This is a genomic window from Candidatus Pantoea multigeneris (genome assembly GCF_011752615.1).
Classification (GTDB): domain Bacteria; phylum Pseudomonadota; class Gammaproteobacteria; order Enterobacterales; family Enterobacteriaceae; genus Pantoea; species Pantoea multigeneris.
In genome coordinates, this window is record NZ_VWXF01000014.1 from 1 (window position 1) to 115,343 (window position 115,343).

The following is a 115,343-nucleotide window of genomic DNA, read 5'->3' on the forward strand; positions in this document are numbered from 1 at the left end:
CGAAACACCCAAGTTCAGAACGATTTTCTGATTTTGGTACAGTATCGGTGGAGCGGTAGTTCAGTTGGTTAGAATACCTGCCTGTCACGCAGGGGGTCGCGGGTTCGAGCCCCGTCCGTTCCGCCACCCTATTTAGGGGCGTAGTTCAATTGGTAGAGCACCGGTCTCCAAAACCGGGTGTTGGGGGTTCGAGTCCCTCCGCCCCTGCCAGAAAACAATCCTTTGCTTCGGCAAAGGATTTTTTTTGCCTAAAATTCACTGAAATTCCCCTCTTTTTTCCCCATAACACCGTAAAATTATTCCTGCATTCCTGCATTCCTGCATTCCTGCATTCCTGCATTCCTGCATTCCTGCATTCCTGCATTCCTGCATTCCTGCATTCCTGCATTCCTGCATTCCTGCATTCCTGCATTCCTGCATTCCTGCATCAAGGCTATTTTTTATACGTAATGCCGCCTAAAACGACAAAAAACTGCGTCATACCAAAAGAACGGCACATGAATAATAAACCGGAGGTAAAACGACTTCCGGTTTATATGTATGAAGAGGGGGCGTTGGTCGAGCTGAGGTTAATTGGTACGCGGTAAAATAGGGTATTTGAGTAGCTGACGAATATGCGCCTGCTGATCGCTATTCTGTAGCCATACTGCATACAGCGGGCGAACAGCGACAGGGGTATCCGGGATCACCAGTAAATCATCGTATAATCCATCCCAGAAATCAGGCAGGAAGGCACAGGCTCCGGTCGTAAGCAGCATATCGCGGGTTAAAAAAGCCGAAGTCGTTGCTAATACGGGAACATCTTCACTGGCCAGATAGCTTGCATGTTGATGGAAATCCGCCCCCCATTCCAGCTTGATATAATCATATTTTTCTTTTTTCTCTGTCTTACGCGCACGGAATAAAGCCAGTGAAATATGGCCAATCTGCTGACTGGTAAGTTCGTCCATCTTGGGCGCTTCTGTTGTGATCAGCAGGTCAAGTTGCCGTTCATGTAGCTGTTTTACCAGCAAATGTCGTTGGGCTATACGTGCTTCAAGATGCAAACTTTCGCGATTTTCATACAGTGATTGTAGCCAGGGTGTGAGATAAACCTCCCACAATGAGGCACTGGCTCCGATCGATAATTCATGATGCTGCTGAGTATGTGAAACCTCTTTTTTGGCCATCAGCCAGGTGCTCATCAAGCTTTCAGCATAGGGCAATAATCGCTCACCGGCGGATGTCAGGCGAATATTATTACGATGTCGAGTGAAGAGATTTACACCCAGTTGGTTTTCTAACTGACGAATGCGAAAACTAACGGCAGACTGCGTGAGATACAGAGCCTCAGCGGCACGCCCGAAATGACGAGTTCGGCTCACCTCAAGAAAAGTTTTCAGTAATTCCGTATCCACAGCATTCTCCCAAAAATGTTTGTCGTAAAGATTTAAATCTTTTGTTTTACACTCTGTCAAGCCTATCTAATACTCCGCGCCATAAATAGCGCGGCCATATCAGAATCAGGAGCGTGTCGAATGGCGGATAGCTTCGCAACAACAAGTCGTTTCTTTGATAACAAACATTACCCGCGTGGGTTTTCTCGTCATGGTGATTTCACCATTAAAGAAGCCCAGCTTCTGGAGCGTCACGGGTTTGCATTTAATGAGCTGGATCTGGCAAAGCGTGAGCCAGTAACGGATGAAGAGCGTCAGTTCCTTGATGTCTGCCGTGGCGTTCGTGAGCCACAGACGGAAGCTGAACGTGTCTGGAGTAAGTATACTGCTCGGGTTAAACGCCCTAAGCGTTTCCACACGCTGTCTGGTGGTAAGCCACAGGCAGATTCAGTGGAAGACTATACCGACAGTGATGATTAATGGAAAAAGGGCCTAAGGCCCTTTTTTTATGTCAGATTTTTATGCAGCCATGCCATGAGTCGGTCAATGGATCGATAGCTAACGGCTTCCTGTAAATGATGACGTCCAATCGATGATTCCTGCTCCAGATCTGCAATCGTTCTTGCAACGCGAATAATACGCTGCCATGCGCGTACTGAAAGCCCTAAGGCCGTTAGCACTTCCTCCAGCCATATGGCGTCTGCACTGCTAATTTCACAGCTCTTTTTCATCTCTCCTGGTGTGAGATGCGCATTCACCTTTCCTGCTCGTGCCAACTGACATGCTCTTGCCTGCATGACACGCTGTGCAACCTGGGCTGAGCTTTCACTGCTCTGCTGATTTTTACTCAACATACCCGCAGGCAGCAGGGGGATCTCCAGAGAGATATCGAAGCGATCGAGGAAGGGGCCGGAAAGCCGACTGAGATAGCGAAGAACTTGCTGTGGCGAACAGCGGTTATGTGTCCCCTGGTAGTGGCCCGTTGGGCTAGGGTTCATGGCTGCAACCAGTTGAAAGCGAGCAGGAAAGCTCACTTTGGCTCTGGCACGGGAAATGGCTATCTCACCCGACTCCAGCGGCTCACGCAGTGCATCCAGTACCCGACGTTGAAATTCCGGGAGTTCATCAAGAAACAATACCCCATTGTGGGCCAGTGAAATCTCACCAGGCTGAGGCATCGAACCACCCCCGGCCAGCGCAGGTAATGAAGCACTGTGATGAGGCGCGCGGAAAGGCCGCTGTCGCCATTGCTGATGAGATTGCCCGCTATGCACCAGGCTATTGATTGCAGCGCACTCCAGCGCTTCCTGGTCGGTCAATGGGGGCATTAATCCAGGTAACCGGCTAGCGAGCATGGTTTTACCGGTGCCCGGTGGGCCGATGAGTAGCAAATTGTGTCCGCCAGCGGCGGTGATCTCCAGTGCGCGTTTTCCCTGCTCCTGGCCGATAACATCGCTCAGGTCTGGTGGCGCACCCGTCAAATCCGCAGTGGTTGCTTGTGCCCGAGGAAGTGAGGATTGATTACGTAAAAAATTGCACACTTCAAGCAGATGACCGGCAACCAAACTTTCACTGTCCTGAATCAAACCAACATCTTGTTGATTATGATGGGACAAAATCAACTGTCTGCCTGCCGATGAGGCAGCCATCGCGGCGGGAATAGCGCCCTGTACGCCACAGAGTGCGCCGTTCAGTGCCAGTTCACCCAGGAATTCATATTGTGCGAGTTTCGTCTCAGGAAGCTGCTCAGAGGCTGCCAGCAGTGCGATCGCAATAGGCAGGTCGTAGCGTCCCCCCTCTTTGGGGAGATCGGCAGGAGCAAGATTGATGGTGATACGCTTGGCCGGGAAGTTGAATCCACTGTTGATGATCGCGCTGCGTACTCGCTCACGCGCCTCTTTTACCGTTGTTTCGGGCAGACCCACCAGCGTGAGTGCAGGGAGGCCGTTACTGATATGAACTTCAATCGTGACCAGTGGAGCTTCAATACCGAGCACAGCACGGGTTAAAACACATGAGAGTGACATAAAGTCTCCTTATGCCCCTATCGTCGTCGGTCAACATCGCTGAAACCAGTGGTTTTCGTCGATATTGCGCGCTGCTTTCTGATAAATAGTCGCCTGTTGCTGAATTTTCAACGATTTTTAGTGCGCGATCGTAATATTGTTACCTGGCGTGCGTAATGAATATTTATCAAGTTAAAATTTATCCTTCACTTACAACGCGATAAATCACAAATGCCGCATCTGCCATAAAAAAACCGTATGGAAATTATTGTCAAGATGCCCTCGTCTGTGATAACTCTGTAGGTATTACTTCGAATCAACGAAAAAACGAATCGAACATGAAAGCCCTTCTACAAGTGATTAGCCTAGTCGTGATTAGCGTGGTGGTGATTATTATCCCATCGTGCGGGGCATCGCTTGGAGAAAGAAAGGCTTAAAAATCAAGCCTCAAACTCAAGAAACCCCCGCACCGAAAGGTCCGGGGGTTTTTTTTCGACCAGGCGAAAAAACAGTTAATCATCGTGGAGCAAACAATGAACAGTAGCATAAAATTCTGTTGTTCCCGTCAGGATAAAGGAGAATAACCATGACAGGTGCACAGTGGGTAGTTCAGGCAATACGCGCGCAGGGGGTTGATACCGTATTTGGTTACCCAGGAGGCGCGATAATGCCAGTGTACGATGCGCTGTATGACGGCGGCGTCGAACACCTACTGTGTCGGCATGAGCAAGGTGCTGTCATGGCGGCAATCGGTTATGCGCGTTCAACGGGCAAAACCGGGGTTTGTATTGCCACTTCTGGTCCTGGTGCCACCAACCTGATCACGGGTTTGGCGGACGCGATGATGGATTCTGTTCCGGTGGTTGCGATTACCGGCCAGGTCGCCTCACATTTCATAGGTACCGACGCCTTCCAGGAAATCGACGTACTCGGTTTGTCACTGGCGTGTACCAAACACAGCTTCCTGGTGGAATCACTGGAGGAGCTGCCAGCAGTGTTAGCGGAGGCTTTTGCCATCGCACGCTCTGGTCGCCCTGGCCCAGTTCTGGTTGATATCCCGAAAGACATTCAGGTTGCTAAAGGCGAACCAGCACCACACCTTCTGCCGGTTGAAGAGGTGGTCAGCCATTCTGAACAGCATATCGCTGAGGCCCGCGCCATGATGGCTAAAGCGAAGAAGCCGATGCTGTATGTCGGGGGTGGTGTCGGAATCGCCCAGGCCGTTCCCGCGCTGCGTGCACTGGCAGCAGAAACAGGCATGCCTTGCGTGGCAACCCTCAAAGCGTTAGGGGCAGCGGATCCAGAAAGCCCGGTTTACCTGGGAATGTTGGGGATGCATGGCACCAAAGCTGCCAACCTTGCGGTACACCAGTGTGATCTGTTGATCGCGGTTGGCGCACGTTTCGATGACCGCGTTACTGGCAAACTTGATACCTTCGCTCCAGATGCCAGCGTCATTCATATCGATATCGACCCGGCTGAGCTGCATAAACTGCGCCGTGCAAATGTCGCTTTGCAGGGCGATCTCAATGAGATCCTGCCTGCGTTGAGCCAGCCGTTGCAGATTGACGCATGGCGTACTGAAGTGCAGGCGCTGAAAGCGGAATACAGCTGGCGTTACGATCACCCAGGCGAAGCAATTTATGCGCCGCTGTTGCTGAAGCAACTCTCTGATCGCAAGCCTGACAGTGCCGTTGTGACAACGGATGTCGGCCAGCATCAGATGTGGGCAGCGCAGCACCTCTCCTTCACCGCGCCGGAGAATTTTATTACTTCAAGCGGCCTTGGCACGATGGGCTTTGGTTTACCTGCTGCGGTAGGTGCCCAGGTTGCACGCCCTAATGACACCGTGATTTGTGTCTCTGGGGATGGCTCAATCATGATGAATATCCAGGAGCTGGGTACGATTAAACGTAAGCAGCTTCCGGTAAAAATTCTGCTGTTGGATAACCAGCGCCTTGGCATGGTTCGTCAGTGGCAGGAACTGTTTTTTGATGGGCGTTACAGCGAAACCACTTTGACTGATAACCCCGATTTTCTGACGCTGGCCAGCGCTTTTGATATCCCTGGCCAACGCATCACTCGTAAAGATCAGGTCGACGCCGCAATTGATGCTCTGCTGAACAGTGAAGGTCCGTACTTCCTCCATGTTGCGATTGATGAGCATGAAAACGTCTGGCCACTGGTACCGCCGGGTGCCAGCAATGCAAATATGATGGAGAAAACAGCATGATCCAGCATCAATTGTCTATCGAAGCACGTTTCCGCCCAGAGATCCTGGAGCGCATCCTGCGTGTGGTTCGTCACCGTGGTTTTCAGGTCTGCACCATGAATATGGCATCTGCTGCTAACGCGGAGAATATTAATATCGAAATGACCGTTGCTAGCCAGCGTTCAGTCGATTTACTGTCTTCACAGTTAAGCAAATTAATGGATGTTGCCTGCGTCCAGATCCAGCAACAGACAACACAACAAATCCGCGCTTAGTCGCATAAGGAAAGAGACAATGAGCACCAAGAAAGCTGAGTTTATTTGGTTCAACGGGGAGATGGTTAAGTGGGAAGAAGCCAAGGTTAGCGTCATGTCACATGCGCTGCACTACGGTACTTCTGTGTTCGAAGGCGTACGTTGCTACGATTCACACAAAGGCCCTGTTGTCTTCCGCCACCGCGAGCACATGCAGCGCCTGCATGACTCAGCCAAAATCTATCGCTTCCCACTGTCCTACAGCGTAGATGAGCTGATGGAAGCGACCCGCAAAGTGCTGCGTGATAACAATCTGAAAAGCGCTTACATCCGCCCACTGGCGTTTGTTGGCGACGTAGGTCTGGGTGTTAACCCACCAGACGGCTACACCACCGACGTGATCATCGCTGCTTTCCCATGGGGTGCTTACCTGGGTGCTGAAGCACTGGAAAATGGTATCGATGCGATGGTTTCTTCATGGAACCGTGTTGCACCAAACACCCTGCCAACCGCGGCAAAAGCGGGTGGTAACTACCTTTCTTCACTGTTAGTGGGTAGCGAAGCGCGTCGTGCGGGCTATCAGGAAGGTATTGCTCTGGATACCAGCGGCTATATCTCTGAAGGTGCGGGCGAAAACCTGTTTGAAGTGAAAGATGGCATCCTGTTTACCCCGCCATTCACCTCTTCAGCACTGCCGGGCATCACCCGTGACGCCATCATCAAGCTGGCAAAAGATCTGGGTATTGAAGTTCGCGAGCAGACGCTGTCACGCGAATCTCTCTACCTGGCTGACGAAGTGTTCATGTCAGGTACTGCGGCAGAAATCACCCCAGTGCGTAGCGTTGATGGTATTCAGGTCGGTGCAGGTAAACGTGGTCCAGTAACCACTAAAATTCAGAGCGCATTCTTCGGCCTGTTCACAGGTGAAACTGAAGACAAGTATGGCTGGTTGGATCAGGTTAATCCATAACAAGACAGTAACGCGGGTGCCCATGTACCCGCGTCATTTTTCAGACTGGAGTAAATAGAGCATGCCTAAGTACCGTTCCGCCACCACCACCCATGGCCGTAATATGGCGGGTGCCCGCGCCTTGTGGCGCGCCACAGGGATGACAGACGCCGATTTCGGTAAGCCGATTATCGCCGTAGTTAACTCATTCACCCAGTTCGTGCCGGGCCACGTGCACCTGCGCGACATGGGCAAGCTGGTGGCTGAGCAAATCGAAGCTGCCGGTGGAGTTGCTAAAGAGTTCAACACCATCGCCGTGGATGACGGTATCGCCATGGGTCATGGCGGCATGCTGTATTCACTGCCTTCGCGCGAGCTGATCGCCGATTCCGTGGAGTACATGGTGAACGCGCACTGCGCCGATGCCATGGTGTGTATCTCCAACTGCGACAAAATCACCCCAGGCATGCTGATGGCGTCACTGCGCCTCAATATCCCGGTGATCTTTGTGTCCGGCGGCCCAATGGAAGCCGGTAAAACCAAGCTGTCCGATAAAATCATCAAGCTGGATCTGGTTGATGCCATGATTCAGGGCGCTAACCCGAACGTCAGCGATGAAGACAGCGATAAAATTGAACGTTCAGCGTGTCCAACCTGTGGTTCTTGCTCAGGGATGTTCACCGCGAACTCCATGAACTGTCTGGCCGAAGCGCTGGGTCTGGCACAGCCGGGCAACGGTTCACTGTTGGCGACTCACGCCGACCGTAAAGAGCTGTTCCTCAACGCCGGTAAGCGCATTGTTAGCCTGACCAAAAAGTATTACGAGCAGGATGATGAGCGTGTATTGCCACGCAACATCGCTACCAAAGCCGCGTTTGAGAACGCCATGACGCTGGATATCGCCATGGGTGGTTCCACCAACACCGTTCTGCACCTGCTGGCAGCGGCGCAGGAAGGCGAAATCGAATTCAACATGTCGGATATCGATCGCCTGTCACGTAAAGTGCCTCACCTGTGCAAAGTGGCACCAAGTACGCCGAAATATCACATGGAAGATGTGCACCGTGCCGGTGGCGTTGTCGCTATTCTGGGCGAGCTGGATCGTGCCGGGCTGATCGACACCACTGCGCGCAACGTGTTGCAGCAGAGCATGCGTGAAACTCTGGATCAGTACGACATCATGCTGACCGAAGACGAAGCGGTGAAGAAAATGTTCCGCGCGGGCCCAGCCGGTATCCGTACCACGCAGGCCTTCTCACAGGATTGTCGTTGGGACACGCTGGATGATGACCGTGAAAATGGCTGTATCCGTACCCGCGAACACGCCTTCTCACAGGATGGTGGTTTAGCCGTTCTTTACGGCAACATCTCTGAAGATGGTTGTATCGTTAAGACCGCCAGCGTTGATGCTGAGTTGCTGACCTTCAAAGGCCCGGCAAAAGTCTACGAAAGCCAGGATGATGCGGTAGAAGCGATCCTCGGTGGAAAAGTGGTGGCTGGCGATTGCGTTGTCATCCGTTACGAAGGGCCAAAAGGCGGTCCGGGCATGCAGGAAATGCTCTATCCGACCACCTATCTGAAATCCATGGGTCTGGGCAAAGCCTGTGCGCTGATCACCGATGGCCGTTTCTCTGGTGGTTCTTCGGGTCTTTCAGTGGGTCACATCTCTCCAGAAGCGGCGAGCGGTGGCACCATCGCGCTGATTCAGGATGGCGATATGATCGAGCTGGATATCCCGAACCGTCGTATTCACCTGGATCTGCCAGACAACGAAATCCATGCCCGTCGTGAAAAAGAGCTGGCGCGCGGAGATGCAGCGTACACGCCACATAACCGTGAACGTGCTGTCTCATTCGCTCTGCGTGCTTATGCATCACTCGCGACCAGTGCCGATAAAGGCGCGGTGCGCGATAAGTCTAAGCTGGGAGGCTAACAACTGATGGCTGAGTCTCAACCGCTTTCTGCGTCGCCTAACGGCGCGGAGTATTTGCGCGCGGTGCTGCGTGCGCCTGTGTACGAAATTGCGCAGGTCACGCCGCTGCAAAAAATGGAAAAAATTTCATCGCGTCTTGGCAACACCATTCTGGTGAAGCGTGAAGATCGTCAGCCGGTGCACAGCTTCAAGCTGCGTGGCGCATACGCGATGATTGCCGGGCTGACCGAAGAGCAAAAAGCGCGCGGCGTGATTACGGCTTCGGCCGGTAACCACGCGCAGGGCGTGGCGCTCTCGGCCAGCACGCTTGGCATCAAGTCACTGATTGTGATGCCGGTGTCCACGGCAGACATCAAGGTTGATGCAGTGCGCGCATTTGGCGGTGAGGCTTATCTGTTCGGTGCCAACTTCGATGAAGCGAAAGCCAAAGCGATTGAACTGGCTGAGCAACAGGGTTACACCTTTGTCCACCCGTTCGACCATCCGGCGGTGATCGCCGGTCAGGGCACGTTAGCGATGGAGCTGCTGCAACAAGATGCGCATCTCGATCGTGTCTTCGTGCCGGTTGGCGGTGGCGGCCTGGCGGCCGGTGTGGCGGTGCTGATCAAGCAACTGATGCCGCAAATCAAAGTGATTGCCGTTGAGTCAGAAGATTCAGCCTGCCTGAAAGCGGCGCTGGATGCGGGTGAGCCGGTGGATCTGGCGCGTGTCGGTCTGTTTGCTGAAGGTGTTGCGGTGAAGCGCATCGGTAGCGAAACGTTCCGCCTGTGCAAAGAGTATCTCGACGACATCATCACCGTAGACAGCGATGCGATTTGCGCAGCGATGAAGGATCTGTTTGAAGATGTGCGTGCAGTAGCGGAACCTTCGGGCGCGCTGGCGCTGGCAGGCATGAAGAAATACATTCAGCAGCACGACATCAAAGGCGAGCGACTGGCGCATGTGCTGTCGGGCGCGAACGTTAACTTCCATGGCTTACGCTATGTCTCAGAGCGTTGTGAGCTGGGCGAGCAGCGTGAAGCGCTGCTGGCGGTGACCATTCCTGAGCAGCAGGGGAGTTTCCTCAAGTTCTGCCAGACGCTGGGTGGCCGTTCCATTACCGAGTTTAACTACCGCTATGCGGATGCCGATGATGCCTGCATCTTTGTCGGCGTGCGTTTAACTCGCGGCGTGGAAGAGCGCAGTGAGATCATCAGCCAGCTCAATGAGAATGGTTACAAGGTGGTGGATCTGTCGGATGACGAGATGGCGAAGCTGCACGTGCGCTACATGGTGGGCGGACGTCCGTCAAAACCCCTGCGCGAACGTCTGTTTAGCTTCGAGTTCCCGGAAGCGCCGGGTGCGTTACTGAAGTTCTTGCAGACGCTGGGCGCGCACTGGAATATCTCGTTATTCCACTATCGCAGCCACGGCACGGATTTTGGTCGCGTATTGGCGGCTTTTGAAGCCAACGACAAAGAGCCAAACTTCGAAACGCATCTCACGGCATTGGGCTACGAATGGCACGATGAAGCGAGCAACCCGGCGTTTCGCTTCTTCCTCGCCGGGCAGTAATTACAGCAGGTTCCAGAACGCATGAATCAGCGGCTCTCCGAGCCGCTTTTTTTGTACGCAAACGCCCAGTTCAAACGGTGCCAGCGTCTCCACATCCTCCAGAATTAGCACGCGATTGCGCACCGGTTCCGGGCTGTTTTCCAGCACCACTTCCGGCATCAATGCGACACCACAGCCCAGCGCTACCATCGAAACCATCGCTTCATGGCCGGAAACGGTCGCGTAAATTTGCGGATTAGCAATGCGCTGACGGCGGAACCAGATATCGGCACGACGGCGCACCGGCCCCTGATCCGGCAGGATAAACGGGATCTGTCCCCAGTCGGGTTGATCGTCCGTGGCGAGCGCACGCACCGGGCATGGCAAGGCTGGCGCAATCATGATCAGCGGGATCAACCCCAGCGGGGTAAAGTCGATACTGGCGGGCAGTGTTTCGGGCCGTCCGGCAATGGATAAATCAGCCTCGCCCGACTGCACTTTCTCTACCGCATCGGCGGCGTCACCGGTTGTCAGCTTAATTTCCACCTGCGGATGCTCCGCGCGGAAGCGGTCCAGAATCGGGGGAAGATGGCTATAGGCTGCGGTAACCGAACAGAAAATACGTAACTCACCGCTGAGCGAAGGCCCGTTAAGGTCCATCACATGGCGCAGCTGTTGGTACTGTAGCAACGTATGTTGAGCAAACTGGCGCAGCCGTTCGCCTGCTTCGGTCAGGGTTACGGTGCGGTTATCACGCAGGAACAGCGCATGACCCACATCTTCTTCCAGCCGCTGAATCTGGCGCGAGAGGGTCGAAGGGCTGACATGCATAGCACGCGCGGTACGGCCAAAGTGGCAGCTTTCCGCCAGATGAAGAAACAGCTTCAGATCCCGTAAATCCATGTATTACCAGCCTCAAAATGGTGTTGCAAAACCTGCAACGTGACGTTGTTAATATATCAATTTAAGCAACGGATTTCCTGTCATATGATAAGGTCATTACGTTACGGCATAAGCAGTAGCGAAACCGAACCACAGCGAACCGGAGTTCTCATGGCTAACTATTTCAACACTCTGAATCTGCGCAACCAGTTAGCGCAGTTGGGTAAATGTCGTTTCATGTCTCGCGATGAGTTCGCAGACGGCGCAAGCTTCCTGAAAGGCAAAAAAGTCGTTATCGTTGGCTGTGGCGCTCAGGGTCTGAACCAGGGCCTGAACATGCGTGACTCCGGTCTGGACATCGCTTATGCACTGCGTGCTGAAGCGATCGCTGAAAAGCGTGCTTCTTACCGCAAAGCGACCGATAACGGCTTCAAAGTAGGTACCTACGAAGAGCTGATCCCACAGGCGGATCTGGTCGTTAACCTGACTCCAGACAAACAGCACTCAGCGGTGGTTCAGGCGGTTCAGCCTCTGATGAAAGATGGCGCAGCGCTGGGCTACTCACACGGTTTCAACATCGTTGAGTCTGGTGAAACCATCCGTAAAGACATCACTGTTGTGATGGTAGCACCGAAGTGCCCAGGTACCGAAGTGCGTGAAGAGTACAAGCGTGGTTTCGGTGTTCCAACCCTGATCGCGGTTCACCCAGAAAACGATCCAAAAGGCGAAGGCCTGTCGATTGCTAAAGCCTGGGCTGCTGCAACCGGCGGCGACCGTGCTGGCGTACTGGAATCTTCCTTCGTTGCAGAAGTGAAATCTGACCTGATGGGCGAGCAGACTATCCTGTGCGGTATGCTGCAGGCCGGTTCTCTGCTGTGCTTCGACAAGCTGGTAGCCGAAGGCCACGACGCGGCTTACACCGAAAAACTGATTCAGTTCGGCTGGGAAACCATCACCGAATCACTGAAATTCGGTGGTATCACCCTGATGATGGATCGCCTGTCTAACCCGGCAAAAATCCGTGCTTACGCACTGTCTGAGCAGCTGAAAACCATCATGGCTCCGCTGTTCCAGAAGCACATGGATGACATCATCTCTGGTGAATTCTCTTCCGGTATGATGGCTGACTGGGCGAACGACGACAAAAACCTGCTGACCTGGCGTGAAGAGACCGGTGCAACTGCATTCGAGAACGCACCACAGTTCGAAGGTAAAATCGACGAGCAAGAGTACTACGACAAAGGCGTTGTGATGGTTGCCATGGTGAAAGCGGGCGTTGAGCTGGCCTTCGAAACCATGATCGATGCAGGCATCATTGAAGAGTCTGCTTACTACGAATCACTGCACGAGCTGCCGCTGATCGCGAACACCATCGCACGTAAGCGTCTGTATGAAATGAACGTGGTTATCTCTGATACCGCAGAATACGGTAACTACCTGTTCTCCTTCGCGGCAGTTCCACTGCTGAAAGAGTTCATGACCACTCTGCAGCCGGGCGATTTGGGCAAAGCGATTGAAGGCACTCAGGTTGATAACGCGCAGCTGCGTGATGTTAACGAAGCCGTTCGTCAGCACCCAATCGAAGCGGTTGGCCGTAAGCTGCGTGGCTACATGACCGACATGAAACGTATCGCAGTTGCTGGCTAAGCCACACGCGACACAGTTTTCAGCACAAGAAGAACCCCGGCTTGCCGGGGTTTTTTTATGCCTGATAGCAGAATGCTTCCCTCAGGGCGCAAATCGCACCCATCCCACCAATAAAAAACCCGGCCTAAGCCGGGTTTCATCACATCAAACAGCAACGATTATACCGCTTCATACAACGTCTGATGGCGTGTCTCTTTACAGGCAATCAGCGCTATCAGCGTGAGTACCGCCATCGACGCCAGATAATAACCCACCGCCTGCAAGCCATAATTCGCCGTTAACCAACTGGCGATATATGGCGCAACAGAAGCACCCAGAATAGACGACAGATTGTAGGAGAATGATGCGCCGGTATAACGCACTTCGGTCGGGAACAGCTCTGGCAGCAGGGCACCCATCGGACCGAAGGTCAGGCCCATTACGCTCAGACCCAGCAGCAGGAAGATCATCACCAGTGGCTGTGAGCCTGAACCCAACATGCTTGGGAACAGGAATGAGAACAGGATCATCAGCAGCGTAATGATAATCATGGTTTTGCGGCGACCAAAGCGGTCAGCCAGCAGGCCCGCAATCGGCACCATCACACCAAAGCCAATCACCGCCACCATCAGCATCCACAGGAAGCTATTACGTGAGAAGCCGAGACCATGAGGGACTGGCGCGGTGCCATAACTCATGGAATATACGGTCATAATGTAGAACAGGGTATAGGTTGCGAGCATGATAAAGGTGCCGAGAATCGTCGCGGTCAAATGCTTGCTCAGTAGCGTGCCAATCGGCATTTTTACCTGCTTGTTCTCTTTCTGCACTTTGGCAAATACCGGGCTTTCATGCAGCGAAACGCGAACATACAGGCCAATGATCACCAGCACGGCGGAGAGCACGAACGGCACGCGCCAGCCCCATTGCATAAACTGGGTGTCTGTCAGCAGCCACGAGAGCAGCAAAAACGTGCCGTTGGCAAAGAAGAAGCCAATCGGTGCGCCTAGCTGTGGGAAGGAGCCATACAGCGCACGTTTCTTCGCGGGGGCATTTTCGGTCGCCAGCAAAGCTGCGCCACCCCATTCGCCGCCCAGGCCTAAGCCCTGACCAAAGCGAGCCAGCGCCAGCAGCAGCGGAGCGGCAACACCGATTGAGTCATAACTCGGTAGCAGGCCAATCACGACGGTAGAAATACCCATCGTTAGCAGCGAGGCGACCAGTGTGGCTTTACGCCCGACGCGGTCCCCAAAGTGACCAAACAGCGCGGAACCAATCGGACGGGCTACAAAGGCGATCGCAAAGGTTGCCAGTGACTGTAGCGTAGCGACCGTTGCATCTCCCTGTGGGAAGAAAATATGCGGGAAGACGATGACCGCCGCAGTGGCGTAAATATAGAAATCAAAAAATTCGATGGCGGTGCCAATTAGAGAAGCCACGACCACTTTTCCGCGCGAATTGACCGGCGTTTCGTCGTGTTTTCTCTCGGGTGACTCTGTGATGGAAGCTTGCATAATTGTTTCTTATTTATAAATAGAGAAACAGAATACTACGCAGCTCAATAGCACCATTCAATGGCGGAAAACCATGCTAAATCGGGCTTTTTCGCCGAAAAAGACGATCATGTTTGCTAATGAATGAATCCCGGCGGATGACCGGGATTCACCTGGGATTTATAGCGAATTACTCTGGTATTTGGCGAAATAAAAGTTAGCCATTAGATTTATATTCTGCCTGATGGGGCTGCGGTAGTTCTGGATCGTCTTTATACTTTGCCGTGGCTATCCATGCGGCGCAGAACAACGTCAGACGGGCGAAGAAGTAGAAAAAGGCCATCAAACCCAATACGGAGCCAAAAGCGGCACCTGAGGGCGACGAAGCCAGTTTCGGCAGCGTCAGCGTCATGATGAATTTAATCACTTCAAAACCGATAGCCGCCAGCAGCGTACCGCGAAACAGCGCTTTTTTGCGCGGTTTATGGCGCGGTAAAATCCAGAAAATCCACAAAAACAGCAGATAGTTAGCGAGGATGGAGATGGTCAGCGCAATGGTGGTGAGCGCCGGACGCAGCCAGTCAATTCCATCCAGCCCTAATGCAGAAACAATCGCTGCCTGCGCCGCACCCGCCACCGAAGTCAGCGTTAGCGTGATCACCAAGGCCAGCATCAGCCCCAGCAGAGAGAGCAGGTCACGCGCATATTTCTTCCAGATTTTCTCCTGATCGTCGGGTTTACGCTCCCACACATCGCGCGACTGCGCTCTCACCGCTTCACGCAGATTGCCCATCCAGTTGATACCGGAATAGAGCGCCAGCAATAAACCGGTTAATCCCACGGTAGCGCGCTGTTGAATGGCCGTATTCACCGTATTCTTGAGGGTGTTTGCCAGCGTAGGATCGCTGATGCTACTGACGATCTTATTGATCAGATTAGTTAAAAGATCCTGGTTCGAGGCCAGTACAAATCCCACGGCGGCAAAAGACACCATCAAAATCGGGATCAGCGAAAGAAAGGAGAAGTAGGTGATGGCCGCACCAAACTGGCTGCCAAGGCGATCGTTAAAACGATCGATGGCACGCAGGAAATGGGCCACCGCCGGAATCGCCCTGAACCAACTGGCAAAGCGTGATACGCGCCGGATTGAACGATCTACCGAGGCGTGGCCGGTTTTAATATCAATCAGCGGTTTTTCTTCGGTTTTCTCTTTATCCGTCATTACAACTTATCTTCCTGTTAATTGTTCACACTTCAGTATAGTCACTCAGGTCACATACTCTTGCAGCACTTGTCCCAGCCACTCCATAAACACGCGGACGCGGCGTGCCACATTGCGGCGATGGGGATACAGCAGCGAGACCTGCATCGGTTTGGCCGGGAAATGGTGCAGGACTTCCACCAGTTGGCCAGACTCCAGCAGCGGCTGAATACCCACCGCAGGGACCTGAATAATGCCCAGCCCGGCAATGCAGGCCGCACGGTAGGTTTCGGTGCTGTTTACCGTCAGCACGCCGCCAGTATGAATGTAATGACACTGCTTACCGTCAAAATATTCAAATCCGGCATTGGGCTGCCCCAACTGTTGAGCGTAATGCACCATCGCGTGCTGCGACAAATCCTCTAACCGGGTGGGCATCCCGAAGCGAGAAAGATAGCCAGGGCTGGCGCAGTTGATCAGGGTGTGGGTGCCAATTTTTCGCGCAATCAGGCCGGAATCTTTCAGCTCACCCACACGGATGACACAGTCAAACCCTTCGCGCACCACATCCACTTGTCGATCACTGCAACTCAGTTCCAGCTCAATGCCGGGATACTGCTGCAAAAACTCAGGTAGGCGCGGCAAAATGGTGGTGGTCGCCATGGCGACAGACATATCGACCCGCAGCTTGCCACTGAGTGTCGCCGGATCGTGCTGGAACAGGCTGTCTACGTCATCCAGCATCGCCAGCAAGTCGAGGCAGCGATCATAGTAGACCAGGCCATCTTGTGTCAGTTGTACCCGGCGAGTGGTGCGATGCAATAGGCGGGTGCCCATCTGATTTTCCAGAGCCTGAAGCTGGCGCGATACGCTGCCTTTAGGTAATCCCAGACTTTCCGCAGCGCGGGTAAAGCTGCCCATTTCAGCTACTCTTACAAACACCTGCATTGCGTGAATTTTATCCATCTCTGATCTCGATTGTTGTTATCAGTGAAACAGTGCGGCGCATCTACCTGTGTTTATAGATCAATTCGCATTGAATATCCTTATCGGGTGTTCAATTTTCCAACTGAGGCGAATCATGAGTCATAAAATTGCGTTAATTACCGGCGGAAACCGTGGTTTAGGCAAGAATGGGGCGCTAAAACTGGCCGCCAAGGGCGTAGATATTCTGTTTACCTACCGCAGTCATGCTGAAGAAGCCCAGGCGGTGGTGAAAGAGATTGAAGCGCTGGGAGCCCGGGCAGTGGCGCTACAGCTGGATGTGGGCGACATTCGCCAGTTTGCGGAGTTTGGCCAGCAGGTCAAAACGACGCTGCAAAATCACTGGCAGCGTGACAGCTTTGATTATTTAGTGAACAACGCCGGTCACGGTCACTATAAATTGCTGGCAGAGACCACGGAAGAGGAGTTTGATGCGCTGGTTAACGTCCATTTCAAGGGGCCATACTTCCTGACGCAGACGCTGCTCCCGCTGATTATCGAGGGTGGCCGTATCCTTAATATCTCCAGCGGATTAACCCGCATGACGCTGCCAGGTTCCGGGACTTATGCATCAATCAAAGGTGCGATGGAAGTCCTGACGCGCTATCAGGCAAAAGAGCTGGGTGAACGCGGTATTCGCGTCAACATTTTGGCTCCCGGCGCGATTGAAACGGATTTCGGTGGTGGACGCGTGCGTGATACTAAAGCGCTGAACGAGCAGATTGCCTCGCTGACGGCACTGGGCCGCGTGGGATTACCGGATGATATCGGTGATGCCATCAGCGCCATCCTCAGTGATGAAACCAGCTGGATCACCGCACAACGCATTGAAGCTTCTGGCGGCCAGTCACTGTAATGCGATAAACCGGCATCAGGTGTGCCCTGATGCCGGTCCTGTTTATAGCTCGATAGCCCCGTTGATCACCGTCACCGTCTGCCCACCAATCCAGATAGCTTCAGGCGTGAAGTTCACCTGAATGCGTCCTTCGCGCTGGATAACGCTGCCCTGGCGAGCGAAGTAATCTTGCGTCTGGCCCAGTGCGGCGAAGTAGCGTGCCAGACAGGCATTGGCGCTGCCCGTTACCGGATCTTCGCACAGGCTGCCGTTCTCAATCAGCAGAGCGCGTACTTCAAACTGCTCTGCCTCACCGGCTGGCAGTGGGCCAAACGGCATGACGCCGTTCACCCCGGCGTGTTTCATCAGGCGAGCCAGATCGCTGGCATCAGCGCGCACTGCACGCACGGCTTCAGCGCTCTCCAGCGGGACGACTAACCAGCGAATGCCCATATCCGCCACCATGACCGGGCGGGAGGTGTCAAACGCATCGCTGTTGAGGGCATTGCTGAGTAACGCATCGTCAAACGGGGTTAATACGGCCTGTGGCGCGGCAAAGGCGAGGGCACCACTCTCCGCGATGGCAATATCCACCAGACCAACCCCGCACTGTTGCACTAACTTACCCGGCGTTTTCGGCGTGATACCGGCTTCGAGCAGGGCATGTGCGGTGCCAAGCGTGGGATGCCCGGCGAAGGGCAATTCACCATCGGGTGTGAAAATACGCACAAAATAGTCTGCCGCCGGGTCGCTGGCGGGCAGTACAAAGGTCGTTTCCGACAAATTGGTCCAGCGGGCAATGGCCGCCAGTTGGCTATCATCCAGACTTTGTGCATCCAAAATCACGGCCAGCGGGTTACCTTTGAACGGCGTGCTGCTGAAGACATCCACTTGTTTAAACGCGACTTGCATTGTTACTCCTTTAAAGCGGTTTATTGGACAACAACCATTGCATCTGGGGTTTAACGCGGCTAAGAATGAAGCAAGGAAACGGCAACAGGAGCTTGCTATCAATGCTAAAAATTCTCGGACGCGCCTCCTCAATTAACGTGCGTAAAGTGCTCTGGCTCTGTGACGAACTGGAGCTGGATTTTGAACGCGAAGACTGGGGAGAAGGTTTTGCTTCGACCCATTCACCTGCTTTTCTTGCTCTGAACCCCAACGCCATGATCCCCGTGATTGAAGACGACGGCTTTGTGCTGTGGGAATCGAATACCATTTTGCGCTACCTCTGTAATCGCTATTACGGTAGTTGGCTCTATCCGTTGGCACCGCAGGAGCGGGCAGTGGTCGATCAGTGGATCGACTGGCAAGCCACCGAGCTCAATACCTCATGGCGCTATGCGTTTATGTCTCTGGTGCGTAACTCACCGGCACATCAGGACCCGCGTTTGCTGGCGGCAGCCTGCAAGGGCTGGTCGCACACCATGGGTATTCTTAACCAGCAGCTGACCAAATCCGGGCGCTACATTACCGGCCAGGAGTTCACGCTGGCGGATATCCCCATTGGTCTGGCGGTGAACCGCTGGTTTGAAACGCCGCTCGACCATCCTGATTATCCGGCGGTGCGTCGCTACTACGAGCTGCTCACGCATCGCGCGGGTTACACGCGCTGGGGCCGTAACGGTACGCCTTAATCCTGGCCGGGTGGCAAACCACTCATTTCACAGGCCAGTGCGCCAGTGCGTTTAATTGCCCAGACATAGCGCTCATTAAAGGGATAGCAGCAAGAGAGCCTTAATGCATGATCAAAGCGATGGCTCAGCGAATAGAGCGCACCGGGCGTCAGGCAAATTTGCTCTTGTAGCAGCCGCTGAAAGAGCGCCACCGTATCGACATCACCCGGTAGCTCAACCCAAAACACAAAGCCACCGCGCGGCAGGGTAGCGCGGGTGCCTTGTGGAAAGTGACGCGCAATCAGCCCGCGCGCTTCATCCAGATTCGCTGCATAGCGGCGGCGCAGCTTACGTAGGTGGTGATCGTAGCCGCCACTGGCAAGGAACTGTGCCAGCGTCTCTGACAGCAGCATGGACTCTGCCATGGAAGAGACTGCCTTTAGCCGGGCAATCTCCTGATGAAAACGTCCTGCTGCGGTCCAGCCGATACGAAAATCGGGGGCGACGGTTTTGGTAAAGCTGGTGCAGTAAATGACCCAACCCTCACGATCAAACGCTTTGACCGCCGGAGAGAGCGGCCAGTCAAACTGCAACTCGTCATACAATCCGTCTTCGATTAAAGGAACTTTGTAAGTGCTTACCAACTTAGCGAGACGACGCTTATTCTCCAGCGGCATGCAGCAACCCAGCGGGTTCTGCGCGCTTGGCATCGCAATCAGTGCCTGAATACGATTCTCACGTAGCAGCAGTTCCAGTGCATCCAGCGCCAGCCCGTCTTGCGGATCGGTAGGGATTTCCAACGCTTTCAGCCCCAGCGAGGCCAGCAAGGGGAACAAGAAGAAGTAGGTGGGGGATTCCAGCCCAATACAGTCTCCGGGCTTCGCGACCGCCCGCAGCGCCAGTTGTAAAGCCTCCATACAGCCGTGGGTGAGGGTGATCTCATCGGTATTGAGCCGCATTCCGGCATGTAGAGCCCGGCGTGCAATCTCCTCCCGTAAGTGCTCACTACCTGGCGGAAGCGCGTAGCGCCCGATGATGCCAGGATTACGCCGCAGCAGAGCAGCAGAAATACGCCCCAGTTTTGCCGCCGGATAGAGATCGGCATCCTGTGGGCAAGCAAGGGAGATATTGGTGTAGTCGGGATGGTTTTGTGCGGCAAAGACCTGCTCAATCAGATCCAGTTTCTCGCTGGCCGGTGCCTTGATTTTCGTTTTGTGTTTACTGTTGCGCGTGACTTCAGGCAGAACGCCACGGACGTAGTAGCCCGACTGAGGGCGTGACTCAATCAGCCCACGATCTTCCAGCATCTGCCAGGCGCTGATCACGGTATTCACACTCACCTGGTGAGATTGCGCGACGCGCCGAATAGCCGGCAGGCGTTTACCGGGTTTAAGCGTGCCCTGGTGGATGGCGGTAGCAAAATGCTCGGCCAACTGTTGGTATAGTGGGTCACTGCTGAGGGCAACGGACACAATAGCCTCCGACTTGAATGGGTACAATTTAAAATTAGAGAAACTGTAACCATTACAATAGGATAATTGTGTCTCTGTTACCATTGTCTTTTGCGCTTTAGCATGGCCTGAGTTGCTAAACAGGAGCCAGACCATGCTTGATCCCTCATTTTTCAGTTACGTCACCGTCATGTCGATCACCCCAGGGCCAAACAATTTGCTGCTGGCGACCTCCGGCGTGAACTTTGGTCTGCGTCGTACGCTACCCATGGTGTTTGGCATTTTGCTGGGCTGCGCGGTACAGACGGTGTTGGCCGGTGTGGCGCTGGAGGTATTACTGCACTGGATGTCCTCTATTCGCCTCCCCCTGACGCTGGCGGGATGTAGCTATCTCCTGTGGTTATCGTGGAAGTTATGGCGTGCGGGTGCGCCACAGGAAAATGCTGAAGCCCGTCCGATGACGTTGCTCGGTAGCGCTTGTTTTCAGGCCATCAACCCGAAAGCCTGGCTAATGGCGAGCAATGTCGCGCTGTTGTACAGCGCCAGCAGTGGGCTGTTCACGGTGATGATCGGGTTTATGTTGCTGAACCTGCCCTGCATCCTGGTATGGGCAGTGATGGGCGACCGCCTGCGAGTCCATCTGCAAAGTGCCGCAAAACGGCGGCTGTTTAATGGCGTAATGGCGTTGTCATTGGTGGCGACCACCGGTTGGATGCTGAGTGATGCGCTTGCCCTGCTCTGACGGACATAAAAAAGCCCGGCACAGGCCGGGCTGATTACGTGCCGTCAGGGTTTTACTTTCCCACAACGTGCGCCGTTTCGCGTGCTTCATCGTTAGCGGCAGTTGGCGTGACCGGAGCATAGGTCAACTGCAATACGCGACTGGTATCCGCCAGCACTTTCTCCGTCAGCGCGACATCACCATTCAGCTTACGACCCCATGAAGGGATCACCGCACGAATACGAGTCTGCCACTCGGGTGACTTCATCTGCTCAGGGCACATCTTCTGCAGCAGTTCTAACATAATTGGCGCGGCGGTTGAGGCACCCGGCGAAGCGCCCAGCAGTGCGGAAATTGAACCATCATTCGAGGTCACAACTTCGGTTCCGAGGCGCAATACGCCACCCTGTTTGCCATCTTTCTTGATGATCTGCACACGCTGGCCTGCCGTCACCAGACGCCAGTCCTCTGCTTTCGCTTGTGGGACATACGCGCGCAGGGCTTCCAGGCGGTCGTTATCGTTTTGCAGTACCTGTTCAACCAGATATTTCACCAAATCGAAATTCTTCAGACCGACCTGCACCATTGGGAACAGGTTGCCGCCGTTCAGCGAGCTGAACATATCCAGCAGTGAGCCTTGTTTCAGGAATTTGGTTGAGAAGGTCGCAAACGGGCCAAACAGCAGCACTTGCTTGCCATCCAGCACGCGCGTATCGACGTGTGGGACTGACATCGGCGGCGCGCCCACGCTGGCTTTGCCGTAGACCTTCGCCATATGTTGCTGCACCACTTCCGGGTTTTCCGTTACCAGGAATGAGCCACCCACTGGGAAACCCGCGTAACCCTGCACTTCAGGAATGCCTGATTTCTGCAGCAGAGGCAGCGCGGCACCGCCAGCACCGATAAACAGTTTATGGGCAATCAGTGTGCGTGAGCTGTTGGTGGTCAGATTGTGCAGCTTCACCTGCCAGCGGCCATCGTTCAGGCGTGTAATATCACGCACTTCCTGACGGAGTTGCAGGCGGAAATTCTCTTTTTTCTCTAATGAAGCGATCAGCTGGCGCGTCACTTCACCAAAGTTCACATCGGTGCCCATCTCGGTCCAGGTGGCAGCCACTTTCTGGCCAGGCTCACGGCCATTCATCACCAGCGGGATCCAGTCACGGATTTTGTCCGCATCATCCGAGAAGTGCATTCCACGGAACAGGGTACTTTTTTGCAGCGCATCAAAACGTTTGCGTAGGAACGAAACGTTATCATCACCCCAGACGAAGCTCATATGCGGCGTACTGTTGATAAAGCTGCGCGGTGTATGCAAATTGCCTTTCTGAACATGGTAAGCCCAGAACTGGCGTGAGATCTGGAAAGACTCGTTGATCGCAACGGCTTTGCTGATATCAATCGTGCCATCCGCATTCTGCGGCGTATAGTTCAGCTCAGCCAGTGCGGCGTGACCGGTCCCGGCATTATTCCAGCCGTTAGAGGACTCTTCAGCAATGATGTCCAACCGCTCGACCATTTCAATGGTCCAGTCGGGTTCCAGGTCCTGTAACCAGGTCCCCAGGGTGGCACTCATTACGCCTGCGCCGATCAACAACACATCGACTTCTTTTCTTTCCTGAACGCGGCCCGCAGCCACACTCATTGCCAGCGGCAGATTTACAGCAGTATTGCTCATGAGGCGAGATCTCCTCTCCTGTTGACCTGATACTCAACAGAATCGCAGGCGAAATAGTCACGCTTCTGCAGGGCGTGTGAAGCTATTTCTCAAAGGTTAAGACTCAGGTTCTGTTAAGGGGTGATAACGTAACTGCACGTTATGCTATAGCTGTCGAATATAACATTCTCGCATTGGATTTAAACGTTTGTTTATTTTTTAAAGGCGGAAATGATTCAGCATAAGAATTAATCATCCCGCCCGCGCTGTCATAAGGGAATTTTTAGCGCTAACTCAGGAGGTTATGACGTAAAAATGTTGCATAAATGCGTCATAACAGAGAGAAGAGGCGGACAACAGAAAAAATCTCAGTCTGTTTAACTGGCTGAAAATGTTAACTATTTGTTGCGTGGTGAAATCGTGCGCTTTCACAGAAACGGGGCTTTTTTGGGCGTCGTGTAAAAATAATGTTACATTTTTGCGGCAAAAATCTTCGCCTCATGCAGCGCCGGGCCATAAGTGCTGGCTTATGGCATCGGCTGCCGATCATTCAACGCGCAGAGCTTCGCCGCCACAGGAAGCGAATGACGAAAAACTCCACCGTGCCCATCAAGAGAAACCACACGCAATAGATAATGGTGTAGAGCTGGTTGAGATCCTGGAGGTGCAAAGTCGATTGGATCTGCTTTGCCATCTGCAGACCAAACGACGGCGCAGGCAAAAGCAGCGCGGAGAGAAAGCCCAGTAGCAGAATACCACCAGGAATAATGAGGGTTTCTAACGGATTTTTCATACTTATCTTCCCAAATCACCAGGCGGGTATTGTCCGGTAATCCTCCGATTGCTTCAATCCCGCGTTTAACCTGGCCTGAAAAATGCTTATACAGCACTAACTTAGCCACTAAATTTAGCCATGCGTAAAAGTTATAGCCTTTGCTATATTTAAACCCCTGATTTTGCTGTCTTTTTTTATGCGGTTTCACATGGTAGACTGCGCGCACTTTTTGTTAATCATAAAAATATGCGAATCACGCAGGCTGTGACGCGTGTGAACGCTATTGGATGCATATGACTTTTATCGCCACCCTGATTCTGGCCTTCGGCATGTCGATGGATGCTTTTGCTGCAGCACTGGGCAAAGGTGCCGCCTTACATCGCCCGGGTCTGAAAGAAGCCTTCCGTACCGGATTGATCTTCGGTGTGATTGAAATGCTCACGCCATTAATTGGCTGGGGTATTGGCCTGATGGCGAGTCGCTACATCATGGCCTGGGATCACTGGGTGGCTTTTGTTCTGCTGACGGTGCTGGGCGGCAGAATGATCATGGAAGGTATGCGCCAAACGGCAGGAGAGCCTTGTGAAGCGCCGCAGAGCCACGGCTTCATGGTGCTGGCACTGACAGCCGTAGCGACCAGCCTTGATGCACTGGCGGTCGGCGTGGGCCTGGCGTTCCTGCAGGTGAATATTGTCACTACTGCTTTGATGATTGGCATGGCGACCACCGTCATGGCGACCACCGGCGTGCTGGTTGGACGCTTCATCGGCCCGGTGCTGGGTAAGTGGGCTGAAGTGCTGGGCGGTGTGGTATTGATCGCGATTGGTTTTACTATCCTGTCTGAACATCTCGGCATCTTCGCCTGATTCCCCCCTTTATCGCGTTCCCACAAAGGGGGCGCGATAATCTGCTGTATATCCCGCCGACAGCTGCCTCCACTGGTGGCTTAACAACAAAAAGTGCTTTGAAACGAAAAAAAATGCTTAGATGCCGATTTTTTGCGCCAGTTTTGTTACCCTGCGCGCGATTTTCGAAATCCATAATGAGGCAGTAATGCAGCTTTGCAGTTTTTATCATTTAGACCAGGCAACGAAGAGTTTTGGTATCGTAGTAGAAGAGGGGATTGTGGACCTTGGCGCGCGCTTCGGTAGCGACTGTCCAGACCTGAAAACCCTGCTTGCACGTAATGGCTTAGGCGACCTCGCCGGGTTGGCAAAACAACCCGCTGATTACCCCCTTTCTGCAGTGCGTCTCCTGCCGGTGATTGAAAACCCAGGTAAGGTGTTCTGTGTCGGCATGAACTACGCCGATAAGCGCAAAGAGTTTGCAGAAACCCAGGATGCACCCACGCTGTTCATCCGCTTTGCCGATTCTCTGGCAGGCCACGAAGCTAAGTTGTTAAAACCGGAAGTCACGCAAGAGTTCGATTTTGAAGGCGAGTTAGCCGTCATCATCGGTAAACCCGCACACGCAGTGAAAGCCGAAGATGCGCTGGACGTGGTTGCCGGTTACAGCTGCTTTATGGATGCCACCGTACGTGACATGCAGTTCACCTGGTTTACCGCCGGGAAAAACTGGCCGCAAACCGGTGGTTTCGGTCCCTGGATGACCACGGCGGATGCGATTGGCGATCCGCAGCAGTTAGCAATTAAAACCTTCCTGAACGGTCGCGAAGTGCAGAACGACACCACCGGCAGTATGGTGCACAAAGTTGCCAGTATCATTGAGTATATCTCAGCGTTCAGCCCTCTCTCACCGGGCGACGTGATCATCACCGGTTCACCGGGTGGCGTAGGTAAAAAACGTACCCCACCACTGTTTATGTTCTCGGGTGATGTGATCGAAGTTGAGATTGAAAAAATCGGGCGTTTGCGTAATACCATTGCCTGAAATCAACCCTGTAATTCGCGATGAATTACAGGGTTTTTTATATAATTAGCTTTTCTATTTACTTAAACACGTTAATTTAATTAGTTGGATCATCGTCAGGTTTTTATTTATTTAACGTTGTTTGTTTATTGCTTTTTTTGTGATCTGCGATAACTTAAAGAGATATTTTTGTCGACATAAATCCCGTGCTGTTTATTATTTTTAGCTGTTGTTTTTTAGCACACTAAGGGATTTCATGAGCAAAGTTGATAATAAAATAATCCATGAGCTTATTACACTGGTAGGCGGGAAAGAGAACGTAGCTTCACTCTCTCACTGCATTACGCGGCTGCGATTCGTGTTGCACCGGCCAGAACAAGCCAATCCAGAGGCTATCCGCCAGTTAGCAGGCATCAAAGGCTGTTTTGCTAACGCTGGACAGTTCCAGGTGATCATCGGGGTTGATGTCGATAATTACTATCATGCGTTAATTAAACAGCTAAATATATCCCATCAAGAATCCGGAGATATTAAATCAGCAGCGAGAAGTAACATGAAGCCACATGAGGCTTTGTTGTCGCACTTCGCTGAGATATTTTTCCCACTGTTACCGGCATTAATAAGTGGCGGCCTGATTCTTGGCATTCGTAATGTATTGGGGGATGTGGTCTTTAGTGACGGAAAGACCCTGGTACAATCCTGGCCCGGTATTCAAGGGTTGTATGATTTCTTGTGGCTAGTCGGCGAAGCCATCTTCTTCTATTTACCCGTCGGTATTTGCTGGTCTGTCGCGCGCAAAATGGGGACTTCGCCCATTCTGGGTATCGTGCTGGGTATCACGCTGGTTTCACCTCAACTCATGAATGCTTATCTGCTAGGCAGTGAAGCACCTGCCGTATGGGATTTCGGGTTGTTCCAGATTGAACGGGTAGGCTACCAGGCGCAGGTGATTCCGGCACTGTTTGCTGGGCTGGCGCTGGCCTTCATCGAACGCAGGCTCAGGCAGTGGGTGCCAGCCTCATTGACGTTGGTGGTGGTGCCTGTCACGTCACTCTTGATCGCGGTGTTTTTAGCCCACAGCCTGATTGGCCCCGCCGGACGCGCGGTGGGTGAAGGTCTGGCGTTTGTTATCCGCCAGACGATGACCGGCAGTTTTGCTCCGGTGGGAACGGCGCTGTTTGGTTTCTTTTATGCGCCAATGGTGATTACCGGCGTTCATCAGACCACGCTGGCGATTGATATGCAGATGATTCAGTCCATCGGAGGCACACCCGTGTGGCCTGTCATTGCACTCTCCAATATCGCTCAGGGCGCTGCTGTGGTGGGTATCATCATCGCCAACCCCGATCGCCGTGAACGTGAACTCACGGTGCCAGCAGCCATCTCCGCGTGGCTGGGTGTGACGGAACCGGCCATGTACGGCGTGAACCTGAAATATCGCTATCCGATGCTGTGTGCGATGATCGGTGCTGCCCTGGCCGGTTTCATCTGTGGCCTGAATCAGGTCTTAGCGAACGGGATCGGCGTTGGCGGTATTCCAGGTATTCTCTCAATCCAGCCCGCTTTCTGGTCAGTGTTTGCTGTTGCCATGCTGGTGGCGATTCTGGTGCCGATGTTGCTGACCATCATTCTGTTCCGCCGCAATCTTAAATCAGCCGCAGTACAAGCCCAGCAGGAGCCAGCATAATGCAGGAAAGTCATGCTCTCGCAGCATTGCCCTGGTGGCGTACGGCCACCGTTTATCAAATCTATCCCAGGAGTTTTCAGGACAGTACCGGCAGTGGCATTGGCGATCTCGCAGGGATTACGCAACGGCTGGATTACCTCAGCGCGCTGGGCGTGGACGCACTGTGGATCACTCCCTTTTTTACCTCGCCGCAGGTCGATAATGGTTATGACGTGGCGGACTATTACGCGATAGATCCGATGTTTGGCACGCTCGAAGCGTTTGAACAACTGGTCACTCAGGCCCATCAACGTGGCTTGCGCATTATTCTCGATATGGTGTTTAACCACACCTCCACCCAGCACGAGTGGTTCCAGCGTGCCGAGAATGGCGAGTTTCCGTGGGTTGATTTTTATATCTGGCGTAAAGGCTCACCCGATGCGCCACCCAATAACTGGCAGTCCAAGTTTGGTGGGAGTGCCTGGGCGTGGAGCGAGAAGCGTCAGAGTTACTATCTTCACCTGTTCGCGCCGGAGCAGGCCGATCTCAACTGGGAAAATCCGCTGGTGCGTGCGGCACTGAAATCGGTATGCCACTACTGGGCCGATAAAGGGGTCGATGGCTTGCGGCTGGATGTGATTAACCTGGTGTCGAAGCAGCAAGATTTTCACGATGACATTGAGGGCGGTGATGGGCGCAGTTTTTACACTGACGGGCCACGTATCCATGAGTTTTTGCAGGAGTTTAACCGTGAGGTGTTTGCGCCACGAGGCTTGATGACGGTAGGAGAGATGTCCTCAACTTCGCTAGCGCGCTGCCAGCGCTATGCTGCACATACCGCACAAGAGCTGTCGATGGCGTTTAACTTCCATCATCTCAAGGTGGACTATCCGGCGGGCAATAAATGGGCGCTGGCTGCACCCGATTATATTGCCCTCAAACAACTGTTTGCCCAGTGGCAGCAGGGCATGTGCGGCATCGCCTGGAGCGCGCTGTTCTGGTGTAACCACGATCAGCCACGCATCGTGTCACGCTTTGGGGATGATGGCGAACACCGCAGTACGGCAGCAAAATGTTGGGCAATGTTACTGCATGGTATGCAGGGAACGCCGTTTATCTATCAGGGTGAAGAGATTGGGATGACCAATCCGCACTACAGCCGGATTGATCAGTACCAGGATGTGGAGAGCCGCAACATCCATGCTGCATGGCTGGCCGCCGGGCAGGCGGAGAGTGAGATTCTGGCGATACTGGCCAGTAAATCGCGTGATAACAGCCGCACACCGATGCAGTGGGAAAGCAGTGAGCAAGCTGGATTCACCACAGGCATTCCCTGGCTACCGCTGGCGGATAACGTACAGCAGGTCAATGTGCAGGCGGCGCTGGCGGATGATGAGTCGGTGTATTACACCTATCAGCGGCTGATTGCGCTGCGTAAGCGTTACGCCATTCTGACGCTGGGAAACTATCAGGATCTCCAGCCGCAACATGCTGCGGTCTGGTGTTACCAGCGCCGCTGGCAGGGGCAAACGCTGTTAGTGGTCGGCAATATGACGGCAGAAACCCAGCGTTTTCAGGTTCATGTCGAAGCAGCCGAGTGGCAGGTGTTGCTCAGCAATTATCCGGTGCCACCTAAGCCTGAGGCTATCCGCCGACTACGGCCTTTTGAAACCAGCTATTACTATTTGCCTGTTAAACCGTAATTAATCCTGATCGCCGAACAGGTGATGCTCGCCATTTTGTCGGCTAACCTGTTCTTTTTTAAAAAAGCCAAAACAACGAAGGCGTGTATTAATACCTTTTCTGTATCACAAAACTGGAAATTCAGAAACCGTCATAGGGGTGGAACAATAGTCTTTCTGAAAACAGGAGAAACTATGCGTACCCGAAACTTATCCCAAAATCTTAGTGTGAGTGCCATCGGCTATGGCGCCATGGGCTTGAGCGAGTTTTATGGCGACACAGATGACGCGGCATCCTTGCAGCTCTTACATAAGCTGGTGGATTTAGATATTAATTTCATTGATACCGCCGACCAGTATGGCCGGGGCCACAATGAGCGTCTTATTGGTCACTTTCTTGCACGCCTTGATAAGGCAACGCGAGAGCAGTTTAAAATTGCGACCAAGTGTGGAGTATTCCGTTCACCTGATGACGCTTACGCGCGAACCATCATTAATCAACCCGATTATATTACCCGCTGCTGTAATGAATCACTTAAACGCCTTGGCGTAGAATGCATTGACCTGTTCTACCTTCACCGGATTAACCATGAGACACCGATTGAAGAGAGCATGGCGTGTCTGAAGCAACTGGTCCAGCAGGGTAAAATTAAACATATTGGTCTGTGTGAAGTCTCGGCCGCAACACTTCGTCGAGCGTATGCGGTGCATCCCGTCACTGCGCTACAAACAGAGTATTCACTCTGGACGCGTGACATTGAAGACGACATTCTGCCCACGGTAAAAGAACTGGATATTGGGCTGGTGCCTTACTCGCCATTAGGCCGGGGCTTTTTAACCGGCAAGTACCTAAAAAACAGTGATTTTGCCGATGGGGATTTCCGCAAACACAACGACCGCTTCGTACAGTCCAACCTCGATCATAACGCTCAGCTGCTGGAGGCTATTCGCCCTCTGACGGAGAAATATCACTGCACCCCAGGCCAGATAGCCATCGCCTGGCTGCTGGCTCAGTATGAGAAATTAGTGCCAATTCCCGGCACCAAACATACAGATTATCTGGTAGAAAATGCACAAGCGGCAGAGATTACCCTCGAAGATAAAGATATTGCGTTGCTGAATGGCATTCATCATCGCGTTGAAATTAAAGGTGGGCGCTACTCTGCGGAAGGAATGAAAGGCGTTAATGCCTGACGGATAAGCCAGACAGGTAAAAAAGAAGCCAGAGTGCAAAAATCCGTAATCTCTTAAGGATTACGGATTTTTTTATCCATTGATCAGTGTCTTGGTGCGAGCACCGTGTTTTCCACGCGCTTAACTTTGGCAGGAATGACAGCGACCAGCAGCACAGAAAGCGCAATCGCCGTACCCGCAACGCGATACAGCATCGGAAGAGAATAGGCGGAAACTATCCATGCGCCCACTGATGCTCCAACGCCAATTGCCGTATTGAAAAATGAAACGTAAACCGCTGAAGCTGGGAAAACTTTATCCTCCGCCATACGTAGTACCCAGGTCTGGAAACCTACAAAGATTCCTGAAATTGCCACACCCCAGATGATGATTGAGGCAAAGACTGCGGTACCTGAGAGGGTAGAACCCGATAATCCAAGAAACAGCAGCACTGCACCAATCAGCAAGACTGAAATGGAGACGGTGGGTTTGAGATATTTGTCGATCACCAGACCGGTGAGGAAGTTGCCAACCAGTCCGGCAATACCGTAAAAAAACAGCACCATCGGGATGATTGATTTCCCCAAGGCCGCTTGTGTATTCAACCACGGCTCAATGTAGGTGAAGGCGGCAAAGTGCGCAGTTACGGCCAACAGCGTGGCAGAGTAAATTTTCCACAATGTAGAGGATTTAAATACGCTTTTCAGTGCAGCAAATCCAATCGAACTTTTGCTGTTAATTTGCGGAATCAGTATCGTGATACCTATAAAAGCGATGACGCTGAGTACTGCCATCAACCAGAATGCTTGTCTCCAGCCAAAGTGAATGCCAATAAAGTTTGAAACGGGGACACCGAATACGCTGGCAGCGGAAACACCACCAAACACAATAGAGGTTGCAGCACCCACATATTTAGCCGGTACCATAGCAACCGCAGCCGCACCAATCATCGCCCAGAATGCGCCATGTGCTAACGCACCAATAATTCGCGCTGCAAGTAGCATTGAGTAAGTATTCACCGTGGCGGCGAAGACGTTAGAGAGAAATAGCACGATGGTTAACGTTAGCAAAAGGCGTTTTTTAGCGACATTGCCCAGAAATACCGAGGCAAAAAGTGCGCTTAACGCACCAACCCAGGCGTAAAGTGAAACGGTCATGCCTACTGCTGATTCGGACGCGTTCAAACCCTCAGCGATCGGTGTTAATAAACCAACGGGCGCGAGTTCAGTCGTCACTATAGTAAAGGTGGAAAGTGCCAGGATAAACAGAGCAAGCCACGATCGTAATGTCATCGTTTGTGGAGTATTTTCAATAGTCATATTTTACCTCGAAGTTATTTTAACGACGGTGATGGTTTTTAATATTTATGCAGTGATGAATGCGCTGTTTTTAAATAAAAACAGGGGGTGTTGGCGACGAGGTAAATTTATCAATTGACGAAATCGATGGAATTGTTAAATCTGTAATACAATTTAGGTATTGCCGCGACAGGATGGAATCTATGAGTACTGCAGTGCACCTTATCAGCAACAACCTGCCGAGTGTGAAGCAGCTACAGTGTTTTCTCGCAGTGGCCCATGAACTGAATTTTCGCCGGGCGGCTGAACGCCTGCGTATGACACAGCCCCCGCTGACCCGGCAGATTAAATGCCTTGAAGCCACCCTCGGCAAGCAGCTCTTCAGCCGAACGACACATGATGTCAGCCTGACCGAGGCTGGGCGGGCGTTGGTCGTGAAAGCGGAAAGCATTCTTTATGAACTCAATGCATTAAAATCAGGAACCCTGTTGAATGAAGGGAGCCTGCGAATTGGTCTTACCCGCACGCTTAATTTTGAGTTGATATCACCAATTAGCGATAAGCTGATCGAACTTGATGCCGTCAATGACATTGAGACGCCGAATCTGACTTCGGCTCAGCTACTACAGTGCTTATCTAAAAATACCCTTGATCTGGTGCTTACCGGCGAAAAGAGCCTCGGCCATGAAGACACCGTGCGGTATCGCTGGGTGTGCCGTGAACCGCTGTTAGTTGCGATGCCCTCTGCCCATCCTGCCAGCCTGAAAGAAAAAGTAGCGCTGGAAGATGTCGCTGATTTACCGCTGTTCTGGTTTTCGCGCAGTACGAATCCGCTGTTTTACGATAAGTGTGAAAATTACTTTTCCCGGCTGCGCTTTTCACTGAAAAGAGTGAAAGAGCCTGATGACTCGCTGGTCATGCTGAGCCACATCGCCAGGGGAAAAGGATTCGCACTGATGCCGCAGTCAAAATGTACGTTTAATCAGGAAGGGCTGTGTTACCGCGCATTAACCGATGGCGAAGCGAATACCTTGAATATCGATATCTACGCCGCTACGCGCATTGATGAACAGCGTCAGCTTATTCTGGAGGCTCAGGAACGGCTATGCAGCGGTGAACGGGACTGAACCCGCCAGAGCAATAGCTGCGCTACTCAAAGATAAATGCCGCCGTTGTTTTACCGCCTGGCCAGCGTTATGCTGTGGCACAGGGTGATGGCGTTCCACCTTTCCCAACCGCCTGCTGATTCAGCGGCTGATGACGCCTGACATAATCCATAAACCTCACGTTGAGGCGGTGGAGTGTCAGGCACGTCCCGCCTCACGCCACCGCATACGTGTCTTACTTCGGAACTCACTCATGTTGAAGTCTTTACTGGCCGTAATGATTGGCGGCACCGCAGGCTGTACGCTGCGCTGGCTGCTGGCGATGCGTTTTAATGCTCTGTTCCCCAATTTGCCGCCTGGCACGCTGATCGTTAACCTGGTTGGCGGGTTTATCATTGGCGGTGCGCTGGCGTGGTTTCTGCGCAACCCGCAGCTCGATCCCGCGTGGAAGCTGTTAATTACTACCGGCTTCTGCGGTGGGCTGACCACGTTTTCGACTTTCTCGGCCGAAATTATGGTGCTGTTGCAGGGTGGGAAATATCTGTGGGCGATGGCCAGTGTGATGACGCACGTGATCGGTTCGCTGCTGATGACGTTTGCCGGTTTTGCCTTGGTGAATTTACTGGGATAGGCGCAAGGGTGCGTGAGTAGCGCACCCTTTCATGGACTTAATCGCGCAGACACTGGGCGATAAATGTCGCCGCCCGCAGAGCGCCTTCCGGGGAAATGGTGTGTTCGGTCGAGCGTTCATAGGCCAGTTCAACCGGTAGATCGGCTGCCCGCAAACGCTGACAGGCGCTTTCACTCTCTTGCCACGGAATCACGCCATCGGCCTGGCCATGAATCAATAAAGCCGGGGTGTGTTGCCGTGGGGTAAGGGCATCGTCGCACGCCAGACGCCCGGAAAACGCGACCACGCCCGCCAGTGGATAACGCCCGGTTGCCAGTGCATCCAACGCCATAATCGAGCCTTGCGAAAAGCCCACCAGAATCACCTTATCCCATGCTTCTGCCATGCCGTGCTGCGCCATAATCTGCGTCAGCGTGGCATCGAACGCCTCACGTGCTGCCTGCACACGCTGTGGCCGGTTGTCACTGGTGACGCCCGCCAGGCTAAACCACTGATAGCCGCCAAAGCCGCCTTCAAACTCAAAGGGGGCATTGGGTGCGGCAAACTTCACATCCGGCAGTAGGGTAGCCCAGTGCTGACCGAGCGGGGCGAGATCGGCCCCATTGCTGCCAACGCCGTGCAGAAAAATCACTAATGCTTTAGGCATGTCTGGTGTCCTGTAGTCCATATTCACTCATGTCCGGCCCGACAGGCACGATACCGTTCGGGTTGAGCGCTTTAATCGAGTAGTAGCCCTGCTTGATATGGTCGATATTGACCGTTTCACGCACGCCAGAAACCGCCAGCATACTCTTCAGATAGCGGCTCAGTCGCGGATAGTCGTGCAGGCGGCGCAAATTACACTTAAACAGGCCGTGATAGGCCACGTCAAAACGTACCAGCGTGACAAACAGACGGATATCCGTTTCGGTCAGGTGTTCGCCGAACAGGAAGGTACGGCCATCACTCAACCTTGCTTCCAGATCATCCAGCTCGCTAAACACCTCGGTAAATGCCTGCTGATAACTTTGCTGCGTGGTGGCGAACCCGGTGCGGTAAACGCCATTATTCAGGCGCGGATAGATCCGATCATTGAGTGCATCGATCTCCTGCTGCAAAGCGGCGGGATACAGATCATAGCGATCGTCCGCCAGCGTGCCAAAGCCGCTGTTCAGCATACGCAGGATATCCGCTGACTCATTGTTCACGATGGTATTCAGCTTTTTATCCCACAGCACCGGCACCGTGGCGCGTCCGGTAAAATCTGCGGCGGCGCGGGTATACAGCTCATGGAGATAGCGTGCGCCGTTCAGCGTATCGCGGTTCGCACCAGGATAATCACCAAAACCCCAGCCTTGCTCACCCAACTGGGGTTCCACGACGGAAACGCTGATGACCGACTGCAACCCTTTCAGGCTACGGGCGATCAGCGTGCGCGAGGCCCACGGGCAGATTAACGCTACATACAGATGGTAGCGATCGGGCTCTGCGGCAAATTCAGTGCTGCCGTCGTGGCTTATCCAGTGACGAAAACTGGAGGTCTGGCGGACGAAGCCACCCTGTTTATCTGTTGCCTGTACCGGGTGCCACTCTGCACTCCACTGACCGTTTACCAACATCGCTTTAGCTCCTGTATCTTTACTGCACACAGCTTAGCCTGCTGCCATAGCGGTGATAATCCGGGCAAAAAGGGAATAATTCCTTCCATAATGGAAGGAATGGCGTTAGTGAGCCGTGCTGGCAAAGTGGTGGGCGAGGAAATCAATCAGCAGGCGGGTTTTGTGTGCCAGATGACGTGCCGAAGGGTAGAGGGCGAACAGGCCAAGCGGCGGTTCAGCCCAGGATTCCAGTATCAGCGTGATGTCGCCACGATGCAGGGCACTGGCGGCGATAAAGTCAGGCAACCGCGCGATGCCGAGGCCTGCAACAGCCGCCTGTAAACAGGCTTCGGTATTGGAGAAGCGCAGTCGGCCTCGCACTGGCACATTGACCACTTCACCGCTACAGGAGACAAACGGCCAGTGCCACGGATCACGAAAATTGGTATCCGTAATGCACTGATGATGCTCAAGCTGGTTCCAGTGCTGCGGCGTGCCAAACTGTTGCAGATAGTGGGGGGCGGCAGCCACACAGATGTGGATGTCGCTGAGCCGTCGTGCCACCAGGCTGCTGTCGCTCAGATTGCCAATGCGAATCGCCAGATCAAAGCCCTCATCCACTACATTCGCGGGGCGATCGGAAAAGCTGACATCCAGCTCTATACGCGGATAGCGCCGGGCAAACTCCACCAGCACCGGGGAGAGCACCACGCTGCCAAAGGTGCCCGGCACGCTGATTTTCAGGCGTCCTACCGGGGATTGCGCGGTATCTCGCACTGAAGCATCCAGTGCGTCGAAGGCCTCCAGCAAGGTTTTCACCCGCTCATAGTAGGCCAGGCCCACTTCTGTGGGAGAAAGGGCGCGCGTGCTGCGTTTGAACAGTTGCACACCGAGCTGCTGCTCAAGGCGGGAAACCAGTTTTGACGCCTGGCCGCTGCTGGTGCCCAGGCGTGTGGCGGCGGCGGCGAAACTGCCGAGTTCCAGCACCGCAACAAACATGCGATCGCAGTCGAGCCGATCCATCTATCCACCCCTCAGGCTAAAAAAACCGAGTATACGGTCAGGTTGCATTCAGTGCCACCGGGCTTCCCCCGCACCGCAAAACCTGTTTGACTGACAACCTGCCCAGATTGAAGGAACCCCTGATGCCACTTCGCGCCTTGCACACTCTGACCGATATTGCGCCGGAAAACTGGGATCGGCTGCTGCCAGACGACCAGCCGTTTCTGCGCCATGCTTTTTTACTGTCGCTGGAAGAGAGCCACAGCGTGCGCCCGGAAGCGGGCTGGCGCAGTGAACATCTGGTGTGGCAAGAGGCAGGGAAAATTACCGCCGCCATTCCCGGTTACCGTAAACACAACTCATCGGGCGAGTACGTCTTTGACCACGGCTGGGCAGATGCCTGCCAGCGCTCGGGCATTCGCTATTATCCCAAATGGCTCGGGGCGATCCCGTTCAGTCCAGTAGGTGGCGCACGACTGCTGGGAGATGCGATGGCTGCGCGGCAACTGCTTGTCGACCTGCCCGATTATCTGGCACAGCAGGGCTTGAGCGGCGCACATATCAATTTCACCGATGCCCCGGCAGACGCACTATTAAGAGAGCAGCCACAGTGGCTGGAACGGCTCGGCTGTCAATATCACTGGCTTAATCACGGCTACGGGGATTTTCAGGATTTCCTCGCCACGCTGATGTCACGCAAGCGCAAGCAGATGCGTAAAGAGCGTGAGCAGGTGGCAGAGAGTGGTTTCACCTTTCGCTGGTATCAGGGCGATGAGCTAACGGAAACGCAGTGGGATTTTATCTACACCTGTTATGCCAACACCTACGCGGTGCGCGGCCAGCGCCCCTATCTGACCCGGCATTTCTTTAGCCTGCTGGCGGCCAGAATGCCGGAGCAAATTCGGGTGGTGATCGCCTCACTGGGCGAACAGCCAGTGGCCATGGCCTTCTACCTGATCGACAGCCACACCTTATATGGCCGTTATTGGGGGTGCCTGGCGGAGTTTAACCACCTGCATTTTGAAACCTGTTTCTACCAGGGCATGGAGTATGCGATTGCGCATGGTCTGCAACGTTTTGATGCCGGCGCGCAGGGCGAGCATAAGCTGGTGCGGGGCTTTGAGCCGCAACTGACCCGTTCCTGGCATCAGTTGCAGCATCCTGGCTTGCGTGAAGCGGTGGGGCAGTTTCTCAACGAAGAACGGGCAGGGGTGCGGGCCTGGGCCGTTGAGGCACGCGAGTCCCTGCCATTTCGGCGCGGCGATTAATCAACGCCGACAAAACCGCCGGTCTGATGTTGCCACAGGCGGGCATACAGGCCGTTTTTCGCCAGCAGTTCGTGGTGGCTGCCAATTTCGACAATCTGGCCCTTCTCTAACACAATCAGGCGATCCATTTTGGCGATGGTTGACAGGCGGTGAGCGATGGCAATCACCGTTTTGCCCTCCATCAACCCTTCCAGGCTCTCCTGAATCGCGGCTTCCACTTCAGAATCCAGCGCTGACGTGGCTTCATCCATAATCAGGATCGGAGCATCTTTCAGCAGCACTCGTGCAATGGCAATACGCTGGCGCTGCCCACCCGAGAGTTTTACGCCACGTTCGCCAACGTGCGCATCCAGCCCGGTTCGGCCCTGTGGGTCGGACAGCAGAGGAATAAACTCATCGGCGCGCGCGCGGTGAATCGCCTGTGCCAGCTCTTGTTCGGTCGCATCGGGGCGGCCATACAGCAGGTTATCGCGGATTGAACGGTGCAGCAGCGAGGTATCCTGAGTAATCATGCCAATCTGCCCGCGCAGGCTCTGCTGGCTGACTTGCGCAATATCCTGATCGTCGATCAAAATCTGGCCGCCGTTCAGGTCATACAGGCGCAGCAGGAGATTCACCAGCGTGGATTTACCCGCGCCAGAAGGACCAATCAGGCCAATTTTCTCCCCTGGCTGAATCTGCAAATTGAGGTGATTAATCACCTGACGGCTACCGTTGTAGTCGAAATGGACATCGGCAAAGCGGATCTCACCGCGCGTAACCCGCAGCGTTTTGGCCTGCGGTACATCCTGTACGCTCAGCGGCTGCGCAATGGTGGTCAGGCCATCCTGCACGGTACCGATATTTTCGAAAATACCGTTCACCACCCACATCACCCAACCCGACATATTGACCAGGCGAATCGCCAGACCGGTGGCCAGCGCAATCGCACCTACGCTTATCAGCGACTGGCTCCACAGCCACAGCGCCAGGCCAGAGGTTGCCACCACCAGAATGCCGTTGAGGGTCGAGAGGGTGACATCCATGCGGGTTACCATACGGCCCGCCTGCTGTGTGGTGTCCGTTTGCTCCTGAATCGCCGCTCTGGCGTGCTGTTTTTCCAGATCGTTATGGGCAAACAGTTTCAGCGTGGTGATATTGGTGTAGCCATCGACGATGGTGCCCATCAGTTTCGAACGTGCTTCGGAAGAGATCACCGAACGCGCTTTGACGCGCGGCACAAAGTAGCGCAGAGCAGCAATGTAAGTGAAGATCCATAGCAGCAGCGGGATCATCAGCCGCCAGTCGGCTTCGGCGAACAGAAACAGCGCCGTCAGGGCATAAATCAACACATGCCAGATGGCATCCACCAGCTGTACGGCGGAATCACGCAGGGAGTTACCGGTCTGCATAATGCGCTGGGCGATGCGCCCGGCGAAGTCATTCTGGAAAAAGTTAAGGCTCTGACGCAGCACGTAGTTGTGGTTCTGCCAGCGGATCATACTGGTCATGCCGGGGTTAATGGTCTGATGCACCAGCACATCGTGCAGCGCGATAAAAATGGGCCGCAGGATCATGGCGACAAACCCCATCCACAGCAGGACCGGCCAGTTATCGCGGAACAGCGTGGCAGGGGTAGAGTGGTTAACCAGGTCGATAATCCGGCTCAGGTAGCTAAACAGCGCGACCTCAATCAGCGCACCCACCAGCCCCACCACCAGTAAGATAGCGAAGCTTGGCCACACCTGGCGCAGGTAGTAGAGATAAAATGCGCCGACTTTGGTCGGCGGCGCATCGGTGGGTGCATCCTGGAAGATATTGATAAAACGTTCAAAACGGCGATACAACATAGTCACTTTTTCTCCGTCCGGTTAAGAGAACAGCTTAGCAAAGAACCGGCGGGTTTCTGACGTAACCTTGTGTCGATGCGTGTGATCGGCGCGCTTGAACGTAGATTTCCTACTTCGCTCGTTCTACATAGCTTTGCATATTTTCTTTGGTCACCAGCTCAAACGGGATCCAGCGGTGAGTATCGCGTTTTTCGCCTTTCACCAGCAGTCGCGCCTCTTCGACCGCTGCTTTACCCTGTCCGACCGCATCCTGGAAGACGGTGACGGCAATAGCACCGTTTGCCAGCGCTTTCAGGCCATCGGGTGTGGCATCAATGCCGCCGACCAGAATCGGATCTTTGACTTTGCTCTGGCGAATAGCCATGGCGGCACCGATCGCCATTTCGTCATTGTTTGCCGCAACGATATTGATGCTTTCGCCGTTGGTCAGCCATTTCAGCATCAGGTTCATCCCTTCGTCACGGGCATAGTTAGCGGTCTCTTTCAGGACCACTTTCATGTTCGGGTACTTTTTCACCACGTCTTCAACGTCTTTGGTGCGCTGTTTCGCACCGGAATCTGACAGGTTACCAATCATGATCGCGACATTGCCTTTGTAGCCCGCCATTTTTGCCAGTGCTTCCATCTGCAACGTGCCGGATTCGCGCTCGTCAGACCCGACAAACACCACGCCCGCAGGCAAGGTTTTATCGCCTGGTGCACGGTTCACATACACCAGCGGAATTTTGGCCTGCTGCGCCATCTTAGTCAGCACTGGGGTGCTGGCGGAGTCGACCGGGTCGACAATAATCGCGTCGACGCCGTTATTGATAAAATTTTGCACCTGATCGGTCTGTTTACCGGAATCGCCGTTGGCATCTTCGAACTGTGCCTCAACGCCCTGTGCTTTAGCCTCTTTCTCCATCGATTGACGGATGATGGTCAAAAAGTTCTGGTTGAAGTAGGCCATCGATACGCCAATTTTCTCTGCCAGCGCCGGAGCAGACATTCCCAGCAGGCACAGCAATACTAATGCAGATCTCTTCATCGCAAGCTCCCCGGTACTGATGTTTGGAATTTAATTTCCATTTTGATTTTAAATGGATCATTGAAACCATTTAGAGCCTACGGGGCAGCTAAAAATTGCACAACGGCGAGATAATGGCTTTGCTAACAAGCTCACAACCTGATTGCTTATCTACATGAAATCGCTTTGCTTATCTGCGCTGGCGCACAGTTTTCTCCCGGCCAAGACTTTTCTTGCTACTGAAATAAATTCACACAACATCCGGTATACTGCGGAAAATGTCTGATGAGGTGTGGGAAGTTATGGAACGTTTTACCGAAAACCTGATGTATGCATCACGCTGGCTGCTGGCCCCGGTCTATCTTGGCCTCTCTTTGGGCCTGCTGGCGCTGACCATCAAGTTTTTCCAGGAGTTGTATCATCTGCTGCCGGAGATTTTCAGCGTCAGCGAAAATGACCTGATCCTGCTGCTGCTGTCGCTGGTCGATATGACGCTGGTAGGCGGACTGTTGGTGATGGTGATGCTCTCAGGCTACGAGAACTTTGTTTCGAAGCTGGATATCGATGAACACAAAGAGAAGCTCAGCTGGCTGGGCAAAATGGACTCCGGCTCACTGAAAAATAAAGTGGCGGCTTCCATCGTGGCAATCTCTTCTATTCATCTGCTGCGGGTGTTTATGGAAGCGCGCAGCGTCGAGAACGACAAACTGATGTGGTATGTGATTATCCACCTGACGTTTGTCCTGTCGGCGTTTGTCATGGGCTACCTTGACCGCATGTCACGCTACGATAAAAGCCACTGATTAGCGCTGGCTGGCTGGACGCGCACCAGCTAACTGCGGCATCTCTTCACGCACCATCGCGAAGAAGTGCCGCAGCCGCGCCGGATAGTAACTGGCCCAGGGATAGGTCAGCCACACGGGCAGTGGGGGAGCCTGCCATTCGGGCACCAGCTGCACCAGAGCACCCTGCGCAATATCTTCCTGCACCACCCAGGCGGACATCACCGCCGCGCCCATTCCCGCCAGTGCTGCCCGACGCACGGCATACAGGCTATCGCTGCTGAGACGTGGAGCGATGGCGATATTCAGCGTTTCCCCGTCAGTTTGCCGCTGTAAGGCAATCTCTTTGGTGTAAAAACTGGTCAGTGCCAGCCACGGCAGGTCGGAGATGTGCTGGATGCTATTCATGGATGGATGACGCGCCAGTAAAGCGGGTGCGGCGACCACAATGCGCGGGACTTCGGCCAGCAAAATGGTCACCAGCGAAGTATCTGTTGGCGTACCGACCTGAATCGCACAGTCGATATTTTCTGCGATAAAATCCGGGGTGCGATCGTTCAGCATCCACTCCACGTTCAGGCGTGGATAGCGCTCCATCCATGACAGCAGCGGCGCAATCATCTGGTCCTGACCAAAAGCATGCGGTGCCCTCACGCGCAGTGTGCCAATCGGGTCGTCACTGGCACCGGTCAGTTCATCTTCCAGCGCGTGCCAGGTGGCTAGCAGCTGTCGGGCCTGCGCATAGCAACGCTCGCCATCATCGGTCAGCTTTAACGCGTGGGTGGTACGCAGGATGAGCTTCAGGCCAAGGCGCTGTTCCAGCGTCTGCAGGCGGCGGCTAATGGTCGGCTGCGTGGTTTCCAACTGCGCCGCAGCCGCAGACAGGCTGCCGCTCTCCACGATGCGGATAAAGGTCTGCATCAGTTCGATGCGATCAGAGGTGGCTGTGGTTTTGCTCATACGTTTCGCGTATATCCGTTTTGCTTTTTATCACTCTACCATGTATAGCTCGAACAGGGTTTAATAGCCGCATTGACCCCCTGGAGATAACAACCATGTCCGCGATTAACAGCATATCTGCTGCATCGACAGAAAAATTACCTGGCCCGCTGGTGTTCACCCTGGCCGCTGGCGCGGGTGTCTCCGTCGCCTCTATTTATTACAGCCAGCCGATGCTGGATATTATCAGCAAGCAGTTCCACGCCAGCATTGGTGGCGTCGGTATGATACCGATGCTGACCCAGGCAGGTTATGCACTGGGGATTCTGTTGCTCGCCCCGCTGGGCGATCGCCACGATCGCCGTCAGATCATCCTGATCAAAGGCTTGCTGCTGGTTGCCGCACTGCTGCTGTGTGGTTTCTCTGGCGGTCTGAATGCGATGTTAATTGCCAGCTTTGTTACCGGGCTGACCGCCACGGTAGCACAGGATATTGTGCCCGCTTCTGCTGCCCTCGCACCGGAGCGTAGCCGGGGCAAAACGGTAGGGACCGTCATGACCGGGCTGCTGGTGGGTATCTTGCTTTCCCGCGTAGTCAGCGGTTTTATGGCCGAATATTTTGGCTGGCGCAGCATGTACTACCTTGCCGCGGCGATGGTGCTGATGATCAGTGTTGCCCTGTGGCGTGCGCTGCCACGCTTCCAGCCGGGCACCAATGTCAGCTATCCGCGCTTGCTGCTCTCTCTGGCTCACCTGTGGCAGCACCACCAGACGCTGCGCCGTGCGGCACTGGCGCAAGGCTTGCTCTCCGTAGCGTTCAGCGCCTTCTGGTCAACGCTGGCGCTGATGCTAAGCGAACGTTTCCATCTTGATAGCGCCGTGGCAGGGGCATTTGGTCTGGCAGGTGCAGCGGGTGCACTGGCTGCACCGCTGGCAGGCAGCTTTGCTGACCGTATTGGCCCAGCGCGAGTGACGCAGGTTGGCGCGGGCCTGGTGACGGTGTCGTTTGGACTGATGTTCCTGCTGCCGCTGTTGCCACTGCCAGCGCAACTGGGGCTGATTATCCTCAGCACCATCGGTTTTGACCTCGGCGTACAGACCTCGCTGGTTGCTCACCAGAGCCTGGTGTACAGCCTTGCACCGGAAGCACGTAGTCGCCTGAATGCGCTGCTGTTCACGGTGGTCTTTATTGGTATGGCGGCAGGTGCGGCGCTGGGCAGCGCAGCGTTGGCCCACTTCGGCTGGACTGGCGTGGTGACGCTGGCCACGGCAGCGGGTGCGGCAAGTCTGGTTGTCCGCCTGTGCAGCAGCCATCTGAAAAACTGATCGCCGATAGAAACGCAATCCTGTGCCAGGCTTAAACATCATCTTCAGTGATTGTGGGAATATGATGGACTTTCTGGCCTGGACTGCAGCAACGGGCGCTTTACTGCTCTTAATGTCACTGGCTTCAGGGTGGATTCACCGTGGGCCAGTGACGTCATTTGGACTCTATCTGCTGGCCGGTATCCTCTGTGGCCCGTGGATGCTTGACCTGCTGCACCTCGATATTATCTCCCATGCCTCTCTGGCACTGCACATCACCGAAATCACGATGGCGGCCTCATTGTTTATCACGGGCCTTAAGCTACGCCTGCCGCTGCGCGCGCACAGTTGGCGCATCGGGCTGAGGTTAGCCTTCCCAGCGATGCTGCTGACGGTAGCCGGGATGGCGCTGTTAATGCATTGGCTAACCGGATTCTCCTGGCCGTTGTGTCTGGCGTTTGGCGCGATTGTCGCCCCGACCGATCCGGTGTTAGCCAGCCTGATTTCCGTGAATGATGCTCGTGATGACGATGCGCTGCGCGTTGCCCTCTCCAGCGAAGCAGGCATGAACGACGGCTCTGCGCTACCGCTGCTCATGCTGGCAGTGTTGCTGCTCAATCATGACAATACCGACCTGACTGCGGTGGGCAGTTGGTTTGGCGTCGATGTCCTTTGGGCGATTGGCGGTGGCCTCCTCCTGGGCTATGCGTTAGGCCGGCTGATTGGCCTGCTAGCCACGCATCTGCGTAGCGCGCATGAGGATACTGCGCCGAATGATTTTCTCGCCCTGGCGCTGATCGCCCTAAGCTATGCGATTGCTCAGTCGCTGGATGCTTCCGGTTTCCTCGCCACTTTCGCCGCTGGCGTCGGGTTACGACGGGCTGAGTTGCAGGTGGTGCGGCGCTATCCGCCGCAAGATCTGCCAGAAGATCAACGAGTGATGCCTGCGGAAACGTTGGTGAATCCCAATCAGCGTTTAGAACACGGCGGCAGCGGCATGGTGAAATCCGTGGGTTTGGTGGTCGGCGATGCTCTGTCGTTTGGTGACACCATTGAACGCCTGCTGGCTGCCGCGATGATGGTAGTGCTTGGCGTGACGCTGGCGCAGCACTGGAACGTCACCGGTATTGTGTTGGGTCTGTTGTTATTTGCCATCGTACGCCCGCTGGCGGTGTGGCTAACCACCCTGGGTTGCGGTATTCCTCTGGACCAACGGCTGTTGATTGGGTGGTTGGGGATTCGCGGCATTGGCAGTATCAACTATATTGCCTGGGCGTCGGTGCACGGCATGGTGGGAAACCAGGCGCAGGTGGTGATCGATATGGCCCTGACATTAGTGGTTTGCAGCATTGTGGTGCATGGTGTGACGGTTACGCCACTCCTTAACTGGCGTGCTGCACGCCAACGCAATCAGGCTTAAAATAGGTTCCGTACATTTCTGCACAACAGGAGAACAAAATGAAATTTAGCGTAGTGATCGTGTCGGGTATGCTGCTTTCAGCAGGGGCTTGGGCAGCTGACGACGGCGAAGAGAGCGTATACGCCAGCCAACTGTGTCACATTGTGCACAGTGAAAAAACCACGCAAACCGCAGAGAACTATGTGGCGAAAATCAAAAGTGGAATTGCTGGCAGTCAGTCATCTTCAGCACTGCAACAACCTGTTTTTGATGAAGAAAAAGCCAGTGAAGTTGCGGCTGCATGGTTACAGCTGGATGACGCAGAGCGCAGTAAGCTGCGCGCCAACGAACAGCAATGTACCCAGTCGGTCATGACACAGTTTCAGCAGGAAGATTAACGCCACGCAGGCTGAGTAAAATTTCTGCAAACTGTCACATAAATACGCTGGATTTCGCCTAACAATTGCGCACATAATCTGCGCCGTCTGGCACAGGACCTGCATGACAACAAGACCCGGCCATTGAAAGCTGGCATGACCTTTTGATTGATAAATGCAGGTTCTATGATTACGCGTCGTCACTTTTTACTCGGCTCTGGAGTCGTACTGTTTTCGATGACAGCGGGCAAGCTGTTTGCCCGGGATGACATTATTCCCCTCTGGCCAGATGATCCGCCCGGAGGGGGAGGCCCGTCTGGTCCGATCAAAATCAGCCGCAACGGCTCGTGGACCAATATCGTTAGCCCCGCAATTCAACGTTTCCGCCCGGAGCACCCGAATGGCGAAGCCGTATTGATCGCCGCAGGCGGTGGCTACCGGCAGATTGGCATGGGGCGTGAAGCCTGGCCGGTAGCAAGCTGGCTCAATGCCAATGGCTATACCGCCTATGTGCTGAGCTACCGTTTACCTCATGAGCAGTGGCAAGCGGGGCACCTCGCTCCGCTCCAGGATGCCCAACGCGCGATTCGGCTGGTACGCTCTTTTGAGCGAAAAGTCCATGTGCTGGGGTTTTCTGCCGGTGGGCATTTGCTGGGAATGGCCGCTGGTCGCCCGGACTTTGCCTCTTATCCACGCCAGGACGCACTCGATGATGTTACGCCGACGGTGGACAGCGCCGGTTTAATTTACCCGGTGATTACCCTCGAAGCGCCGTATCAGCACACTTCAACCCACCTGATCATGGTGGGTAAAGACGCTACGGCCAGTGATGAAGCCCGTTGGTCAGTGCAAAATTACGTCACCGGCCACTATCCGCCGACCTTTCTCGCACAGGCAGAAGATGACCATACCTCTAACCCTTATAACACTGAGCTAATGCGTGATGTTTGTCGGCGCAATCACGTGCCGGTCGAGCTGATTCAAATTAGCCAGGGTGGACATGGGTTTGGGCTGGGTAAAGCGGGGACGCCAGCGGCACTGTGGGATCAGGCTTATGTGCGCTGGCTGGATAATCTGGGTTAGCTCACTTAATTCAGCACGAAGTTGCTGTCGGGCAGAGCGGGGGCGGGCAGCGGCAGATCGTCATTCATATCCCGCAAGTTGCGTTCAATGGTGACACACATCGCGTTGAGCGGCAGGTGGTTAGGTTCTTCACCAAATGGCTCTTCCAGCTCAGCCGCCAGTGACTCCAGCGACAGAAACGTATAAGAAATAAATACCGAGACCAGCGGCGTCATAAAGTGCAGGTCGGCGGCCAGCGCAAACGGTAGCAGGCTACAGAACAGGTAAACGGTGCGATGCAAAATCAGCGTATAGGCAAACGGAATCGGTGTGCCAGCAATACGCTCACAGCCGGTCATGATCGCAGAAAGCTGATTCAGGTTGGCGTCCACGCTTTGCCATAAAATATCGCTGATTGCGCCTTTGCTGCGCTGTTCGCCCAGCCAGGTCCCCATACACAGCAGCAGCCGGTTGGTGGGCAGCGGGCTGTTCATCACCTCATTGCGCCAGCGTTCTGGTACTAATCTCAGCAGGTCTTCCCGGCCGTTGGTCTCCCGTAACTGATGTTTCAGACTCCAGCTAAAGGCCATTTGCAGCGCCGCGAACTCACGCGCAGCCTGCTCCTGTTGCGGCAGAATGCTCTTGATCTGGCGTAACAGCGAACGGTGGGTGATCACCATCGACCCCCATAGCACGCGGGCTTCAATAAAACGCGCATAGCTGGCGTTATTGCGAAAGCCAAGAAAGATAGCAATAGAAACACCAAGCAGGCTAAAAGGTGCAATGGTCAGACGGAAACCAAAACCCTGATACCACTGGTAGGTCAGAATCGCGATCACCGACATCGCCAGATTGAGCCCAAGGCGAAACATAATGTGCGGCAGTACCGAACCATGCCAGCCAAGCAGCCGACGGAACCAGTGCTGTTGCGGACGGATAATCATAAGTTGAGAGAGCGTGTAAGCAATTGATAACCACTAGCCTACGCGCAACATCACAGAAAATCGACCTGAAACGTGTTAAAGCAAGGAGGGTAGCCGCAGCTACCCTGGAAGGTTAAAAACGGAACGGACTGAAGCTCATCAGGTTTTTAAACATCGACATCATGCTATCCATCATTGAGCTCATCATCTTGCCCATCTGGGAGAACAGGCCTGACGAATTATTGCCGCCAAAGCCACTATCGCTACCAAAACCATTACCGTTACCGCCGCTGAAGCCATTACCGATGCCCCAGCCAGGCATAGCTGCCATCTCATAACCTGGCTTGGTTTGGCTAAAATCCAGCGCGCCTACGCCTGAGGGCGTCTGTTTAGCCACTTCGTACAGGCTCTGTTGAGTGACCTGGCCATCGCGGCTTTGCCACCAGTGGGTTTTATCCGCTTTCGCAAAATATTCGGGATTATTGAGTAGCGTTTGTGCCGCCTCGCGATCTTTCCGTTGGCTATAAGTGCCGCCGGTGCCATTGGCAATATTGCTGAGCTCTTTCATATCGAGCCAGCCGCTTTTGTCCTGGTCGAAGGTCTTGAAGTTGTTGTGTATGTGATACAGGGCGCTTTGTACGTCCATCTGAAACTCCTTAGGAAAAGGGAAGCCGCCTGGAAGTCAGGCAATGAGATGGGTGTACTGAAAACAGAAAAAGTTCATTGAAACCGGCCACTTAGCGGTGGCCGGTAAAGAGGAATGATTAACGGGTTGGATGGTTCACTTCAACCGGACGCAGGTCAAACAGCAAGACTTCGGCCTGTTCGCCTTCGCTAAAGGTCAGGCTGCTCTCGTTACGAACACGTGCGCCATCACCGGCTTTAAATTCAATACCGTTCACTTTGATGCTGCCACGTGCCACATGAATGTAGGCATAGCGGTCAGCATCCAGCGCGAAAGTCTGCTGCTCATCACCATCGAACAGGCCGCTGTAGATGCGGATGTCCTGACGTACGCTCAGCGATCCTTCTTGCGCTTCCGGCGAGATAATCAGGCGCAGATGGCCCTGTTTTTCTGCCGCAGGCACGGAGATTTGCTGGTAGCGCGGTGGCGTATTGTTCTCTTCCGGCACAATCCAGATCTGCAGGAAGTGCACCCCATCCTGTTTGGAGTGGTTAAATTCGCTGTGTGTGACGCCAGAACCTGCGCTCATGAGCTGAACATCGCCAGGGACGATGACCGAACCGGTGCCCATTGAGTCTTTATGCTCTAACGCACCTTCCAGCACATAGGAGATGATCTCCATGTTGCGGTGCGGGTGAGCACCAAAACCACGTGAAGGCGCGACACGGTCGTCGTTAATCACCAACAGGTCAGAGAAGCCAACCTGCTCTGGGTCCCAGTAGCTGGCGAAAGAGAAGGTATGGCGTGAATTCAGCCAGCCGTGATCACCAACACCGCGTTGTTCTGACAATCTTTGCTCAATCATGATGTGCTCCTGGGTTAGTAGGGGGGAAGGCGTTTGCGCTTCCGATGTGATGAATTATACGTAAACGAATTTGTTCAACAATCGGCTGCTATGGCAATCACTGTCACGTTTTAGTTGACTGTCTGGCTGGCGGAATTGGGAAGGGTAACACCACCCAACGGAGTGGTGTTAAGGGCAGGTTTAAGGCTTCCAGCCTAAGCCAGGTGCAATGCGGGTAATAAAATCAGTGAGGATCTGGCGATACTCACTGACGGTAAATTCATAAGGCAGTTCCAGCCGAAGCTCATCAACCTGGCGCAGAACGGGATCTTGCAGCAGGCGCGCCAGTATCTCTTCACTACTGCCGACAATATCGCGCGAGAACAGGGTGCGCCTTGGCCCTTGTGGCGTCAGCGTGCGTTCATAACGGCTGGCGGCAAAATCCCGGTAGCGCTGGCGAGTGGTCGCAGAGGCGCTGTCGGTCGGGATAATCACGCGGCCTGCTGCAATGCGCGGCTTACGCGTCGCTCCCGCAGGCAGATGCGCCTGAAAACGCGCTAGCTGCGTCAGTTGAGCCTGATAATAGTCATCGGTATCTTCCCCGGAGGTCAGGTTGCCAATCAGCAGGTTAAACTGGTTTTCCGCCGCCCATTGCACCGAGCGTAACGAGCCGCCGCCGTACCACAGGCGGTTAGTCAGGTCCGGTGAAGGCGGCTGTACACGCGGGCGCTGGCGATTGCCGGGAGAGACAATATAGGTCTCCTCATCCCCGAAGTAGCGACCGCTGAGGTTTTCACGCAGTTCCAGCACGCGATCGTAAGAGAAATCCTGCTGTTCCCACTCACCGTGAAAGACGGAATGGCCCACCAGCTCCACATGATTGGGTTTCCCGGCGCTCAGGCCTACGTTGAGTCGGCCGGACGAGAGCACATCCACCGTCAGCAAATCCTCTGCCAGCCGGAAGGGACTCTCCAGACCCATCTGGATCACGGCGGTGCCCAGCTCAATTTTGCGGGTGCGCTGGGTGGCCGCCGCAAGAAAAGTGCTGGCAGAAGAGACGCCATGTTCAAGATGGCGCTGGCGCACCCATGCTCCGTTGTAGCCTAGCTCTTCACCATAGGTAAAAAGCTGTAACGTCTCTTCGAGGCCGCTCAGTGGGTGGTGATCGGGGTAGTTGCCAGGGGTAAGAAAGGCGATATGGGAGATCGCCACAGGGGATTGCGCACTGCCAGACATAGTTCATTCTCCGGGTAGGAACCGTGGTTGAATGAATTATGTCGTGGCAGCGCGATCGCATTAAATGCCGATTACAGCACTGATTATGCGCGGCTCAGATTAGCTTTTTTTCCGCGCCGCAACGGCCTGTAAAATGCGCGGTTGCAGCAAGCGGGCGACAGCAGCAAACACCGGAACCACCACCGAATTACCAAACTGGCGATAGGCCTGCGTATCCGATACCGGAATGCGGAACTGTTTCTGGCCGGGTTGTTCAAAGCCCATCAGTCGTGCACATTCGCGCGGCGTCAGGCGGCGCGGACGGTTCAGCTGATTGGCTGCATCCTGGAAGTTCTCTTCCCCTACAGCGCGATCCCAGCCGCGATCCACCAGAATTTCCGAACCATCTTTGTGGTAACGCGCCGACAGGGTGCGTGTCACCGTGTTGGCATCCTGCGGGTTCACCAGACCGAAACCGAAGCCATTGCCGCGCGCCGCATGTTTTTTTGCATAACGGTAGAGATAGTCCCACAGCTTTTCGCTCAGGATATAGCGGGGATCGACTTCTGCATCCAGCAGGTCGCCAAAAGCGGGGCGCTGCGCAGGATAATGCTGCTGGACATCGCGCAGGCTAAAGCCTTCATGCAGATTCAGGTCACGACGGAAGCCGACCAGCACGATACGCTCGCGGTGCTGTGGCAGGAAATGACGGCCATCAACAATGCGCGGATCGTCTTTACCGGCGTCGGCGTCGGCCACTTCGTAACCCAACTCGTCGAGGGTTTCCATGATGATGCGGAAGGTGTTGCCTTTGTCGTGGCTCTTAAGGTTCTTCACGTTCTCCAGCACAAAAATGGCCGGACGCTTAGCGGTAATGATACGGGCAACGTCAAAGAACAGTGTGCCCTGGGCTTCACACTCAAAACCATGTGCGCGCCCCAGCGCATTTTTTTTACTCACACCCGCCAGGCTAAAAGGCTGGCACGGGAAGCCCGCCAGCAATACATCGTGATCGGGAATCTGGCTATTGATGTGTTGATAAGCCTGCTGTTCACTCACGTCCGCCTGGTCGCTAAGCGTCACCTGGCGGATATCGGTGTTGAACTGGTGCTGTTCCGGGTCGTGATACCAGTTAGCTTTATAGGTGCGCACCGCCTCTTTATTCCACTCGCTGGTGAAGACACACTGGCCGCCAATGGCATCAAAACCACGGCGAATACCGCCGATCCCGGCGAACAGGTCGACAAAACGGAAAGCATAATCAGGATGATGTGCAGGAGGCTGTGGCAGCATCTGCTCTAACAGGCGCACTTCAGATGAGGTCAGCGCTTTGGTGGCACATTTGCCGTTAATCCAGCGGTTAAGCGACTCTCTGCTCCATTCGCGTTCATCCACCTGACGCAGCAGCTCTGCCACGGCTTTTTGACCATAAATGGCAACCACTTGCTCAATCAGATGTTTATCTGCGGTTTGTCGTTGTTGTTTTTCACTTTCTGCTTGTGCCTGCAGTGACTGCGCCAGGGTGGCAAAATCCGTCATACGATCTCCTCGGTCTAAGGGGTGCGAATGTATCACTCATTTGACCCGGAGGAAACGCCAGGGGTGTGAACGGGTACACAGTGTTGATGAAAGGATTGTGGCCGGTTTGACAACCGGACAGGGGAATAATCTCCTCTGGAGAACAGCAAAAAGTCAGGAAAAAAAAGAATCAACTCATTCCCAATTGTCGTTTGGAAGTTTATTTACTCTTACAGATACTCAATAACGCTCAAGGATAAATATAAATAATTATCAGGAAGATAAGAAAATATTATTGCAAACCAACTTGATGATTTCTTTCTCTCCGACATTATGGCGATAATTATTATTCTCACCTGTTACCTGTATTGCCAGAGAAAGCCAGACATCATCACAACCACGCAGGAACTCCTATGAATCAGACAGATAATAATGCTTCATCCCTCGGGAATGGTTTATCCAGCAGGCAAGTTGCAATGATTTCTATTGCAGGAATTATCGGTGCAGGGCTGTTTGTTGGTTCTTCCAGTGCCATTGCGATGGCGGGGCCAGCCATACTCATTTCTTATGCTATTACCGGATTAATGGTATTAGTGATAATGCGTATGCTGGGTGAGATGGCGGTATTACATCCGGACTCGGGATCATTTTCAACTTATGCGACCAAAGCCATTGGTCCCTGGGCCGGATTCACCATCGGCTGGTTATATTGGTGGTTCTGGGTACTTATTATTCCAGTAGAAGCCATTGCGGGCGCTAATATCCTGAACGCCTACGTGCCTGAAATTCCAGCATGGCTATTTACCGTCGCCATTATGGTGTTGTTAACCATCACCAATCTGTTTAATGTGAAAAGCTTTGGTGAATTTGAGTTCTGGTTCTCTATTGTAAAAGTTGCGGCAATTATTGCCTTTATTGTGATTGGTATTGTGGCGGTAACTGGCCATTTACCCACGTCCAGTATCAGTGGTGTTTCGCGCCTTTGGGATCATGGCGGCTTTATGCCACATGGCTTCGGTGCGGTACTCTCTGGTGTGTTGATAACCATTTTCTCCTTCTTCGGCGCGGAGATTGTCACCATTGCCGCAGCGGAGTCAGATAATCCAGCAGAGCAGATTCGGCGTTCAAATGGGCTGGTGGTCTACCGTATCGCGTTGTTCTATATCCTCTCGATTTTCCTCGTTGTCTCACTGGTAGGCTGGAATGATGCGGGTCTGAAGACTCAGGGCACCTTCCAGTATGCGCTCTCTCAGCTGAATATTCCGGGCGCGAAATTGATGGTGGATATCGTGGTCTTTGTCGCGGTCTGTAGCTGCATGAACTCGGGGCTTTATACGGCTTCACGTATGCTTTACTCCCTTGGAACGCGTGGTGATGCGCCAGCCAGAATGTGCCGTGTCTCTAAAGGAAACGTACCACGCATCGCTGTGCTGAGCTCTACGCTGGCCGGATTTGTCGGTTGCTTCGCCAACTACGCGTTCCCCGGCAAAGTGTTCGACTTCCTGCTCTCTACCACGGGCGCAATCGCGCTGATCGTTTATCTGGTGGTGGCGATTTCCCAACTGCGTATGCGTTTCGCCTTACAGCGGCAGGGCATTGAGCCGGAGTTTCGCATGTGGCTGTTCCCGTGGCTGACGCTGGCAACGATTGCGGTGATTGTGGCGGTATTGGGCTATATGTTCGTGTCTGAGCAGTATCGTTATGAGACGCTAATGACGGCCGCAGTCACGCTAATTATGCTGGGATGTGGGCTGTATACCACCCGTGGGCGCAAGGCTGATCTGGTGGGGGCCGCGCAGAGCCATCTCCGTAAACCGGCGTATCAGACAACGAAATAAACCGTTTCCCGTGCGGTGTTTACCGCCGCACGGGCATAAGAATGATCAGGCAAATACCCGCAAAATCTGCCCCGAGTGATACAGGGTAAAACCATTTTCAAACACCGCAGAGCGTAACGTCGTATTACTTACCGGCGAATACTGCAACAGCGGCAGCGGCAGGCAATCTTGACTGCCAGTGGCCAGATAGTGTGCAAAGCCTTTCCCCACTGCCGTTCCCGTGGTGACACCCCGGCCATTGTAACCACTCACCGCTAACATGCCCGGCAGGGGTTCAAAAATGCGAAAGGTGTGGGTTGGGGTAAAGCCAATGGTGCCGGTCCAGTTGCATTCCCACTTCACGTTACGCAGGAACGGAAAATAGAAGCGTAGTTGGCTATTGACCCAGCCGCGAACCCAGGCGAGCGGTTTACGGGAAGCGGAGCCCATCGTGCCGAACAGCAACCGGTCATGCACATCCTTACGAATACTGCTCAGCACCGTTTTGGTGTCCCAGGATCCCTGGCGTTCAGGGAAAATGATCTGCGCATCGTTCTGGCTAAGCGGTTCTGACGCCACCTGAAAATAGTAGGCTTTAAAAAAGTGGGCTTTAATACAGTTCCAGTCATCCTCGGTATAGGCATTGGTCGCTAAGACTACGCGGTCAGCTTTAACCTCGCCCTGGGCTGTCTGTACTCGCCAGCCAGACCCGTTGCGGCTCAAGCCAGTGACACCACTTTGCGTGAAAATACGTGCGCCCGCGGTGGTGGCGGCCCGAGCCAGCCCGCGAGTGTAAGCGGTGGGATTGAGCGTACCCGCCCGTTTGTCCAGCAGCGCAGCGGGGACGCTGGCACTGCCCACCAGTTGCTGTGCCTGAGACTGATTCAGCAACTCAACGGGTGCGCCGCGGCTACTCAACTGCTGATAACGGCGGGTCAGATCTTTCACCCCCGTGGCGTTGTGCGCCAGGTGTAAGGTGCCACTGCGTGTGGCATCACAGCGAATACCATGACGGTCGATCAGAGAAAAGACCAGGGCTGGCGCCTCGCCCATCATGCGGGTTACCCGTTCGCCGTTCTCGTTGCCGAGCACCTCACGAATATCATCCGGCGGGATCCACGCCCCCGCATTAACCAGACCGACATTACGCCCGGATCCGCCCTGTGCAATCTCACCCGCTTCCAGCAGGGTGACCGAGATATTACGTTCAGCAAGGTGCAGAGCAGTGGATAAACCCGTAATGCCCCCGCCAATCACCACGACATCACTTTCTACCGTTGAAGATACAACCGGAAAGGTCAGCGCTGATTCAGGCGATGTACTTTCCCATAAACACCTCTGTTCCATACAAACTCCCGAGAAGGAACTGCATTAAATATGATGGGTTAATCTATTTTTGCGGCCGGAAAGCGAAGAAAAAAAGCAGCAGTACCATAGGAAATAGTGATAGAAAACGCTGCCGATGAGACGGCAGCTTTCACGTTAGATTCAGTTAAATTTAATCCCCTGAGCCAGCGGTAACTCTCGGGAATAGTTGACGGTATTGGTCTGGCGACGCATATAGCTTTTCCAGACATCCGAGCCAGATTCACGCCCGCCGCCCGTCTCTTTTTCGCCACCAAACGCCCCGCCAATTTCTGCTCCACTGGGGCCGATATTAATATTGGCAATGCCACAGTCACTGCCGGTAGCCGAAATAAAGCGTTCAGCTTCACGGACATCGGTGGTGAAGATGCAGGAGGAGAGTCCTTGTGGCACATCATTATTCAGCGCTATCGCCTCATCCAGCGTGTCATAAGGCAGCACATAGAGGATGGGGGCGAATGTCTCGCGGCGGACAAAATCATGCTGGCGATCCACTTCCACAATCGCCGGGGAGACGTAATAACCCGCGCTATATTTGTTCTCTAAAACGCGTTCGCCGCCGGAGATACGGGCTCCGGCTGCTTTTGCCTGCTGTAAGGCTTGCTGCATGGCGCGCCAGGCATCAGCATCAATCAGTGGCCCGAGCAGCGAGCCATTGAGCGGATTTCCGATACTGACATTGCTGTAAGCTTGTTTAAGGCGTGGCAGTAAATCTGCCATGACCGAGCGCTGTACAATCAAACGGCGCAGGCTGGTGCAGCGCTGGCCGCTGGTGCCGACGGCAGAAAAAACAATGGCGCGTAACGCCATATCGAGATCGGCCTGTTCAGAGACGATCATTGCGTTGTTCCCGCCCAACTCAAGGATGCTACGACCAAAGCGTGCTGCAACCTGCGGCCCAATCTCAAGCCCCATGCGCGTGCTGCCCGTGGCGCTGATCAAAGGGATGCGGCGATCATTAGTGAGTTGCTCGCCTTCCGTGCGCGCCCCAAGAATGACCTGGCTTAGCCCGTCTGGGGCTTCTGGCCCAAACTGTGCAATCGCTTTGTCTAACAGTGCCTGCGCGGCTAATGCGCAAAGTGGCGTTTTTTCCGAGGGTTTCCACAGCAAACTGTTACCGCATACCAGCGCCAGTGCGGCATTCCACGCCCACGGCGCGACCGGGAAGTTAAACGCCGTAATAATGCCGATGACGCCCAGCGGGTGCCAGCTTTCGCGCATATGGTGACCAGGGCGCTCTGAGGCGATGGTCAGGCCATACAGCTGGCGTGACTGGCCTACCGCCAGATCGCAAATGTCTATCATCTCCTGTACTTCACCCAGTCCTTCCTGCAAGATTTTTCCGCACTCCCAGGTGATTAACGCGCCCAGTTCTTCCTTGTGACGACGCAGTTGTTCGGCATAGAGTCGCACCAGTTCACCACGTCGTGGTGCCGGGATCTGACGCCAGAGTAAAAAGGCGTCTTGCGCTTTTGCAATGCGTTGATCCACTTCCTCGGCAGAATGAAATTTAATCTTGCCTATTACACTGCCATCAATTGGCGAAGTGACTGCGTAATCCCCGCCCAGCCAGGTATTTTCTTCAACGCCGAGGCGCATCATCAGATCCTTAATCATTCCATCACCTATTATTTAGTTGACAAAAACTTTCCCTGAGCCAGTATTGACGGCGCTGGCAAGTTGGAACAAACGACATTTTTGATTTAATTCATTCCGTAAAGTTGTGAAGGTGATATGAATCGTCGCTATATGCCCTCGTTGATTTCAATGCAGTGTTTTGAAGCTTCTGCCCGACATTTAAGTTTCACTAAAGCGGCGGAAGAGTTAAACATTACCCAGAGTGCGGTGAGTAAACAGGTCGGCCAACTGGAAGTTATTCTGGCGACCAGCTTGTTTCAACGCGTGCGTAAAAGATTGCAGATGACGCAGGAGGGCTCGATCTATCTCACAGAAGTGAGAAAAGTATTAACGCAGGTCGAAATGTCGACCCGTTATATGCTCTCCTACGGTAGCCGTAATGAGGTACTCAATGTCAATGCGCTGCCCACCTTTGGCGTCCACTGGCTTATGCCTCGCCTGAATGGTTTCCGTTTTAAACACCCCAATGTTTATTTAAATATTTCGAGTCGGATCGATATTTTTGATTTTGATGAAGAGAACATCGACATCGCTTTTTATTATGGCCGGGCAAACTGGCCCAAAGCTTGCTGTATTAAATTGCTGGATGAAGAAGTGGTGCCCGTATGTTCTCCGGCCATTTTACCGCCCCATCCTTTAAACTCTTCTCTGGAGCTGACGCACCTGGTGTTATTGCAGAGTGCTACCCGGCCCGAAGCCTGGCATGACTGGTATGAAGCGCAGGGCCTTCATACTGAACACAGCTATCACGGCCCACGTTTTGAAACCTTTTTAATGTCGATTCAGGCGGCGAAGGTCGGTTGTGGGGTTGCGCTGGTGCCGCGCATGTTTGTGGAAGAGGAGTTGCGGGAAGGAAAGTTAGTTATCCCGTGGTCGCACAGTATGGTTTCGCCTGAAAATGCTTACTACATCGCCGTGCCTGAAAATGCGCGCCACGCAGCGAAAGTGACGGGCTTTATCGACTGGATTCAGTCACGTGTCGCCAGTCCAGCGCCCTGATGACAGGAAAAAAAAGAATGGATACCCGGCTTTTTTTCGTTTGAGTGACCTGTCCCTTTTTTGTTTCCATGCGGGATAACCGGCGCGATGTGTAAGAAATTCATAGGGAAACACCCTATTCGTGACACCTCTCGCGCTACCGACCTCCCACATCTTGCTACGCTATTCATCAACGTGCACACCGCGGGGTGGTCGCCAGATCGCTATTTTGCGCCAGTCACTGCACAGGCGTTTTATACCCTACAGGTTTAAGGAGAGAGAGATGCAGCGCTTTATTTCCCCGGATGTGATTCGCGATCGTTTTTCTAAAGCGATGTCGCAGATGTACCAGCGCGAGGTGCCGCAATATGGCACGCTGCTGCAAATTGTACAGCGCGTTAACGGCGCGTATTTGCAGCAATATCCCGCGACCTTCAGCGCCGATGAACGTGAGGAAGAACTTAACCGCCTTAACGTTGAGCGCCACGGTGCCATCCGCCTCGGGACTGCGCAGGAGCTCTCTACTATGCGCCAGTTGTTTGCGGTGATGGGGATGCAGCCGGTCAGTTATTACGATCTCTCTGCTGCCGGAGTGCCGGTACACTCCACCGCCTTCCGCGCCACCGATGAAGCTTCACTGCGCTTCAACCCGTTCCGCGTCTTTACTTCGCTGCTCCGCTTAGAGCTGATTGCTGACGACCAGTTGCGCCAGCGGGCAGAGTCTATCCTGAACCAGCGCGATATCTTCACGCCACGCGCGCGCGAACTGATCGTACATAGCCAGCAGCAAGGTGGCCTGGACGATGCAGAAGCCGATGAATTTGTGCGTGAAGCGTTGGAAACCTTCCGTTGGCATCGGGAAGCTCAGGTCGACTTTGCCACCTACAATGCCTTGTCAGAACAGCATCGGCTCGTGGCTGACGTGGTGTGCTTCAAAGGCCCACACATTAACCACCTTACGCCGCGCACGCTAAACATCGATGCGGTGCAGGCGGCGATGCCGGAGTACCAGATCACGCCAAAAGAGAGCATTGAGGGACCGCCGCGCCGTCAGGTGCCGATCCTGCTGCGACAAACCAGCTTTAAGGCGCTGAGCGAGCAGATTGTGTTTAGCGACCATGCAGAAGGCAAACATACGGCCCGCTTCGGGGAAATCGAACAGCGTGGTATGGCGCTGACGCCAGCAGGCCGCGCGCTATACGATCGCCTGCTACAACAGAATGATGCCGCTGCCTTCACGCAGTTCCCGGACGATGAAACTACGCTACGTCAGCAAAAGCTCGGCTATTTCCGCTATGCGCTGGCCGCAGGACAATCACTGCCCGCCGCACAGGGTTCCCGCCAGCATCTGGAAGCGCTGCTGGCCGCTGGGGTTATCACGGCAACCCCCATCATCTACGAAGACTTCTTACCGGTCAGTGCCGCAGGGATCTTCCAGTCTAATCTTGGGAGTGAACGCAGCGGCGTGAGCCAGGGTAGCCCGAATAAAGCGGCGTTTGAAGCGGCTTTGGGCTGCCAGGTCACGGATGAATTCAGCTTATATCAGGCGCTGGAAGAGGCTTCGCTACAGCGGGTGTTTGGTGAGGTGTCGCCGGGGTAATCAAAAAATATAACGGATTAGTTAGCCAGATCTGTGCCCCAGACCGGTAAGCTGGTGTTGCTTTGGCTTTTCAACGATAAGGAGCATCACCATGAGCAACAGGAAAAATGTGCTGGCGGTCTGCGGGAGTTTACGTACGGAGTCGCTGAATCTTCGCTTTTTACGTGCGATGGAGCTTCTGGCTCCTGCGTCGGTCAACTATCAGATCTACCCGGATCTGGCCGATCTGCCGCTGTTCAACCCGGATCGTGACGGGTGTGACAACAGGGCAGTGAGTGCATGGCGTGCTGCGTTAGCGCGGGCAGATCTTGTGTTGTTGGCCTCCCCCGAATATGCGCTGGGCGTCAGCGGCGTGATGAAGAATGCTCTCGACTGGATTGTTGGGAGCGGGGAGCTGACCGATAAACCCATTGCCTTTCCTAACGTCTCGGTGCGGGCGGTGGCGGCCCAGCAGCAACTGACCACCACGCTGGGTTTGATGGGAGGCAACGTCCTTGAGGCATGCAGTCCACGTGCTTCGCTGGATCTTCCGCTGGTGCTCCCGGAGGCATCAGCACAACAGCTGCTGGATCACGCGGAAATCAACCCGCGTTTACAGGCGCTGTGGCAGCAACTTCTCCTGGCATAATACGGTTCTCTTCGCAGAGAAGTGGCTCAAAGTAACATAAACTTGCGCTTGTCGGCCTGTACACGAATCGATAATATCTCAATAAAAGATTACTTAGTTGTCATCATTCTTTTTTTGAGATTAAACGATTGATCGTTCTTCCCACCAGGAGCAGACATGTTATCCGCCCACCGTTTTAAACCCGAGCACCACGGCCTGCTGCTAGCGTTGGCAGGCTGCGTCGTGCTGATTATTGGCATGGGCTATGGCCGCTTTGCCTATACCGGCATTCTTCCACGCATGTTGAGTGAAGGGGTGCTGACACTGCATCAGGCCAACCTTGCTGCGTCCGCCAACTATGCGGGCTATCTCGCGGGGGCACTGCTGCTGGCTAAGCTCCAGCCACAGCGTGCCAGCCTGTTTTGCCGCCTGGCACTGCTCGGCACCATTGCCGCAATGGGATTACTGGCCGTGGTTTCATCGGCGGGTTGGATCATTACGATTCGCGGCCTGGCCGGGGTATTTAGCGCCTTCACGCTGGTAGCCGGTTCGCAATGGCTGCTCCAGCACATGAAACATATGCAAGGCGCACCGCTGCTGTTTTCTGGGGTAGGGGCCGGCATTTTTATTTCGGCAGAGCTTATCTCACTGGGTAAAGCGTTAACGCTCTCCAGCTATACCCTGTGGGGCGTGTGTGCGTTGAGTGCGCTGGTACTGCTGGCGCTGGTGTTCCGGCTCTTTAGCAGCCCGGCGGATTTACTGACGACCACTGTGCAGCAGGGTACGCAGCACCGCAGTGAAGGTGAAAACTCGCGTGAGGCCTACCGTCTGCTGGCGATTTACGGGCTGGCAGGGTTCGGCTACATCATTACTGCGACTTACCTGCCGCTGTTTTTGAGTGGCTCACTGAAAGGGGTTGATCCGATTCAGATCTGGGCGGTATTCGGCCTGGCAGCCGTGCCCTCCTGTTTTATCTGGCACCGCCTGGTGGCACGCTTTAGCTACCGTCCCGCTTTTACCACCAACCTGCTGGTGCAGGCGGTGGGCGTCAGTTTACCGGCATTCAGCCAGTCCCTGCTGATGTGTCTTGCCAGCGCGCTGTTGGTGGGCTTCACCTTTATGGGGACGGTGACTATCGCCCTCTCAGCCGCACGTCGACTGGCGCATGTGGTGAATTTCAATATGATTGCCGCGATGACGGCACTGTATGGCATCGGGCAGATTATCGGCCCGCTGCTCGCAGGCGCGTTATATAGCCTGTCTGGTTCATTTGCTTCTTCGCTGTTTAGCGCCGCAGCGGCCCTGTTTATTGCCGCGCTGCTGACTTTGCTGCCTCGCTCAGCAGATGGCGCAGCTGATTGAAAGCGGGCGAACTGTAGCCATTACGCCATACCAGCCAGGTGATGGCGTTACACACTGGCAGGCTGTGCAGCGATTGTGGGGGCTGCATCAACGCTAATACGCTGGCGGGTAACAGGCAGACCGCGTTGCCTCCCGCCACGCAGGCCAGCATGGTGTGATAAGAACTGACTTCCTGCATCGACAGCGGGGCAGGCAAATACTGCTCCGCCAGCGCCCGGTAACTGCACCCGGCACGGAAGGTTGCCAGCGTGACGCCCTGCAGCTCGCTGTAATCATTTATCCCCTGTAAGCTCACCGGCAGTAACAGCAGTAAAGCTTCATCAAACAACGGCAGCGCACTCAGTTCAGGTGGGCACACTGGCGTGCCATCAGCGGCACGGGGCAGGGCCACCAGCGCACAATCCAGCTCCGCGTTAACCACTGCCGCCAGAGACTGTTGGGTGGGTTGGGTGGTCAGGGTGAGCTGCACGTCGGGAAAAGCCTTACTGAATGCCACCAGCGGCCCGGCCAGGCGGCTAGCCGCAGTACATTCCATCGACCCGAGGCGCAAAGTGCCCGCCGGATGCTGCGGGTGCAATGACTGACGCGCCTCTTCGGCTAACGCCAGCAGCTTTTTGGCATACTGCAAAAACTGTTTCCCTTCCGCAGAAAGCCGCAGTTGTTTGCTTTCTCGTACAAACAGTGCCACGCCTAACTCTTCTTCCAGTTGCTGAATGCGGGTGGTGATGTTGGACTGAACGCGTCCCAGTAGCCTGGCCGCACGGGTAATACTCAGCTCCCCAGCCACCACGCAAAAAATTTCGAGTGAAGTATGGTTCATGTTTGATTCTCAAAATGGGAACGATGTTGAAGTTTACCTCTCACCAGGAGATTTTAGGGGCAGCAAATGGCGAAGTTCAAGCAGGAGTGTGTGATGCAATCTCTGTTAAGCGATCGATTGGGTGTGAAACTCCCGATTATTCAGGCACCGATGGCCGGTGTTGCCACCCCGCAGTTGGCAGCCGCTGTCAGTAACGCCGGTGCGTTGGGGTCTCTTGGGCTGGGAGCCAGCACGGCAGAGCAGGCGGAGGCGCAGATCAAGGCAACCCAGGCACTGACGTCCCGTCCCTTTAACGTCAATCTGTTCTGTCATCAACCTGCACGACGTAACCCAACGCAAGAGCAGGCGTGGATCGCGCGTTTACAGCCAGAATTTACCCGTCTCAATGCTTCTCCTCCTGCGGCACTGTCGGAGATTTACACCAGCTTTAATCACCATGACGCGCTACTGGATGTGCTGATGAGGACTCGTCCAGCGGTGGTGAGTTTTCACTTTGGCCTGCCGCCGCAGGAGGTGATTAACCAACTTAAAGCTCAGGGCATTGTGCTGCTCGCCACGGCGACCTCGCTGGCAGAGGCACAACAGAGTGCTGCCCGCGGCATCGATGGCATTGTGGCACAGGGCTATGAAGCGGGTGGGCATCGTGGCATGTTCGATCCACAGCAGCCGGATCAACAGCTGAGTACACTGGCGCTGCTGCAGATTCTGCATCAGGCCGTTGCTCTCCCACTGATTGCGGCAGGCGGCATCATGACCAGCCAGGGCATTGCGGCCGCACTGCAATTGGGCGCTCAGGCCGCGCAGTTGGGGAGTGCTTTTTTACTCTGCCCGGAAGCCGCCAGCGATGCGACTTACCGTGAGATGATCCGTACCAGTCACCCTGCCAGCACGGTGATGACGGCGGCGATCTCTGGCCGCCCAGCGCGCAGTCTGGAAAGCGCCTTCACCCGTCAAACCCGCTCCGCAACCGCCGAGGAGATCCCCGATTATCCGCTGACCTATGCGCTAGGCAAAGCGCTGGCGCAGGCGGCCAGTGCCCAGCAGGTCGCCGGATATGGCGCTTACTGGGCCGGACAAGCGGTGGCCCTGGCCCAACCGCGCCCCGCTGCCGAACTGATCGGCCAGTGGGCTAAGGAGCTGATGCGGGTTAACTGAGCACATTCAAAGAAGGCTTGTTTCAATGGCTAAAATTGTTTCCATTGCTGCTCAAGAATTTTGAATATTCCTTTACCCGCTTTTTCATTGATATTTAACTGATTGAAAACGTTTTTCCAGTTAGCCAGGGCATCTAAGGTTTGTTCAATGTATTCATCAGGTTTCAAAAATGGATAGGGTTTGCATAAATCGAGAATTGATTTGCGATTGGGCTTTCCTCTACCCGCATAAGCAGTAGTGTGTTCTCCCATACCTTCAGAGAAGGTTAAATCATATCCGGGAGCCAGACTCCAGTTGTCTTCCTCTGCTGTACGGCTGTCTGAGTTATACAGGAACGCGAAGTTTTTGCTGTGATCATCGTAATTGTGAGTCAGGGCATTAAAAACCATTAAGCGGGCCATTTTTTCCACATCCACCGCATTTTTTGTCAGCATATGGGTTAGCTTAAGCAGGTCGCTGTAATCCAGCGATGGTTCTCTAAAGTTGGCATAAGCTAAAGCACACGCGGTGATCATATGGCGCTTTCTGTTACCTACGCGATCAAAGCGTTTGGTGGCAAATATGCGCTCATTACGTTGGTCATTCTGAACTGGAATTTCAAGTAGCCGCGTTTCAGGCATTACGATGCCAGCCTGTCCAGCCATGATGGCATAAGCTTGCTCAATTGCTCCGGTTTCCCAAGGCTCATCCAGGGCTCGAAATTTGACTATCCAGTGATCAAAACCTTCAGGTAAGGATTCAAAAGCTGAGCTAGCCTGGTTACCTTCGCGTGAAATCGCTACGATCGCTTTAGGCCGGGCACCGCCGGGTGAGCCACCAGCCATACGTAATGATTGTAAGACTTCATTAGTCTGCCCAGATTGTATTTCAACGGAAGCTTCATAGAGTTCGACCAGATTGATGTCATTACTATGTTCCCCATATTCGACAGTAGGGTGATACTCAAAAGCGCCCATTGCGCGCTCGCCTAGATAGGCTAAGCGATCCAGGGGGGTCAGCTTTCTCGCGGTGCCATCGCCAAAATGACTGTCAAAAAAGCGGTCCATTAACAGTAAGCCCCATCCATCTGGCAATGAATCAGCAAACGGTCCGTGTAATCCGCGAAACAGATTATCTTTGGCGAGCTGTGGCTTTTCCGTGAAATCCATGGTGAAAGGCGAAAGGTTAAAACCCTCTGCTAACCAGGATTTTGCATAGCTAAAATGGATGCCTGAGCCATCAATCTTCTGCAGTTTCCCTACTAATATACCGTTCATAGAGACTTGTAGTGCCTGGGTTGATTTGAACATTAGCGCGTGCCCCGTTGACGATGGCGGTTATTCAGCTCCTCAATGGTGCGTGGTGGTACGGATTGGAACAGTTGTGCCACTGGGGTAATTTCATCCAGCGCAATGGCCAGAAGGATGAGCGAACTCAGAGAAATGGTGCCTGAGGTCTCGAAACGTTTTATTGAAGACTCTGAAACACCTGAACGCTGTGCCAGTGTTTTCCGAGAGAGATTCTTTGCAAGTCGCAGTTTCAGTACGTTTTGTCCAATACCGCTGGCAATCTCTGTGGGGTTTGAGAACAAATGCATTAAATTTGCCATAACTGAACCTCATTATACGAAACATCAAGAGGTCATTATAGACCTCTTATGGGCGATATTCGAATATTAGAGGTCTATTTTGACCTTTTAAAAAATAATTTAGTGATGAAAAAGAGCAGTTAGCCCAGTCGCAAGGTGATCTCAATATCTTCCGCCAGCGCCACGGTCATGTAGCCGGAAGCGGGGTTGCGTACGTAGTGCAGGTATTCCGGGCTGTGATCGGCATCGTCCGCGAGGATAATCGTGCCTGGGCGCAGCTTGTCTTCGAGCAGGCGCAGGATATCCAGATACAAGCCTTTTGCGCCATCCAGCAGCAGTAAATCAATCCCGGCGGGGACATCGTGGCTCAGGCTTTGCAGCGCATCTCCGGTGCGGATCTCGACTAAATCCGCAAGACCCGCCTGTTGCAGATGTGCAGTGGCTTTCGCGACTTTAGATGACTCAAATTCCGTGGTGATCAGGCGGCCACCCCCGTTGTCGCGCAAGGCGGCGGCAAGATGAATGGTCGAAACGCCAAATGAGGTGCCAAACTCCACTACGTTCTGCGCCCGGTTTGAGCGCGCTAACATATACAGCAACTTGCCCGTCTCACGGGATACGGCCAGCGGCATGTCACGCAGTGCGCTATACAACTCAATGTAGGACGTTTTGCCTTGCATCATTTCCTGCCGCTGGTTTTTGTCCAGCTGGTGCCAAAAACGACTGAGTTCGCTGTCCTGTTCCCAGGCGCTTTCAGAGGCGATCAGGAGTTGTTCTAACAGTGGGGCAACGGGTGCGGTAGTCAGGGTGTTCATGCGTATTTTCCAGCCTTTAAGGTGTGCGTTTGTGCTAGAGTCAGAATACGAATAATTCATCGCATTTAATAATCGCATTCCCGGAGACGTCGATGAGCCAGCGTGAAACTCCCTGTATTTCCTCACGAAAATCCCCTAAGCAGGCGCGCTCAGCACGGCTGGTTGAGGCTATTTTGCAGGCAGCTACTCAGGTTTTACTGCAAGAAGGTATGCCGCGTTTTACCACGGCACGCGTAGCGGAACGGGCGGGTGTCAGTATCGGTTCGTTGTACCAGTATTTTCCCAACAAAGCCGCGCTGCTCTTTGCCCTACAAAGCGATGAGTGGCAGCAAAACGGCACACTATTACGTTCGATCCTGCTGGATGAAACCTTGCAACCCGAACAGCGGCTGCGGCAGTTGGTATTGACGTTTGTGCAATCGGAGTATGACGAAGTGGCTCTACGCAGTGCGTTGGAACATGCCGCCCCCTACTATCACGATGCGCCTGAAGTCCACCAGGCGAGAGATCGGGAGCAGGAAGCCATCGAACTGATGATGTCGCAGGTGCTGGCCGGGGTTGCAGGGGAAGAGCGGTTGCAGGTCGCCACCCTGATTTGGACCACGCTGACTTCGGTGGGGAAACGCCTGTCACAAACCGCCCGCTCACAGCAGGAGCTCAGTGACTACGCTGCCCGGCTGGCGGATATGTGCTGCGCTTATCGACTCAGTGCAACTGACTGAATCGCTATTTCTGGTTTTTGGGTGGGAAGCCGTTTTCTTCCAGTAGCATTTTACGTTTTTGCCACACTGAAAGCGTCCACATGTCTGCTTCATCGGGTTTCACTGAATGTGAAGGTGTTAATTGATACTGATAATCGCCATTAGTAAATAGATATCCAGCAAAATCCATTGAGGGTTTGATATTTATAACATGCCCTTTCAATGTGATTTCTGCATGCGTTTTTCTATTAATTGCATGATAAATAACATTGTCACATGAAAGCTCGCCTTCAGGGCACTTTTCATCTACAAATATCGTAAATGACTTTGTAATAAGAAAAGGCGTATTATTCTCACTACTCAATGCAGAGAATGAAGTGATTAATATGAAAGGCAGTAACCATATTGATTTTTTCATAGCTTTATGTAAATACCTTTGTGATATACGTTTAGTTCACTTCTACGACGATTTAAAAGTCCTTGGACGACATGGTGATGCGCGTGAGAATATCCCATCCATGCTTTATCTAAGTCATCGGTGCTTTGACCATTTATAATCTTGAGGACTTTGGAGTAATATAGACCATTATGTGATCTTCTTCTATGATAGGGGTCTGGTGAACCTGGGCCTATATTAAAGCTTAACATCACAATTGCGTCAAATTCATTTTGTGTAAGGTCTACACAAAGATAATTTTTCACCAGTCTGATAATACTCACTAGATCAGTGGAAAAAAGATTTCTTGCCTGTTCTAAGCTGATGCCATTTGAGTACTTATTGAACTCACTTTCACTAGTAATAAGGTGCCCATAACCTACAGTAGCACCATAAATCCTGTTACCATCACTATCGAAGTATGAAGTGATTTGCTCTCCATTTTGATCATTATAGGGATGACTCGAAAAAGACTCATACTTCATCATCAAGTCCAGGCATTTAGCACTAGGATTCATGAGATTTACATTTCTTTTTGTCCCAGACGGATTGCAACATGTTGAACCATCTGGGGCAGGTAGCGTGCTTCTCTGGAGATTCGATGTGGAGGACAGAAGTTCAAAGGTTTTCTTATCTGGTGATACTAGACCGTCTGGATAGTGGTAAAAATTTCTCTGGTAAGAAAGTATTGCTTTTATTGTATTCTTTCCACAAATGCCATCACAGCGTAGAAAAGGGAATCTTTTTTTCTTAGTAGATTTTGAACAACAAGCGTGTCGTCATGTCTGTTTGTACCATTCAATCCCACCGAACTAAATATTTTATTCATGATCTATCCATAATCAAGGGTGATGCTACGTATAATAATAAATTTAGCTTTTACTTTAATCTTTTTTTTGTGAATGATTGTTTCTGTCAATCTTGTGGTAATGGCTTTGCTTCCTTACGATAATATTAAAAATAGGGTATTTCTAAGTAAATACCAAAGTAACGACGGTATGGTATTACTTAATGATATTATTTAACTTATCTGATAAGTAATGTGGGCTGATCAATCTGCCGTTCTCGTAACAGAAAGCCTTTCAACCCGCTTTTCAACAATGTTATAACAGCCGCTTCCTGTTAAGAGATCCCGCCCATGAATTATCGCCAGCAACTGCTCAACTCCCTGCTGATCGCCCCGGCTTCGCGTGCGACGCTGGCACAGCAACTGGGTGTGACGCGTGCCTACATGACTCGCCTGAGCAGTGAACTGATTGCGCAGGGCATTATCGTCGAAGAGGGTGTGCAGGAGGGCGATTTTGGTCGCCCGCAAATGCTACTGGCGCTGGCGCAAGGTCGTTACTACAGCATCAGCGTGATGGTGCGGGGCTATCGGTTGGAAGCCTACCTGTGTGATTACGCCTGCCCGACGGTCACGCTGGCGCAATGCAACCATGATTTTATCTCCGCGCAAAGTACTGCTGCGGTCCTCCACCAGCTAGAGCGGGTTATTGTTCAACTGACGTCTGCGGCACACGTCTCGCGCCAGCAGCTACGGCATATCGGGATTGCGCTGCAAGGGGGGATTGAGCAGTTCAGTGGCGTGGTACGGCGATGCCCGCTGTTCCAGGAAACCCAGATAGCGTTAAAGGCACAGCTGTGTGAGCAGATCGGCCTGGATGTAGCGGTGATGAACATTGCCTGGTGCTCCAGCGTAATGATCCAGCGTGCTTTACCACAGCTGAACTCCTGGCTGGCGCTGCTGCCCGGCCTTGGCAGCCTGGGCTATGGCCTGTTCCTCAATGGAGCGGTCGTACTGGGGGATAACGGCTACTACCCGGAGATTGTGCACCTGCCTTTTGCGGGCGGGATGGAAAATGCTTTCCAGCCGCAGCAGGAGCAAAACGCACTGGAAGCGCTGTGTTTTGCCATCTGCTGTACCGCACCGGTTCATAACCTTCGTCACATCGTGCTGGCGGGTGAGTTCTTTGAAAGTGCGCCTGACACGCTGATCCCGCAGCTGCGCCAACGTCTGGCACAGCACCCGCTTGAACAGATGAACACCCTTGACATCACCTGGCTGCGACTCGGTCACAACCAGAGTTTGCAAGGTCTGTTAACCCTGAGCGCGGAAGCTGTTTCTGTCTGCCTAATCTGACTTTTTTGTGATCCCGTTAACAGCCTGATACAGCGCCGTTTACTTAATTAACTTTGTTAACTAAGTTGGTTTTGGGCGAGAAAATCCTCCGGCCCGGACAAGGACATCAACAGGGATAACGATAATGATCATGAAAAAAACCGCACTGGCACTGATGCTGGCGGGTATGACTTGCATGGCCCACGCAGAGCAACCGGCGGAAAAAATTCTGCCCTATCAGGCCAAGCCACGGGTGTTTGTGCTGTCAGACATTGGTAATGAGCCCGACGATCAAATGTCGCTGACGCGCCTGCTGGTCTATAGCAATGAGCTGGACATTGAAGGGTTAGTGGCAACCACCTCCACCTGGCAAAAAAATACCGTCAGCCCGGACAAAATGCGGCTGGTGCTCAGCCACTACGCCGCAGTACAACCTAATCTGCTGAAACACGATCCCCACTTCCCTAGCGCTGCGACGTTGGAAGCGGTGATTGCGGCAGGTCAACCGGGTTACGGCATGGCAGATGTAGGGCCGGGGAAAAGCTCGGTGGGAGCACAGCGTTTACTGGCTGCCATCGAACGTTCTACTGACAGCAGCCGACCGCTGTTTATTGGCCTGTGGGGTGGCGCTAACACGCTGGCGCAGGCGCTGACCGATCTCTCCGCTAAGCTCCCGGCAAACCAGGTGACAGCACTGACGCAAAACCTGGTGGTGTATTCCATTTCTGACCAGGATGATGCGGGCTACTGGGTGCGCAGCCACTATCCTGCTATTACCTACATCGTCGATCCTTCCAGCCAGGATGGTAAGGACTATGCCCGCGCCACCTGGACCGGCATCAGCGGCGATCGCTACTACCGCAATGCACCGGGTGCTGATTTCACCACGGTGTCACAAGCGTGGCTGGAGAAAAATATCCGCAGTAAAGGGCCAATGGGCAAAGGTTACCTGCATTACGCCTTTATCATGGAAGGGGACACACCGGCTTTCCTCGGTCTGATTCGTAACGGGTTGGATAGTGAAATGAACCCAGGCTGGGGCGGTTGGGGTGGGCGCTATATTCTGCGCCAGCCGCAAAACGAGCCACATCCTGTCTGGACCAGCGGGGGTGACTTCTTCCCTGGCAATCCCAATGCCGCCGATACTGTGACCGGCAGTGATGGCAAAACCTATACCTCAAATCAGGCCAGCATCTGGCGCTGGCGCGAAGCTTTCCAGCATGATTTCGCGGCGCGCATGGACTGGACGATCAAAGACTATGCTTCCGCTAACCACAACCCTGTGGCGGTGGTGAATAACAGCACCGGCCTGCAACCGCTGTGGATCAATGTCAAAGTCGGACAACACTTCACGTTGTCCGCTAAAGGCTCGCACGATCCCGATGGAAACCAACTGAGCTATCGCTGGATTGCCTACCCGGAAGCGGCAGTGCAGGTGTCTAATCCTGCGTTGATCGCTGAGCTACAAGCCAGCCGAGATAAAGAGGCACTGGAAGCCCCGGAGGTTCTGCACTACGCCAAAGACAGCGGTGAGCAAATCGACGTGCAGGCAAAACACAGTGGCACAGAACATGTGATTCTGGCCGTCACGGATAACGGCTCACCCAGCCTCACCAGCTATCGCCGTGTGATTGTGAAGGTGGAATGAGGAAATGCACAGCCTCCTGTTGGAGGCTGCGCGGTAAGTGCTTAAGGAAGGGCGTAAGCGACCACGTAGTCGCCTTGTTTGGTGCCAAAGCTGCCGTGGCCACCTGCGGCGGTGACAATATATTGCTTGCCGCCTTCGCTGTAGGTCATCGGTGTGGACTGGCCGCCAGCGGGCAGGCGATCGCTCCACAGCTCTTTACCGGTGGTGACGTCAAACGCCCGGATATAGTTATCCATTGTGGCGGTGAGGAAGGTCACGCCGCCAGCGGTGACCATGGTGCCGCCCAACATTGGCATACCGACCTTAAACGGCAGAGGAAGCGGAGTGGCATCACGCGTGGTGCCGACGATGTGCTTCCACATGATTTGATGTGTACGCAGATCGATACCGGCAATATAGCCCCAAGGCGGAGCCGGGCAAGGCAGGCCGACCGGTGACAGGAACGGATGCAGATCCACACCATAAGGCGTGCCATACATTGGCTGTACGCCAATCTCACTGCCTGGTGGATGCTCTGCATTGGGTGCTGCCGGATTTCCCGGCCCGCGTGGAATCAACTTCGACACAAACGGGAATGCCATTGGGTTAGCAATCGCAATCTGGCGCTGTGGATCAACCGCAATGCCACCCCACTCGAACATCCCGACATCACCGGGGAACACCAGCGTGCCTTGCGTATTGGGTGGCGTGAACGGGCCATCGTAGCGCATCTGCTTGAACATAATGCGGCACGCCAGCTGGTCAAACATCGTGGCACCCCACATGTCTTTGTCCGTTAGCTTCTGCTTGGGTTGGAACGTCAGCTCCGAATAAGGCTGGGTTGGCGATGTGCGATCGCCAGGTGCTGCACCTTGCGGCACGGGCGTTTCCGGCGCGGGCACGATCAGCTTACCGTCGCGGCGATCCAGGACAAAGATGTTACCGGTTTTCGCTGGCGCATAGATCGCCGGGACGACGCCGTGATCGGTTTTCAGATCGACCAGACTCGGCTGGGACGGCAGATCCATATCCCACAGATCGTGGTGAACGGTTTGATAAGACCAGACGCGTTTGCCGGTGGCAATCTGCAACGCCACCAGTGAACTGGTATAGCGCTCGCCCAACGGCGTACGATTACCGCCCCAGATATCCGGCGTCGACATGCCCACCGGCACATACACCAGACCGAGCTTTTCATCGGCTGCCAGCAACGTCCACGAGTTAGGCGAATTCGGCGTGTAATGATGGGTCGCCGAGGGCAGCGCATTTTCATCAGCCGCACCAGGGTCCCACGCCCACACCAGTTTGCCGGTGTAGACATCAAAACCACGCACGACGCCAGAAGGCTCCTCGGTGGAGTAATTATCGGTGACGGCACCGGCCATGATGATCAGCTGGCGCGTGACCACGGGCGGTGACGTTCCCTGATAGAAGCCCGGTGTTTTCACCGTCATGCCATCTTTCAGATCGATTTCGCCATTCTGGCCAAAGTTCTGGCAGCGCTGGCCGCTATTGGCATCCAGCGCGAACATCCGACCGTCGTTGGTTGGCAGGATAATACGCTGCTGACATTCGGCAGGGGGTGTCATGCCATCGCTGGTGCGTGCATCAGCCGGAGTCGCGTGATAAGAGACGCCGCGACAGGTGAGATGCTGCCAGGTAGGGTCATCTTTGACCTGGGGATCAAACGTCCAGATCTGTTTGCCGGTGCTGGCATCCAGCGCAAACACCCGCTGATGTGGACTGCAAAGATAAACGGTATGACCGACTTTGAGCGGCGTGACTTCAAACGTCGACTCCAGCGGATCGTTTTTGCCGATGATATCGCCCGTGCGGAAGGTCCAGGCGACTTTCAGCTTATCAACGTTTTGCGGCGTAATTTGTTTCAGGGGAGAGGAGTGCTCACCCGCCAGGGTGCGGCCATAGGCGTGCCACTCGCCATCTGGCACTGCGGGATCTTGCTGCGCACTGCTCTCGCTGGCGGTGGTTTCGGGCAGCTTGCCTTCAATGTCGTTATGAGTAAACAGCAGCGAAGCACCCAGCGTCAGTACGGCCAGCACCAGCGCACCCAGCAGTGGTTTTTGCGCTGGGCGCTGTTCCGCCGGAAGAGAACGCCAGGTGAAGGGCAGCAGCAGCCACACGCCGAGCAGCACCAGAATATCGAGGCGGGGTGCCAGCAGGAAGAAACTAAAACCGACTTCGGCCAGCGCCCAAAGGGTGGTGCCAAACAGGATCAGGCTAAACAGCAGGGTGGTGAGACGACTGGCGCGCCACAGTAAAACGCCATTTACCAGCAGTAGAATCCCTGCAACAAGGTAGTACCAGGAACCACCCAGTACGGCAAGCCACAGGCCGCCACCGGCTAGCGCCAGCCCAAACAGCAGCACCACTACGGCGGAAATACGCAGTAGCAGGCTGGGGTGCGATGTATCAGGTATTGAAGAGTTCACGTTAGTTTCCTGAAAAAGGGGATCGGGAAGGCTGTTTGTGTCTGAAGTTTCTTTACAAACAGTTAACGTAAATTACATATGGCGCGAAGGTTTTTCCAGATAAAACTTACTCAATAGTAAGTTTTAAGCATTTTATGCACGGTTTAGCGATCGCCAAAGCCGCGCCGATCCGGGTGGATCGTGACGATTGCACTCAGCGTGGCAGGCAAACTATGTTACTGTAATCGCTCATTTTTACCGCAGGCGCTGTTATGCAATCGAAAAAATCCTCGCTGACCAAAGGCGAAAAAACCCGCGAACGTTTACTGGAAGTGGCTGCCGACCTGTTTGCGGAAAAGCAGTTTCACGGCACGCGTATCAGCGATATTGTGCAGGCCGCCGGGGTGACTCAGCCCAGCTTTTACAGCTATTTCCCCAGTAAAGAGGCGATCTACCAGCAGCTGATTGCTCGCTTTGATGAAGAGCTGGAAGAACTTGTGGTTTCGCTCCTGATTGATGCCGCGCTGCCGCGTGAAAATGTGCTCTCTAATCTGACGGAAAGCTTCCACCGCTACCTGACCTTCTTCACCAGCAATCGCAATCTGACCCGGATTAGCCTGTTCCAGCAGCCGCAGGACGCAGAAACGCGGCGCAAACTCCAGCGCTGGATCGCCCGCAATATGCGCATTGAGCAGGAAAGAGGTTTCTTCTCAGCCGAAGTACCGGTGGAAGTGCTGGCGGGTTGTTACCTCGGTGTACTGCTGCAAACGCTGTTGCAGGAACCGCAGAGCGAGTCGCTGGCAGCAATCAGCCTTGAGCGCGGTAAATTTCTCTATGGTGGGCTGACGTTTAAGCCATAACGCACAGGCCAGCTAACAAAAGTTACTTATAAGTAACATTTGTTAGGGGTGGTGATGTAGCGTAAATGTTTCATTTTGCGCGGCGAGATTAGCAGGGCCATCACCCTGCTAAGACGCGCTAAAAAGGCGAGTCGCTATCAGGCGGAATGCGCCTGGCAAGCCTGTTCGTAGTAATCGATCTTATCCACTTTTGCGGTAGAGCCGCCGCCTTCAAACTCTGATGCCAGCCAGGCGTTAACGATTGTTTTCGCCAACTCTGGTCCCACCACGCGTGCGCCCATTGTCATGATCTGGGCATTATTGCTTTTCCGCGCCCGCTCGGCAGAGAAGGTGTCATGGCACTGCGCTGCGCGTACGCCCGGCACTTTATTCGCAACAATCGCCACGCCAATCCCTGTGCCGCACAGCAGGATACCTCGCTCGTGATGACCCTCCTTCACCGCTGTCGCCAGCGCAAAGGCGACATCCGGGTACATTGGGCGGTCATTGCGCGCATCATTACTGTAATCCAGCACCTCGTACTGCTTCTCTTCCAGCTGCTTTTTAATCAGGTTTTTCAGCTCAATAGCTGCATCATCGGCACCAATTGCAATCGTTTTCATGATCTTCTCCACCAGTTTACAGGGTACAGCGGCCTGAACACCGCAGGCGGCTGAAGCTTCATTTTTAGCCTGCCACAAAACTGAGCATATGTTCAATATAGTTTCATTTGTTTTTTGTGGTCGTCGCTTTTTGTGGTCTGAGCCACTGTTTTTGTGGTGCGTTTTTGCGGTCATTAGCGCTGTGAGCAGGGTTTATGAGGAAAAATCACCGGGTATGCGTCAGATCACAAATTTCAGGTTTGCATCTGTCAGATGTTCAATTATACATGTAGTGTTCATTTGTTCGTTATCAGTACACAAGAAGACCCGAGAGGACTCAATGATGCGTACAGCAGAACATCTTTCCGACACCACCATGGGATACGTACCCTGCGTACCCCTTGCTTATCCCCCACTTTTAAGCGAGGCCCACCATGACATCACGCAATGAGCAAGACGTAGAACAGCGCACCATGCGCAAAATCAGCTGGCGTCTGGTGCCGTTTGTCGCGCTGATGTTCTTTATTAACTTTCTCGACCGCACTGCTATCTCTTTCGCTGGACCCAACGGCATGTCGGCAGATCTGGGATTAACCGCCTTGCAGTTTGGCCTCGCCTCTGGCCTGTTTTTCATCGGTTATATCCTGCTGGAAGTGCCTAGCAACCTGGCGCTGCATCGCTTTGGCGCACGCCGCTGGCTGGCGCGGATCATGGTGAGCTGGGGCATCGTCTCACTGCTGTTTGCCTGGGTGAGCAGCGTTGAGGGGCTCTATACCTTGCGCGTGCTGCTGGGTATTGCAGAGGCGGGGTTCTTTCCTGGCGCGATTCTTTATCTCAGCAGCTGGGTGCCCGCGCATCAGCGCAGCCGCATTCTTTCACTGTTCTACCTGGCGCAACCGCTGACCGTGGTGTTTGGTGCCCCGCTGGCGGCAGCGCTGATTGAACAGCATGGCCTGTTTGGCATGGCGGGCTGGCGCGTAATGTTTGTCGGCGTTTCCCTGCCTGCCATTGCACTCGGTATTTTGGCGCTGTTCTGGCTGGTGGATCGTCCACAGCAGGCGAAATGGCTGAATGATGAAGAGAAGCAGTGGCTAACGCAGGCGCTGGAAGCGGAGCATGCGGCGAAAAGCCAGGCGGCCCACCACAGCGTACGCGGGATTATGCGTAACGGCCGCGTCTGGACGCTGTGCCTGATCTACTTCGGTTTTATCTATGGGTTGTACGCGCTCGCGTTCTTCCTGCCAACCATTATCGGCGGCTTCCAGCAGCAGTTCGGCACCACCTTCAACATCATGGAAAAAGGGGCCATTACCGGCGCGCCTTACCTGGTGGCTGCGGTGGTGATGGTGTTCTGGTCACGTGATGCGGCAAGACGTGGCTGTAAAACCTGGCACATCGCCCTGCCAGCGCTGGTGGGCGGTATCAGCGTCCCCCTCGCGCTCTACATGGATTCTCCGCTGGCGACCATGCTGGTTATCGCTGTCACAGCCAGCGCGATTTTTGCGGCGCTACCTAACTTCTGGACACTGCCTACCCAGTTCCTGAGTGGTGCGTCAGCGGCTGCGGCAATAGCGCTGATTAATACCCTCGGCAATGTCGCCGGATTCTCTGCGGGTTACATCACGGGGGCGTTACATGACGCAACAGGTGCCTACACCCTGCCGATGCTGGTGGTGGGTGGCTTTATGCTGCTCTCTGCACTGCTCATGCTGTGGCTCAATCGCCAGCGTTCCCAACCTCTGCCCGTCACCCCCTTTGTTCAGGAGCATTAATTATGACTTACCTGTTTAACCAACCCTCAGCGTTTGCGGCAGAACTGATCGAAGGATTTGTGGCGGCTAACGCCGATAAAGTCCGTCAGGTTCGGGGTGGCGTGGTACGCAGTACTCGCAGCAAAGCAGGCACGGTCGCGATTGTCGTTGGCGGTGGATCGGGACATTACCCGGCGTTCGCAGGCCTGGTGGGTCAGGGTTTAGCGCACGGTGCGGCGATGGGCAACCTGTTCGCTTCGCCTTCTGCTCAGCAGATCTACAACGTGGCCGTGGCGGCGAATAATGGCGGTGGTGTGCTGCTCGGATTTGGTAACTACGCAGGGGATGTACTGCACTTCGGCCAGGCCTGTGAGCGGCTGCGTGCTGATGGTATCCCGTGCGAGTTGCTCCCGGTGACGGATGATATCTCCAGCGCGAGCGTGAGCGAAATTGAGAAACGTCGCGGTGTCGCGGGGGATTTAGCGGTATTTAAGGTTGCCAGCGCAGCGGCGGAAGCGGGCCACAATCTGGCAGAGGTCTTCCGCCTGGCGCAACATGCAAATCAGCGCACGCGTTCCTTTGGCGTAGCCTTTTCTGGCTGCACCTTGCCTGGCGCGACGCATCCGCTGTTTGAAGTGGAAAAAGGCCATATGGCGCTGGGGATGGGTATTCATGGCGAGCCAGGCATTAAGGATACGCTGGTACCCCGTGCTGATGTGCTGGCCGAGATTTTCGTCGACAACCTGTTGAGTGAGCTGCCTGCCGGTGTTGCAGCGGCCAAGGGCCAGCGCGTAGCGGCCATCCTGAATGGCCTTGGATCTGTGAAGTACGAAGAGCTGTTTGTGGTTTACCGCCGGGTGGCACAGCTGCTGGCAAGCGCCGGTGTGACGGTGGTAGAACCGGAAGTGGGTGAGTTTGTCACCAGCTTCAATATGGCGGGGGCTTCGCTCACGCTGATGTGGCTGGATGACACATTGGAAACCTTATGGCACGCCCCGGCCAATGCACCTGCCTATCGCAAAGGGAGTGTGATTGTCGCGGAAGCCCTCAGTCCGGCAGAGCGAGAAGAACCGGTGCAGGAGACGCTACCTGAAGCCTCTGCCGTATCGCAACAGAGTGCGCAGCGAGTGCTGTTGCTACTGGAAGCCATGGCGCAGCAAATTCAGTCCAGTGCTGAAGAATTAGGGCGGATCGATGCCGTTGCAGGCGATGGCGATCACGGCATTGGCATGGAGCGTGGTGTGCTGGGTGCCGTGGCTAAAGCCCGTGAGGTTGCCGCTCGCGGCGCAGGTGCAGGGACTTTGTTGTGCCGTGCCGCTGATGCGTGGGCCGATCAGGCGGGCGGCACGTCTGGCGCACTGTGGGGTGTGGCGTTAACCGCCATCGGCACTGCGTTGGGCGATCAGCAGGAGCCGGATGCCAGCCGCGTAGCCACTGGGGTGCGCCATGCGCGTGAAGGCATCATGCACTTTGGTAAAGCCCAGCCGGGCGATAAAACCATGGTAGATGTGCTGGTGCCGTTTAGTGACCATCTGAGCCAGGCGGTAGCGCAAGGTGCCAGCCTGAGCGATGCCTGGCAACAGGCGGCCACGGTGGCGCATGACGCAGCACAGGCGACGGCGCAGCTGTTACCCAAAATGGGCCGGGCACGTCCACTGGCGGAAAAAAGCCTCGGGACGCCGGACGCAGGAGCCATCTCACTGGCGCTGATTGTGAACACGGTTGGCAGTTTGCTGCACGACAAAACCCCGGTTTAAGGAGCAAGGGATGACACAACCTGTAATTTGGCTGGGCGTCAGCCTGAAAATGTACTTTGGCTATCAGCAGACCCTGCAATGGTGCCGTGAAGTGGCAGCGCTAGCGCGCCAGCATCCGGCCATTCAGCAGGGCGAAATCGGGCTATTTATCTTGCCTTCGTTCCCCGCGATCCCTGCGGTTGCAGAGATTTTTCATGGCACGCCAGTGCGTTTTGGCGGGCAGAACATCTGTCAGGCGGAAAACGGAGCCTGGACGGGTGAAGTCAGTGCCAGCACCCTACAGGAACTGGGCGGCACGCTGGCTGAGATCGGCCATGCCGAACGTCGTCGCTATTTCAACGAAGATGCCACACAAATTGCGGCCAAGGTCGCGCAAGCCCTGACTCATGGTTTAACGCCGGTTTTATGCATTGGTGAAGCGATGCCAGGCTCACCGCAGCAGGCGATTGCACTGTGTGAGCAACAGTTTGCCGAAGCGCTGGCCCAAGCCGTCGCGCAGCAGTTGCAGGGTGAAATTCTGTTTGCCTATGAGCCGCAATGGGCGATTGGCGCACCGCAACCCGCCCCCGACAGCTACATTCGCGCGGTGTGCGCTGGCCTGCAACAACTGGCCACCCCGCCGGGTATTTCCCATCGGGTGATTTACGGTGGCAGCGCCGGACCGGGGTTGATTCAGCGCCTCGGAGGGGATGTGGATGGCCTGTTCCTCGGACGTTTTGCCCATGATACCGCCGCGCTTAAACGCATCATTGATGAAGCCAGCACCCTGGCACAGGCTGGTGCGCTATGAGCCAGATCGGCCTGAGTACTTACGCCTTTTTCTGGCGCATGTCCGCACGAGTACCGCAGCCCTTAACGCTGGCGCAGATGCTGGAGCAGACCGCCGCTCTCGATTTATCGCTGTTTCAGATTTGCGATTATCCCGGTCTGGAAAACTGGCGTGATGAGGAGCTGGATGCCCTGAAACAGCAGGCGGATCGCCTTGGCATCACGCTGGAACTGGGTACGCGTGGGCTGGAGAGTGAGCACCTGCGTCGCTATCTGCAACTGGCTGAACGGCTGGGGGCAAAAATTATTCGCTCGATGTTTAACAGCGCCACGCTGCGGCCTACTCCGGAGCAGGCCACAGAGCTGATTGCCGAAGTGCTGCCTGATTTTGCGCGCCAGCAGGTGAAGCTGTGCCTGGAAACCTATGAGCAGGTGAGCAGCACCACGCTGATGGCGGTGATCAACCGCTTCCTGTCACCCTGGCTGGCGGTGTGTCTCGATCCGGCTAACTGCGTCGCCGGGCTGGAGCTGCCCGCGCATGTGATTGCCAATACGGCTGCGCGCGTTGGCAATCTGCATATCAAAGACTTTGCATTTACCCGGCGCGATGGCTGGGTCGGTTTCACCTTTAGCGGTGCGCCCATGGGCAGTGGGTTACTGGACTATGACGCGATGATTGCGGCAGTGCGCCCGCAGGAGCGGGGGATCAGCCAGATTGTCGAACACTGGTTGCCCTGGCAGGAAGATGCCGTGACTACCTGCGAGCGTGAAGCCGAATGGACCGCCCGTACCGTCGAATTCTTACGTAGTAAACAGAATCAGGAGAAGTAACGATGAGCCAGATCAAAACCGTGAGCGTGATTGGTGCCGGTGGCAAAATGGGGATGCGTATCTCCGCCAATCTGCAACGTAGTGACTATCAGATGTTCTATTGCGAAAGTGCGCCACAAGGCCAGCAGCGCGTGGCGGCAGAAGGGCGTGAAATTTCGGATGCTAACAGCGTGGTCCCCCTGAGCGATGTGGTGATCCTGGCGGTACCCGATATCGTACTGGGCAAAGTCTCTGAAAGTGTGGTGCCACAGATGAAAAGCGGTGCCATCTTGCTGACCCTCGATCCCGCTGCGGCTTACGCCAACCTGATCGCCCAACGAGCAGATATTGAGTATGCCGTGGCGCACCCGTGTCATCCTTCCGTCTTCCTTGAGCGTTACACCAAAGAAGAGCACGCCGATGCTTTTGGCGGCGTCGCCGCGCTACAGCACGTTGCCGCCGCCTATGAGGCCGGTAGTGCAGAGCAGAAGGCCGAACTGAGCAACGTCATCAAAGTGATGTATGGCCCGGTAGAGCAGGTACACTGGGTTACGGTCACACAGCTTGCCTACCTCGAACCGACGCTGGTTGAAACCGTTGCCTGTATGGTGGGGGCGTTTATGAAAGAGGCGTTGGACGAAACGGTAAAACACAGCGGTGTACCGGAAGAAGCGGCTAAAGCGATGCTGTACGGCCATATTCAAATTGCGCTGGCGGTGGCTTTCCGCGCCACGAACCCATTCTCGGATGCCTGCATGATCGCCATGGAGTACGGGCGTGAGAAGATCGTTAAACCTGACTGGAAACAGATCTTCGACCAGAAAGAGCTGGATATTGTGATTGCCCGCATGTTGAAGATCGATGCTATTCGCCGCTAAAGCGTGACCCTCTCTGCGGCTCAGCGCCAATGCCTGGCGATATGAGCCGCATCAATGATATAACTCCTGTCCAGATAGGCCTGAACCTTTTCAGGCTGCCTGCCGCTGCCAGAAGGTAAAAGATGGATAAAAACACGCAATCTCAGGACTTTGAACTGCTGACAGAAATTGCAGTAGCCTACTATCAGGATGAGATCACCCAAGAGGAGATCGCGCGGAAATTTGGGATTTCGCGCATCAAAGTGGGTCGTTTGCTGAAGCGTGCGCGGGAAGAAGGGATCGTTGAGATCAATGTTCGCTATCACCCGGTGTTCAGTACCCGCCTGGAACAACAGCTGCTGGATCGTTTTCCCCAACTGCAACGCGCGCTGATTGCCCTCGATCTGCAGGATGGCGAAGAGCAGCGTCGTCAGGTCGCCGCGTTGGTGTCCGGCCATCTGGCACAGAACCTGAAAGACAACGCGATTGTCGCCGTGGGTCAGGGGCGCAATGTGGCTTCCGTTGCGGATTATCCGGGCCAGGTGCCTACGCGTAACTGCCACTTTATCTGTGGCATTGGCGGTACCCATCGCCCCGGCGATGCGATTAATGCCGACCATATCAGCCGCCGCTTGGCGAAAAAATTTGGTGGGATCAGCGAAAGCCTGTACGCACCGGCTTACGTGGAAAATCGCGCGTTAAAAGACGCGTTTATGCAGAATGGCACGATTAAAGAGACGTTGGATCGCGCACGTAAAGCCGATATCGCACTGGTCGGCATCGGCGATATGAACGAAAACAGCTACATGGTGAAGCTGGGCTGGTTTACCCCGCATGAAATCATTGATGCCAGTCTGAATCAGGGTGTCACCGGGGATATTGCGGGCTATGACTTCTTTAATGCCCAGGGCCAGCATGTGGATACGGTGATGAACGACAGAGTGATTGGCCTGAGTATTGATGAGCTGCGCAAAATTCCCTGCGTGATTGCCATCGCTTCAGAAAACACCAAAGCGATGGCGATCCTCGGTGCGCTGCGCACCGGCGCGATTGATATCATCGCCACCACCGCGCAGAACATCCGTACCATCCTCAATATGACCCAATAGTCAGCTCGCATACGGCACAGGCTTCCAGGGTAAAAATGGTGCCGCTCAGCGGGCGCTGTTTTTCCCGGTAGCCGTAGCTGTCCAGCGACCAGCTTTGTTGTACCGATCCCTCAGGCAGGGGGATCGCCACCGCGCGATCGTTGAGATTGGCGATCAGCCAGATCGGATCTTGCTCACCGTTTTCGATCACGATCGCCACCGCGCCTTGTTGCGGCGTCTCTGCTCTCCAGCGTTGACCCGCATGGGCAGCAAACCAGTGCACCACATACCAGGCGGGCCAGCGTGTCGGGTTACTGCTCAACAACGGCTGCAAGCCAAGGGAACCGCACAGCGCCGCCGGGCACCAGTGGCTGACCTCCGCATCGACAATCCCCGCCATATAGCCCACCAGATAGCTGGCAAAAAACAGGCCGCGCTGACGCACATCTTCATGAGTCATGGTTAACCGCCGCTGCTGCGGATTTGCATAAACGTGGCTGCCGTAAGGGTTGCTGCGCATGCTGATCATCGACGGGCCGAGATAGTAGGGCATCTGACGACCGATGAACGATCGCGTTGTGGCGGTGATGTAAGGCAGTGATTCCAGCGTTTGCACCACTGAGCGGTCATCCGCGTTATGCACAATCGGGCAGGTGGCGTGGGTGATGAAATCGGTCAGGCCGAGCGGTGGGCGTTTGCGGTTCAGCTCCGTGAAGTAACTCAGCATCCCTCCACCGAGCGAGCAGTCAGGGAACAGTTCCCGCGTGGTGCGGTAGATCGCCTCCAGAGCGGGTGTCCAGGGCCATTCACTCCCTGGCGGCGTTGAGGTCATATCGGGCGCAGGTGAAGGGATCAGCGCATCGGGCTGCAAGCGCGCCTCGGCCAACTGCTGTTGTAATAACACCAGCGCAGGACGGAAATCTTCTCCTTGCCGCACCGGTAATACGTACTCCAGCAGCAGTGGTAGCTGACTCTGTCGCTTAATCCATGCCAGGGTTGCCAGCCAGTGTGGGCTATTTTGCTCAGGGTTATAGTGCGCGAGCAGATGCTGAGGCCGTAGCGCTGCAAGTGCATCCACTACGTGCGGCGGCTCTTCGCACTGCGCCTCCGTCAGCAGCAGGCCGGTAGCGGGCAGGGTATTGCGTGCATCTATGGGGTGGAGCGCGGGTAAGGCTTTACTGGCCGGGCTGATAGCCGTAACGGCCAGTGAAACTGACTGAGTTAGCGTCTCCTCAGCGGCTAGCCGGTAGGGCCACGGCAGGGCCAGCGGGCGGGAGTAGACTTTGTAGGAGCCATCCGACCAGGCGCGCTGATCTTCCATCTCAAACACCTCACCCGCGTACCCGGTGTTCACCAGCCAGCCCGCAGCGTGCTGATAGCACAACTGCGCGATGTGCTGGAACGGCTGCCAGGGTTCAATCAGCAGAGGAAAGTGGGCGTGAGTGACTGAGCCATCGGTGCCTGTTACCGCCACTGGCGAGCCTGCGACGCCTTGCAACGGATAGAGCACGGTAATGCCGCTTCGGGCCGTTTCCATGGCGCGATCCGGGCAGGCGCTGGCCGAGTAGCGCAGTTGGTTATCACGCGTCAGGATCAGCTCGCGCACTATCGTCAGCTTGCAGCCGTTTTCCGTATGGCAGTGGCTAGTGCCGCGCCATGTCAGGCTCTGTGCGGTGCGGGTAAGGGTGGGATGCAGGTGCTGTTGCGGCCAGGTGCCCCAGTTTGCATCACGTACCACATAGCCAATGGCGCGGACTATCTCGGTCCCGGCAAAGCAGATATTTTTAATGTCTCCTGCCACCAGTTCAAAACTCCAGTCGCCAAAGCGAATGGTTTCACCTTTTTCCGGCAGCTCACGCGTGCCGTAGCGCAGCAAGAGATCATCCATTGCGTGGCTCCTGCGCTGCAAATCCGGCATCTATGTCCTGGCCGGGTTCGATATGCTTCAGACGTAGCGTCAGCCAGGTACCCAGCGAGCCAAGCACTGCCACGATGATCCAGGTGGCTGACGGGCTATTCAGGCTGGAAGCCAGCGTCCACAAGGCACTGCCGAGCATAAAGCCCAGCACCATCATGGCAGAAAGAATGCCGATGGCGGTGCCACGCACGTGGGTAGGGAAGCTTTCACTCTGGTAGACATAGCCCGCCGCGGCCCAGATGCCGTTGGTCAGTTGGAAAATCAGGAAATAGAGCAGTACCACCAGCCAGAACTGGGTCGACCACAACAACAGCAGGCAGAGTGGGGCAACAGACAGCGCGGCAAAAGTAATCACTTTTTTACGGCCAATTTTCTCGCCGATCCAACCGCCGAGAATATAGAAGAAGAAACCGAGGATGCCGCACCACAACATCAGTTCGCTGGCCTGATGGCCGCTAAAGTCTTTGCGCTCAGTTAGCCACCAGGTGATGTAAAAGTTGGTCGCCACATAGCTAATGCCATAGGAAATCCAGCATAGCCCCATAGTGATCAACCGGTTACGCAGCAGAGGCGAGCTGAGAAGGATCCGTAGCGGATTAATGTCGGCCTCCTTGTGCTGTAGCTTTTCACTTTCGAAGCGGTGGGACTCGCGAATAAACACCCGGCCAATAATCACGGCAGCGATGGGCAGCGCGCCAAACAGAAACACCGTGCGCCAGCCGTGATCGCCAAACAGCATATACACGCCCGAAGCGAGGAAGACGCCCAGCGGGTAGCCTCCCTGAACAATTGAGTAGAGCAGCCCCCGATTTTTTGCCGGAAGCTGTTCGTTAACCAGGGTGATCGACACGGCCAGTTCGGCGTAAGCCAGCCCGGAAGCCAGCGCCCGCACCGCCACCAGTTGCCAGAAATCCTGCACAAAATAGGTCATGCCGGTGAATAGCGCGGTGCCGCACAGGCACACCATCCACAACAGCTTGCGGCCGACGCGATCCATGCTGTAACCCACCAGCAGCGTAATGATGAACTGCGCACCATAGACAAAGGTGCCGAGAATGCCGAGCATCTGCTCGTTGATCCGCAGTTCCCGAGCGATGTCCGGTAGCGCCAGCACCAGCAGGTTGACGTCATAAGACGCCAGCGACCAGCCGATACAGGCAATAATAATCAGATAGATCGTGTAAAAGCGTTCCTGTCCTGCCGATTTACTGGCGTCGATACCGTATTCCACTGTCGCCTCCTCGTTCCGCTGGTTGAGTCTGTTTTGCAAAGTGCGGGTGCCTTCAGCGGTAAACGCCAATCGACACCATTAAACAAACGAACACTAATAGAACAAAAGATACAGGGCTAAAATGGTTGCAGATAGCAAATAAAGGCATAACAGAGAGCTAAGTCACTAATTATTTGTTAACCTGGCGTTGACTACGATTTAACATATGATTTTATTTAGATCATATGTTCATTTATTTTACACCCGAGTTTGTGGTTTCTGTGGGGTTAAGGAGATCGCGCACATTCACCAGCGCGTTCCGCACAGCGGCTCCGCCCGCGTAGAACAGCAGTTGCAGGATGGTTTCAATGATCTGCTCACGCGTGGCACCGGCATTCAGCGCGGCCTGCGTATGTGCGCGCAGTTGCGGCACGGTGTGACCGAGCGTGACGCAGGAAGCGATCACCACCAGCTCCCGCGTCAGGTGGTCTAAACCACTCCGCGACAAGATCCCGCCCATCGCCCACTCAATAGAAATATCGGTGAAATCAGGACATAACCCGGCCATATCCTCTTCCAGCGCCTGACCGGCTCCGCTGCCATACAGGGCGTTAAACAGCGCCATCCCGCGCTGACGTAATTCAGGATTTGAAATCATTTTCGGCTCCTCAAACAGTGAAGCCTGATTTAAATTGAAAACGCTGAATGGATAAACGCCGTTTTGTTTGCATCATCTACAAGCCACACTAGGTAATCATGGATAAATTACAGAGCATGAGCGTGTTCGTCCGGGTGGTCGAGCAGGGCAGTTTTACGGCGGCGGCAGAAACACTGCGCCTGAGTGGAACGATGATAGGTTTGCATATTAAGGGGCTGGAGCAGCATCTCGGCACGCGTTTGCTCAATCGCACCACGCGCCGCCAAAGCCTGACGGCATTTGGTCAGGAGTATTATCAACGTTGTCGCCAAATTCTGGCGGATATTGATGATGCAGAGTCAGCGGCGTTGAGCCTGCAACAGTCAGCGCGGGGTCACCTTAAAGTGGCTTGTCCGGTTTCCTTAGGCGTACACGTACTCACGCCCCTGCTGGCACAGTTCCTGGCGCAGTGGCCCGAGGTTACGGTGGATTTAGTGCTGAGTGACCGGGCGCTGGATATGGCGGATGAAGGCATTGATGTGCGCATTCATATCGGCCCTCTGGAGCAGATGAACTCGCTGGTCGCACGGCCATTGCCGGTGTATCGCTCGTTGGTGTGCGCGTCGCCGGCTTATCTGGAGCGTGCCGGTGTTCCGGCCTCACCCCATGAATTGCAGCAGCATCGTTGCCTGGGGTTTGCCCATCCCAGTGCGGGCCATGAATGGGGATTTGAACAGCACGGTCGGGCGGTTAAAGTGCCGGTGAATCTGGTCATGGCAATCAATAATGGCGAGGCTTTACGCCAGGCTGCATTGAAGGGGTTGGGGATTATTATGCAGCCGGAAGTCCTGCTGGCTGAGGACGTTCAGGCAGGGAAGCTGAGAGTGCTACTCCCGGACTGCACGCCACCCGCCATGCCGGTGCATATTCTCACCTTTGCCGACCGGCAGCAGTTACCCAAAATCCGCCTGCTGGTGGCCTTTTTGCTGGAGCAGATGCAGGCAGGATTTCCGCTTTAACCGCCATTTTGGTGGAGGGCGAATAGCACTATTGAGAGAAAAAAACTGGCCCGGTTGAGCCAGTTTTGCAGGACACAAAGTGTGAGAGAGGGCTTAGCGCATGGTCACAAACTCTTCCGCACCGGTGGGGTGGATCGCCACGGTGTTATCGAAGTCTTTTTTCGTCGCGCCCATTTTTAACGCCACCGCAAAGCCTTGCAGCATCTCATCCATGCCGTAGCCAATGCCGTGAATACCGACAATCTTCTCTTCCGGGCCAACGCACACCAGCTTCATGCGACACGGCTGGCGGTGCTGGGTCACGGCGGTATACATCGCAGTAAAGGCCGATTTATACACTTTCACCTGGTCGTCGCCATACTGCTCACGCGCTTCGGGCTCGGTTAAGCCTACGGTGCCAATCGGCGGGTGGCTGAAGACCACGGTGGCGACATTGCTGTAGTCGAGGTGTTCATCTGGCTTGTTGTTAAACAGGCGCTCAGAGAGACGGCGGCCTGCGGCAACGGCAACCGGCGTTAATTCAACGGCACCGGTGTTATCCCCCACGGCATACACGCCAGACACGTTGGTATTCTGGAACTTATCTACCTGAATGTAGCCTTTGTCATTGATCGCTACGCCTGCGGCGGCAATGTTCAGATTGTCGGTGGCGGGTTCACGACCAATCGCCCATACCAGGCAATCTACCGTTTGTTCATCGCCATTTTCCAGTTGTAGGGTCAGGCTGCCATCTGCATTCTTCACCACGGCTTTTGGCGTGGCATGGGTGTGCAGGGTCGGGCCTTCGGTGTTCATCACCTCAACCAGCGTTTCACTCAGCAGGGGATCGAAGCTGCGCAGCGGCGCATGTTTACGGACATACAGGTGCGTTTCTGCGCCTAGCGCGTTAACGACGCCAGCCAGTTCGACGGCGATATAACCTGCGCCGACGACGGCCACACGTTTTGGCAGTGCATCCAGCTCGAAGAAGCCATCGGAATCAATGCCGAATTCTGCCCCAGGCAGATCGGGCTGGACCGGGCGGCCACCGGTGGCGATCAGAATGTGATTCGCGGTAATAATTTCACCGTTAACCTCAACCGAATGTGCATCCACAAAGCGGGCAAAGCCTTTAATGACATCCACCTTGTTCTTGCCCAGTACGTTGTCGTAAGAGGTGTGGATGCGGTCAATATAGGCGCTACGATTGGCCACCAGACGCTGCCAGTCAAAATGATTTACGGTGGTATCAAAGCCATAATCCGGGCCATACAGGTGGATAGCTTCGGCAATCTGCGCCGCGTGCCACATCACTTTTTTCGGCACACAGCCAACGTTAACGCAGGTGCCGCCCAGCTCTTTCGCTTCAATCAGGGCGCATTTCTGGCCATACATCGCCGCACGGTTAATTGAAGCAATGCCGCCACTGCCGCCGCCGATGGCGAGGTAATCGTAATGTCGGGTCATGGTGTGTCCGTTCAGTTAATAGAGGGAGTGGAACAGAGTGTAACGCCGCCGCAGCGGCCAGCACAAAGATTGCACCTATAGCTGGAAGAGGTTTAAATTTACATTCCGCTAAAAGGGAAGCATAGCATGCAACTGACATTTCTCGGCACTGGCGCAGGGGCGCCAAGCCTGCAACGTAACGTAACCGCCATCGCGCTGACCCGCAACGAACGGGGTGATAGCTGGATGTTTGACTGTGGTGAAGCCACCCAGCATCAGTTTATGCGCAGCGCGCTCAAGCCAGGCCGGCTACAGAAGATCTTTATTACCCACCTGCACGGTGACCATATCTTTGGTCTGCCGGGCTTGCTCACCAGCCGTTCGATGGCCTCGATCCCGGAGCCGTTAACCGTGTATGGGCCAAAAGGCATTCGCGCCTTTATTGAAACCGCCCTGACGCTGAGCAGCTCATTTGTCACCTTTCCGTTTGAGATCGTCGAGATTGAAGCCGGATTGATTGTGGATGACGGCGAGTTCCGCGTAACTGCCTGGCCGATGAACCATGTGGTGGAGTGCTATGGCTATCGGGTTGAGCAATATGACAAGCCGGGCTTTCTGGATGCGGCACGGCTGAAGGCAGAAGGCGTACCGCGTGGCGTGTGGTTCCAGGATTTAAAAGCGGGCAAAACCGTGACGCTGCCAGACGGGCGGGTGATCAACGGTGCGGACTACCTTGGACCTTCCACGAAAGGCAAAGTACTGGCGCTGTTTGGTGATACTGCGCCCTGTGACGCGGCGCTCTCCATGGCGGCGGGCGCGGATCTGATGGTGCATGAAACCACGCTGGAAGCGGCAATGGAGGAGAAAGCCAACGGACGCGGGCACTCCACCACCGTTCAGGCGGCACGCGTTGCTCAACAGGCAGGGGTGAAGCGCTTGATTGCGACCCATTTCAGCTCACGCTATATCGCGAAAGATAAAGAACGTCTGTTGGCCGAGTGCCAGGCGGTGTTTCCCGCCACAGAACTGGCGCAGGATTTTGCCGTGTTTGAGTTTTGAAAAACCGGGAGCACAGGCTCCCGGTTATGCTGGTGTTTCGGCTTCGGGATCAAGCCACGGGTTAAGCAGCGTAACCCCTAATCCCTCGAAATCTTTGGTGTTCCTGGTGACCACAACCATATCGTTACAGAAGGCGGTGGCAGCAATCAGGGCATCATTCGCAGAGCGTTGATCTGGCACATGTAGCTTCGCGCAATACAGCGCAGCCATTTTATCGACGGGTAAAATACGGTCGTGGAACTCGACTAACAGCAGATTTTCGAACCACTTGCGAAGATGGGCAGCCTGGAGCGGATCGCGTCGTTTAAGCAGCAGAATACCGCGTTCAATTTCGAGCAGGGTAATGGCGGACAGAAACAGATCTCCGGCATCCACGGTTTCTGTCCAGCGAGAGAAATTGAGATTGATTCTGGCGGTGCGCGCCTTCCGCAGTTCAGAGACGGCATTGGTATCAAGAAGATATCTCATGAAAAGTCGATATCCCTGAATTCAATGTCTATGCCACCAGGCTCAAAAGCAATCTCAGCCGCCTCCGGATAAACCAGCGAATCCTGGATGTTTCTGCGGGTATCCGTCAGTTTTTTATACGCCTCGTAGGTTAACAAGACGTGTGCAGGTTTACCGCGATCGGTGATGTAGACCGGGCCTTCTTCACAGGCTTTTTTGGCGGAAGAGACCGCCTGATTAAAGCTGCGACTGGAGTAGGTTGTGATTGGCATTGTCATCCCCACAATTGTAGTAACGTTGCTACAATTATAGTGCTGCTGTTTAAATAAACAACTGCCTTGATGCACCACGCTATCCACGCCGCAGGTCAGGTCTTACTCTGGCACAATCCACTCTACTTTGGTGTGGCCGTTGCCGTTTGGCACCAAAGTCTTGTGCAGCCACGGCAGCAGGTCACGCATTTGCTGCTCGAGCTTCCACGGTGGGTTGATCACAATCATGCCGGAGGCAGTCATACCGCGCTGATCGCTGTCTGGGCGAACCGCCAGCTCGATTTGCAGGATGCGACGGATGCCGGTAGCTTCCAGATCGCGCAGCATATGTTTGATCTGCTGGCGCATCACAACCGGATACCACAGTGCGAAAATGCCGGTGTTGAAGCGTTTGTAGCCTTCCTGAATCCCTTTAACCACGGCCTGATAGTCGCTTTTCATTTCGTACGGCGGGTCAATCAGGATCAGACCACGGCGCGATGGCGGTGGCAGTTTTGATTTCAGCTGCTGATAGCCATCAGCACGCTCTACGCGTGCGCGCGCATCTTTACTGAATTCATTGCGCAGCAGCGGATAGTCGCTGGAGTGCAGTTCAGTCAGCTGCAGCTTGTCGTCTTCACGCAGCAGGTGACGGGCAATCAGCGGTGAGCCTGGGTAGTAGCGCAGGTTACCGCTGTGGTTCAGCGATTTCACTGCGGAAAGCCACGGTGCCAGCAGCTCAGGTGCGTCCGGCTGCTGCCAGATACGACCAATCCCTTCGAGATACTCTCCGGTACGTTCGGCGTGTTCGCCGCTCAGCTGATAGCGACCCGCGCCCGCATGGGTATCGAGATAGAAGAACGGTTTCTCTTTCTCTTTCAGCGATTCAATAATCAGGCTCTGAACGGTGTGTTTCAGCACATCGGCGTGGTTGCCAGCGTGAAAGCTGTGGCGATAACTAAGCATTCTGTCTTATCCTGTTGAATATAAAGTAATTTAATTGATGTTGAGTCAATTTTTGCACAAAAATTACCCCACGGATTACCCCACAGGCTATCGCACCGCGATATGGCAGGAAAAAGCATGAGAACCGATTGTGGCGGAGGATTATATCAGGGATGGCGTACAGATGCGGGGTAATCTCCAGCGGCGAGTGGCAGCAGCGATGGCCTGCTCAGTATCCCTTTGTTTGAAGGGCGGAGTTTAGCAAACAGACTGTAAAGAAGCGTTTTTCCGCCCGTTGGCGCGCCTCTCATCCCCTGCTGCCATTGATTTTCACTACACTTAGCCGCATGTTAGTGGAATTGCGTTGCGCGGACCCCGCGCCCCATACTTCGATACAAGGACAGCGCTATGACCAATCCGTTACTCACGCCTTTTACCCTGCCACCTTTCTCTGCCATCAAACCTGAACATGTCGTCCCTGCGGTCACTGAGTTACTGGCGCAGTGCCGTGCTGAGGTAGAAAAAGTGGTTGCGCAGGGCGCACCGTACAGCTGGGATAACCTGGTTCAGCCGCTGGCGGAAGTGGACGACCATCTGGGTCGCGTTTTCTCTCCGGTAAGCCACCTGAATTCCGTTAAAAACAGCCCGGAACTGCGTGAAGCCTACGAGCAGACGCTGCCGCTGCTGTCTGAGTACAGCACCTGGGTTGGCCAGCATGAAGGGCTGTATCAGGCCTATCGTGACCTGAAAGAGGGCGAGCAGTATGCCGGGCTGGATATCGCCCAGAAGAAAGCCGTTGATAACGCACTGCGCGACTTCGAGCTTTCCGGTATCGGTCTGAGCAAAGAGAAGCAACAGCGCTACGGTGAAATTGCTGCACGTTTGTCGGAATTAGGCTCGGCCTACAGCAACAACGTGCTGGATGCGACCATGGGCTGGAGCAAGCTGATCACTAATGAAAGTGAGCTGTCTGGCCTGCCGGAAAGCGCACTGGCGGCAGCGAAAGCCCAGGCGGAAGCCAAAGAGCAACAGGGCTGGCTGCTGACGCTGGATATCCCAAGCTACCTGCCGGTCATGACCTACTGCGATAACGCAGCACTGCGTGAAGAGCTGTACCGCGCGTATTCTACCCGCGCTTCAGATCAAGGCCCGAATGCCGGTAAATGGGACAACGGCCCGATCATGGAAGAGGAGCTGGCACTGCGTCACGAGTTGGCTCAGCTGCTGGGCTTCGACTCCTTCGCCCACAAATCTTTAGCCACCAAAATGGCGGAAAACCCACAGCAGGTGCTGGACTTCCTCAATGACCTGGCGACCCGCGCACGTCCGCAGGGTGAAAAAGAGCTGGCTCGCCTGCGTGCTTTTGCCGAAAAAGAGTTTGGTGCTACGGAGTTGCAGCCGTGGGACCTGACTTACTACGGCGAAAAACAGAAACAGCACCTGTATACCATCAGCGATGAGCAGCTGCGCCCGTACTTCCCGGAAGCGCGTGCCGTCAGCGGTTTGTTTGAAGTAGTAAAACGCATTTACGGCATCACTGCGCAAGAGCGTAAAGATGTGGATGTCTACCATCCAGATGTGCGCTTCTTCGATCTGTTTGACGAAAGCGGTGAGCTGCGCGGCAGCTTCTACCTTGACCTGTACGCGCGCGAACACAAACGTGGCGGGGCATGGATGGATGACTGCGTGGGTCAGATGCGCAAAGCAGATGGTTCACTGCAAAAACCGGTGGCCTACCTCACCTGTAACTTCAACCGTCCCGTGCAGGGCAAGCCAGCGCTGTTCACCCATGATGAAGTGACCACGCTGTTCCACGAATTCGGCCACGGCTTGCATCATATGCTGACGCGTATCGAAGCGGCTGGGGTTTCTGGTATCAGCGGTGTACCGTGGGATGCCGTCGAACTGCCAAGCCAGTTTATGGAAAACTGGTGCTGGGAGCCGGAAGCGCTGGCGTTTATTTCTGGCCACTACGAAACCGGCGAGCCTCTGCCAAAAGAGATGCTGGATAAAATGCTGGCGGCGAAAAACTACCAGGCGGCGCTGTTTATCCTGCGTCAGCTGGAGTTCGGCCTGTTTGATTTCCGTCTGCACACCGAATTCAACCCAGAGAAAGGGGCGCAAATCCTCGAAACGCTGCGTGAAGTGAAAAGCCTGGTGGCTGTGGTGCCAAGCCCGTCGTGGGGTCGCTTCCCGCACGCCTTCAGCCACGTGTTTGCGGGTGGCTACGCCGCCGGTTACTACAGCTACCTGTGGGCCGACGTGTTGGCCGCGGATGCTTACTCACGCTTTGAAGAAGAGGGGATTTTCAACCGCGAAACCGGTCAGTCTTTCCTCGACAACATTCTGACGCGTGGCGGTTCTGAAGCGCCAATGGAACTGTTCAAACGCTTCCGTGGCCGTGAACCACAGCTGGATGCGATGCTGGATCACTACGGTATCCGGGAAGAAGCGTCCGCGTGAAAATTGGTTTAGTTGATGAAACAGGCACCGGAGACGGTGCCTTATTGGCTTTAGCACAGCGCTGGGGCTTAGAGCAGGATGAAACTCACCCGATGGCGCTGGTGCTGACCGCTACGCATCTGGAACTGCGCAAGCGAGATGAACCGAAGCTCGGCGGGATCTTTGTCGACTTCGTTTCTGGCGCGATGGCGCACCGTCGCCGCTTCGGCGGTGGTCGTGGTGAGGCAGTAGCAAAAGCCGTGGGCATCAAAGGCGGTTATCTGCCGGATGTGGTGGATGCGACCGCAGGACTCGGACGCGATGCATTTGTACTGGCGGCATTAGGTTGCCGGGTACGCATGCTGGAACGCCATCCGGTGGTGGCTGCGCTACTGGACGATGGCTTACAGCGTGGATATCAGGATGCTGAGATCGGCGGCTGGCTGCGCGAGCGGTTGACGCTGCTGCATGTTGCCAGCCAGGTGGCGTTGAGCGAAATTACACCGCAGCCGGACGTGGTTTATCTCGATCCGATGTATCCGCACAAGCAGAAAAGTGCGTTAGTGAAGAAAGAGATGCGTGTGTTTCAGTCGCTGGTAGGGGCTGATGATGATGCTGATGCGCTGCTGGAACCGGCACGCAGGCTGGCGAAAAAACGCATTGTGGTGAAGCGGCCTGATTATGCAGAGCCGTTAGCCGGCGTGGTCACGCAGGATGCGGTAACGACTAAAAGTCATCGGTTTGATATCTATCCGCCGCTGGCGTAAATAAAACGGGCGGCTTTTACGCCGCCCGGTTCTTTATTCGTCTTCTTCGTCGCGCAGCGGCACAATCAACATGTCGATGTGCACGGTATTGATCAGCTGGCGTGCAGAGGACATCAGCTTGCTCCAGAAGTCCTGATGGTGACCGCACACGACCAAATCCACTTCATATTTTTTGATGGCATCAACCAGCACCTGACCAAGATCACCACTGCCGCTCAGGGTTTCCGTCACCGGATAGCCGGCATTGGCAGAGAGGCTCTTCAGCGCGGTGTGTGTCTCTTCGGAGATGCGTTTTTGCATGTCACCTAAGTTGACGTCAATCAGGCCGGTGTAGAGATCGGAATAGTTTACGTCTACGTGAATCAACGAAATTTTGGCATCGTAAGGGCGTGCCAGAGAAACTGCCTTGTCTACCAACAGCTGGCTTTCCGGAGAGAGATCGACTGCAATCAGGATGTGTTTATAAGCCATGATATTACTCCTTCCTCGAGATTCATGATGGCAACCCACGCGCCTGCCGTGTCAATGATGGTGCCATCCGTTATAAAGCTGTGCCATCAGGGCGTTGCCTCAGGTAACGGCAGCTTATTGTTATACCTTGATTATAGACCGTTGTGTTAAAAATCCTGTAGAACCCAGCTTGCCTGTGAGGTAGATCAAAAAAGGTCGCGCTCCTGTTGTGTGAAACGCTAAACATCGCTGGAAAAAATTTTCTCGTTTCTCCTACACTAAAAATAGCTGGCAGGGTTTCTGGCCGGGCCAGGTCACAACAACAACAACGACAACACTGATGTCTGGCGATGAGCACAGCGCAGCCGGGAGGTAAACATGATCAGCACTATCGCGCTCTTTTGGGCATTGTGTGTGGTTTGTCTGGTAAATATGGCGCGGTATTTCTCTTCGTTGCGAGCGCTGCTGGCGGTGCTGCGCGGCTGCGATCCGTTGCTGTACCAGTACGTGGATGGCGCAGGATTTTTCACTTCGCACGGTCAACCCAGCAAGCAGGTACGGCTGGTGCGCTACATCTGGGCGCGGCGTTATCTTGATCACCACGACGATGAGTTCATCCGCCGCTGCCAGCGGGTGCGCGGGCAGTTTATTCTGACCAGTTCACTGTGCGGGTTAGTGGTGGTGAGTTTGGTGGGATTGGTGATTTGGCATTAAAAAAGCAGGCCATGTAAATGGCCTGCCAATAATCATTGTTTTTTCGCCAGTCTGGCTGACAAATAGATCCATAGATGCATCATGCTTTTATCACTGTTCTGGTCTTGTGGGACGCCTATACTTCTCTTAATGATATTATGGCTAGGGAAAAATCTCTGCGCCATGGCTTGAACAGTAAAGGCCAAGGTGTCTGCGTTACTTTTTAAGATAAAGCTCACAGATTGTTCTCCATCAGTTAAGACATCTGCCATTGTGTCTCGAACAGCTCGCAATCTATTTTCAGCAGCCATTCTTTCGTCAAAAGGTAGTTGTTTGTTATTCTTAATTCCTAGCTGTTTTGCCATCTCTGCGTCGAAAGCCTCCGTATTAAGGATTACTGTTTCTCCATTACGTGTAATCACGTCAGGGCCTAATTCATTTTCTATTGAATTGAGATATTTCGCCTGCGATGGATCTTCCGTGCGCTTAAATAATGCCACACCAATGTCATCTCCGGCTAAACCCTTGTGTAATGACTTTCGTATACTGCCTGGAATATCACTATAGCCCGTGCCAGGAGTGACATCGGCATGGTAAAAATAATCTCCGGTTCTGGCTCCATGATGACTAGACTCATGCAGCATTGTTCTTTTCATTTTTCCATCGTTTAAGCTTTTATAGTTGATCATAATCCGCTTCATCGGGTCACCACCAACAGTAAAACCTTGGTAATTATCGGTGTTGCTTAGCCAAACATTTTCTAAATTAACAGCTTTTGTATATTCCACCACATCTTGAGTTTTATCCATTGCGTTAAAGAAATTATCTGCACACAACGTTGCATCTTCATCATTTAATCTAAATTCATCCATGAAAAATTTTTTCACCTCATCAGGTGAGTTTTCATATTTTGTTCTCAAATTTTTCAATAAATCCAGTGTGTCATCATTGTTATCGGTTAATACCTTATAGGCGTCAATTAAATCGTTATCATTGAGATGTAGGGCATGTTTCTTTCCTAGAGCGACGATACCTCCTTTTAAGGTGTCATCGCCATTGGCGTCGAAAATTCTGGTTGTATCTAAAAGCTCACTTTCTGCTTCCATAAGATCAAATTTTTTGGCTTCTGGCAGTGCCCTATCAATGTTACGTCCACCATCCCATTGAGATCTCGAAGGGTCATAAGCCTCCAGTAATCTTGCTTTCCTTTCAGCAGGGGGGAGATTAGTGAAGTCCACACCTTGGTAGTTTTTAGGGTCAAACACCTTGGCAGGTTGGTTGTTTGGTGTGGCGTTCTCTACACGCAACATTTTTTTTCCTGTGGTACGGAAACTTGCAGGGTTAATTGCTTTGCCAAGCAACATTTTATTAGGGCTTTTCATTATTTTTCTTACGCCAAATATGGCCGCATCATCAAGGAAGGGTAGTGGGGAAATATAATATAATGATATTCTAGCCATCAATTTTGCTAGGGATAAATCGAATTTTCTAATCTGTGCAGCTGCTTCAGTTAAAACTATTTTAATTAATGCTTTTCCTGCAATCCCTTTAGCTTTTGCCTTCATGAATGCTGATGAAATTGCTATAACTGCTTTTTTACTTAGTGAACTTACAGAAATTCCTAAACTGGCAAGCATAAAGGCTAATTCTAACACTTCGAAAGCATATTCCGATAGTTTAGGGCTATAGTCCGCATCATGGGACAGGCGTTGTAAGAGTTCAAAGCCCGGGAGCATTGCGCTCATATATTCCCACCATTCAGTATCTCTCAACGTATTTTTATAGACCTCGACCATATCAAGCAGTAGTTTTTCCACTTCTCTTTGTGTAAATGATGAAAGAGTGCTGTGATCTCTTTTTTTAGTATCATATTTGAATTTATATTCATAATGGTAAGTCATTCCTTGTGCGCTTTCAAAATTATCCCCCGCCTGTGGTGAATGTATGGGTTTATCATCCCATAATTCATCGATAAATGCGGATATAGAATTTTTATGCATATTAAAATCTTGATCTCCTTTTATAGGAGGAGGCCCTGGTAAAGGTTTAATCAAAATATTCATACCAACTGTGCTGATAACAAACCATTTCCCACTTTCTATCTTGGCAAAAGATATGTACCCATCAGGTTTGTCATATATTGATTTGAACACTTTATTTCGATGGTTGTGGATTTGAATTTTATAGCTGTAGCTTTCTGTAACAGGACTATTGTTTTCAAGCAGTGTCACGGATGAACGATGAAATGCATGTTCAGATAACGCTTCCTTTTCTTTACCTAAACTCTCCTTTTTATAGCGGATAAATTGGTCATAAAAAGCGGTTTTTCCATCTTTTGCTTCATATGTTATTGTTTCATCCCCTTTCTTCACATTATAAGTCCTGGTTGTCTTGCCAGTTATTGCATCTAATATTTGTACAAACATTTTATTAATAGGGGAGCTATTTTCGTTAGGATCCTGTTCCAGGAAAACGTTGCTATTAGCGATATTACTTATACTTGAGTACTCACTTTTTTCTTCTCTTTCGTTACTGATTTTTTTCAAAGCAGAGTAAAATTCTTTTTCGGCACTTAAAGCAATGAATCCTCTCTTTAGTGATTTCTTTGAATGTTTTAACTTTTCGCTATGCCGTCTTAAATACCAAACAATAGCAGAGGTTTGCATAAGTTCCTGCCCACGATTGCTTGGCTTATTTGTTATTTCGTTAAACTTTTTCACTGCATCATCGTGAGAAAGTGTAAAGGGTGTGTTCTTTCTTTCAAATTTCAAAGCAAAATATTTTGCTTGTTGAATACTCCATAGTTCTGATTCCCCTGTATCTGGAGTTAGCATCTTCAGGTTTATTTTAGTTATTAATTTTTTGTAGTCTTTGTTTTTATTTTCTACAAAACTCACAAATAAGTTTTCGATCTGTATTTTACGTATTTTTTCTTCAATATCGGATGTTTCATATTTATCGTCATGAAACCAGGCTACAAGAAGTTCTTTTTGATGATCACGTATTTTTTTTCTGTTTCGTGATTTTATAGCGTTTAGTGATTTTGTTTTCTCTATTTTATCGTTGCTCACTATATCCAGGATCTCTTTCGAAATTATAGATATAGTTTCTTCATATACATTATTATCTAATATGCTATTCCTGTTTTCCAGGAAAGAAGATTGCCATTTTTCAATGGCTGTTATGAGATTTTCAATATCAATTATTTCATCTGGAAATGTATGTACATCCCAGTCCCTTCTTAGCAATTGTGGTGTTATTTCTTCATTTTTTGATGATACTTCTTTAAGCAATGATTGAAGAGGAATTTCCTGGGTAAGCAGTGAGCTTATAGAGACCGCTTTTCCTTCATTATCTCTATCTTGCTCAAAAAGAATGTTATCTATTTCGTCGTGAATTTCACTTATCTTCTCAATGATATTATCCCGGTTCGATTTGTCACTTTCTTCTTCTGAAGATTCTACTGATGCTGACATTAATTCTCTGCCAAACATGTTGTTATAACTTTGATCTGCTGATTTTTTTATTTCACTTGTTGCATAAGCTATAGCAACATCGAGGATAGCCCTTTGCTGCATTGTATACTTTAATGGCTTGAAGGGGTTGGTGTTATAGCTTTCCGCTTTGTAGCTATGATTATTAATCCTCGCTCTTAATTGTTCTATTATTTTTTCTATGGCGGGTACGTGAATTTTCTTATCAGGATCGATTTTATAATTCTTTAATTTTAACGAAAGGGATTCGTGAAGGATGTCTAAGAATAAAAAAGTCTCGACGTTGTTATCTATAGATGCTGCATAGCTGGCGCTATGTGCTATCTTCCTAAGATCCGTAAATATTACTTTGGTATACTTTTCATATTCAAATGCATTATCAATAGCCTCTTTTCTACTGACTTTTTTATTTATAATTAAAATATCCCCATTGGATACTTGTTCTTTCTGTGGTAAATTAATGCTTTCTGAGAGACTATTTTCCTTAAGAAGGCTTAATCTCTCTGGTTCAATTGGTCTCCCTTCGATTTTGTTATTAACGTTACCTGCAATCAGAATAAAAGGCGCTATTATTTTACCCATCACGCTTTCAGACGATGAAAATTTAATTGCTAGCAGTGATGTCAGGATTGTATTAACAATACCTGCTGAGGGTTTTTCTTTCTCAACAGAGTCAGGTATCCTGCTTTCAGAGCCTGATCGCTGTGGTGATGATAATTCCATTGATGAAATTTCATGTCTGTCAGCATTTTTAAGTATAGTGCTAAGTGCTGCCTTTAGCCTTTTGTCTTCTACTGGTCTGTTATTAAAATAGGCGATTTTCTCTTCCTCATTTAGGTTTGATGAAAGCACGGCATGATGATCTCCATATTGTTCTTTATTTATTTCCTCTTCAAATCTTTGTACTCCTTGCAAGTATTTACCCTCTGAATCAGAAGTGAACGTGGTATAACGGGCATAATATTTACCTTCTACCCCTTCAGAGTTTGACTCATCAGCTATATGGCTGTTTTTTTTGTCTAAAAGCGCATCTTCAATTAATTCAATGTAAAGACCATAATAACGCTTCTCCTTTTTCATTCTGTTTGTGAAGAGGTTGTTTACGCCGGAGCCTACCAGGCTGTTTTTTCTATTACCAGAAGACAGGGGGTTATCCAGTAGCGGGTTTTTGTTAGCGGACTGTTTGTTATGATAAAAAAAGTTTAATCTTTTTTGAGCAATATCATTTGGCTCATTCCATTTTTCCTCATGCGTCATTACCGATTTATCTGTTCGGTTAACATTAGCTATCTGTTTATGGGTCACGCCATCAGACGCTTCAAGCAATATGTTCCTGTGTTCATCTCGAGTAATTTCTTCTATTGCTAAAGTTATAGTTGCATTTGAAGTGGGTAGTGGTTCAGTTGTTGATTGGGTCGCAGACGAAGGTTCAACTGACTCATCCGTTGAACTCTCTGTCGAATTGGCCCCGCCTAACCACATATTACGTAAGCTGATACCAGGGGGAGCCAGGAGACTTAGCTTACTCAACACGGAATTTGCGAGGTCGGTAAAGCCGGGAAGCTTGATAATTATCCGGCCCATAAACGACGCAGGTTCAGGCAACCGGCGATTTCGATAGCAGTATGCGGCTAGCAGCGCTGTGAAGAAAACAAATCCAGGTCCTTCCAGCCCCGGCATCATGCCCAATCCAGCTTGTGCCCCACGCCCAATCATCGCGACAGATTCTGCAATCGTCGTCGGCAGATAGCTCAGCATAAATTCTGCTACATAGGGAAGTAGCGCCTGCGCGGTAGCCGTCGATAATGCAGCTTGCGCAGTTGAAGAGTATGCACGTTCGAGTGCGTTGAGTGACTGCAACAAAACACCCACCCAGCCAGGACTTCGTGCAAAGGCTGCATAGAGATCCCAGGCGAGCTGGCCCGCAATACGCGCGGCCTGTAAGTAGAATCAGGGTACGCCGAACATATGCGAAACCGTGCTAATCACTCGACCAGGAATATTGGACACCATTTGGCTGTAGGTATTGTGCAGCAGGTGATTTATCACTCTGGGCGTTTCATCGATCGCTGGCGGGGTCGACTGGTCTACCAGATTGGGTGAGTCTGAGTTTGAGCCTGAGGGAGGATCTATGGCTGTTGCCCCTCGGTCTCTGAAGAGCGGAATCAGGGCTGCCTGACGTAAAGATTCAAGATCCATCTCTGCATCAGCGGACGAATTATTCGCAGGGTCAGGCTGGCGATGCTGGACAAAACGCGTCTCGTTTGACATGAAAAAACCACTCCTCACCGGTGAAAGTGACGTGATAGTTAATGAATTTTCAGGTCAAAAGTGAATCGTCAAAGTTGTTCTGTAGCGCTAAGGAATTATGTAAAGCAGACAGGATATTTTTCGCTACTGCTAAAAATATAGTCGTAGTAAGGAGGGAAGTAAATTTGGGCTGTTTCTTAAAACGGCAGAAAGCAAAAGGGCGACTTGCGTCGCCCTTTGAGGTTATACCACTTTCAGTGCCAGCCAGTAGAGCGAGCCTGAGAGTAGAATACACACCGGCAGGGTAAACACCCATGCCATCGCGATATTCTTGATGGTGCGGCTCTGCAGCCCACCGCCGTCTACCAGCATGGTTCCCGCCACCGAAGAGGAGAGAATGTGCGTGGTAGAGACCGGCATACCGGTATAGCTGGCAATACCAATGGAGACGGCCGCAGTCACCTGCGCTGACATACCCTGTGCATAGGTCATGCCTTTTTTACCAATCTTCTCACCGATGGTGGTTGCCACACGACGCCAGCCAATCATCGTACCGATGCCCAACGCCAACGCTACAGCGACAATAATCCACACCGGAGCGTACTCGATGGTGCTGGTCAGGTCGCCTTTCAGCTTGTTCAGGAAGCGTTTGTCGTCGGCATTCACTTCCGGCAGTTTAGACGCTTTGTCTGCGGTATCTGCAATACACAGCAGCAGACGGCGCATCTGGCCACGCTGTTCGATGCTGAGCTGATCGTAACTTTGCAGGTTGTTCAGCAAGCCCTGAGCGTGTTGCACCGCAACCAGCGCACGTGCGCTATCGCAATGGAACTCTTGTGGGCCATCTACGGTTTCAACCGGAGCTGGCACGGCAGGTGGAGCCTGCGCCACGATTTCCGTCAGCGTCTGGCTATGCTGCTGATAATACTGCTCCAGGTGATTAACAGCATCCCGCGTGCGGGTGATGTCATACCCGGAGGCATTCATATTGACCACGAACCCGGCAGGCGCTACGCCAATCAAGACCAGCATGATCAAACCAATGCCTTTCTGACCGTCATTCGCACCATGTGAATAGCTCACGCCAATGGCAGAAACAATCAGGGCGATACGTGTCCAGAACGGGGGCTTTTTCTTGCCGTCAATTTTCTCGCGATCGGCAGGTGTCATGTGTACGCGTGAACGTTTGGTGGTGCTGCTCCAGTAACGACGCAGCAGGAAAATCAACGCGCCAGCAATCACCAAGCCGACAATCGGCGAAAGGATCAGGGACAGGAAAATATTCAGCACTTTAGGCAGATTTAACGCATCCACCACGGAAGTACCCGTCATCAGTGCATTGGTTAACCCAATACCAATGATGGCGCCAATAAGTGTGTGTGAGCTGGAAGCAGGCAGGCCCAAATACCAGGTGCCAAGGTTCCAGATGATCGCCGCCAGCAGCATGGAGAAGACCATGGCGAGACCGTGTGCAGAACCGACATTCAGCAGGAGATCGGTCGGCAACATATGCACAATTGCATATGCAACGCTCAATCCACCCAGCATGACGCCGAAGAAGTTGAAGATACCCGCCATCGCCACGGCGAGCTGTGGCCGCATTGCACGGGTATAAATAACCGTAGCAACCGCATTGGCAGTGTCGTGGAAGCCGTTGATTGCCTCATAAAACAATACGAACAGCAGGGCTAAAACTAATAACAGGCCGGTACTGACATCGAGCCCGGCAAACAGATGTAGCATAAGCGTTACGCCATTTTGGAGGACATGAACGCGGCGCATTATCCGCGACAACGTGCTGTATGGGAAAGGAAAATATAGCCCTTTTTTGACTTAATTATGTAACTTCGGCGGTTTGTTATGGGAAAAATCCCTAAAAATGAGCGTGTTACAATATGACATATTTACGTCATTTTTTTGACTCTCTTGCTCAATCCGCGTGGTTTATCGCCCGGTTTACGGCATTTCGCTGCAATAACACCCATTTTTATCGGGGATAACCCCGCACCAAGGTAGCTTTGCCGCCAGTCGTTCACTACAATCTGCGCCTCTGAGAGTTGACAGGTGACCATCGTGGAAAAATTTGACGTTATCGTAATCGGTGCTGGAGCCGCCGGGATGTTTTGTGCGGCTCAGGCCGGGCAACGCGGTTTGCGCGTGCTGCTGTTGGATAACGGTAAAAAAGCCGGGCGTAAAATTCTGATGTCGGGCGGTGGTCGCTGTAACTTCACCAATCTCTATGCCGAACCTGCGGCCTATTTGTCGCAAAACCCGCATTTCTGCAAATCTGCCCTGGCGCGTTATACCCAGTGGGATTTTATCGACCTGGTCAATCGTCATGGCATTGCCTGGCATGAGAAGACGCTGGGTCAGCTGTTCTGTGATGATTCGGCGCAGCAGATTGTCGATCTGTTGCTGGCTGAGTGTGAGAAAGGCCAGGTCACACTGCGTTTGCGCACTGAGATTATCAGCGTGGAGCGCGATGAAGCGGGTTACACTCTGACGCTGAATGGCACGACGGTGCAGGCGGCAAAACTGGTGGTCGCCAGTGGTGGGCTTTCTATGCCGGGATTAGGTGCTTCGCCGTTTGGTTATCAGTTAGCCCAGCAGTTCGGCCTTGAGGTACTGCCTACTCGCGCAGGTCTGGTGCCGTTTACCTTGCATAAGCCGCTGCTGGAGCAGCTACAGGCGCTGTCTGGTGTGGCATTGCCAACCACGATTACCGCGCAGGATGGCACGCTATTTAAAGAAGCGATGCTGTTTACGCATCGTGGTCTCTCTGGGCCGGCGGTACTGCAAATTTCCAGCTACTGGCAGGCGGGTGAGTTTGTGCATGTCGATCTCTCGCCAGAAACCTCACTGGATGACTTCATTAATGTGCAGCGTGCGGCCCATCCGAATCTCAGCCTGAAAAACAGCCTGGCGAAGATTCTGCCAAAGCGGCTGGTCGAAATTCTGCAACTGCTCCAGCAGTTGCCGGATGTGAGCCTCAAGCAGTTAAACAGCAAGCAGCAGGCGGCGTTAGTGACGCTGCTGCACCACTGGCCAGTGCAACCCAACGGCACCGAGGGCTACCGCACGGCGGAAGTGACGTTAGGCGGTGTGGATACCGCACAGCTCTCTTCAAAGACCATGGAAGCGAAGTCCGTTCCGGGGCTGCACTTTATTGGTGAAGTGGTGGATGTCACCGGCTGGCTGGGCGGCTACAACTTCCAGTGGGCATGGAGTTCAGCCTGGGCGTGTGCGCAGGGGCTGTAAGGTAGCGGCTCAACGCCCTTAATTGTCTGTTCTTTGCACACTAACCTCCATATGGTTATACTAAAACAACCAAATGGAGGTTAATCATGAAAACTTTTAGTTTATCCACCACATCAGCCAGGCCGCCTCGCTTGTGGCAGGTGGCTGGTTTAAACAATTCTGATGGCGTAGCCCTGTTAGGGCAGATTAGTGAAGGCCTTGATGGCAAGATTGCTAACCTTATTGCTGACTGGGTACAGATCACGCAAAACGACCTGCGTAAGATGTCTGGCATTCCTTCCACCACCTTTAGCCGTAGCGCGAAAGCACGATTCAGCAGCGATCAAAGTGAGCGTTTAGTCCGCATCGTTCGCGTTATCGATCGCGCGGTAGAGCTGTTCGAGGGGGATAAAGATGCGGCGAAAAAGTGGCTGAATGAACCAAACAGGGCGCTGGGCTGGAAAGTGCCCGCAGAGCTGATGGCCTCCGAAACCGGCGCTTATGAAGTCATGAAGCTGATTACTCGTCTGGAGCACGGGGTCTATTCTTGATTCTCTACCGACTTACCAAGAGCCGATATCTTTCAACCGCCTGGACAGGGTATGGCGCGAAAGAAGCGGGCGGTCGCTGGAACAATGTGGGCAACGCGATGGTGTATGTTTCTGAAACAGCATCCCTGACCATGCTGGAGACACTGGTACATTTGCATGCTCCGCAAATGCTGGAGTACTTCACGCTATTGCGTATTGATGTGCCTGATGAGCAAATTCAGATAGCTGCAATGGATGAGCTACCGAACAACTGGGCAGATGAAGAAGCGCCGCCAGAACTGGCAGCATATGGCGATGCCTGGTGTTTCTCCGGGAGTTCGGTCGCATTGCGTGTTCCCAGCGCTTTATCGCCCGTTGAATATAACTACCTGTTAAATCCAGAACACCCAGATTTTTACCGTATTGTTCAGCAGGCAGAACCCATTCCGTTCCAGTTCGACCGTCGCTTAACGCCCGATCGTAAGTAAATCGGGCACAAAAAAGCCCGCAACATGTGCAGGCTTTTGGTTCACAGCATCACGCTGCAAATCAGTAGTAATCACCGTGACGGTAATCCCATGAAGGGAAGATGTCCGACAGGTGAGACATGATCTTGTCTACGTCCAGACCTTTACGGATCAGAATCGGGCAAGGTGACACTTTACGCTCGCCTTTCTGCTCTGGCACCAGTTTACCGGTGCTGTCTACCATGGAAACCATCACGCCCTGCTCATAGCGGGTTTTCTGGTCTTCGTTTGGCTGGATAGACTTCACGTAGTCGTTCGCGGCAATGATCAGGTCAGCGTGTTCTTCGATACGCTCGCCGATACCTTCAACCAGGCCACGGTTGCCTTTGCCTGATGGGTTAGCAGAGCTTGCGAAAGAGAACTTACCGTGGTTTTCCCACAGCTCTTTCGCCAGAATCTCGCCCGGCTTACCGAACTTGATCACGAAGCAGCTGGTTTCACGGCCATCCATCATCAGCTCTTTAGAGCCGTCGGTTGGGATGCGATCCAGTGCTTCCTGTTTCCATGGCAGGATGCAGCCCAACAGTACATCGCCATCCCAGTGGCGCTGATACAGTTCTTCGATTTCCGGGTTCAGCTGAGCCAGTTCTTTCAACTGCTCCATTGAGCCGCACAGAACCACGCCTGGCTTGTTACGGTTACGCTGTTTAGCGTCGAATTTACGCTCCAGGCCGGCTTTATCAGAGGTCATGATGATGTAGCCAACTTTGGTTGGGCTGACGATCATGCCGCCTTCTTTGGCCAGGATTTCGATCGCTTCTGGCTGTAAGCCGCCGTTCCACTGTACTGTTTTGTTGCTCATGATTAGGCCTCTGTTAAAACCCCCGAAACCGGTTCGGGTAAGATAATTCGGTGTTGTTGCCTTCGATATTACGGGTTTTATCTCCGGCGGCAACCCTCCGCCGGATTGTTCTTCTGTAGCAACAATAGATGCTACACAACGCCTGAATCTGTGAGCGCAGCGCTTATTTTAACGGTATGTCGATCACCTGTTGCGTGGTTTTAATCTCGGCAAACACGTCGGCAACACCCGTCAATGCAGCACGATGTAGTGAGCGATGATCAACCACGCTATTATCCCAACTTGCCAGGTCACGTGTGGCAGCGGCATCTTCTGGAATGATCACGCTGTAACCGAGCGGTACCGCATCACGCGCGGTGCTTGAGACACACATATGGGTCATCAGCCCGGCAACAATCAGCTGTTTAATCCCCAATGATTCCAGCTGTGAGTGCAGGTCGGTGCCAACAAACGAGCTGGGTGTGGCTTTGGTGATAATCCGGTCGCCTTTTGCTGTAGAGGGCTGCAAATTGCGGTGGAATTCGGAGAACCGGCTACCTTCAGCAAAGAGCGGGCTATTGGCGGGGCCGAGGTGGCGTACAAAGAAGACGGGCATACCGTTTTTATGCGCATATTCCGTCAGGCGTTTCGCGTTGTTTAGCGCTTTTTCACCGTCCGGGATAACCATTTTCCCACCCGGGAAGTACTCATTTTGGAAGTCGATTAAGATCAGCGCCGTCTGGTTTTTAACCAGTTCAGTGGTTGAAGGCGCGCTACTTAGTGTACGAATAGTCGGGGCCTTAGCCGCCTCTCGGGTTTCAGCGATAGCGCTACCACTGATCGCCATTGCTAACGCCAAAGTGCCAGAAGTAAATAATTTCTTCATTATCAGTTCCTTATTATTACCGTGGGTGTCGGGCTGTTGTCTGTCTCGCAGTATGTGCGGAAGTGCAGCCCGCAAGGAGTAACGTGAATGACAAAGAACGTGCAGATTGCGCCATTTCGCCCGGCCATTCGTGTAGGGGTCGTGGTGTTTGATGGCATCATCCCTTTTCATCTTTCTGTACCACTGGCGGTGTTTGAGGCGGCTCATCAGGGGGAGGGTGTACCGTGCTACCAAATACATATCTGTGCGACGCAACCCGGCGAGCTTCGCACCAGCAGCGGATTTTCGATTGTGGCCGGGCAGGGTCTTGAACAACTGGAACAGATGGATGTGGTGGTTGTACCGAGCTGGAATGAGAAACAACCGTCAGCGGAGCTGCTATCGGCGATACGGCAAGCGGCCGATCGCGGAGCAACTATCGTTGGGCTATGCCTGGGCGCTTTTGTTCTGGCTGAGGCGGGTTTATTAGAGAAGAAACGAGCCACCACTCATTGGCGCTGGATGCAGGCATTTAGCACACGTTATCCCTCGGTGGATATCGATCGTGATGTGCTCTATGTCGATCTTGGTCAGACGATCACATCGGCGGGTACTGCCGCCAGTATCGACTGCTGTTTGCATCTGGTGCGAAGAAGTTGGGGTATGGAAATAGCGAATCAGGTGGCGCGTATGCTGGTGATCCCACCCCATCGGCAAGGGGGGCAGGCGCAATATGTTGAACAGCCGGTGATAACCCGACCAGATGGCGATCGCTTTATGGCAGCACTGCACTGGGCTGCTGAACATCTCCAGGAACCGCTGACATTACAGCAACTGGCTAACCAGGCGCTGATGAGTTCTCGCAGTTTTTCCCGTCGTTTCCAGCAAACCACCGGTGGGTGTTTTAGCCAATGGTTACAGCAGCAGCGTATTGCACTGGCTCAACGCTATCTGGAAGGGTCCAACCGCCCAGTCGAGCAGATTGCACTTTTGGCTGGATTTCCTTCCGCGTTGGCGCTGCGGCGTCATTTTAAAAAACAGCTTAACGTGACGCCGCAGCAGTACCGCAAAACCTTTCGCGGTCAATCAGGAACCGATGTCGCGTAATGCTTTGCCTTGCATCAGGTTGCGTTCGATGTGTTCCAGCGTGACATGGCGGGTTTCAGGCACCAGCCAAATGGTGATCAGGATGAACACCACGTTCAGCGCGGCATACAACCAGAACGTCGGCGCATTACCTAACGTATCCAGCAAGGTCAGGAAGGTGGCACCGACCACCATATTCGCAACCCAGTTGGTGGTGGTGGAGGCGGTGATACCGAAATCGCGCCCTTTCAGTGGCTGGATCTCCGAGCACAGCAGCCAGATAACCGGACCTGCGGCCATAGCAAAGCCGACGATAAACATCAGCAGCATGGCGATAGCGAAATACTGACGGAACGGCGTTTCTACGCCCATATGCAACAGCGTGCCGAGTACGCCCATACCCACCGTCATGATCAGGAAACTGGTCACCAGCATCGGCTTACGGCCCCAGCGATCCACCAGACCTACGGCGATCAGCGTGGAGAGCATGTTCACCGCACCAACGATCACCGTGCCCCACATCTGCTCGTGGGTGTTAGAGAAGCCCGCAATACTGAAGATTTTTGGCGCGTAATACATCACCACGTTCATACCGGTGAACTGCTGCATCACTTGCAACAGAATGCCGAGCCACACGGCACGACGGAAGTTGCTGTTGCTCTTAAACAGCGACCAGCCATGCTGCTTGACCTGCAAGCTTTCGCGGATCTCGTCCAACTCCTGCTTTGCCTGTTCATCGGAGCTACGCAAACGCGCCAACACGCGCTGTGCTTCATTGAAGCGGCCATGGGCGGCCAGCCAGCGTGGGCTGTTTGGCAGGAACAGGACACCGACGAATAAAATCAGCGCCGGGAAAGCGATCACGCCCAGCATCCAACGCCAGCTGCCGCTGTAACTCAGGGCGGTGTCAGACAGATAGGCGACTAAGATGCCGGTGGTCAGCATCAGTTGATACATGGAGATCATCGAGCCGCGCACGCGCTCGGGGGCAATTTCAGCCAGATAGAGCGGGGCGGTGTAAGAAGCGATACCCACCGCGAGGCCGAGAATAACGCGGGCACCAATCAGCGATTCCACGCTGGGAGAGAAAGCAGACCACAGCGAGCCAATCACAAACAGCGTCGCACCGGCCAGCATGCTTTTCTTACGTCCGAGGTGGGAAGAGAGCCAGCCTGCGCCCAGGGCACCGATGGCAGCACCAAACATCATGCTGCTGACCACCCACTCCTGAGCATGATTACTGATATTGAGATCTTTAGATAAAAACGGTAACGCCCCGGCGATCACGCCGATATCCAGACCAAACAGCAGGCCACACAGCGCTGCCATAAAACAGACAAACCAGATAAACGACTGATTCTTTTTCCCTGAAAAAGGTTGGGCACTCATCCTGAACTCCTTAAAATTATGTCAAGAAAGGTAATGTTAGATAAGCATCGCCAGGAAAACAGTGTTACCGGTCACATGATGAGCGATTGCTGATTGGGCCGTATAAGGCACGGGGCATCAATACAGCCGCACTTATTGATTGCCATACTGCGCGTTTCGTCTCAGGAGATAAGCAGATGTTTTCATTCAGGAAGCCATTGGCACTGATGTGTGTTTCACTGGCACTGTTGGGAAGTGCTTCAGCTTCTGCCGCGCATGTTTATGGCGAGCAGCTTGAGGGATTTAGCTACCCTTATCCGTTGCATCACTTCAGTTTTGCTTCTCAGCAGCAGCAACTGAGCATGGGATATATGGATGTTCCTGCGGAAAAGTCTGCTAACGGACAAACCGTGGTGCTGCTGCACGGTAAGAACTTCTGCGGAGCCACCTGGGACAGCACCATCAAAGCACTCAGTCAGCAGGGCTACCGGGTTATCGCCCCCGATCAAATCGGCTTCTGCTCTTCCACTAAACCGGCAAATTACCAGTACACCTTCCAGCAGCTAGCGCACAACACCCATGAGTTATTGCAGAGCCTTGGGGTGGAGAATGCCACCATCGTCGGCCACTCTACCGGCGGTATGCTGGCGGTACGTTATGCGCTGATGTACCCGCAGCAGACGCACAAACTGGTGCTGGTGAATCCCATCGGTCTGGAAGACTGGAAAGCGAAAGGCGCACCGTGGCGCAGTGTTGATCAGTGGTATCAGCGCGAACTGAAGCTCAATGCCGCTGGCATCAAGAAGTATGAACTGAGCACTTACTACGTGGGGAAATGGAAGCCGGAGTATGACCAATGGGTGGATATGCTGGCAGGATTGAACAGCGGGCCGGGCCATCAGCGCGTGGCGTGGAACTCGGCGTTAATTTACGACATGATTTTCACCCAGCCAGTTTATTACGAACTGAAAGACATTAAAGTGCCGACCACGCTGATGATTGGGACGGCGGACACCACCGCGATTGGCAGCGACATTGCGCCACCTGCGGTGAAGGCGAAACTGGGGCACTACAATGTGCTGGGTAAACAGGCGGCACAGTTGATTCCCGGTGCACGCCTGATCGAATTCCCCGGTATGGGCCATGCCCCGCAAATGGAAGACCCAGCGCACTTTAATCAACAGCTGCTGAATGACCTTTCACGTTCCTGACGTCGGATTAGCGGCAGGAATCATCACTGCCGCGTCTGGTGCTTCTCGCGTTTGGCTGCATACATGCGTGCATCGCTACCTTCCAGCAACTGCTCCAGGCTCAGTGGATGGAGCGGGTCAAACTCCACGACGCCGCTGGAAAAATGCAGCATATATTGTCGATGAAGGCTTTCCGTGTGCTGCTGCAAATAGTCGTCAAAGCGCAACAACACGCGATGCGCATCATCAAGATGCAGGCCATGGAACAGCACCACAAACTCATCACCGCCGAGGCGTGCAAACAGGTCACCGTTGCGGAAACTCACTTTCATCGCATCGGCGAAATCGATCAACGCGTGATCTCCCTCTTTGTGCCCAAGGGTATCGTTGATCTGCTTGAATTTATCCAGGTCGAGAAAGGTCAGACAGGCAGGCTGATGCTTCACCAGACACTCGTTTAACAGCAGCTGGCCTAGCGTCATAAAGCCACGGCGGTTGGTAATTCGGGTTAACTCATCAGACGTTGCGGTCTGGAAGGCGGTCAGCTCTGATTCCGCCATCGCCGCTAAATCGCGCAGTGTGGTGTAATCCTCGCTGTCGAAATGGCGTGGCTGATGGTCAATAATGCACAGCGTACCCACTTTCGCACCGCTCGGGGTACGCAACGGGCAACCGGCGTAAAAACGGACGGGCAGCTCATTATTCACGAGCGGATTATCATGAAAACGTTCATCTTCCAGCGCGTTTTCCACCACCATCACATCATCTTGCAAGATGGCATGGCCGCAGAAAGAGGTATTACGCGGCGCGGTCTGCGCGGCATAACCAGCGGCAGATTTAAACCACTGATGATCCTCTTCCAGCAAACTCACCAACGCAACTGGCGCATTAAATAGCCGACGGGCAAGACGAGTTAAACGGTCAAAGCGCTCCTCCGCAGGGGTATGCAGCAGATTGAGCGCGCGCAACTGTTGCAGACGTTGGGGTTCGTCTACCGGAAGTTCGGGAGCTTTCATGTGTCCTACTCTTTAATTATAAGAAAACAGGTGTGACTTACTGGTGTTCACGAAAAGCCCTGCGACGGCAAAGCGCAGCCGCAGAGTTTAAAGAGGATCAGAGCACTTTTTGCTCTGCTAAATCAAGGGCAAAATAACTGAAAATCAGGTTGGCACCGGCACGTTTAATGGCACCTAAACTTTCCAGTACCACGCTACGCTCATCAATTGCGCCTGCCTGAGCGGCAAACTTGATCATCGCGTACTCGCCGCTGACCTGGTAAGCCGCCAGGGGCAGCGTAGTGCGTTCGCGAATTTCACGCAGTACGTCGAGATAAGCACCCGCGGGTTTCACCATCAGTGAATCCGCGCCTTCTGCTTCATCCAGCAGTGATTCGCGAATCGCTTCCAGACGGTTCATTGGGTTCATCTGGTAGGTTTTACGGTCGCCTTTCAGCGCGGTGCCTGCGGCTTCACGGAACGGGCCGTAATAAGATGAAGCGAACTTGGTGGAGTAAGACATGATGGCGGTGTCGGTAAAGCCCGCCGCATCCAGTGCCTGACGAATCGCCTTCACCTGACCATCCATTGCTGCCGATGGCGCGATGAAGTCCGCACCGGCCTGCGCAGCCACCACCGCCTGCTTGCCGAGATTAATCAGCGTCTGGTCGTTATCCACACCGTGATCGCACAGCACGCCACAGTGGCCGTGGCTGGTGTACTCGCAGAAACAGGTATCCGACATTACGATCATCTCTGGCACGGTCTCTTTGCAGATGCGTGACATACGCGCGACCAGACCATTCTCCTGCCATGCATCGCTACCGGTGGCATCAGTATGATGAGAAATACCAAACGTCATCACCGAGCGGATACCCGCTTTCGCGATACGTTCAATTTCATACGCGAGACGCTTCTCAGGAATGCGCATCACGCCCGGCATGGCTTCAATCGGTTTGTAATCATCCACGCCTTCTTCAACAAAAATCGGCAAGGCCAGATCGTTGAGGCTCAGCGTGGTTTCCTGGAAGAGTTCGCGCATTTGCGCGCTTTTGCGCAGCCTTCTTGGGCGCTGGATCAGGGAAAAGTCAGACATACTCGTTTCTACACAGTATAAAAAAGTGTCAATAGTGTACTCCTTTTACAGAGCAGGTATGAAGGTTTGTGTGCGGTAGAAAAAGCCCCCTCCAGAGGGAGAGGGCGAGAGAGGCAGATTAGTCGTTAATATCCGGGTGCTGCTGCACCAGGGTCTTACGTTTGGCTTCGAGGCGGGCAATCTCAACGTCGATATCTTCGATCTTCTGCTCGATGTTATCGTGATGCTCTTGCAGGATCTCACGCGCTTCTTCGATATCCGAAGCCGCAGGCGTTGCGCCGCTAAGTGGCTTGTTGGCGGTCTCTTTCATATAGATACCGGTCGCCAGACCAATCACCGCAATTACCATCAGATAGTACGCAGGCATATACAGATTATTGGTGCTCTCAACCAGCCACGCCGCAAGCGTTGGCGTTAAACCTGCCACCAGAACGGAAATGTTAAACGCACTTGCCAGGGCGCTGTAACGAATATGCGTCGGGAACATGGCTGGCAGGGTGGAGGCCATCACGCCGGTAAAGGCGTTGAGGATCACGGCCAGCAGCAGCAGGCCAGCGAAAATCAGCCCCAGCACATTACTGTTGATCAGCATAAAGGCCGGGATGGCGAAGATCAGCAACGCAATACTGCCGATAATCACAAACGGACGACGGCCAAAACGGTCACTCAGCATGCCCATTACCGGCTGCACAAACAGCATACCAATCATAATCGCAATGATGATCAGTACGCCGTGATCTTCGGAGTAGTGCAGGTTATGCGACAGATAGCTCGGCATATAGGTGAGCAGCATGTAGTAGGTGACGTTGGTGGCGATCACCAGTCCGATGCAGGAGAGCAGGCTCTTCCAGTGCTTGCTGGCAATCTCTTTAAACGACACTTTTGGCCCGTCACGCAGGCCTTCACGGTCACCTTGTTCGAGTTTATCCACGTGTTGCTGGAAAGCGGGTGTCTCTTCCAGCGCATGGCGTAGATACAGACCCACAATCCCTAACGGCAGTGCCAGGAAGAACGGCAAACGCCAGCCCCATTCCATAAAGCGATCTTCGCCGATGATGGTGGAGAGCAGTACCACGACACCCGCGCCCAGCACGAAGCCAACGATCGAACCAAAGTCGAGCCAACTGCCCATAAAGCCGCGTTTACGGTCCGGGGAGTATTCGGCGACAAAGATCGAAGCGCCAGTATATTCACCGCCCACTGAGAAGCCCTGGGCCATTTTGGCGAGCAGCAGCAATATCGGTGCCCAGATGCCTATCGAAGCATAAGAGGGGATTAACCCGATACAGAAGGTACTGACGGACATGATGACGATGGTGATGGAGAGGATTTTCTGGCGACCATATTTATCGCCCAACATACCGAAGAACAATCCGCCCAGCGGACGAATAAGGAAGGGAACGGAGAAGGTGGCCAGTGCGGCAATCATCTGGATGCCGGGAGAAGCCCCTGGGAAAAACACTTTCCCTAATGCGTAAGCGACAAAGCCATAAACACCAAAGTCAAACCACTCCATCGCGTTCCCCAGCGACGCAGCAGTAATCGCTTTGCGCAACCGCGCATCATCAATGATGGTGACATCACTGAGCCCAATAGGTTTTACACGCTTCCTACGTAGTTTCATATATTTACCCTGTTCTGGAACATGAAAGTCCTCAACGGTGCGAACCGATTCAGTGCCTTCAGACCGCAGCGTTGAGAAAATTAAAGCATAGCGCTGTTAACGAAATTTCCCTGTCTATGCGTCACAATAATTACTATTAAAATTATTGCTTTCCGCCACAGAGTATAGCGTTTTTATGTGATTGTTGTCACATTTCACCCGAAAGCCCCGTTTCTACTGGCTTTTTCCGCTAAAAATGCTGCGGTTTTCGAAGTGAAAAAAAATTTCGCGGTGCGATTTTAAGAGAATCGTTATAAACATAAGATTAATTTATGCTTTAAAGGGTTTTTCTCCTGCGACTTGCCAGCCGAATCACATTCGGTAATACTCTGCGCCTCGCAGAGGGCGGAGGAATAATGCAAAGAAAAAAGACCGAGCCTTTTACTAATCCCTGGCTGGCGATGATCGACAGTGTAGAAAAAAAATTAATGTATTATGTCGACAAGCACCCGGAGCCTATTAAAGAGGGGATTCCCCATGCCTGGATTCACTGCGGTGAGCGGGCGGAAAGCATGCTGGCGCGTATGGCGGCACATCCCGATGAGCTATTACAGCAGGCGGATGGCTGGTTCAAGGCGGGATGGCTCACCGCTCAGAGCCTGGAACAGATTCGTCGCGTGCAGCGCGTTTGGCAGGAGTTGCAACGCAACCCCACTCGCGGTGCCAGCAGCAGCCCAATGGAAGAGTATCAGCATTTGATGGGGCAGCTGATGCCCACGCTGGAGCGCATCCACCAACGGATGGACGCGCGTCATGGGCAGGAAATAGCGCAAGAAGATGACAGTGTTGAAGTGGCCCTGCGCATCGTGATGAAGCGACGCGAGGGGGGAGACAAGCCGGTTTAATCTACTGCGTCGCCTTCAAGCGGCGTTTTCCCTTCAATTTTCAGCCAGTTGCGTAGCCGATCGTTATCCATCGGGCGGGCATAAAAGAAACCCTGAATAAACATCACCCCGTGCTGACGCAGATAAAGATACTGCAAAGCACTCTCAACCCCTTCGCCCAGCACCTGCAACTGGATCTTATGGCTTAGCGCGATAATGGCATCCAACACCGGCGTCTCGCCGTTGAGTTGCTCAATGGCATTGATAAAGCCACGATCAATTTTCAGGTAATCCAGTTCGAAGGTTTGCAGGTAGCTCAGTGAGCAATGGCCGGTGCCAAAATCATCAATGGCGACTTTAATCCCGCGCTCGCGCAGGGAAGCCAGCTTTGCCGCGACGCCTGGGCCATCTTTGATCAGACTATGTTCCGTGAGCTCCAGCGTGATAGTGAGCTTTTTGTCGGCGATGCGGCGTGCGAAGGTCAGCACATCTTTGACGAAATCCGGGTGCTGCAAATGTTCTGCTGCCACGTTAATCGCGAGATGAAAGCCCGGTTCCACTGCCCATTGCTGCACATCTTCAGCAATCAAATGCAGCACATGATGGGTCAGCGGGATGATCATCTTTTCGCTTTCGGCGGCATTGATGAACATATCGGGTCGCACCAGTTCGCCATTGGGTCGACGCCAGCGCATCAGCGCTTCAACGCCAACGCAACACTGCTTCTCACTGTTGTAGATGGGCTGATAATTCATATGAAACTGCTTCGCCTGAATGGCCCGGCGGATTTCATCACGCCATGAGATGCGCCGCCGCAGCCAGTTGGCGGTGAGCAGCATCAGGAGCAGAGAAAAAATCGCCGCCATGGGCATAAAAATAAACATCACCCGCTGCCATGCGTTGCCCAGTTCGCTGCCGGGTGCAACCAACGTGACATCAATCGGATAGCGGGATGAGCTGGCGTGATACGTCATAGGGTGAAACAGCGAGGTACGATTATCAGGGTGGTTGAGGCTAATAACGCTGCCTCCGCTGAATTGCATGCGCATTTGATAACCCTGTGAACTGCCAACCGCACTCATAAAGTCCAGCAAATACTGGCCGTCAATAATCGCCCAAAAACCCTCTCCGTCCGGCAGCTGGCGGACAAAAACAATCGCTGAGCGATCGGGCACGCCCGCCGTACCGGCAATCGACAGACTCCACCAGGCTTTGCCCGTGACCGGCACGGCGCGGCGGATCATCTGCTGCAAGGTACCTGGGTTATTGCCGTAAGCGGAGGAACAGTTAACGTTATCGCCACGCAACGTGCCGATAGAGCGAAAATAGGCGTTCAGCGTTCCCGCCAGCTGGAGCTGTTTTTCAATTTTGTCGCAGGGTTGGTAGTGATACTGGCGCAGAGAGGTGATCATATTCCATGCGCTGTCACTCATCTTTTCTGCCTGAGAGAGCAGGGTATTGGCCGCGAGAGCCTGTTGATGCTGGACGCTGTTTTTTGCTTCGATGGCGGTACCGATAATGCCCAATACCAGCGGCAACAATCCTGCTAAGACGATCAACAGCCAGCCTAAATCACGTTTTTGTTTTAATGGCGGCACCACGGAGTCCTCTGAAGTGAAATGCGTCAGTCAGGTGGTGCAGGGGCTCACGCAGCATAGCATGTTCCTGCGCCACGCCGAGCGTGCTTTTCGCTGATAAATTCAGCGCCCGCTGACGGTTTATCGACCCGTGAAGCCGGTTTTTTACTTTTATTTTGTGCGCCGGGAAATTTCAGGAAGGGAGGGGATGCCACACCACGCCTGAGCGGCGTGGGTGGCAGTCAATCAATGTTGCTGGCGGTGTAATAATCTCTGGGCCAGAGCCATCAGGGTAAGCGTAGCGACCAGCGTGAGGGTGGCCATTGCCATGCCATCACCCACGGAACCTTGCTCGAACTGCCGCCAGATAAACAGTGCCACGGTTTGGCTGCCTGCGGGGGCTAACAGTAAAGACGTCACCAGCTCGCGCGAGGCGATAGCAAACACCATCATCATGGCGGCAATCAATGCGGGAGCCACCAGCGGTAGC

101 protein-coding genes, 2 tRNA genes and 1 riboswitch (1 of these 104 running past the window's edge) are annotated in these 115,343 nt (G+C 53.5%); of the genes, 53 read left to right on the forward strand and 50 right to left on the reverse strand.

The genetic code is table 11. The annotated features are described in order from the left end of the window. The first annotated feature begins 49 nt into the window (after positions 1-49). Together F3J40_RS22225 and F3J40_RS22230 are read left to right on the forward strand one after the other, a co-directional pair. Positions 50-126, forward strand: a tRNA-Asp gene (locus tag F3J40_RS22225). Between the two features lie 8 nt (positions 127-134). Then, a tRNA-Trp gene (locus F3J40_RS22230) sits at positions 135-210 on the forward strand. 359 nt (positions 211-569) lie between these two features. Here the strand turns inward: F3J40_RS22230 and hdfR are convergent. Next, the gene (gene hdfR, locus F3J40_RS22235) at positions 570-1,397 is read right to left on the reverse strand and encodes an HTH-type transcriptional regulator HdfR (RefSeq protein WP_017349922.1); all 828 of its coding nucleotides are present in this window, start codon (positions 1,395-1,397) and stop codon (positions 570-572) included. A 120-nt stretch (positions 1,398-1,517) separates the two neighbouring features. Here hdfR and F3J40_RS22240 point away from each other — a divergent pair, with 120 nt between their 5' ends. Next, the gene (locus F3J40_RS22240) at positions 1,518-1,856 is read left to right on the forward strand and encodes a MaoP family protein (protein ID WP_017349921.1); all 339 of its coding nucleotides are present in this window, start codon (positions 1,518-1,520) and stop codon (positions 1,854-1,856) included. A 26-nt stretch (positions 1,857-1,882) separates the two neighbouring features. Here F3J40_RS22240 and F3J40_RS22245 read toward each other — a convergent pair whose 3' ends face one another. Further along, the gene (locus tag F3J40_RS22245) at positions 1,883-3,403 is read right to left on the reverse strand and encodes a YifB family Mg chelatase-like AAA ATPase (protein ID WP_167018151.1); all 1,521 of its coding nucleotides are present in this window, start codon (positions 3,401-3,403) and stop codon (positions 1,883-1,885) included. Positions 3,404-3,720: 317 nt separating this feature from the next. Between F3J40_RS22245 and ilvL the strand changes: the two genes are divergently transcribed. The 6 genes from ilvL to ilvA all read left to right on the forward strand — a co-directional run bounded on the left by ilvL (position 3,721) and on the right by ilvA (position 10,284). Then, entirely contained in the window at positions 3,721-3,819 is a 99-nt protein-coding gene (gene ilvL, locus F3J40_RS22250; RefSeq protein ID WP_071524434.1) for an ilv operon leader peptide, read from the forward strand. A 149-nt stretch (positions 3,820-3,968) separates the two neighbouring features. Further along, positions 3,969-5,615 (forward strand): acetolactate synthase 2 catalytic subunit, encoded by a 1,647-nt coding sequence (ilvG, locus tag F3J40_RS22255; RefSeq protein ID WP_167018153.1) that lies wholly within the window; start codon positions 3,969-3,971, stop codon positions 5,613-5,615. Continuing rightward, positions 5,612-5,869 (forward strand): acetolactate synthase 2 small subunit, encoded by a 258-nt coding sequence (ilvM, locus tag F3J40_RS22260; RefSeq protein ID WP_017349918.1) that lies wholly within the window; start codon positions 5,612-5,614, stop codon positions 5,867-5,869. The genes ilvG and ilvM overlap by 4 nt, the downstream gene beginning before the upstream one ends. A 19-nt stretch (positions 5,870-5,888) precedes the next feature. Further along, positions 5,889-6,818 (forward strand): branched-chain amino acid transaminase, encoded by a 930-nt coding sequence (locus F3J40_RS22265; RefSeq protein ID WP_017349917.1) that lies wholly within the window; start codon positions 5,889-5,891, stop codon positions 6,816-6,818. 61 nt (positions 6,819-6,879) lie between these two features. Beyond that, on the forward strand, positions 6,880-8,730 hold the full coding sequence (gene ilvD / locus F3J40_RS22270) for a dihydroxy-acid dehydratase (RefSeq protein ID WP_017349916.1): 1,851 nt from the start codon (positions 6,880-6,882) through the stop codon (positions 8,728-8,730). A gap of 6 nt (positions 8,731-8,736) precedes the next feature. After that, complete coding sequence (gene ilvA / locus F3J40_RS22275; RefSeq protein WP_017349915.1) at positions 8,737-10,284, forward strand: threonine ammonia-lyase, biosynthetic; 1,548 nt, start codon at positions 8,737-8,739, stop codon at positions 10,282-10,284. Here the strand turns inward: ilvA and ilvY are convergent, their stop codons facing one another. Next, complete coding sequence (ilvY, locus tag F3J40_RS22280) at positions 10,285-11,166, reverse strand: HTH-type transcriptional activator IlvY (RefSeq protein WP_017349914.1); 882 nt, start codon at positions 11,164-11,166, stop codon at positions 10,285-10,287. 150 nt (positions 11,167-11,316) lie between these two features. Here ilvY and ilvC point away from each other — a divergent pair, with 150 nt between their 5' ends. After that, positions 11,317-12,792 carry a ketol-acid reductoisomerase gene (gene ilvC, locus F3J40_RS22285; protein WP_167018155.1) on the forward strand — a complete coding sequence of 492 codons (1,476 nt, stop codon included), beginning with the start codon at positions 11,317-11,319 and terminating at the stop codon, positions 12,790-12,792. Positions 12,793-12,950: 158 nt separating this feature from the next. Here ilvC and F3J40_RS22290 read toward each other — a convergent pair whose 3' ends face one another. The 3 genes from F3J40_RS22290 to F3J40_RS22300 form a co-directional block, all read right to left on the reverse strand. Continuing rightward, positions 12,951-14,285 carry an MFS transporter gene (locus tag F3J40_RS22290; RefSeq protein WP_167018157.1) on the reverse strand — a complete coding sequence of 445 codons (1,335 nt, stop codon included), beginning with the start codon at positions 14,283-14,285 and terminating at the stop codon, positions 12,951-12,953. Between the two features lie 196 nt (positions 14,286-14,481). Further along, positions 14,482-15,486, reverse strand: a complete 1,005-nt coding sequence (yhjD, locus tag F3J40_RS22295) for an inner membrane protein YhjD (protein ID WP_167018159.1) — start codon at positions 15,484-15,486, stop codon at positions 14,482-14,484. 45 nt (positions 15,487-15,531) lie between these two features. Then, entirely contained in the window at positions 15,532-16,431 is a 900-nt protein-coding gene (locus F3J40_RS22300) for a LysR family transcriptional regulator (RefSeq protein ID WP_026042872.1), read from the reverse strand. A gap of 115 nt (positions 16,432-16,546) precedes the next feature. Between F3J40_RS22300 and F3J40_RS22305 the strand changes: the two genes are divergently transcribed. After that, positions 16,547-17,305, forward strand: a complete 759-nt coding sequence (locus F3J40_RS22305; RefSeq protein ID WP_167018161.1) for an SDR family NAD(P)-dependent oxidoreductase — start codon at positions 16,547-16,549, stop codon at positions 17,303-17,305. Positions 17,306-17,347: 42 nt separating this feature from the next. Here F3J40_RS22305 and F3J40_RS22310 read toward each other — a convergent pair whose 3' ends face one another. Next, complete coding sequence (locus F3J40_RS22310) at positions 17,348-18,196, reverse strand: PhzF family phenazine biosynthesis protein (protein ID WP_167018163.1); 849 nt, start codon at positions 18,194-18,196, stop codon at positions 17,348-17,350. Between the two features lie 101 nt (positions 18,197-18,297). Between F3J40_RS22310 and F3J40_RS22315 the strand changes: the two genes are divergently transcribed. Beyond that, the gene (locus tag F3J40_RS22315; protein ID WP_017349907.1) at positions 18,298-18,921 is read left to right on the forward strand and encodes a glutathione S-transferase family protein; all 624 of its coding nucleotides are present in this window, start codon (positions 18,298-18,300) and stop codon (positions 18,919-18,921) included. Here the strand turns inward: F3J40_RS22315 and F3J40_RS22320 are convergent. Beyond that, positions 18,918-20,372 (reverse strand): aminotransferase-like domain-containing protein, encoded by a 1,455-nt coding sequence (locus tag F3J40_RS22320; RefSeq protein WP_026042871.1) that lies wholly within the window; start codon positions 20,370-20,372, stop codon positions 18,918-18,920. The genes F3J40_RS22315 and F3J40_RS22320 overlap by 4 nt on opposite strands. A 133-nt stretch (positions 20,373-20,505) precedes the next feature. On the opposite strand from F3J40_RS22320, the gene F3J40_RS22325 reads away from it, so the two are divergent. Then, positions 20,506-21,093: a LysE family translocator gene (locus F3J40_RS22325; protein WP_167018165.1), complete on the forward strand. Its 588-nt coding sequence runs from the start codon at positions 20,506-20,508 to the stop codon at positions 21,091-21,093. Positions 21,094-21,145: 52 nt separating this feature from the next. Here the strand turns inward: F3J40_RS22325 and mqo are convergent, their stop codons facing one another. Both mqo and F3J40_RS22335 read right to left on the reverse strand, forming a co-directional pair. Further along, positions 21,146-22,750 (reverse strand): malate dehydrogenase (quinone), encoded by a 1,605-nt coding sequence (gene mqo / locus F3J40_RS22330; RefSeq protein WP_017349904.1) that lies wholly within the window; start codon positions 22,748-22,750, stop codon positions 21,146-21,148. A gap of 529 nt (positions 22,751-23,279) precedes the next feature. Further along, positions 23,280-23,522, reverse strand: coding sequence for a DUF1158 domain-containing protein (locus F3J40_RS22335; RefSeq protein ID WP_017349903.1), 243 nt, complete (start codon positions 23,520-23,522; stop codon positions 23,280-23,282). Positions 23,523-23,797: 275 nt separating this feature from the next. Between F3J40_RS22335 and mntP the strand changes: the two genes are divergently transcribed. The 5 genes from mntP to F3J40_RS22360 all read left to right on the forward strand — a co-directional run bounded on the left by mntP (position 23,798) and on the right by F3J40_RS22360 (position 29,915). Continuing rightward, complete coding sequence (gene mntP / locus F3J40_RS22340) at positions 23,798-24,370, forward strand: manganese efflux pump MntP (RefSeq protein WP_167018167.1); 573 nt, start codon at positions 23,798-23,800, stop codon at positions 24,368-24,370. Positions 24,371-24,557: 187 nt separating this feature from the next. Further along, positions 24,558-25,394, forward strand: a complete 837-nt coding sequence (locus F3J40_RS22345) for a fumarylacetoacetate hydrolase family protein (protein WP_167018169.1) — start codon at positions 24,558-24,560, stop codon at positions 25,392-25,394. Positions 25,395-25,629: 235 nt separating this feature from the next. Next, positions 25,630-27,060 (forward strand): PTS trehalose transporter subunit IIBC, encoded by a 1,431-nt coding sequence (gene treB / locus F3J40_RS22350; RefSeq protein WP_167018171.1) that lies wholly within the window; start codon positions 25,630-25,632, stop codon positions 27,058-27,060. Beyond that, a complete protein-coding gene (gene treC / locus F3J40_RS22355) occupies positions 27,060-28,742 on the forward strand; it encodes an alpha,alpha-phosphotrehalase (RefSeq protein WP_167018173.1) in 1,683 nt (560 codons plus the stop codon). The genes treB and treC overlap by 1 nt, the downstream gene beginning before the upstream one ends. Before the next feature lie 174 nt (positions 28,743-28,916). Further along, positions 28,917-29,915 (forward strand): aldo/keto reductase, encoded by a 999-nt coding sequence (locus tag F3J40_RS22360; protein WP_167018175.1) that lies wholly within the window; start codon positions 28,917-28,919, stop codon positions 29,913-29,915. 83 nt (positions 29,916-29,998) lie between these two features. Here F3J40_RS22360 and F3J40_RS22365 read toward each other — a convergent pair whose 3' ends face one another. Continuing rightward, the gene (locus F3J40_RS22365; RefSeq protein ID WP_167018177.1) at positions 29,999-31,213 is read right to left on the reverse strand and encodes an MFS transporter; all 1,215 of its coding nucleotides are present in this window, start codon (positions 31,211-31,213) and stop codon (positions 29,999-30,001) included. 182 nt (positions 31,214-31,395) lie between these two features. On the opposite strand from F3J40_RS22365, the gene F3J40_RS22370 reads away from it, so the two are divergent. Further along, a complete protein-coding gene (locus tag F3J40_RS22370) occupies positions 31,396-32,319 on the forward strand; it encodes a LysR family transcriptional regulator (RefSeq protein WP_167018179.1) in 924 nt (307 codons plus the stop codon). 74 nt (positions 32,320-32,393) lie between these two features. Then, positions 32,394-32,466, forward strand: a riboswitch (Fluoride riboswitch). Positions 32,467-32,551: 85 nt separating this feature from the next. Continuing rightward, on the forward strand, positions 32,552-32,929 hold the full coding sequence (gene crcB, locus F3J40_RS22375) for a fluoride efflux transporter CrcB (RefSeq protein ID WP_017349894.1): 378 nt from the start codon (positions 32,552-32,554) through the stop codon (positions 32,927-32,929). 37 nt (positions 32,930-32,966) lie between these two features. On the opposite strand, the gene F3J40_RS22380 is transcribed toward crcB, so the two are convergent. The 3 genes from F3J40_RS22380 to F3J40_RS22390 all read right to left on the reverse strand — a co-directional run bounded on the left by F3J40_RS22380 (position 32,967) and on the right by F3J40_RS22390 (position 35,529). Beyond that, entirely contained in the window at positions 32,967-33,575 is a 609-nt protein-coding gene (locus F3J40_RS22380; protein ID WP_167018181.1) for an alpha/beta hydrolase, read from the reverse strand. Then, a complete protein-coding gene (locus F3J40_RS22385) occupies positions 33,568-34,527 on the reverse strand; it encodes a glutathione S-transferase family protein (protein ID WP_167018183.1) in 960 nt (319 codons plus the stop codon). Before F3J40_RS22385 ends, F3J40_RS22380 begins: the two co-directional genes overlap by 8 nt. Positions 34,528-34,632: 105 nt before the next feature. Beyond that, positions 34,633-35,529, reverse strand: coding sequence for a LysR family transcriptional regulator (locus F3J40_RS22390; protein WP_167018184.1), 897 nt, complete (start codon positions 35,527-35,529; stop codon positions 34,633-34,635). A gap of 122 nt (positions 35,530-35,651) precedes the next feature. Between F3J40_RS22390 and F3J40_RS22395 the strand changes: the two genes are divergently transcribed. Beyond that, positions 35,652-36,776, forward strand: coding sequence for a GNAT family N-acetyltransferase (locus F3J40_RS22395; protein ID WP_167018186.1), 1,125 nt, complete (start codon positions 35,652-35,654; stop codon positions 36,774-36,776). Here F3J40_RS22395 and F3J40_RS22400 read toward each other — a convergent pair. Beyond that, positions 36,773-38,605, reverse strand: coding sequence for an ABC transporter ATP-binding protein (locus tag F3J40_RS22400; protein ID WP_167018299.1), 1,833 nt, complete (start codon positions 38,603-38,605; stop codon positions 36,773-36,775). The two genes, F3J40_RS22395 and F3J40_RS22400, sit on opposite strands and share 4 nt — an antisense overlap. Before the next feature lie 109 nt (positions 38,606-38,714). Next, positions 38,715-39,632, reverse strand: coding sequence for a sugar ABC transporter substrate-binding protein (locus F3J40_RS22405; RefSeq protein WP_026042867.1), 918 nt, complete (start codon positions 39,630-39,632; stop codon positions 38,715-38,717). A gap of 281 nt (positions 39,633-39,913) precedes the next feature. Here F3J40_RS22405 and F3J40_RS22410 point away from each other — a divergent pair, with 281 nt between their 5' ends. Further along, positions 39,914-40,414, forward strand: a complete 501-nt coding sequence (locus tag F3J40_RS22410) for a TIGR00645 family protein (protein WP_026042866.1) — start codon at positions 39,914-39,916, stop codon at positions 40,412-40,414. Here F3J40_RS22410 and F3J40_RS22415 read toward each other — a convergent pair whose 3' ends face one another. Beyond that, a complete protein-coding gene (locus F3J40_RS22415) occupies positions 40,415-41,353 on the reverse strand; it encodes a LysR family transcriptional regulator (protein WP_167018188.1) in 939 nt (312 codons plus the stop codon). A gap of 95 nt (positions 41,354-41,448) precedes the next feature. On the opposite strand from F3J40_RS22415, the gene F3J40_RS22420 reads away from it, so the two are divergent. The 4 genes from F3J40_RS22420 (at position 41,449) to F3J40_RS22435 (ending at position 45,495) form a co-directional block, all read left to right on the forward strand. After that, a complete protein-coding gene (locus tag F3J40_RS22420; RefSeq protein ID WP_167018190.1) occupies positions 41,449-42,657 on the forward strand; it encodes an MFS transporter in 1,209 nt (402 codons plus the stop codon). A gap of 64 nt (positions 42,658-42,721) precedes the next feature. Further along, the gene (locus F3J40_RS22425) at positions 42,722-44,056 is read left to right on the forward strand and encodes a cation:proton antiporter (RefSeq protein ID WP_167018301.1); all 1,335 of its coding nucleotides are present in this window, start codon (positions 42,722-42,724) and stop codon (positions 44,054-44,056) included. A gap of 38 nt (positions 44,057-44,094) precedes the next feature. Further along, positions 44,095-44,433: a hypothetical protein gene (locus F3J40_RS22430; RefSeq protein WP_167018192.1), complete on the forward strand. Its 339-nt coding sequence runs from the start codon at positions 44,095-44,097 to the stop codon at positions 44,431-44,433. Positions 44,434-44,598: 165 nt separating this feature from the next. Continuing rightward, positions 44,599-45,495: an alpha/beta hydrolase gene (locus F3J40_RS22435; protein ID WP_167018193.1), complete on the forward strand. Its 897-nt coding sequence runs from the start codon at positions 44,599-44,601 to the stop codon at positions 45,493-45,495. 5 nt (positions 45,496-45,500) lie between these two features. On the opposite strand, the gene F3J40_RS22440 is transcribed toward F3J40_RS22435, so the two are convergent. The 5 genes from F3J40_RS22440 to F3J40_RS22460 all read right to left on the reverse strand — a co-directional run bounded on the left by F3J40_RS22440 (position 45,501) and on the right by F3J40_RS22460 (position 50,620). Beyond that, positions 45,501-46,418, reverse strand: a complete 918-nt coding sequence (locus F3J40_RS22440; RefSeq protein ID WP_167018195.1) for a bestrophin family protein — start codon at positions 46,416-46,418, stop codon at positions 45,501-45,503. Between the two features lie 112 nt (positions 46,419-46,530). After that, positions 46,531-47,043: an EF-hand domain-containing protein gene (locus tag F3J40_RS22445; protein WP_167018197.1), complete on the reverse strand. Its 513-nt coding sequence runs from the start codon at positions 47,041-47,043 to the stop codon at positions 46,531-46,533. Between the two features lie 118 nt (positions 47,044-47,161). Further along, a complete protein-coding gene (locus F3J40_RS22450; protein ID WP_017349879.1) occupies positions 47,162-47,887 on the reverse strand; it encodes a pirin family protein in 726 nt (241 codons plus the stop codon). Between the two features lie 180 nt (positions 47,888-48,067). Then, complete coding sequence (locus F3J40_RS22455) at positions 48,068-49,102, reverse strand: LLM class flavin-dependent oxidoreductase (protein ID WP_167018199.1); 1,035 nt, start codon at positions 49,100-49,102, stop codon at positions 48,068-48,070. Between the two features lie 99 nt (positions 49,103-49,201). Next, positions 49,202-50,620: a DNA cytosine methyltransferase gene (locus F3J40_RS22460; protein WP_167018201.1), complete on the reverse strand. Its 1,419-nt coding sequence runs from the start codon at positions 50,618-50,620 to the stop codon at positions 49,202-49,204. A gap of 392 nt (positions 50,621-51,012) precedes the next feature. Here F3J40_RS22460 and F3J40_RS22465 point away from each other — a divergent pair, with 392 nt between their 5' ends. Beyond that, positions 51,013-52,437 carry an amino acid permease gene (locus F3J40_RS22465; protein ID WP_167018203.1) on the forward strand — a complete coding sequence of 475 codons (1,425 nt, stop codon included), beginning with the start codon at positions 51,013-51,015 and terminating at the stop codon, positions 52,435-52,437. A 45-nt stretch (positions 52,438-52,482) separates the two neighbouring features. Here F3J40_RS22465 and amaA read toward each other — a convergent pair whose 3' ends face one another. Next, a complete protein-coding gene (gene amaA, locus F3J40_RS22470) occupies positions 52,483-53,763 on the reverse strand; it encodes an L-pipecolate oxidase (protein WP_167018205.1) in 1,281 nt (426 codons plus the stop codon). A 141-nt stretch (positions 53,764-53,904) separates the two neighbouring features. After that, a complete protein-coding gene (amaB, locus tag F3J40_RS22475) occupies positions 53,905-55,398 on the reverse strand; it encodes an L-piperidine-6-carboxylate dehydrogenase (RefSeq protein ID WP_167018207.1) in 1,494 nt (497 codons plus the stop codon). Positions 55,399-55,515: 117 nt separating this feature from the next. On the opposite strand from amaB, the gene F3J40_RS22480 reads away from it, so the two are divergent. The 4 genes from F3J40_RS22480 to F3J40_RS22495 all read left to right on the forward strand — a co-directional run bounded on the left by F3J40_RS22480 (position 55,516) and on the right by F3J40_RS22495 (position 59,966). Further along, a complete protein-coding gene (locus tag F3J40_RS22480; RefSeq protein WP_017349873.1) occupies positions 55,516-56,418 on the forward strand; it encodes a LysR substrate-binding domain-containing protein in 903 nt (300 codons plus the stop codon). Positions 56,419-56,680: 262 nt separating this feature from the next. After that, positions 56,681-57,997, forward strand: a complete 1,317-nt coding sequence (gene hglS, locus F3J40_RS22485) for a 2-oxoadipate dioxygenase/decarboxylase HglS (protein WP_167018209.1) — start codon at positions 56,681-56,683, stop codon at positions 57,995-57,997. Between the two features lie 91 nt (positions 57,998-58,088). Beyond that, on the forward strand, positions 58,089-58,625 hold the full coding sequence (locus F3J40_RS22490) for an NADPH-dependent FMN reductase (protein WP_167018211.1): 537 nt from the start codon (positions 58,089-58,091) through the stop codon (positions 58,623-58,625). A gap of 156 nt (positions 58,626-58,781) precedes the next feature. Next, the gene (locus F3J40_RS22495) at positions 58,782-59,966 is read left to right on the forward strand and encodes a YbfB/YjiJ family MFS transporter (RefSeq protein ID WP_167018213.1); all 1,185 of its coding nucleotides are present in this window, start codon (positions 58,782-58,784) and stop codon (positions 59,964-59,966) included. Here the strand turns inward: F3J40_RS22495 and F3J40_RS22500 are convergent. Continuing rightward, the gene (locus F3J40_RS22500; RefSeq protein WP_167018215.1) at positions 59,911-60,786 is read right to left on the reverse strand and encodes a LysR substrate-binding domain-containing protein; all 876 of its coding nucleotides are present in this window, start codon (positions 60,784-60,786) and stop codon (positions 59,911-59,913) included. The two genes, F3J40_RS22495 and F3J40_RS22500, sit on opposite strands and share 56 nt — an antisense overlap. 93 nt (positions 60,787-60,879) lie before the next feature. Between F3J40_RS22500 and F3J40_RS22505 the strand changes: the two genes are divergently transcribed. Further along, positions 60,880-61,941, forward strand: a complete 1,062-nt coding sequence (locus tag F3J40_RS22505) for an NAD(P)H-dependent flavin oxidoreductase (protein WP_167018217.1) — start codon at positions 60,880-60,882, stop codon at positions 61,939-61,941. 29 nt (positions 61,942-61,970) lie between these two features. On the opposite strand, the gene F3J40_RS22510 is transcribed toward F3J40_RS22505, so the two are convergent. From F3J40_RS22510 to F3J40_RS22520, 3 genes are all read right to left on the reverse strand, one after another. Further along, positions 61,971-63,230, reverse strand: a complete 1,260-nt coding sequence (locus tag F3J40_RS22510; protein WP_167018219.1) for a type II toxin-antitoxin system HipA family toxin — start codon at positions 63,228-63,230, stop codon at positions 61,971-61,973. Continuing rightward, on the reverse strand, positions 63,230-63,529 hold the full coding sequence (locus F3J40_RS22515; RefSeq protein ID WP_017349866.1) for a helix-turn-helix domain-containing protein: 300 nt from the start codon (positions 63,527-63,529) through the stop codon (positions 63,230-63,232). The genes F3J40_RS22510 and F3J40_RS22515 overlap by 1 nt, the downstream gene beginning before the upstream one ends. 119 nt (positions 63,530-63,648) lie before the next feature. Next, positions 63,649-64,323: an O-methyltransferase gene (locus F3J40_RS22520; protein ID WP_167018221.1), complete on the reverse strand. Its 675-nt coding sequence runs from the start codon at positions 64,321-64,323 to the stop codon at positions 63,649-63,651. Between the two features lie 92 nt (positions 64,324-64,415). Between F3J40_RS22520 and F3J40_RS22525 the strand changes: the two genes are divergently transcribed. Next, positions 64,416-65,045, forward strand: coding sequence for a TetR/AcrR family transcriptional regulator (locus F3J40_RS22525; protein WP_167018223.1), 630 nt, complete (start codon positions 64,416-64,418; stop codon positions 65,043-65,045). A gap of 4 nt (positions 65,046-65,049) precedes the next feature. Here F3J40_RS22525 and F3J40_RS22530 read toward each other — a convergent pair whose 3' ends face one another. Both F3J40_RS22530 and F3J40_RS24985 read right to left on the reverse strand, forming a co-directional pair. Continuing rightward, positions 65,050-65,442, reverse strand: a complete 393-nt coding sequence (locus F3J40_RS22530) for a hypothetical protein (RefSeq protein WP_167018226.1) — start codon at positions 65,440-65,442, stop codon at positions 65,050-65,052. Beyond that, positions 65,439-65,978, reverse strand: a complete 540-nt coding sequence (locus tag F3J40_RS24985; protein WP_240155579.1) for a lysozyme — start codon at positions 65,976-65,978, stop codon at positions 65,439-65,441. The genes F3J40_RS22530 and F3J40_RS24985 overlap by 4 nt, the downstream gene beginning before the upstream one ends. Positions 65,979-66,598: 620 nt before the next feature. Between F3J40_RS24985 and F3J40_RS22540 the strand changes: the two genes are divergently transcribed. Both F3J40_RS22540 and F3J40_RS22545 read left to right on the forward strand, forming a co-directional pair. After that, positions 66,599-67,600 carry an ROK family protein gene (locus F3J40_RS22540; RefSeq protein ID WP_167018228.1) on the forward strand — a complete coding sequence of 334 codons (1,002 nt, stop codon included), beginning with the start codon at positions 66,599-66,601 and terminating at the stop codon, positions 67,598-67,600. 124 nt (positions 67,601-67,724) lie between these two features. Next, positions 67,725-69,227, forward strand: coding sequence for a nucleoside hydrolase-like domain-containing protein (locus F3J40_RS22545; RefSeq protein ID WP_167018230.1), 1,503 nt, complete (start codon positions 67,725-67,727; stop codon positions 69,225-69,227). 41 nt (positions 69,228-69,268) lie between these two features. Here F3J40_RS22545 and F3J40_RS22550 read toward each other — a convergent pair whose 3' ends face one another. Beyond that, positions 69,269-71,656: a glucose/quinate/shikimate family membrane-bound PQQ-dependent dehydrogenase gene (locus F3J40_RS22550; protein WP_370659874.1), complete on the reverse strand. Its 2,388-nt coding sequence runs from the start codon at positions 71,654-71,656 to the stop codon at positions 69,269-69,271. A gap of 251 nt (positions 71,657-71,907) precedes the next feature. Between F3J40_RS22550 and F3J40_RS22555 the strand changes: the two genes are divergently transcribed. Further along, positions 71,908-72,495: a TetR/AcrR family transcriptional regulator gene (locus F3J40_RS22555; RefSeq protein ID WP_017349860.1), complete on the forward strand. Its 588-nt coding sequence runs from the start codon at positions 71,908-71,910 to the stop codon at positions 72,493-72,495. Positions 72,496-72,632: 137 nt separating this feature from the next. On the opposite strand, the gene rpiB is transcribed toward F3J40_RS22555, so the two are convergent. Further along, on the reverse strand, positions 72,633-73,097 hold the full coding sequence (gene rpiB / locus F3J40_RS22560; RefSeq protein WP_026042865.1) for a ribose 5-phosphate isomerase B: 465 nt from the start codon (positions 73,095-73,097) through the stop codon (positions 72,633-72,635). A gap of 413 nt (positions 73,098-73,510) precedes the next feature. Between rpiB and F3J40_RS22565 the strand changes: the two genes are divergently transcribed. From F3J40_RS22565 to F3J40_RS22590, 6 genes are all read left to right on the forward strand, one after another. Then, a complete protein-coding gene (locus F3J40_RS22565; RefSeq protein ID WP_017349858.1) occupies positions 73,511-74,848 on the forward strand; it encodes an MFS transporter in 1,338 nt (445 codons plus the stop codon). Between the two features lie 2 nt (positions 74,849-74,850). Continuing rightward, positions 74,851-76,584: a dihydroxyacetone kinase family protein gene (locus tag F3J40_RS22570; protein WP_167018232.1), complete on the forward strand. Its 1,734-nt coding sequence runs from the start codon at positions 74,851-74,853 to the stop codon at positions 76,582-76,584. A 10-nt stretch (positions 76,585-76,594) separates the two neighbouring features. Then, entirely contained in the window at positions 76,595-77,374 is a 780-nt protein-coding gene (locus F3J40_RS22575) for a triose-phosphate isomerase family protein (protein ID WP_167018234.1), read from the forward strand. After that, positions 77,371-78,183, forward strand: coding sequence for a sugar phosphate isomerase/epimerase family protein (locus F3J40_RS22580; protein ID WP_017349855.1), 813 nt, complete (start codon positions 77,371-77,373; stop codon positions 78,181-78,183). Before F3J40_RS22575 ends, F3J40_RS22580 begins: the two co-directional genes overlap by 4 nt. A 2-nt stretch (positions 78,184-78,185) precedes the next feature. Beyond that, entirely contained in the window at positions 78,186-79,040 is an 855-nt protein-coding gene (locus F3J40_RS22585) for a phosphogluconate dehydrogenase C-terminal domain-containing protein (RefSeq protein WP_017349854.1), read from the forward strand. A gap of 122 nt (positions 79,041-79,162) precedes the next feature. Then, on the forward strand, positions 79,163-80,128 hold the full coding sequence (locus tag F3J40_RS22590; RefSeq protein WP_017349853.1) for a sugar-binding transcriptional regulator: 966 nt from the start codon (positions 79,163-79,165) through the stop codon (positions 80,126-80,128). On the opposite strand, the gene F3J40_RS22595 is transcribed toward F3J40_RS22590, so the two are convergent. The 3 genes from F3J40_RS22595 to F3J40_RS22605 all read right to left on the reverse strand — a co-directional run bounded on the left by F3J40_RS22595 (position 80,112) and on the right by F3J40_RS22605 (position 83,893). Further along, positions 80,112-81,995, reverse strand: coding sequence for a D-apionate lactonase family protein (locus F3J40_RS22595; protein WP_167018236.1), 1,884 nt, complete (start codon positions 81,993-81,995; stop codon positions 80,112-80,114). The two genes, F3J40_RS22590 and F3J40_RS22595, sit on opposite strands and share 17 nt — an antisense overlap. After that, positions 81,988-83,256, reverse strand: coding sequence for an MFS transporter (locus F3J40_RS22600; protein WP_167018238.1), 1,269 nt, complete (start codon positions 83,254-83,256; stop codon positions 81,988-81,990). The genes F3J40_RS22595 and F3J40_RS22600 overlap by 8 nt, the downstream gene beginning before the upstream one ends. 232 nt (positions 83,257-83,488) lie before the next feature. Beyond that, positions 83,489-83,893, reverse strand: a complete 405-nt coding sequence (locus F3J40_RS22605; protein WP_167018240.1) for a carboxymuconolactone decarboxylase family protein — start codon at positions 83,891-83,893, stop codon at positions 83,489-83,491. Positions 83,894-83,991: 98 nt separating this feature from the next. Here F3J40_RS22605 and F3J40_RS22610 point away from each other — a divergent pair, with 98 nt between their 5' ends. Further along, positions 83,992-84,891, forward strand: a complete 900-nt coding sequence (locus F3J40_RS22610) for a LysR substrate-binding domain-containing protein (protein ID WP_167018242.1) — start codon at positions 83,992-83,994, stop codon at positions 84,889-84,891. Positions 84,892-84,984: 93 nt separating this feature from the next. Here F3J40_RS22610 and gorA read toward each other — a convergent pair whose 3' ends face one another. Then, positions 84,985-86,337: a glutathione-disulfide reductase gene (gene gorA, locus F3J40_RS22615; RefSeq protein WP_167018244.1), complete on the reverse strand. Its 1,353-nt coding sequence runs from the start codon at positions 86,335-86,337 to the stop codon at positions 84,985-84,987. Between the two features lie 126 nt (positions 86,338-86,463). Between gorA and rnz the strand changes: the two genes are divergently transcribed. Then, a complete protein-coding gene (gene rnz, locus F3J40_RS22620; protein ID WP_167018246.1) occupies positions 86,464-87,375 on the forward strand; it encodes a ribonuclease Z in 912 nt (303 codons plus the stop codon). A 24-nt stretch (positions 87,376-87,399) separates the two neighbouring features. Here the strand turns inward: rnz and F3J40_RS22625 are convergent, their stop codons facing one another. The 3 genes from F3J40_RS22625 to F3J40_RS22635 form a co-directional block, all read right to left on the reverse strand. Further along, entirely contained in the window at positions 87,400-87,843 is a 444-nt protein-coding gene (locus tag F3J40_RS22625; RefSeq protein WP_167018248.1) for a type II toxin-antitoxin system VapC family toxin, read from the reverse strand. After that, positions 87,840-88,094, reverse strand: a complete 255-nt coding sequence (locus F3J40_RS22630; protein WP_167018250.1) for a type II toxin-antitoxin system prevent-host-death family antitoxin — start codon at positions 88,092-88,094, stop codon at positions 87,840-87,842. Before F3J40_RS22630 ends, F3J40_RS22625 begins: the two co-directional genes overlap by 4 nt. A gap of 102 nt (positions 88,095-88,196) precedes the next feature. Next, entirely contained in the window at positions 88,197-89,039 is an 843-nt protein-coding gene (locus F3J40_RS22635) for a 23S rRNA (adenine(2030)-N(6))-methyltransferase RlmJ (protein WP_167018252.1), read from the reverse strand. A 387-nt stretch (positions 89,040-89,426) separates the two neighbouring features. Between F3J40_RS22635 and prlC the strand changes: the two genes are divergently transcribed. Together prlC and rsmJ are read left to right on the forward strand one after the other, a co-directional pair. Continuing rightward, entirely contained in the window at positions 89,427-91,481 is a 2,055-nt protein-coding gene (gene prlC, locus F3J40_RS22640; protein ID WP_167018254.1) for an oligopeptidase A, read from the forward strand. After that, complete coding sequence (gene rsmJ, locus F3J40_RS22645; RefSeq protein ID WP_017349842.1) at positions 91,478-92,227, forward strand: 16S rRNA (guanine(1516)-N(2))-methyltransferase RsmJ; 750 nt, start codon at positions 91,478-91,480, stop codon at positions 92,225-92,227. Before prlC ends, rsmJ begins: the two co-directional genes overlap by 4 nt. A gap of 33 nt (positions 92,228-92,260) precedes the next feature. On the opposite strand, the gene uspA is transcribed toward rsmJ, so the two are convergent. After that, the gene (gene uspA, locus F3J40_RS22650) at positions 92,261-92,698 is read right to left on the reverse strand and encodes a universal stress protein UspA (protein WP_167018256.1); all 438 of its coding nucleotides are present in this window, start codon (positions 92,696-92,698) and stop codon (positions 92,261-92,263) included. 357 nt (positions 92,699-93,055) lie between these two features. Between uspA and uspB the strand changes: the two genes are divergently transcribed. Beyond that, positions 93,056-93,391 carry a universal stress protein UspB gene (gene uspB / locus F3J40_RS22655; RefSeq protein ID WP_167018258.1) on the forward strand — a complete coding sequence of 112 codons (336 nt, stop codon included), beginning with the start codon at positions 93,056-93,058 and terminating at the stop codon, positions 93,389-93,391. A 32-nt stretch (positions 93,392-93,423) separates the two neighbouring features. On the opposite strand, the gene F3J40_RS22660 is transcribed toward uspB, so the two are convergent. Both F3J40_RS22660 and pitA read right to left on the reverse strand, forming a co-directional pair. After that, on the reverse strand, positions 93,424-98,727 hold the full coding sequence (locus F3J40_RS22660; RefSeq protein ID WP_167018260.1) for a hypothetical protein: 5,304 nt from the start codon (positions 98,725-98,727) through the stop codon (positions 93,424-93,426). A gap of 630 nt (positions 98,728-99,357) precedes the next feature. Next, the gene (gene pitA, locus F3J40_RS22665; protein WP_167018262.1) at positions 99,358-100,857 is read right to left on the reverse strand and encodes an inorganic phosphate transporter PitA; all 1,500 of its coding nucleotides are present in this window, start codon (positions 100,855-100,857) and stop codon (positions 99,358-99,360) included. Positions 100,858-101,187: 330 nt separating this feature from the next. On the opposite strand from pitA, the gene F3J40_RS22670 reads away from it, so the two are divergent. The 3 genes from F3J40_RS22670 (at position 101,188) to F3J40_RS22680 (ending at position 103,369) form a co-directional block, all read left to right on the forward strand. Beyond that, the gene (locus F3J40_RS22670; RefSeq protein WP_167018264.1) at positions 101,188-102,372 is read left to right on the forward strand and encodes a BaiN/RdsA family NAD(P)/FAD-dependent oxidoreductase; all 1,185 of its coding nucleotides are present in this window, start codon (positions 101,188-101,190) and stop codon (positions 102,370-102,372) included. 86 nt (positions 102,373-102,458) lie between these two features. Further along, entirely contained in the window at positions 102,459-102,902 is a 444-nt protein-coding gene (locus tag F3J40_RS22675; RefSeq protein WP_167018266.1) for an Xre family toxin-antitoxin system antitoxin, read from the forward strand. Further along, positions 102,899-103,369 carry an RES family NAD+ phosphorylase gene (locus tag F3J40_RS22680; RefSeq protein ID WP_167018268.1) on the forward strand — a complete coding sequence of 157 codons (471 nt, stop codon included), beginning with the start codon at positions 102,899-102,901 and terminating at the stop codon, positions 103,367-103,369. Before F3J40_RS22675 ends, F3J40_RS22680 begins: the two co-directional genes overlap by 4 nt. 61 nt (positions 103,370-103,430) lie before the next feature. Here the strand turns inward: F3J40_RS22680 and F3J40_RS22685 are convergent, their stop codons facing one another. Together F3J40_RS22685 and F3J40_RS22690 are read right to left on the reverse strand one after the other, a co-directional pair. Next, positions 103,431-104,210: an L-threonylcarbamoyladenylate synthase gene (locus tag F3J40_RS22685; RefSeq protein WP_017349836.1), complete on the reverse strand. Its 780-nt coding sequence runs from the start codon at positions 104,208-104,210 to the stop codon at positions 103,431-103,433. A 163-nt stretch (positions 104,211-104,373) separates the two neighbouring features. Continuing rightward, a complete protein-coding gene (locus tag F3J40_RS22690) occupies positions 104,374-105,075 on the reverse strand; it encodes a cysteine hydrolase family protein (protein ID WP_167018270.1) in 702 nt (233 codons plus the stop codon). A gap of 87 nt (positions 105,076-105,162) precedes the next feature. On the opposite strand from F3J40_RS22690, the gene F3J40_RS22695 reads away from it, so the two are divergent. Further along, positions 105,163-106,161 (forward strand): GlxA family transcriptional regulator, encoded by a 999-nt coding sequence (locus tag F3J40_RS22695; RefSeq protein WP_167018272.1) that lies wholly within the window; start codon positions 105,163-105,165, stop codon positions 106,159-106,161. Here the strand turns inward: F3J40_RS22695 and F3J40_RS22700 are convergent. Beyond that, positions 106,141-107,529, reverse strand: a complete 1,389-nt coding sequence (locus tag F3J40_RS22700; protein ID WP_167018274.1) for a sugar porter family MFS transporter — start codon at positions 107,527-107,529, stop codon at positions 106,141-106,143. The genes F3J40_RS22695 and F3J40_RS22700 overlap by 21 nt on opposite strands. Before the next feature lie 176 nt (positions 107,530-107,705). Between F3J40_RS22700 and F3J40_RS22705 the strand changes: the two genes are divergently transcribed. Further along, positions 107,706-108,719, forward strand: a complete 1,014-nt coding sequence (locus F3J40_RS22705; protein ID WP_167018275.1) for an alpha/beta fold hydrolase — start codon at positions 107,706-107,708, stop codon at positions 108,717-108,719. A gap of 23 nt (positions 108,720-108,742) precedes the next feature. Here F3J40_RS22705 and F3J40_RS22710 read toward each other — a convergent pair whose 3' ends face one another. From F3J40_RS22710 to proP, 3 genes are all read right to left on the reverse strand, one after another. Beyond that, complete coding sequence (locus tag F3J40_RS22710; RefSeq protein ID WP_167018277.1) at positions 108,743-109,714, reverse strand: GGDEF domain-containing protein; 972 nt, start codon at positions 109,712-109,714, stop codon at positions 108,743-108,745. A 97-nt stretch (positions 109,715-109,811) separates the two neighbouring features. After that, positions 109,812-110,789, reverse strand: a complete 978-nt coding sequence (hemB, locus tag F3J40_RS22715; protein ID WP_167018279.1) for a porphobilinogen synthase — start codon at positions 110,787-110,789, stop codon at positions 109,812-109,814. Positions 110,790-110,907: 118 nt separating this feature from the next. After that, on the reverse strand, positions 110,908-112,413 hold the full coding sequence (gene proP / locus F3J40_RS22720) for a glycine betaine/L-proline transporter ProP (RefSeq protein WP_167018281.1): 1,506 nt from the start codon (positions 112,411-112,413) through the stop codon (positions 110,908-110,910). Positions 112,414-112,808: 395 nt separating this feature from the next. On the opposite strand from proP, the gene F3J40_RS22725 reads away from it, so the two are divergent. After that, on the forward strand, positions 112,809-113,297 hold the full coding sequence (locus F3J40_RS22725; RefSeq protein WP_167018283.1) for a hypothetical protein: 489 nt from the start codon (positions 112,809-112,811) through the stop codon (positions 113,295-113,297). On the opposite strand, the gene F3J40_RS22730 is transcribed toward F3J40_RS22725, so the two are convergent. Beyond that, on the reverse strand, positions 113,294-114,874 hold the full coding sequence (locus F3J40_RS22730; protein ID WP_167018285.1) for an EAL domain-containing protein: 1,581 nt from the start codon (positions 114,872-114,874) through the stop codon (positions 113,294-113,296). The genes F3J40_RS22725 and F3J40_RS22730 overlap by 4 nt on opposite strands. A 225-nt stretch (positions 114,875-115,099) precedes the next feature. Continuing rightward, positions 115,100-115,343 carry the end of an ABC transporter permease gene (locus tag F3J40_RS22735; protein ID WP_167018287.1) on the reverse strand. It continues 1,406 nt past the right edge of the window, so only the last 244 of its 1,650 coding nucleotides appear in the window; its start codon lies off the right edge, out of view; it ends in the stop codon at positions 115,100-115,102.

What these genes read in the sequence shown, in the direction of transcription:
- F3J40_RS22495 (WP_167018213.1), top strand. Translation starts at nt 58,782, where the DNA reads ATGTTATCCGCCCACCGTTTTAAACCCGAGCACCACGGCCTGCTGCTA.
- F3J40_RS22625 (WP_167018248.1), bottom strand. Translation starts at nt 87,843, where the DNA reads ATGAGATATCTTCTTGATACCAATGCCGTCTCTGAACTGCGGAAGGCG.
- ilvL (WP_071524434.1), top strand. Translation starts at nt 3,721, where the DNA reads ATGAAAGCCCTTCTACAAGTGATTAGCCTAGTCGTGATTAGCGTGGTG.
- F3J40_RS22465 (WP_167018203.1), top strand. Translation starts at nt 51,013, where the DNA reads ATGAATCAGACAGATAATAATGCTTCATCCCTCGGGAATGGTTTATCC.
- ilvC (WP_167018155.1), top strand. Translation starts at nt 11,317, where the DNA reads ATGGCTAACTATTTCAACACTCTGAATCTGCGCAACCAGTTAGCGCAG.
- F3J40_RS22580 (WP_017349855.1), top strand. Translation starts at nt 77,371, where the DNA reads ATGAGCCAGATCGGCCTGAGTACTTACGCCTTTTTCTGGCGCATGTCC.
- F3J40_RS22590 (WP_017349853.1), top strand. Translation starts at nt 79,163, where the DNA reads ATGGATAAAAACACGCAATCTCAGGACTTTGAACTGCTGACAGAAATT.
- F3J40_RS22505 (WP_167018217.1), top strand. Translation starts at nt 60,880, where the DNA reads ATGCAATCTCTGTTAAGCGATCGATTGGGTGTGAAACTCCCGATTATT.
- F3J40_RS22360 (WP_167018175.1), top strand. Translation starts at nt 28,917, where the DNA reads ATGCGTACCCGAAACTTATCCCAAAATCTTAGTGTGAGTGCCATCGGC.
- F3J40_RS22570 (WP_167018232.1), top strand. Translation starts at nt 74,851, where the DNA reads ATGACTTACCTGTTTAACCAACCCTCAGCGTTTGCGGCAGAACTGATC.
- F3J40_RS22315 (WP_017349907.1), top strand. Translation starts at nt 18,298, where the DNA reads ATGCTAAAAATTCTCGGACGCGCCTCCTCAATTAACGTGCGTAAAGTG.
- F3J40_RS22370 (WP_167018179.1), top strand. Translation starts at nt 31,396, where the DNA reads ATGAGTACTGCAGTGCACCTTATCAGCAACAACCTGCCGAGTGTGAAG.
- F3J40_RS22695 (WP_167018272.1), top strand. Translation starts at nt 105,163, where the DNA reads ATGACAAAGAACGTGCAGATTGCGCCATTTCGCCCGGCCATTCGTGTA.
- mqo (WP_017349904.1), bottom strand. Translation starts at nt 22,750, where the DNA reads ATGAGCAATACTGCTGTAAATCTGCCGCTGGCAATGAGTGTGGCTGCG.
- F3J40_RS22325 (WP_167018165.1), top strand. Translation starts at nt 20,506, where the DNA reads ATGCTTGATCCCTCATTTTTCAGTTACGTCACCGTCATGTCGATCACC.
- F3J40_RS22510 (WP_167018219.1), bottom strand. Translation starts at nt 63,230, where the DNA reads ATGTTCAAATCAACCCAGGCACTACAAGTCTCTATGAACGGTATATTA.
- proP (WP_167018281.1), bottom strand. Translation starts at nt 112,413, where the DNA reads ATGAAACTACGTAGGAAGCGTGTAAAACCTATTGGGCTCAGTGATGTC.
- ilvY (WP_017349914.1), bottom strand. Translation starts at nt 11,166, where the DNA reads ATGGATTTACGGGATCTGAAGCTGTTTCTTCATCTGGCGGAAAGCTGC.
- treB (WP_167018171.1), top strand. Translation starts at nt 25,630, where the DNA reads ATGAGCAAAGTTGATAATAAAATAATCCATGAGCTTATTACACTGGTA.
- F3J40_RS22675 (WP_167018266.1), top strand. Translation starts at nt 102,459, where the DNA reads ATGAAAACTTTTAGTTTATCCACCACATCAGCCAGGCCGCCTCGCTTG.
- F3J40_RS22335 (WP_017349903.1), bottom strand. Translation starts at nt 23,522, where the DNA reads ATGAAAAATCCGTTAGAAACCCTCATTATTCCTGGTGGTATTCTGCTA.
- F3J40_RS22520 (WP_167018221.1), bottom strand. Translation starts at nt 64,323, where the DNA reads ATGAACACCCTGACTACCGCACCCGTTGCCCCACTGTTAGAACAACTC.
- F3J40_RS22530 (WP_167018226.1), bottom strand. Translation starts at nt 65,442, where the DNA reads ATGAAAAAATCAATATGGTTACTGCCTTTCATATTAATCACTTCATTC.
- F3J40_RS22400 (WP_167018299.1), bottom strand. Translation starts at nt 38,605, where the DNA reads ATGTTGTATCGCCGTTTTGAACGTTTTATCAATATCTTCCAGGATGCA.
- F3J40_RS22700 (WP_167018274.1), bottom strand. Translation starts at nt 107,529, where the DNA reads ATGAGTGCCCAACCTTTTTCAGGGAAAAAGAATCAGTCGTTTATCTGG.
- amaB (WP_167018207.1), bottom strand. Translation starts at nt 55,398, where the DNA reads ATGATTAAGGATCTGATGATGCGCCTCGGCGTTGAAGAAAATACCTGG.
- F3J40_RS22300 (WP_026042872.1), bottom strand. Translation starts at nt 16,431, where the DNA reads ATGGATAAAATTCACGCAATGCAGGTGTTTGTAAGAGTAGCTGAAATG.
- F3J40_RS22585 (WP_017349854.1), top strand. Translation starts at nt 78,186, where the DNA reads ATGAGCCAGATCAAAACCGTGAGCGTGATTGGTGCCGGTGGCAAAATG.
- F3J40_RS22265 (WP_017349917.1), top strand. Translation starts at nt 5,889, where the DNA reads ATGAGCACCAAGAAAGCTGAGTTTATTTGGTTCAACGGGGAGATGGTT.
- F3J40_RS22630 (WP_167018250.1), bottom strand. Translation starts at nt 88,094, where the DNA reads ATGCCAATCACAACCTACTCCAGTCGCAGCTTTAATCAGGCGGTCTCT.
- F3J40_RS22500 (WP_167018215.1), bottom strand. Translation starts at nt 60,786, where the DNA reads ATGAACCATACTTCACTCGAAATTTTTTGCGTGGTGGCTGGGGAGCTG.
- rnz (WP_167018246.1), top strand. Translation starts at nt 86,464, where the DNA reads ATGCAACTGACATTTCTCGGCACTGGCGCAGGGGCGCCAAGCCTGCAA.
- F3J40_RS22525 (WP_167018223.1), top strand. Translation starts at nt 64,416, where the DNA reads ATGAGCCAGCGTGAAACTCCCTGTATTTCCTCACGAAAATCCCCTAAG.
- hemB (WP_167018279.1), bottom strand. Translation starts at nt 110,789, where the DNA reads ATGTCTGACTTTTCCCTGATCCAGCGCCCAAGAAGGCTGCGCAAAAGC.
- F3J40_RS22445 (WP_167018197.1), bottom strand. Translation starts at nt 47,043, where the DNA reads ATGGACGTACAAAGCGCCCTGTATCACATACACAACAACTTCAAGACC.
- F3J40_RS22455 (WP_167018199.1), bottom strand. Translation starts at nt 49,102, where the DNA reads ATGTCTGGCAGTGCGCAATCCCCTGTGGCGATCTCCCATATCGCCTTT.
- F3J40_RS22450 (WP_017349879.1), bottom strand. Translation starts at nt 47,887, where the DNA reads ATGATTGAGCAAAGATTGTCAGAACAACGCGGTGTTGGTGATCACGGC.
- F3J40_RS22490 (WP_167018211.1), top strand. Translation starts at nt 58,089, where the DNA reads ATGAGCAACAGGAAAAATGTGCTGGCGGTCTGCGGGAGTTTACGTACG.
- F3J40_RS22240 (WP_017349921.1), top strand. Translation starts at nt 1,518, where the DNA reads ATGGCGGATAGCTTCGCAACAACAAGTCGTTTCTTTGATAACAAACAT.
- mntP (WP_167018167.1), top strand. Translation starts at nt 23,798, where the DNA reads ATGACTTTTATCGCCACCCTGATTCTGGCCTTCGGCATGTCGATGGAT.
- F3J40_RS22460 (WP_167018201.1), bottom strand. Translation starts at nt 50,620, where the DNA reads ATGACGGATTTTGCCACCCTGGCGCAGTCACTGCAGGCACAAGCAGAA.
- ilvD (WP_017349916.1), top strand. Translation starts at nt 6,880, where the DNA reads ATGCCTAAGTACCGTTCCGCCACCACCACCCATGGCCGTAATATGGCG.
- F3J40_RS22245 (WP_167018151.1), bottom strand. Translation starts at nt 3,403, where the DNA reads ATGTCACTCTCATGTGTTTTAACCCGTGCTGTGCTCGGTATTGAAGCT.
- F3J40_RS22705 (WP_167018275.1), top strand. Translation starts at nt 107,706, where the DNA reads ATGTTTTCATTCAGGAAGCCATTGGCACTGATGTGTGTTTCACTGGCA.
- hglS (WP_167018209.1), top strand. Translation starts at nt 56,681, where the DNA reads ATGCAGCGCTTTATTTCCCCGGATGTGATTCGCGATCGTTTTTCTAAA.
- ilvA (WP_017349915.1), top strand. Translation starts at nt 8,737, where the DNA reads ATGGCTGAGTCTCAACCGCTTTCTGCGTCGCCTAACGGCGCGGAGTAT.
- F3J40_RS22605 (WP_167018240.1), bottom strand. Translation starts at nt 83,893, where the DNA reads ATGATTTCAAATCCTGAATTACGTCAGCGCGGGATGGCGCTGTTTAAC.
- F3J40_RS22380 (WP_167018181.1), bottom strand. Translation starts at nt 33,575, where the DNA reads ATGCCTAAAGCATTAGTGATTTTTCTGCACGGCGTTGGCAGCAATGGG.
- F3J40_RS22545 (WP_167018230.1), top strand. Translation starts at nt 67,725, where the DNA reads ATGATCATGAAAAAAACCGCACTGGCACTGATGCTGGCGGGTATGACT.
- uspB (WP_167018258.1), top strand. Translation starts at nt 93,056, where the DNA reads ATGATCAGCACTATCGCGCTCTTTTGGGCATTGTGTGTGGTTTGTCTG.
- F3J40_RS22430 (WP_167018192.1), top strand. Translation starts at nt 44,095, where the DNA reads ATGAAATTTAGCGTAGTGATCGTGTCGGGTATGCTGCTTTCAGCAGGG.
- F3J40_RS22310 (WP_167018163.1), bottom strand. Translation starts at nt 18,196, where the DNA reads ATGCAAGTCGCGTTTAAACAAGTGGATGTCTTCAGCAGCACGCCGTTC.
- prlC (WP_167018254.1), top strand. Translation starts at nt 89,427, where the DNA reads ATGACCAATCCGTTACTCACGCCTTTTACCCTGCCACCTTTCTCTGCC.
- F3J40_RS22610 (WP_167018242.1), top strand. Translation starts at nt 83,992, where the DNA reads ATGGATAAATTACAGAGCATGAGCGTGTTCGTCCGGGTGGTCGAGCAG.
- F3J40_RS22565 (WP_017349858.1), top strand. Translation starts at nt 73,511, where the DNA reads ATGACATCACGCAATGAGCAAGACGTAGAACAGCGCACCATGCGCAAA.
- F3J40_RS22480 (WP_017349873.1), top strand. Translation starts at nt 55,516, where the DNA reads ATGAATCGTCGCTATATGCCCTCGTTGATTTCAATGCAGTGTTTTGAA.
- crcB (WP_017349894.1), top strand. Translation starts at nt 32,552, where the DNA reads ATGTTGAAGTCTTTACTGGCCGTAATGATTGGCGGCACCGCAGGCTGT.
- F3J40_RS22365 (WP_167018177.1), bottom strand. Translation starts at nt 31,213, where the DNA reads ATGACTATTGAAAATACTCCACAAACGATGACATTACGATCGTGGCTT.
- ilvG (WP_167018153.1), top strand. Translation starts at nt 3,969, where the DNA reads ATGACAGGTGCACAGTGGGTAGTTCAGGCAATACGCGCGCAGGGGGTT.
- F3J40_RS22385 (WP_167018183.1), bottom strand. Translation starts at nt 34,527, where the DNA reads ATGTTGGTAAACGGTCAGTGGAGTGCAGAGTGGCACCCGGTACAGGCA.
- F3J40_RS22685 (WP_017349836.1), bottom strand. Translation starts at nt 104,210, where the DNA reads ATGAGCAACAAAACAGTACAGTGGAACGGCGGCTTACAGCCAGAAGCG.
- F3J40_RS22345 (WP_167018169.1), top strand. Translation starts at nt 24,558, where the DNA reads ATGCAGCTTTGCAGTTTTTATCATTTAGACCAGGCAACGAAGAGTTTT.
- ilvM (WP_017349918.1), top strand. Translation starts at nt 5,612, where the DNA reads ATGATCCAGCATCAATTGTCTATCGAAGCACGTTTCCGCCCAGAGATC.
- F3J40_RS22440 (WP_167018195.1), bottom strand. Translation starts at nt 46,418, where the DNA reads ATGATTATCCGTCCGCAACAGCACTGGTTCCGTCGGCTGCTTGGCTGG.
- F3J40_RS22420 (WP_167018190.1), top strand. Translation starts at nt 41,449, where the DNA reads ATGTCCGCGATTAACAGCATATCTGCTGCATCGACAGAAAAATTACCT.
- F3J40_RS22540 (WP_167018228.1), top strand. Translation starts at nt 66,599, where the DNA reads ATGAATTATCGCCAGCAACTGCTCAACTCCCTGCTGATCGCCCCGGCT.
- F3J40_RS22555 (WP_017349860.1), top strand. Translation starts at nt 71,908, where the DNA reads ATGCAATCGAAAAAATCCTCGCTGACCAAAGGCGAAAAAACCCGCGAA.
- F3J40_RS22410 (WP_026042866.1), top strand. Translation starts at nt 39,914, where the DNA reads ATGGAACGTTTTACCGAAAACCTGATGTATGCATCACGCTGGCTGCTG.
- F3J40_RS22435 (WP_167018193.1), top strand. Translation starts at nt 44,599, where the DNA reads ATGATTACGCGTCGTCACTTTTTACTCGGCTCTGGAGTCGTACTGTTT.
- F3J40_RS22395 (WP_167018186.1), top strand. Translation starts at nt 35,652, where the DNA reads ATGCCACTTCGCGCCTTGCACACTCTGACCGATATTGCGCCGGAAAAC.
- F3J40_RS22710 (WP_167018277.1), bottom strand. Translation starts at nt 109,714, where the DNA reads ATGAAAGCTCCCGAACTTCCGGTAGACGAACCCCAACGTCTGCAACAG.
- treC (WP_167018173.1), top strand. Translation starts at nt 27,060, where the DNA reads ATGCAGGAAAGTCATGCTCTCGCAGCATTGCCCTGGTGGCGTACGGCC.
- F3J40_RS22515 (WP_017349866.1), bottom strand. Translation starts at nt 63,529, where the DNA reads ATGGCAAATTTAATGCATTTGTTCTCAAACCCCACAGAGATTGCCAGC.
- F3J40_RS22290 (WP_167018157.1), bottom strand. Translation starts at nt 14,285, where the DNA reads ATGCAAGCTTCCATCACAGAGTCACCCGAGAGAAAACACGACGAAACG.
- amaA (WP_167018205.1), bottom strand. Translation starts at nt 53,763, where the DNA reads ATGGAACAGAGGTGTTTATGGGAAAGTACATCGCCTGAATCAGCGCTG.
- F3J40_RS22305 (WP_167018161.1), top strand. Translation starts at nt 16,547, where the DNA reads ATGAGTCATAAAATTGCGTTAATTACCGGCGGAAACCGTGGTTTAGGC.
- F3J40_RS22390 (WP_167018184.1), bottom strand. Translation starts at nt 35,529, where the DNA reads ATGGATCGGCTCGACTGCGATCGCATGTTTGTTGCGGTGCTGGAACTC.
- F3J40_RS22405 (WP_026042867.1), bottom strand. Translation starts at nt 39,632, where the DNA reads ATGAAGAGATCTGCATTAGTATTGCTGTGCCTGCTGGGAATGTCTGCT.
- F3J40_RS22635 (WP_167018252.1), bottom strand. Translation starts at nt 89,039, where the DNA reads ATGCTTAGTTATCGCCACAGCTTTCACGCTGGCAACCACGCCGATGTG.
- yhjD (WP_167018159.1), bottom strand. Translation starts at nt 15,486, where the DNA reads ATGACGGATAAAGAGAAAACCGAAGAAAAACCGCTGATTGATATTAAA.
- pitA (WP_167018262.1), bottom strand. Translation starts at nt 100,857, where the DNA reads ATGCTACATCTGTTTGCCGGGCTCGATGTCAGTACCGGCCTGTTATTA.
- F3J40_RS22595 (WP_167018236.1), bottom strand. Translation starts at nt 81,995, where the DNA reads ATGGATGATCTCTTGCTGCGCTACGGCACGCGTGAGCTGCCGGAAAAA.
- F3J40_RS22725 (WP_167018283.1), top strand. Translation starts at nt 112,809, where the DNA reads ATGCAAAGAAAAAAGACCGAGCCTTTTACTAATCCCTGGCTGGCGATG.
- uspA (WP_167018256.1), bottom strand. Translation starts at nt 92,698, where the DNA reads ATGGCTTATAAACACATCCTGATTGCAGTCGATCTCTCTCCGGAAAGC.
- gorA (WP_167018244.1), bottom strand. Translation starts at nt 86,337, where the DNA reads ATGACCCGACATTACGATTACCTCGCCATCGGCGGCGGCAGTGGCGGC.
- F3J40_RS22425 (WP_167018301.1), top strand. Translation starts at nt 42,722, where the DNA reads ATGGACTTTCTGGCCTGGACTGCAGCAACGGGCGCTTTACTGCTCTTA.
- F3J40_RS22690 (WP_167018270.1), bottom strand. Translation starts at nt 105,075, where the DNA reads ATGAAGAAATTATTTACTTCTGGCACTTTGGCGTTAGCAATGGCGATC.
- F3J40_RS22415 (WP_167018188.1), bottom strand. Translation starts at nt 41,353, where the DNA reads ATGAGCAAAACCACAGCCACCTCTGATCGCATCGAACTGATGCAGACC.
- rpiB (WP_026042865.1), bottom strand. Translation starts at nt 73,097, where the DNA reads ATGAAAACGATTGCAATTGGTGCCGATGATGCAGCTATTGAGCTGAAA.
- F3J40_RS24985 (WP_240155579.1), bottom strand. Translation starts at nt 65,978, where the DNA reads ATGAATCCTAGTGCTAAATGCCTGGACTTGATGATGAAGTATGAGTCT.
- F3J40_RS22575 (WP_167018234.1), top strand. Translation starts at nt 76,595, where the DNA reads ATGACACAACCTGTAATTTGGCTGGGCGTCAGCCTGAAAATGTACTTT.